75 protein-coding genes and 4 pseudogenes (2 of these 79 only partly in view) are annotated in these 115,343 nt (G+C 65.1%); 43 read left to right on the top strand and 36 right to left on the bottom strand.

All coding sequences use genetic code 11. The features are described from left to right. From IFT58_RS07130 to IFT58_RS07110, 5 genes are all read left to right on the top strand, one after another. A protein-coding gene (locus tag IFT58_RS07130; RefSeq protein WP_192094315.1) for a hypothetical protein crosses the window boundary here: on the top strand, nucleotides 1–406 show its end. 710 nt of this gene lie to the left of the window's left edge; only the last 406 of its 1,116 coding nucleotides appear in the window; the start codon falls outside the window, past its left edge; it ends in the stop codon at nucleotides 404–406. A 166-nt stretch (nucleotides 407–572) separates the two neighbouring features. Then, on the top strand, nucleotides 573–2,804 hold the full coding sequence (locus IFT58_RS07125) for an NADP-dependent isocitrate dehydrogenase (protein WP_192094314.1): 2,232 nt from the start codon (nucleotides 573–575) through the stop codon (nucleotides 2,802–2,804). 113 nt (nucleotides 2,805–2,917) lie between these two features. Then, nucleotides 2,918–4,648: a bifunctional isocitrate dehydrogenase kinase/phosphatase gene (gene aceK / locus IFT58_RS07120; protein WP_192094313.1), complete on the top strand. Its 1,731-nt coding sequence runs from the start codon at nucleotides 2,918–2,920 to the stop codon at nucleotides 4,646–4,648. Between the two features lie 86 nt (nucleotides 4,649–4,734). Beyond that, nucleotides 4,735–5,094, top strand: a complete 360-nt coding sequence (locus IFT58_RS07115; RefSeq protein WP_192082061.1) for a hypothetical protein — start codon at nucleotides 4,735–4,737, stop codon at nucleotides 5,092–5,094. A gap of 77 nt (nucleotides 5,095–5,171) precedes the next feature. Next, complete coding sequence (locus IFT58_RS07110) at nucleotides 5,172–6,041, top strand: energy transducer TonB (RefSeq protein WP_249405617.1); 870 nt, start codon at nucleotides 5,172–5,174, stop codon at nucleotides 6,039–6,041. A 68-nt stretch (nucleotides 6,042–6,109) separates the two neighbouring features. Here the strand turns inward: IFT58_RS07110 and IFT58_RS07105 are convergent, their stop codons facing one another. From IFT58_RS07105 to trxA, 6 genes are all read right to left on the bottom strand, one after another. Beyond that, the gene (locus IFT58_RS07105; protein WP_192082059.1) at nucleotides 6,110–7,678 is read right to left on the bottom strand and encodes a sensor domain-containing diguanylate cyclase; all 1,569 of its coding nucleotides are present in this window, start codon (nucleotides 7,676–7,678) and stop codon (nucleotides 6,110–6,112) included. A gap of 436 nt (nucleotides 7,679–8,114) precedes the next feature. Beyond that, entirely contained in the window at nucleotides 8,115–9,134 is a 1,020-nt protein-coding gene (locus IFT58_RS07100) for a cupin-like domain-containing protein (RefSeq protein WP_192094312.1), read from the bottom strand. 6 nt (nucleotides 9,135–9,140) lie between these two features. Then, nucleotides 9,141–12,152: a TonB-dependent receptor gene (locus tag IFT58_RS07095; RefSeq protein ID WP_192094311.1), complete on the bottom strand. Its 3,012-nt coding sequence runs from the start codon at nucleotides 12,150–12,152 to the stop codon at nucleotides 9,141–9,143. Nucleotides 12,153–13,162: 1,010 nt separating this feature from the next. Continuing rightward, on the bottom strand, nucleotides 13,163–14,179 hold the full coding sequence (locus IFT58_RS07090) for a LacI family DNA-binding transcriptional regulator (protein WP_192094310.1): 1,017 nt from the start codon (nucleotides 14,177–14,179) through the stop codon (nucleotides 13,163–13,165). Between the two features lie 283 nt (nucleotides 14,180–14,462). Further along, entirely contained in the window at nucleotides 14,463–16,235 is a 1,773-nt protein-coding gene (rho, locus tag IFT58_RS07085; protein WP_192082055.1) for a transcription termination factor Rho, read from the bottom strand. Nucleotides 16,236–16,460: 225 nt separating this feature from the next. Next, the gene (gene trxA / locus IFT58_RS07080; RefSeq protein ID WP_188325223.1) at nucleotides 16,461–16,790 is read right to left on the bottom strand and encodes a thioredoxin; all 330 of its coding nucleotides are present in this window, start codon (nucleotides 16,788–16,790) and stop codon (nucleotides 16,461–16,463) included. A 523-nt stretch (nucleotides 16,791–17,313) separates the two neighbouring features. Here trxA and rhlB point away from each other — a divergent pair. The 5 genes from rhlB (at nucleotide 17,314) to ung (ending at nucleotide 22,479) form a co-directional block, all read left to right on the top strand. Continuing rightward, the gene (rhlB, locus tag IFT58_RS07075; protein WP_192094309.1) at nucleotides 17,314–19,053 is read left to right on the top strand and encodes an ATP-dependent RNA helicase RhlB; all 1,740 of its coding nucleotides are present in this window, start codon (nucleotides 17,314–17,316) and stop codon (nucleotides 19,051–19,053) included. A 196-nt stretch (nucleotides 19,054–19,249) separates the two neighbouring features. Further along, complete coding sequence (gene ftsE / locus IFT58_RS07070) at nucleotides 19,250–19,936, top strand: cell division ATP-binding protein FtsE (RefSeq protein ID WP_188325221.1); 687 nt, start codon at nucleotides 19,250–19,252, stop codon at nucleotides 19,934–19,936. After that, entirely contained in the window at nucleotides 19,933–20,907 is a 975-nt protein-coding gene (gene ftsX / locus IFT58_RS07065; protein WP_188325220.1) for a permease-like cell division protein FtsX, read from the top strand. The genes ftsE and ftsX overlap by 4 nt, the downstream gene beginning before the upstream one ends. Nucleotides 20,908–20,914: 7 nt before the next feature. Continuing rightward, on the top strand, nucleotides 20,915–21,754 hold the full coding sequence (locus IFT58_RS07060) for a response regulator (protein ID WP_192082053.1): 840 nt from the start codon (nucleotides 20,915–20,917) through the stop codon (nucleotides 21,752–21,754). Beyond that, nucleotides 21,754–22,479, top strand: coding sequence for a uracil-DNA glycosylase (gene ung, locus IFT58_RS07055; RefSeq protein ID WP_192094308.1), 726 nt, complete (start codon nucleotides 21,754–21,756; stop codon nucleotides 22,477–22,479). Before IFT58_RS07060 ends, ung begins: the two co-directional genes overlap by 1 nt. Nucleotides 22,480–22,514: 35 nt before the next feature. Here the strand turns inward: ung and IFT58_RS07050 are convergent, their stop codons facing one another. Next, nucleotides 22,515–22,874, bottom strand: coding sequence for a helix-turn-helix transcriptional regulator (locus tag IFT58_RS07050; RefSeq protein ID WP_192082051.1), 360 nt, complete (start codon nucleotides 22,872–22,874; stop codon nucleotides 22,515–22,517). A 329-nt stretch (nucleotides 22,875–23,203) separates the two neighbouring features. Between IFT58_RS07050 and IFT58_RS19025 the strand changes: the two genes are divergently transcribed. From IFT58_RS19025 to rpoH, 4 genes are all read left to right on the top strand, one after another. Continuing rightward, the gene (locus IFT58_RS19025) at nucleotides 23,204–25,342 is read left to right on the top strand and encodes a DUF11 domain-containing protein (protein ID WP_192094307.1); all 2,139 of its coding nucleotides are present in this window, start codon (nucleotides 23,204–23,206) and stop codon (nucleotides 25,340–25,342) included. Between the two features lie 115 nt (nucleotides 25,343–25,457). After that, nucleotides 25,458–40,568 (top strand): Ig-like domain-containing protein, encoded by a 15,111-nt coding sequence (locus IFT58_RS07040; protein WP_192094306.1) that lies wholly within the window; start codon nucleotides 25,458–25,460, stop codon nucleotides 40,566–40,568. Between the two features lie 3 nt (nucleotides 40,569–40,571). Beyond that, nucleotides 40,572–44,210 (top strand): hypothetical protein, encoded by a 3,639-nt coding sequence (locus IFT58_RS07035; RefSeq protein ID WP_192094305.1) that lies wholly within the window; start codon nucleotides 40,572–40,574, stop codon nucleotides 44,208–44,210. A gap of 284 nt (nucleotides 44,211–44,494) precedes the next feature. Next, nucleotides 44,495–45,370, top strand: a complete 876-nt coding sequence (rpoH, locus tag IFT58_RS07030) for an RNA polymerase sigma factor RpoH (protein ID WP_188325213.1) — start codon at nucleotides 44,495–44,497, stop codon at nucleotides 45,368–45,370. 193 nt (nucleotides 45,371–45,563) lie between these two features. On the opposite strand, the gene purD is transcribed toward rpoH, so the two are convergent. From purD to prmA, 5 genes are all read right to left on the bottom strand, one after another. Beyond that, nucleotides 45,564–46,847 carry a phosphoribosylamine--glycine ligase gene (gene purD, locus IFT58_RS07025; RefSeq protein WP_192094304.1) on the bottom strand — a complete coding sequence of 428 codons (1,284 nt, stop codon included), beginning with the start codon at nucleotides 46,845–46,847 and terminating at the stop codon, nucleotides 45,564–45,566. Between the two features lie 64 nt (nucleotides 46,848–46,911). Then, on the bottom strand, nucleotides 46,912–48,495 hold the full coding sequence (gene purH, locus IFT58_RS07020; RefSeq protein ID WP_192094303.1) for a bifunctional phosphoribosylaminoimidazolecarboxamide formyltransferase/IMP cyclohydrolase: 1,584 nt from the start codon (nucleotides 48,493–48,495) through the stop codon (nucleotides 46,912–46,914). A gap of 107 nt (nucleotides 48,496–48,602) precedes the next feature. Beyond that, complete coding sequence (fis, locus tag IFT58_RS07015; RefSeq protein WP_188325209.1) at nucleotides 48,603–48,878, bottom strand: DNA-binding transcriptional regulator Fis; 276 nt, start codon at nucleotides 48,876–48,878, stop codon at nucleotides 48,603–48,605. A gap of 117 nt (nucleotides 48,879–48,995) precedes the next feature. Continuing rightward, nucleotides 48,996–49,760, bottom strand: a complete 765-nt coding sequence (locus IFT58_RS07010; protein ID WP_192094302.1) for a DUF3426 domain-containing protein — start codon at nucleotides 49,758–49,760, stop codon at nucleotides 48,996–48,998. 50 nt (nucleotides 49,761–49,810) lie between these two features. Beyond that, nucleotides 49,811–50,731, bottom strand: coding sequence for a 50S ribosomal protein L11 methyltransferase (prmA, locus tag IFT58_RS07005; RefSeq protein ID WP_192094301.1), 921 nt, complete (start codon nucleotides 50,729–50,731; stop codon nucleotides 49,811–49,813). 159 nt (nucleotides 50,732–50,890) lie between these two features. Between prmA and IFT58_RS07000 the strand changes: the two genes are divergently transcribed. Further along, entirely contained in the window at nucleotides 50,891–51,862 is a 972-nt protein-coding gene (locus IFT58_RS07000; RefSeq protein ID WP_192094300.1) for a hypothetical protein, read from the top strand. Further along, a complete protein-coding gene (locus IFT58_RS06995; protein WP_192094299.1) occupies nucleotides 51,859–52,227 on the top strand; it encodes a hypothetical protein in 369 nt (122 codons plus the stop codon). Before IFT58_RS07000 ends, IFT58_RS06995 begins: the two co-directional genes overlap by 4 nt. 50 nt (nucleotides 52,228–52,277) lie before the next feature. On the opposite strand, the gene accC is transcribed toward IFT58_RS06995, so the two are convergent. The 4 genes and pseudogenes from accC to IFT58_RS06975 form a co-directional block, all read right to left on the bottom strand. After that, nucleotides 52,278–53,645 carry an acetyl-CoA carboxylase biotin carboxylase subunit gene (accC, locus tag IFT58_RS06990; RefSeq protein ID WP_188325204.1) on the bottom strand — a complete coding sequence of 456 codons (1,368 nt, stop codon included), beginning with the start codon at nucleotides 53,643–53,645 and terminating at the stop codon, nucleotides 52,278–52,280. A 10-nt stretch (nucleotides 53,646–53,655) separates the two neighbouring features. Then, nucleotides 53,656–54,141, bottom strand: a complete 486-nt coding sequence (gene accB / locus IFT58_RS06985; RefSeq protein WP_188325203.1) for an acetyl-CoA carboxylase biotin carboxyl carrier protein — start codon at nucleotides 54,139–54,141, stop codon at nucleotides 53,656–53,658. Nucleotides 54,142–54,200: 59 nt separating this feature from the next. Beyond that, nucleotides 54,201–54,644, bottom strand: a complete 444-nt coding sequence (aroQ, locus tag IFT58_RS06980; RefSeq protein WP_188325202.1) for a type II 3-dehydroquinate dehydratase — start codon at nucleotides 54,642–54,644, stop codon at nucleotides 54,201–54,203. 262 nt (nucleotides 54,645–54,906) lie between these two features. Then, nucleotides 54,907–55,149 (bottom strand): annotated as a pseudogene (locus IFT58_RS06975) (SOS response-associated peptidase family protein); the annotation flags it as partial. Nucleotides 55,150–55,274: 125 nt separating this feature from the next. Between IFT58_RS06975 and IFT58_RS06970 the strand changes: the two are divergent. After that, nucleotides 55,275–55,736 (top strand): VOC family protein, encoded by a 462-nt coding sequence (locus IFT58_RS06970; RefSeq protein ID WP_192094298.1) that lies wholly within the window; start codon nucleotides 55,275–55,277, stop codon nucleotides 55,734–55,736. A gap of 381 nt (nucleotides 55,737–56,117) precedes the next feature. Then, nucleotides 56,118–57,029, top strand: coding sequence for a type II CAAX endopeptidase family protein (locus IFT58_RS06965; protein WP_192094297.1), 912 nt, complete (start codon nucleotides 56,118–56,120; stop codon nucleotides 57,027–57,029). Nucleotides 57,030–58,125: 1,096 nt separating this feature from the next. Here the strand turns inward: IFT58_RS06965 and IFT58_RS06960 are convergent. Beyond that, nucleotides 58,126–62,256, bottom strand: coding sequence for an ATP-binding protein (locus IFT58_RS06960; protein ID WP_197974566.1), 4,131 nt, complete (start codon nucleotides 62,254–62,256; stop codon nucleotides 58,126–58,128). Nucleotides 62,257–63,643: 1,387 nt separating this feature from the next. On the opposite strand from IFT58_RS06960, the pseudogene IFT58_RS06955 reads away from it, so the two are divergent. The 3 genes and pseudogenes from IFT58_RS06955 to IFT58_RS06945 all read left to right on the top strand — a co-directional run. Next, nucleotides 63,644–63,874: pseudogene (locus tag IFT58_RS06955) on the top strand (ATP-binding protein); the annotation flags it as partial. Between the two features lie 264 nt (nucleotides 63,875–64,138). After that, nucleotides 64,139–65,401, top strand: a complete 1,263-nt coding sequence (locus IFT58_RS06950) for a YiiX/YebB-like N1pC/P60 family cysteine hydrolase (protein WP_192094295.1) — start codon at nucleotides 64,139–64,141, stop codon at nucleotides 65,399–65,401. 53 nt (nucleotides 65,402–65,454) lie between these two features. Continuing rightward, nucleotides 65,455–66,470 (top strand): annotated as a pseudogene (locus tag IFT58_RS06945) (IS30 family transposase). Between the two features lie 65 nt (nucleotides 66,471–66,535). Here the strand turns inward: IFT58_RS06945 and IFT58_RS06940 are convergent. Next, nucleotides 66,536–67,330 (bottom strand): SIR2 family protein, encoded by a 795-nt coding sequence (locus tag IFT58_RS06940; protein WP_192094294.1) that lies wholly within the window; start codon nucleotides 67,328–67,330, stop codon nucleotides 66,536–66,538. Then, entirely contained in the window at nucleotides 67,327–67,887 is a 561-nt protein-coding gene (locus IFT58_RS06935; RefSeq protein WP_192094293.1) for a non-canonical purine NTP pyrophosphatase, read from the bottom strand. Before IFT58_RS06935 ends, IFT58_RS06940 begins: the two co-directional genes overlap by 4 nt. Before the next feature lie 193 nt (nucleotides 67,888–68,080). On the opposite strand from IFT58_RS06935, the pseudogene IFT58_RS06930 reads away from it, so the two are divergent. The 6 genes and pseudogenes from IFT58_RS06930 (at nucleotide 68,081) to IFT58_RS06905 (ending at nucleotide 72,811) form a co-directional block, all read left to right on the top strand. Beyond that, a pseudogene (locus IFT58_RS06930) lies at nucleotides 68,081–69,240 on the top strand (IS3 family transposase). Nucleotides 69,241–69,452: 212 nt separating this feature from the next. Beyond that, nucleotides 69,453–69,821 (top strand): hypothetical protein, encoded by a 369-nt coding sequence (locus IFT58_RS06925; RefSeq protein WP_192094292.1) that lies wholly within the window; start codon nucleotides 69,453–69,455, stop codon nucleotides 69,819–69,821. Nucleotides 69,822–70,023: 202 nt separating this feature from the next. After that, complete coding sequence (locus IFT58_RS06920; RefSeq protein WP_197974565.1) at nucleotides 70,024–70,965, top strand: LysR family transcriptional regulator; 942 nt, start codon at nucleotides 70,024–70,026, stop codon at nucleotides 70,963–70,965. A gap of 123 nt (nucleotides 70,966–71,088) precedes the next feature. After that, a complete protein-coding gene (locus IFT58_RS06915; RefSeq protein WP_192094291.1) occupies nucleotides 71,089–71,877 on the top strand; it encodes an SDR family oxidoreductase in 789 nt (262 codons plus the stop codon). A 37-nt stretch (nucleotides 71,878–71,914) separates the two neighbouring features. After that, the gene (locus IFT58_RS06910) at nucleotides 71,915–72,532 is read left to right on the top strand and encodes a nitroreductase family protein (RefSeq protein WP_192094290.1); all 618 of its coding nucleotides are present in this window, start codon (nucleotides 71,915–71,917) and stop codon (nucleotides 72,530–72,532) included. Nucleotides 72,533–72,547: 15 nt separating this feature from the next. Beyond that, nucleotides 72,548–72,811, top strand: coding sequence for a tautomerase family protein (locus tag IFT58_RS06905; RefSeq protein ID WP_192094289.1), 264 nt, complete (start codon nucleotides 72,548–72,550; stop codon nucleotides 72,809–72,811). Between the two features lie 79 nt (nucleotides 72,812–72,890). Here the strand turns inward: IFT58_RS06905 and IFT58_RS06900 are convergent, their stop codons facing one another. Further along, nucleotides 72,891–73,382, bottom strand: a complete 492-nt coding sequence (locus tag IFT58_RS06900) for a hypothetical protein (RefSeq protein ID WP_192094288.1) — start codon at nucleotides 73,380–73,382, stop codon at nucleotides 72,891–72,893. A gap of 145 nt (nucleotides 73,383–73,527) precedes the next feature. Then, entirely contained in the window at nucleotides 73,528–74,403 is an 876-nt protein-coding gene (locus IFT58_RS06895; RefSeq protein ID WP_192094287.1) for a LysR substrate-binding domain-containing protein, read from the bottom strand. Nucleotides 74,404–74,514: 111 nt separating this feature from the next. Here IFT58_RS06895 and IFT58_RS06890 point away from each other — a divergent pair, with 111 nt between their 5' ends. From IFT58_RS06890 to IFT58_RS06880, 3 genes are all read left to right on the top strand, one after another. Beyond that, nucleotides 74,515–75,384, top strand: coding sequence for an NmrA family NAD(P)-binding protein (locus IFT58_RS06890; protein WP_192094286.1), 870 nt, complete (start codon nucleotides 74,515–74,517; stop codon nucleotides 75,382–75,384). A gap of 184 nt (nucleotides 75,385–75,568) precedes the next feature. Next, the gene (locus tag IFT58_RS06885) at nucleotides 75,569–76,354 is read left to right on the top strand and encodes a DUF3011 domain-containing protein (RefSeq protein ID WP_192094285.1); all 786 of its coding nucleotides are present in this window, start codon (nucleotides 75,569–75,571) and stop codon (nucleotides 76,352–76,354) included. A 56-nt stretch (nucleotides 76,355–76,410) separates the two neighbouring features. Continuing rightward, nucleotides 76,411–77,082: a class I SAM-dependent methyltransferase gene (locus IFT58_RS06880; RefSeq protein ID WP_192094284.1), complete on the top strand. Its 672-nt coding sequence runs from the start codon at nucleotides 76,411–76,413 to the stop codon at nucleotides 77,080–77,082. Between the two features lie 119 nt (nucleotides 77,083–77,201). On the opposite strand, the gene IFT58_RS06875 is transcribed toward IFT58_RS06880, so the two are convergent. Continuing rightward, complete coding sequence (locus tag IFT58_RS06875; RefSeq protein ID WP_342029541.1) at nucleotides 77,202–77,627, bottom strand: H-NS family nucleoid-associated regulatory protein; 426 nt, start codon at nucleotides 77,625–77,627, stop codon at nucleotides 77,202–77,204. Between the two features lie 179 nt (nucleotides 77,628–77,806). Then, complete coding sequence (locus IFT58_RS06870) at nucleotides 77,807–78,229, bottom strand: BLUF domain-containing protein (RefSeq protein WP_188325177.1); 423 nt, start codon at nucleotides 78,227–78,229, stop codon at nucleotides 77,807–77,809. A gap of 91 nt (nucleotides 78,230–78,320) precedes the next feature. On the opposite strand from IFT58_RS06870, the gene IFT58_RS06865 reads away from it, so the two are divergent. Further along, nucleotides 78,321–78,653: a hypothetical protein gene (locus IFT58_RS06865; protein WP_192082024.1), complete on the top strand. Its 333-nt coding sequence runs from the start codon at nucleotides 78,321–78,323 to the stop codon at nucleotides 78,651–78,653. A 110-nt stretch (nucleotides 78,654–78,763) separates the two neighbouring features. Here IFT58_RS06865 and IFT58_RS06860 read toward each other — a convergent pair whose 3' ends face one another. The 3 genes from IFT58_RS06860 to IFT58_RS06850 form a co-directional block, all read right to left on the bottom strand. After that, on the bottom strand, nucleotides 78,764–79,060 hold the full coding sequence (locus IFT58_RS06860) for a hypothetical protein (protein WP_192094282.1): 297 nt from the start codon (nucleotides 79,058–79,060) through the stop codon (nucleotides 78,764–78,766). 469 nt (nucleotides 79,061–79,529) lie between these two features. After that, entirely contained in the window at nucleotides 79,530–82,067 is a 2,538-nt protein-coding gene (locus IFT58_RS06855; protein WP_342029540.1) for a TonB-dependent receptor, read from the bottom strand. 778 nt (nucleotides 82,068–82,845) lie between these two features. After that, nucleotides 82,846–84,156: an acetamidase/formamidase family protein gene (locus IFT58_RS06850; RefSeq protein ID WP_192094280.1), complete on the bottom strand. Its 1,311-nt coding sequence runs from the start codon at nucleotides 84,154–84,156 to the stop codon at nucleotides 82,846–82,848. A gap of 168 nt (nucleotides 84,157–84,324) precedes the next feature. Between IFT58_RS06850 and IFT58_RS06845 the strand changes: the two genes are divergently transcribed. Then, the gene (locus IFT58_RS06845) at nucleotides 84,325–89,118 is read left to right on the top strand and encodes an ATP-dependent helicase (RefSeq protein WP_192094279.1); all 4,794 of its coding nucleotides are present in this window, start codon (nucleotides 84,325–84,327) and stop codon (nucleotides 89,116–89,118) included. Nucleotides 89,119–89,321: 203 nt separating this feature from the next. Here the strand turns inward: IFT58_RS06845 and IFT58_RS06840 are convergent, their stop codons facing one another. Continuing rightward, nucleotides 89,322–89,939, bottom strand: a complete 618-nt coding sequence (locus IFT58_RS06840; RefSeq protein WP_192094278.1) for a DNA-3-methyladenine glycosylase — start codon at nucleotides 89,937–89,939, stop codon at nucleotides 89,322–89,324. Nucleotides 89,940–90,370: 431 nt separating this feature from the next. On the opposite strand from IFT58_RS06840, the gene IFT58_RS06835 reads away from it, so the two are divergent. From IFT58_RS06835 to IFT58_RS06825, 3 genes are read left to right on the top strand one after another with little or no spacing between them, the layout of a single operon-like run. Next, nucleotides 90,371–91,099: a DUF72 domain-containing protein gene (locus IFT58_RS06835; RefSeq protein ID WP_342029539.1), complete on the top strand. Its 729-nt coding sequence runs from the start codon at nucleotides 90,371–90,373 to the stop codon at nucleotides 91,097–91,099. After that, nucleotides 91,092–91,820, top strand: a complete 729-nt coding sequence (locus IFT58_RS06830) for a DNA-formamidopyrimidine glycosylase family protein (RefSeq protein ID WP_192094277.1) — start codon at nucleotides 91,092–91,094, stop codon at nucleotides 91,818–91,820. The genes IFT58_RS06835 and IFT58_RS06830 overlap by 8 nt, the downstream gene beginning before the upstream one ends. Next, complete coding sequence (locus IFT58_RS06825) at nucleotides 91,817–92,374, top strand: GIY-YIG nuclease family protein (protein ID WP_188325167.1); 558 nt, start codon at nucleotides 91,817–91,819, stop codon at nucleotides 92,372–92,374. Before IFT58_RS06830 ends, IFT58_RS06825 begins: the two co-directional genes overlap by 4 nt. A 31-nt stretch (nucleotides 92,375–92,405) precedes the next feature. Here IFT58_RS06825 and IFT58_RS06820 read toward each other — a convergent pair whose 3' ends face one another. Beyond that, nucleotides 92,406–93,554, bottom strand: a complete 1,149-nt coding sequence (locus IFT58_RS06820; RefSeq protein ID WP_192094276.1) for a GGDEF domain-containing protein — start codon at nucleotides 93,552–93,554, stop codon at nucleotides 92,406–92,408. A gap of 352 nt (nucleotides 93,555–93,906) precedes the next feature. On the opposite strand from IFT58_RS06820, the gene IFT58_RS06815 reads away from it, so the two are divergent. Continuing rightward, nucleotides 93,907–95,130: a carbohydrate porin gene (locus tag IFT58_RS06815; protein WP_192094275.1), complete on the top strand. Its 1,224-nt coding sequence runs from the start codon at nucleotides 93,907–93,909 to the stop codon at nucleotides 95,128–95,130. A gap of 176 nt (nucleotides 95,131–95,306) precedes the next feature. Beyond that, nucleotides 95,307–97,832, top strand: a complete 2,526-nt coding sequence (locus IFT58_RS06810; RefSeq protein ID WP_192094274.1) for a methyl-accepting chemotaxis protein — start codon at nucleotides 95,307–95,309, stop codon at nucleotides 97,830–97,832. Between the two features lie 183 nt (nucleotides 97,833–98,015). Here the strand turns inward: IFT58_RS06810 and IFT58_RS06805 are convergent, their stop codons facing one another. After that, a complete protein-coding gene (locus tag IFT58_RS06805) occupies nucleotides 98,016–98,777 on the bottom strand; it encodes an SDR family oxidoreductase (RefSeq protein WP_192094273.1) in 762 nt (253 codons plus the stop codon). Nucleotides 98,778–98,877: 100 nt separating this feature from the next. Between IFT58_RS06805 and IFT58_RS06800 the strand changes: the two genes are divergently transcribed. Next, nucleotides 98,878–99,795, top strand: coding sequence for a LysR family transcriptional regulator (locus IFT58_RS06800; protein ID WP_192094272.1), 918 nt, complete (start codon nucleotides 98,878–98,880; stop codon nucleotides 99,793–99,795). A gap of 245 nt (nucleotides 99,796–100,040) precedes the next feature. On the opposite strand, the gene IFT58_RS06795 is transcribed toward IFT58_RS06800, so the two are convergent. Next, on the bottom strand, nucleotides 100,041–102,560 hold the full coding sequence (locus IFT58_RS06795) for a PepSY domain-containing protein (RefSeq protein ID WP_192094271.1): 2,520 nt from the start codon (nucleotides 102,558–102,560) through the stop codon (nucleotides 100,041–100,043). A gap of 223 nt (nucleotides 102,561–102,783) precedes the next feature. Here IFT58_RS06795 and IFT58_RS06790 point away from each other — a divergent pair, with 223 nt between their 5' ends. Further along, nucleotides 102,784–104,076, top strand: coding sequence for an anti-phage deoxyguanosine triphosphatase (locus tag IFT58_RS06790; protein ID WP_197974564.1), 1,293 nt, complete (start codon nucleotides 102,784–102,786; stop codon nucleotides 104,074–104,076). Here IFT58_RS06790 and IFT58_RS06785 read toward each other — a convergent pair. From IFT58_RS06785 to IFT58_RS06770, 4 genes are all read right to left on the bottom strand, one after another. Continuing rightward, on the bottom strand, nucleotides 104,056–104,628 hold the full coding sequence (locus IFT58_RS06785) for a redoxin family protein (RefSeq protein WP_192094270.1): 573 nt from the start codon (nucleotides 104,626–104,628) through the stop codon (nucleotides 104,056–104,058). The two genes, IFT58_RS06790 and IFT58_RS06785, sit on opposite strands and share 21 nt — an antisense overlap. Continuing rightward, on the bottom strand, nucleotides 104,625–107,018 hold the full coding sequence (locus tag IFT58_RS06780; protein ID WP_192094418.1) for a protein-disulfide reductase DsbD: 2,394 nt from the start codon (nucleotides 107,016–107,018) through the stop codon (nucleotides 104,625–104,627). Before IFT58_RS06780 ends, IFT58_RS06785 begins: the two co-directional genes overlap by 4 nt. Nucleotides 107,019–107,032: 14 nt before the next feature. Further along, a complete protein-coding gene (gene cutA / locus IFT58_RS06775; RefSeq protein WP_192094269.1) occupies nucleotides 107,033–107,371 on the bottom strand; it encodes a divalent-cation tolerance protein CutA in 339 nt (112 codons plus the stop codon). Between the two features lie 68 nt (nucleotides 107,372–107,439). Beyond that, on the bottom strand, nucleotides 107,440–109,233 hold the full coding sequence (locus tag IFT58_RS06770; RefSeq protein WP_192094268.1) for an endonuclease: 1,794 nt from the start codon (nucleotides 109,231–109,233) through the stop codon (nucleotides 107,440–107,442). A gap of 270 nt (nucleotides 109,234–109,503) precedes the next feature. Between IFT58_RS06770 and IFT58_RS06765 the strand changes: the two genes are divergently transcribed. Continuing rightward, nucleotides 109,504–109,794, top strand: coding sequence for a co-chaperone GroES (locus IFT58_RS06765; RefSeq protein WP_188325157.1), 291 nt, complete (start codon nucleotides 109,504–109,506; stop codon nucleotides 109,792–109,794). A gap of 72 nt (nucleotides 109,795–109,866) precedes the next feature. Beyond that, entirely contained in the window at nucleotides 109,867–111,516 is a 1,650-nt protein-coding gene (gene groL, locus IFT58_RS06760) for a chaperonin GroEL (protein ID WP_188325156.1), read from the top strand. Nucleotides 111,517–111,704: 188 nt separating this feature from the next. On the opposite strand, the gene IFT58_RS06755 is transcribed toward groL, so the two are convergent. Beyond that, nucleotides 111,705–112,115 (bottom strand): HIT family protein, encoded by a 411-nt coding sequence (locus IFT58_RS06755; RefSeq protein ID WP_192094267.1) that lies wholly within the window; start codon nucleotides 112,113–112,115, stop codon nucleotides 111,705–111,707. Nucleotides 112,116–112,693: 578 nt separating this feature from the next. Here IFT58_RS06755 and IFT58_RS06750 point away from each other — a divergent pair. After that, nucleotides 112,694–112,972 carry a DUF1090 family protein gene (locus IFT58_RS06750; RefSeq protein ID WP_192094266.1) on the top strand — a complete coding sequence of 93 codons (279 nt, stop codon included), beginning with the start codon at nucleotides 112,694–112,696 and terminating at the stop codon, nucleotides 112,970–112,972. A 246-nt stretch (nucleotides 112,973–113,218) separates the two neighbouring features. Continuing rightward, nucleotides 113,219–114,313, top strand: coding sequence for a 3-deoxy-7-phosphoheptulonate synthase (locus IFT58_RS06745; RefSeq protein WP_192094265.1), 1,095 nt, complete (start codon nucleotides 113,219–113,221; stop codon nucleotides 114,311–114,313). A 522-nt stretch (nucleotides 114,314–114,835) separates the two neighbouring features. Here IFT58_RS06745 and IFT58_RS06740 read toward each other — a convergent pair. After that, a protein-coding gene (locus tag IFT58_RS06740; RefSeq protein ID WP_342029538.1) for an efflux RND transporter permease subunit crosses the window boundary here: on the bottom strand, nucleotides 114,836–115,343 show its 3' end. It continues 2,552 nt past the right edge of the window; only the last 508 of its 3,060 coding nucleotides appear in the window; its start codon lies off the right edge, out of view; its stop codon occupies nucleotides 114,836–114,838.

The raw sequence follows: 115,343 nt of genomic DNA, 5'->3' as shown, positions 1-115,343 counted from the left end.
TATCGTTGCAGTGACTGAAGGATTGGAGCGGGTAAAGCGTGGTGACGGATGCCGCAGCGTAATCAGCGCGTTGCGACTTCCCGGCGGCGCCGATGGGAAGCTCGAGCGTCTGGTAGTGGACACCCTGGCCATTCCCCGGTTGGCCGATGGAAAAGCGCTGGACGGTGTGATCGAAGCGCTTCAGCTCAGCCGTTGCGCCCAAGGTTTTCTAAGGCAACGCTGCCACGTGGCCCGGGTTGAAACATTGCTGGCCGACGGCATTACCCCCGCTGAGAAGGCCAACACGATGGCGGAAGATGACAGCGGCCTGCTGCGGCGCCAACTACTGAACAGCTTATGGTTGAGGCATTACGCGCCCCGATCCCGGGGGCAACGGCCTGTAGCGCGCGAGTCTGCTTTCAAGTAAACCTGCATACCTTTACGTATGGCGGAACTTTGCCCCGCACGCTGGAAATGGGGACAATGCAGGGGTTACCCCGCCAGGGCTCCGCGCCCTGTGCACGACACGGTTGCACGTGGTCCGGCGCTGGCGCCGGCCTTCCCCTGAGATCCGCAAAGAGTCCTGATCCCCCATGTCGAATACGCCCAAGATCCTCTATACGCTGACCGATGAAGCCCCGTTCCTGGCGACCCAGTCGCTGTTGCCGGTCGTCAGTGCATTCACCGCCACCGCCGGTATCGCGGTGGAAACGCGCGACATTTCGCTGTCCGGCCGCATCCTGTCGCTGTTCCCGGAGCGGCTGAAAGACGACCAGAAGGTCAACGACGACCTGGCCGAACTGGGCAAGCTGGCCACCACCCCGGAAGCGAACATCATCAAGCTGCCGAACATCTCCGCTTCGGTGCCCCAGCTGAAAGCGGCCATCACCGAACTACAGCAGCAGGGCTTCGCATTGCCGGATTACCCGGAAAGCCCCGCTGACGACGCGCAGCGCGAGATCAAGGCGCGCTACGACAAGGTCAAGGGCAGCGCGGTCAATCCGGTGCTGCGCGAAGGCAACTCGGACCGTCGCGCCCCGCTGTCGGTAAAGAACTATGCGCGCAAGCATCCGCACCGCATGGGCGCGTGGTCGAGCGAGTCCAAGTCGCACGTCGCGCACATGGAGTCGGGCGATTTCTACGGCAGCGAGCAGTCGGCCACCCTGGCTGACGCAGGCAGCCTGAAGATCACGCTGCATGCAGCCGATGGCAGCGAGACCGTGCTGAAGGAAAAGACGGCGGTGAAGGCCGGTGAGATCGTCGACGCTGCGGTGATGAGCCGCAAGGCGCTGGCCGCCTTCATCGGTGAGCAGATCGAAGACGCCAAGGCACAGGGCGTGCTGTTCTCGCTGCACCTCAAGGCGACCATGATGAAGGTCTCCGACCCGATCATGTTCGGCGTGGCAGTCAACGAGTTCTACAAGGACGTGCTGGCCAAGCATGGCGATGTGCTGAAGCAGGCGGGCTTCGATGCCAACAATGGCATTGGTGACCTGGCTGCACGTCTGCCGTCGCTGCCGGAAGCCACCCGCGCCGCCATCGAGGCCGATCTGAAAGCCGAGTACGCGCATCGCCCCGCCGTGGCCATGGTCAACTCGGACAAGGGCATCACCAACCTGCACGTGCCGAGCGATGTCATCGTCGATGCGTCTATGCCGGCGATGATCCGCGACTCCGGCAAGATGTGGAATGCCGAGGGCAAGCTGCAGGACACCAAGGCGGTCATTCCGGACCGCTGCTACGCGGGCGTCTACCAGGCGGTGATTGATGACTGCCGCACCCACGGTGCATTCGATCCGGCGAAGATGGGCTCGGTGCCGAACGTGGGCCTGATGGCACAGAAGGCCGAAGAGTACGGTTCGCATGACAAGACCTTCCAGATCGCCGCCGACGGCGTGGTCAAGGTCACCGACGAAACCGGCAAGGTGGTGTTCGAGCACCCTGTGCAGGCCGGTGACATCTGGCGCATGTGCCAGACCAAGGACGCGCCGATCCAGGATTGGGTGAAGCTGGCCGTGGAGCGCGCGCGCTTGAGCGGCACGCCCGCCGTGTTCTGGCTGGACGCGTCGCGCGCGCACGACGCCCAGGTCATCGCCAAGGTGGAGACGTACCTCAAGGACCACGACACCACGGGCCTGGACATCCGCATCCTGACGCCGGTGGAAGCGACGGCGTTCTCGCTGGACCGCATCCGCAAGGGCGAGGACACCATCTCGGTGACCGGCAACGTGCTGCGCGATTACCTCACCGATCTGTTCCCGATCATGGAGCTGGGCACCAGCGCGAAGATGCTGTCCATCGTCCCGCTGATGGCCGGCGGCGGCCTGTTCGAGACCGGTGCCGGTGGTTCGGCCCCCAAGCACGTGCAGCAGTTCGTCGAAGAGGATTACCTGCGCTGGGATTCGCTGGGTGAGTTCCTTGCGCTTGCCGCTTCGCTGGAACACCTCGGCAACCGCTACGACAACGCAGCGGCACGCGTGCTGGCCAAGGCGCTGGACGAAGCCAACGGCCAGTTCCTGGACAACGACAAGTCGCCGTCGCGCAAGCTGGGTGGCATCGACAACCGTGGCAGCCACTTCTACCTCACCCTGTACTGGGCGCAGGCACTGGCCGCGCAGGATGAAGATGCGTCGCTGAAAGCGAAGTTTGCTCCGCTGGCCAAGGCACTCACCGAAAACGAGGCGAAGATCGTCGAGGAGCTGGCCGCGGTGCAGGGCAAGGCCGTGGACATCGGCGGTTACTACCGCCCGGACCTGGCGAAGGTTGCCGCCGCCATGCGCCCCAGTGCCACGCTGAACACCGCGCTGGAACAGCTGCAGGGCTGATCGTCCACCGGTTGTAGCAAGGAAAGGCCCGCGCAGTGCGCGGGCCTTTCTGCATCCGGGCAACGGTAGCGGCGACCGGGTAAGGTGGGCACGTCTCCGGTACCGAGCCTGCCATGTCCCCGATCGACATCGACGCCGAGCTGGCCCAGCGCATGGCATCGGCCATCCGTGATGGCTTCGAGGACTACCACGCAGGCTTCGCTGCGATCACGGCGCGCGCGAAAGGACGTTTCGAACAGCGGCAGTGGGAAGCCGCGCAGCAGGACGCGGTCGAGCGCATCGGGCTGTATGACCGCTGCATTGCCTCATGCATGGGGACCCTGCGTCTGCTCGCAGGCGATGCCATCGCCGAGCGCGCGCTGTGGCTGCAGGTGCACGCGCGATACACGTCGTTGCTGAGCACCCTGATCGACGCCGAGCTGTATAAAACCTTCTACAACACCCTCGCACGCCGGCTGTTTGCAACACGCGGCGTGGATGGGCAGGTGGAGTTCCTCGCGCTCGACGTCGAACCTTCCGATGCGATCACCCATCCGGTCGCGCGGCACGTCTATGCCGTGTCGGCACATCGCCCGGCCGATGCCTTGATGCGCGTGCTGGGCGACTATCGTTTCGGTGTGCCGTATGTCCACCAGCTACGCTGCGCTGCTGCTGTATCGATACGGCTGCAGGACGACCTGGCGCATTGGGGCACGCATCCCGTGCGCGGGATCGAACTGCTGGATACCGTGTTCTACCGCGAACGACGTGCCTATCTGGTTGGCCGCGTCTTCGGCGAGCACCGTTTCTCCCCCTGCATCATCGCGCTGGTGAACGATGGCCAAGGCCTGCGCGCAGACGCCGTACTGACCCGGCGTGCCGACGTGGCCCATCTGTTCGGGGTGTCGCGCAGCTACTTCCACGCCAACCTCTCCACTGTGGGCGATGCAGTGGTGTTCCTTCGCAGCCTGCTGCCTGGCAAGCCCATCGATGAGATCTACACGGTGCTGGGACGCGCCAAGCAGGGCAAGACCGAGCGCTACCGCACCTTCTTCCGTCATTTCCAGGAGCAGGCCAACGAGCAGCTGGTACATGCCGAGGGCACGCCTGGCATGGTCATGGCCGTGTTCACCCTGCCCAGTTATCCGTTGGTGTTCAAACTGATCCGCGACCGGTTCGCCTGGCCGAAGGCCATGTCGCGGCAGCAGGTGGAAGACAAGTATGCACTCGTGTTCAACCTGGACCGGGTAGGCCGACTGCTGGACGCACAGCCGTATCGGCACCTGCGCTTTCCGACGAGGCGCTTCGCCCCGGCACTGCTGCAGGAGCTGCGCGAACAGTGCGCATTGAGCGTGCAGGTGGATGATGAAACGGTGGAGATCGCGCTGTGTTATGTGCAGCGGCGATTCCGTCCGCTGAACCTGTACCTGCGCGAACAGGGGCCGACCGGTGTCCGGGCAGCGGCGCTGGACTATGCCCAGGCGATCACCGACATGGCGCGCAACAATATCTTCCCCGGCGACATGCTGCCGAAGAACTTCGGCGTGTCACGGCACGGTCGTGCCGTGTTCTACGACTATGACGAACTGTGCTTGGTGAGCGACTGCGTTTTCCGCGACTGGCCGACGCCGCGCAACGATGAAGACGCGATGTCCGACGAGCCGTGGTTTCATGTGGGACCGCGGGATGTGTTTCCACAGCGTTTCGGGCCCTTCATGGGGCTGCCGGCCCTGGAGTTGACCGCGGTGCGCGAGCACTTCGGGCACCTGTTCGATCCGGCGTGGTGGCGTGACCTGCAGCAGCAGTTTGCTGACGGTGTGCTGCCCGACACGCCGCCCTATGGCAGCTCGCATCGTTTGGCCTGAGAGCACGATCAGACGACCGGAAGCTGCAAGCGTCGCGTGCTGGCGCAGGGCACGATACGAGCCTGTATCCAGAACCGGAGATCTGCGTGAACCTGTATCCCATTGCACAGAACATCCCACAGCGGGCTCCGGCGCCGATGAGCCGCGGCATCGCAGCCCAAATCCACAGCGTTGATTCGGGTGGACCGGTCTCCGCTTCCAACGCCGTGCTGCCACATCAGGTCAGCAATGGAGAGACCTCATTCTGCCAACTGCCTGATGGAAAGCCGTCTGACAAGATCAAACAGGCAGGAACCGCCGAGCGCGCAGCGCAGGCGAGGGATCCGATGCTGCGGCACTACGAGCAGGACCTCGAGATCGCGTCCAAGCAGGCGTATCGCGCCAAGCATTGCAGCCACCTCAAGGTCGACAGGCCCGTTGAGAATCACGTGGCAAAGCTCGCATAGAAGGGTGGAGGGTCGGGTCACTCGCTTGCCTGCACCACTTTGCTATCCTCTGCGCTCATCGACACGGAGCAGTCAGGATGCGTACGAATCTTTTGCTTGGCATGGCATTGGCCCTCGGCACCGGCGGCATGCTGGTACCCGACACGGCGCCGGCGCAGTCCGCCCGCGCGGCGCGCGCGCAGATCGAAGGCAGCATGATCCTCACTGGCACCGTCGGCATCGCGACCGACGGCTCGGTAGACGGCTTCACGCTGGACCATGAGGACAAGGTCGATGCGGACATAAGGGATCTGGTCAAACGCACGGTCGTTCAGTGGCGTTTCGAGCCGGTGCTGCGTGATGGCAAAGCGGTTCGCGCCAAGAGCCCGGTCAGCCTGCGCCTGGCGGCAGAGCGTGCCGACGAGCAGCGCATGAATGTGGTGCTGAAAAGCGCCAGCTTCGAAGAGTACGACCCGAAGGCGACTGACACGGTAACTTTTCTGCGCATGAACCCGCCGGCCTATCCGCAGGCACTTTTCAATGCGCGGGGTGCCGGCGTGGTGAATCTGCTGCTGCGTGTGGCACGCGATGGCACGGTGGCCGATGTGGTGGCGGAGCAGGTGAACATGCACGTGGTGGGATCGGAGCGGCAGTTGCAGAGCCTGCGCGCGCTGATGGAGCGTAACGCCCTGCTGGCGGCGCGCAAGTGGACGTTCCGCCCACCGACCACGGGTAGCGACGTACAGGAAGATTACTGGACCGTGCGCGTGCCAGTGCAGTACTCCATCGAGGGATCGTCCGCGCGTTACGGTCAGTGGCAGGCCTTCATACCGGGTCCGAAGTCGCGGGCGCCGTGGCTGTCCGCAGGCGAAGGCGAGACGGATGCGACCGATACGCTCGTCGCCGGTGGCGTGTACAAGGTGGGTGGGGAAGACAAAGGCCCCCGCTTGTTGACCCCGCTGGGCTGAGCCGCACGGTCCAGATGGCCTGGTGTCGGATCATGCAGCGGTGCGGAATCGATCCGCACCGCGCCCAGCTACCGGTACGGGTAGACCACGCTGCGGTTGCGACCCTGCTCCTTGGCCATGTACAGCGCCTTGTCGGCCATGCGCAGGGCCTGCTCGGCATCAGCGTCAAAGGTCGGGTAGTGCGCGACGCCGACCGACACGCTGACGTGGCCGACGGCTTCCACCGCCGTCGCGGCGATCTGCTGGCGCAGCCGCTCGGCGATCGCCAGGGCGTGCTCGGCGTCGGTGGTGGGCAGCAGCATCAGGAACTCTTCGCCGCCGTTGCGGCACAGCACGTCGCCATCGCGTGAGTAGCGTCGCATCTGTTCGGCGATGTGGCCGATGACCTGGTCGCCGACGGCATGCCCGTGCTTGTCGTTGATGGCCTTGAACCGATCGATGTCGAGGGCAAGGATCGCGAATGACTGCCCCTGCACCTTCCAGCTTTCCAGCGACTGCTGTAGTCCGCGACGGTTCAAGAGGCCCGTCAAGGGATCGGTCCGGCTTGCGCGGTTCAGCGTGCCGATGCGGTCCTGCAGCGTGTTGATGCTGTACAGCACGGCCTGCTTCAACTGAGCCACTTCGAAGTACCATGCGCGGATGCTGCCGACGTCACTGATTGCAAGGCGCGTATCGCCTTCCTGCACGTTGCGCGCCAATTGCCACAGGGGCAGCGAGATGCGCCGCGCGAACCACCAGGTGACCAGCAGCGACAGCACGCCCAGCGGGATGGCGCGCCAGATCACCGCCGACATCAGCTGTGACAGCGGCTGCAATGTCGCTGCCGTTGGACGCTGCGCGACCACGCCCCAGCCGGTGGCGGGTACCGGCGCATAGCCGGCCAGCATCGACACGCCCCGGCTGTTGCGGATCTGCGCCGAACCGCGTTGCCCGCGCGATACCGCCTCGATGACCGGATTACCGGGGGCGTAAGTGCCGACGCGTTCGGGGTCGATGTGATACAGCAGGCGGCCGGTACGGTCCACCACGTAAAGGTAGGAGCCGTCGCGGTAGTAATGGGTGCCCAGCAGGCTCTGCAGGATGCTGCGCTGGCGCAGGTAGATCGTGCCGCTGACGTAGCCCCGGTACGTGCCCTTCGCATCGAACACCGGATGCGACATGGCCACCAGCAGCTTGCCGGTGGTGGAGTCGTAAGGATCACTGACCATCGGCTGGCGCCGCTCCAGCGCTATCTGGTTGCCCACGCTGTGCAGGGTGTCGCCCTTCAGGTGCAGCGTCTGCGGTGAGGTTGCCAGCACCAGTCCGGTTTCGTTGACGATCAGTACCGAGTTGAAGCTGTTGGTCTGCAGTTGCAGGCGACTGGCCTCATCCTGTGCACGGTGGGCCTCCATGTCGGCCCGGCCGAGCAGCATGGCCGTATAGGCCAGCTGCTGCTGCGAGGAGAGGATGAAATTCTGCGTGGTCTCGGCCAGCTTGTTGGCGTATACCCGGTTGGCTTCCAGGGTATTGCTGATCAGCTGGTCACGCTGAACGCGGTAGCTGGCCATCAAGGTATTGGCCAGCGCGACCACTGCGCTGAGCAGGGCCAGGGCAAGAATGAGCGAGCCCAGGTTCAGGCGTTTTGAGATGATGCGCATGCGGGCAGATCGGGCCTGTCTGATGCTGGCCCAACCGAGGGGAACGGGTTGAGCGACAGCGCGGGACAACGCCCGCACGCATCAGGCTGCGCACGGTTCGATGGGGATGGCGGTGCCATTATCGCCGAAAGCGACAAGGCGATGGGGGTAGCGCCGAGCCATGCTCGGCGAGCGCGCAGCGCGGCCTGTGTCAGGCGTGGCGGTGCCGGACACACTCCGCCGAGCATGGCTCGGCGCTACGGCGAGCTGGGTGCGCGGCGCAGGTCAGGCGTGGCGGTGCCGGGCACACTCCGCCGAGCATGGCTCGGCGCTACGGCGAGCGAGGTGCGCGGCGCAGGTCAGGCGTGGCGGTGCCGGACACATTCCGCCGAGCATGGCTCGGCGCTACCGGTGGGCGCACTGCGGGCGGCGATGGTCCGCCGCACAGGGCGCAGCGTCAGCGGTCCAGCCGCTGCTGCAGGGTGGTGCGCAGGGTGGCGGCCGATGTTTCATCCAACGCCCCCAGCACCCCCCGTACGGGTGCCGGGATGTGGGCAGCAGTGTGGTCGCCGGCGTCGAACACGTAATGATCGAACATCGCCTTCCACGCTGCGCGCTGGGTTGCCGGCAGGTCGCGTATCGCCAGCAGGGACAGCATCATGGCGTTCATCGGCGAATCGGCCCATGCCGGCACCGGGCGCCACCAGTAGTTCACCAGCACGTTGAAGGGGGCCAGCCCTTCCATGTGGTGCCACCACAGCGAGGGAATGAACACCGCATCGCCAGGCTCCAGCTCAGCCACCTGCGCATGCGCCATCGCCTCGGCAAATCGCGGAAAACGCTGCAGGTCCGGTGCGGCGAAGTCGACCAGGCTGATCGCCTGACCGGCGGGGGTGAAGTCGAGCGGACCCACGTAGAGGTTACCTACCTGCTCCGGTGGGAACAGCATGACGCGTCGACGCCCGGCGGCCACGCAGGCCAGGTTGTCCGGCGCGTCGTAGTGCGCCGCGATCCGCGAGCGGTTGCCGATCCAGATGCTCGCCAATGCATCGGCCTGTCCCAGCGCCAGCGGATTCTCCTCCCGCAGTCCGGGCAGGTAAGTATCCAGCGTAGTGGATGCCACATAGATGGTCGGTGCGTCCGGATCGCTGCGGTACTTGAGCAGGGTGTCCAGCACCACGCGCAGCGGCACCTGTTCGCGGCGGAAATTGAAGCCACTCAGGTCTTCGTTGTAGAACACCCGGCCCTTCGCGCTGGGCGCCGCAGTGGTGGCGGTGACCGGCATGCCACCGTGGTCGAACCGCTTGAGGTAGTCCGCCGCCGCCGTGTCGGAGCGCTGCCCCGCTTGGACCAGCGGCCACGCGCCCGCAAGCCCCCGCACCACCTTCGGTGTGGTCCAGCTCAGTAGTGCGGCAGGCAGTGCCGCAGGATCCGCGAGCGGGACTTCTTCGATGGGGCGGGGCGGGGGCAGGCTCATGGCTGCTTAGAACTTGTAGCGCACGCCGAACATGTAGCGGGGGCCGGTCTGGGTGGCATAGCGCAGCATGTTGCTGTGGCGGGCATAGGTGCGCATCGTTTCGTCGGTCAGGTTGATCGCTTCCACGCTCAGCGTCAGCTGCTCGGTCACCGCGTAGCTGATGTTGAGATCGAGCTGGCCATAGGCTTCGGTGTAGTTCGGGTTCGGCCCTTGGCCACCGATGCCGTTGAGGAACTTGTCGCGCCAGTTGTAGGCCGCTCGGATCTGCCACGCGTGCTTGTCATAGAACAGTACCGCATTGGCCGAATCGCTCAGGCCGACCATCGGATACTGATCGCCCAGGCTCAGGTTGTCGAACGTCAGCCCGGATTTCACCTTGGTGTAGTTCGCCGCCACGCCGAAGCCGGACTCGCCGAACAGGTGCTGCACCGCCACCTCCCAGCCTTGCAGATGATCCGAACGCTGGTTGGCTGGCAGGGTGATGTCGAACCCTGCGATCGGGTCACCCGGCTGGCCGACGATGCTGCCGGTCTGCTGGCCGGCCGAGTTGACGCCGGTAGACACAACGCCCGGGTCACCGGCGTGGTTGGTGAAGATGTAATTACGGATGCACACCGTGTCGGTGGTGACGCAGCCCGACGCCAGCGCTTCGTTCCAGTACGCCCCGCCGACCGGCGTGTGCAGGCTGCCGGCATCTTCGCGGGCGATGGTATTGCTGATGAAGTTCTTGATGTTCTTGCGGAAGAACCCGACCGAGGCGTAGCTGGCGTCGCCGTAGTACCACTCCAGCGAAAGGTCGAAGTTGTCCGACAGCAGCGGCTCCAGCGCCGGGTTGCCGCGCGAACCGGTGCCCCCCTGCGTGCGCACGATGTTGTCCAGGCGCTGCCCGCTTTCGATCTGCGTCCAGCCCGGACGGCCCAGACTGCGGCTGTAGCTGCCGCGCAGCGCCAGCGACTCGTTGATGTCCAGCTTGAGGTCGACGTTGGGCAGTACGTAATCGTACTTGCCCTGGCCGCCGATGAACGCGCCGTCGTCGGCATAGGTGATGTTGAACTCGTTGAGTGAGTTCCAGCTGATCGAGGTGGGCACGCGGACCAGCGCCAACGATTCCACTTCGGTCTGTTCATAGCGCACGCCGGCTGCGATGTGCAGCGGCATGTTCCAGTCGAAAGTGGTGCGGTACTGCAGGTAGGCGCTCTTGGATTTTTCGCTGGTACGGATGTCTTCGGAGTACTCGGTCGGGGCGAGATAGCACGTCGGGCACGCGGGCTCGGCGCCGTTGGCCACCTGCGCCGCACGGTCACGCAGGCGATCAAAATCGAACACAAGGAACTGACCGGTCAGGCGCGGATCGTCATGGCCGGAGAACGCCTTGAAGTATTTCCCCATGTCATCGGCGTACCAGATGCTGTCATCGTAGTCGGCCGGCGTGCCGACGCCGCCCCAGCTGTCACGTTGCTGGATCGCAGCTGCCGAGCGGTTGTCCACCTGGGTGTGGCCCACGCCGAAATCGAGCGCCGAGTAGTCGGCGAAACGGAACACGCCCTTGGCCTGCAACTGCTCCACTTCGGACTTGTTGTAACTGTTCTGGAACACCGAACCGGTGACCAGCGCATCGGCGGCCTGCACGCCGCCCGGCGGCAGTGCGATGTTGATGATCGGCAGGTCGCCGCTGTAATCCACGGTGGTCGTGCCGCGCACATAGGCCGCCACGCCGAGCACGCCGGCCGATCCATAGGGGCCATCCGGCTGCGATTCGGCGCTGGCACGGTGGTAATCGAACGACATGTCGAGCGCGTCGTTGACTTCCCACTCGACGTTGAACCCCAGCGATTCCATGCTGTTCTTCGTGGCCAGCTTCATGCCGCCCATGGCCACGTCTCCGTTGACCACGTCCTCGCTGTACACGATGGGTGCGGCGATCGGACCATCGGTCCAGGTGCTGTCACCGGGGCCGTAGTTGAACCACACCGACAGTTCGCTGCGCTGCTGCTGCACCTTGTTCTCGACATAGGTGTAGTCCAGCGTGGTGGTGACGTTGTCCAGCGGCTTCCACTGCAGCGTGGCCTGGCCGTTGGTGCGCTGGCGCTGCACGGCGTTGACGTTGTACGCGGTGTTCTGCGGGCGGCCGTAGATGTCCTCCGCACCGGGACGGTTGGTGATGCGGTCCGAATAGCCGGTGCCCGGCTGCGGCAGTGCGCGCCAGTCGCTGGTATCGTCGCCGCGCAGTGTTGCCCAGCCTTCCGCCACGGTGGCCTGGTTGAAGCCCGAGTCACGTTCCTGGTGGCTGGCACTCAGCGCCACGCCGAAGCGTCCATCGGCGTAGACCTGGCTGAAGATGCCGGACAGTTCGCCGGTGACATTGGATCCCTGCAGCGTGCGCGGCACGTTGTCGTTGGAGGTGTCGTGCACCGCCTTCATGCCCAGGCTGACCACCGGTGCGGCTTCGAGCGGGCGCAGCGTCTTGATGTTGATCGTCGCACCGATGCCACCGGTCGGGTTGTCGGCGCGGGTGGTCTTGTAGACCTCCACTGCGGAGATCGACTCGGAGGCGATGTTGGCGAAATCGAACGAGCGCGAACCGGACAGTCCACCGCCGCCGTTGCCCAGGTTGGAGGCCGGCATCTGACGGCCGTTGAGCAGTACCAGGTTGTAGTCCGGGCCGATGCCGCGCACGGTGACCTTGGAGCCTTCGCCGCTGGAGGTGCGGTCGATCGAGACGCCGCTGATGCGCTGCAGTGACTCGGCGAGGTTGGTATCTGGGAACTTGCCGATGTCCTCGGCGACGATGCCATCCACCACGCCCTGACTGTCGCGCTTGAGGTTCATCGACGATGTCAGACTGCCGCGGATACCGGTGACCTGCACGGTGTCCAACGTGGAAGGATCCATATCCGGCGACGGCGTAGTGGCGGACGGGCGATCAACGGGTGCCTGTGCCCAGCCGGGCGCAGCCACGGCAAGCATCAGGGCGGAAGCGAGCATCGTCTTGCGGGGTACGGCCTTGTACATCCTCATTGCGATCCCTCCCCAGGGAGTGCGGAAACAGCGGGTTTAAGTTCGGCTGAAACGCGGCAACTGCTTGACGGGAGCGATTTGGGGTTGCGTTGACAGCGTTGTCAACAAACTGACATGGACCGCCCCCGCAGGCAGCGCGGCCTGCTGCCAGCTGAATGGCATGACGATGGGAGGCCACATACGGCAAAGTGTTGTCCTGCCTGTGTCCAAGCACGCAGGACGCATCGGTGGAAGCGCGCGTGCCCTGCTCAGCGGCGTGCTGCGTTGCGCAACAGTTCTGCGCAGATAAATCACCGCCGACTGACAGCGCTCGACAATTCGCACGCAAGCGCTTCACCTCCCGGCCCAGCAAGCCTGGCGCGCCGTGGAAGACGCAGGGTCGGTAGCGCCGACCCACGGTCGGCGAGCGCAGCGGGCCGTAGGCGGCAGGATTCCGCCGAGCGTGGCTCGGCGCTACCAGAGCGTGCGCAGCGGGCCGCGGGATGATTCCGTCCGAGATAGGTAGCGCCGACCCAGGGTCGGCGAGCGCAGCGGGCCGTGAGCGGCAGGATCCCGCCGAGCGTGGCTCGGCGCTACCAGGGCGTGCGCAGCTGGCCGCGGGATGATTCCGTCCGAGATAGGTAGCGCCGATCCATGGTCGGCGAGCGCAGCGGGCCGTGAGCGGCAGGATCCCGCCGAGCGTCGGACATCGGTAGCGCCGACCCATGGTCGGCGAGCGCAGCGGGCCGTGAGCGGCAGGATTCCGCCGAGCGTGGCTCGGCGCTACCAGAGCATGTGCAACGGGCCGCGGATGATTCCGTCCGAGATAGGTAGCGCCGACCCATGGTCGGCGAGCGCAGCGGGCCGTGGGCGGCAGGATCCCGCCGAGCGTGGCTCGGCGCTACCAGAGCGTGCGCAGCTGGCCGCGGGCGGCAGGATTCCGCCGAGCATCCAACATCGGTAGCGCCGACCCACGGTCGGCGAGCGCAGCGGGCCGTGGGCGGCAGGATCCCGCCGAGCGTGGCTCGGCGCTACGCGCCGGCGCGCCGCCCCGGTGCGGCGGTCGACTCGCGCACCAGCACGGTGTGCTCCAGGGTGATCATGGCGCCGGCGGCAGGGGCACGGATGCGGTCGATCAACTGTTGGCTGGCCAGCCGGCCCATGTCGGCGGTCGGCTGCCGCACGGTGGTCAGCGCCGGGAAGATGTGGCTGGCGAGCGGCGTGTCATCAAAGCCGCAGACGGACAGGTCGTGCGGTATGCGCAGGCCGCGGCCGCCGGCGACGCGGTACACCGCGGCCGCCATGTCATCGTTGGCCGCGAAGATGGCCGTGGGCGGGTCGGCGAGGTCCAGCAGCCGATGCGCGGCGGGGAGGCCGGACTCGAAAGAAAATTGCCCGCTCACCACCAGCGACGGGTCGTAGGCGATCCCCGCCTCGCGCAAGGCCGCGCGGTAGCCGGCATGGCGCCACTGGCAGGCACCGTGGGTGCGGGGTCCTTTGATATGCCCGATGCGCCGATGGCCAAGCGCAAGGAGGTGCCGCATCAGCTCGACCACCGCCGTGGTTTCATCCATGCGCACGCCGATACCCGTCGACGGATCGCGCGGGGCAATGCTGGCAAACGGAATGCCGTGCGTGCGGAGGTAAGCCAGCACCACCGGATCATCGGTGAGGGGCGGGATCAGCACCACGCCATCCGGCCGTGAGTTCTCAAACAGGGCACGCAGGTCAGGCAGCGCATGCTGCCCGATACCCACCGGACCCAGCAGCAGGTTGTAGTGGTTGCCGTGGCACGCATCGAGCATGCCGCTCTGTATTTCCATCAGGTAGTTGCGTGATGGATTGTTGTAGGCCAGTGCCAACGCATACGAACGCTGGCTGGCCAGGCTGCGCGCCGACGGGTTGGGCTTGTAACCGAGCCTCGCCACGGCATCACGCACGCGCTGCTGGGTCTGCTGGCGCACATTGGGCTCGTTGTTGAGCACCCGCGACACGGTCTTGATCGACACCCCGGCCGCCGCAGCGACATCCTCGATTCGTCCAGCCATGGTGCAGACCTTCCTCCGTGGGGCAGCGGCGCGCGAGGCGCGCCCGGCGATGGTGCTACGTCGGCCTGATATTGCCACGGTGCGGCGCAGCACGGACGGCCGGTGGATGCCTGTTGCCGGTGCCTGCGGATCCCGGCGCCGCTGGGCTCGCCGACCATGGGTCGGCGCTACCGATGACAGTGGCCCGTCTGGTGGAGGGAGCGCCTGGCGGATGTTCGCACCCCGTAAACGACAAAGGCCCCGCAGTGCGGGGCCTCGTCGTACTTCCATCAGCGCCGGAAAATCAGCGCTTCATGGATCCGAAGAACTCGTCGTTGGACTTGGTGTTCTTCATCTTGTCGAGCAGGAACTCCATCGCGGCCATTTCATCCATCGGATGCAGCAGCTTGCGCAGGATCCAGATCTTCTGCAGCAGTTCCGGCTCGATCAACAGGTCTTCGCGACGGGTGCCCGAGCGGTTGATGTCGATCGCCGGGAACACACGCTTTTCGGAGATACGGCGGCTCAGGTGCACTTCGCTGTTGCCGGTGCCCTTGAACTCTTCGTAGATCACCTCGTCCATCTTGCTGCCGGTGTCGACCAGCGCGGTGGCGATGATGGTCAGGCTGCCGCCTTCTTCCACGTTGCGGGCCGCACCGAAGAAGCGCTTCGGACGGTGCAGCGCGTTGGCATCCACACCACCGGTCAGCACCTTGCCCGAGCTCGGCACCACGTTGTTGTAGGCACGGGCCAGGCGGGTGATCGAGTCGAGCAGGATCACCACGTCCTTCTTGTGCTCGACCAGGCGCTTGGCCCGCTCGATCACCATTTCCGCAACCTGCACGTGGCGCGCGGCCGGCTCGTCGAACGTCGAGCTGATGACCTCGCCGCGCACGGTGCGCTGCATTTCGGTCACTTCTTCCGGACGCTCATCGATCAGCAGCACGATCAGGTGCACGTCAGGATGGTTGGTGGTGATGGCCGTGGCCACCTGCTGCATCATCATCGTCTTGCCGGCCTTGGGCTGGGACACGATCAGCGAACGCTGACCCTTGCCCTGCGGTGCCATCAGATCGAGGATGCGGCCGGTGATGTCTTCGGACGAGCCGTTGCCGCGTTCCAGGGTGAAGCGCTTGCGCGGGAACAGGGCGGTCAGGTTCTCGAACAGCACCTTGTTCTTGGACGCTTCCAGCGGCTCACCGTTGATGGTGTCCACGATGGACAGCGCGAAGTAGCGCTCGCCATCCTTCGGGAAGCGGATGCGACCGGACAGGTGGTCGCCGGTGCGCAGGTTGAAGCGGCGGATCTGGCTGGGCGAGATATACGTATCGTCCGGACCGGCCAGGTAGCTGGCTTCTGCAGCGCGCAGGAAGCCGAAGCCGTCCGGCAGGATTTCCAGCACGCCGTCAGCCGCGACGCCGTCGCCATGGCGGGTCAGCACCTTCAGCAGGGCGAAGATCACGTCCTGCTTGCGGGCACGGGCCACGCCTTCGGAAATCTGCAGCTGCTCGGCGATTTCCAGCAGCTTCTGCGCCGGCATGCGCTTGAGATCGCTCAGCGAATAGACCGGGAAACCCTCCGGCACGTTGGGCTGCTGGGTACGCACGAACGGCTGCTGCTGTTCGTTGTTGTCCTGCGGCAGGCCATCGTCGCGGCCACCACGGGCAGGACGGTCACGGCGATTGCGGAAGCGATCGCGGCGGTTGCCCTGGCCCTGCTGGTTGCCCTGCGCGTTGCCCTGCGCATTGTTGCCCTGGTATGGGCCTTGGTTCTGGCCACCGGCGTTGTTCTGCTGGCGCGGCTGGCCGGATTCGCGGCCTTCGCCACCGTCACCGCCGCTGGAAGCGGACGATTCGGAAGCCGGCGCGCTCGGCGCTGCAGGAGAAGAGGGAGGCGTAGCCGCGGCGGGTGCCGACGGCGGTTGCGGTGCCTGCGTCAACGGCAACGCCGGCTGATGAGCCGCCGGTGCGCTGGTCTCGGCACCGGACGGTGCGACGGCCTTGCTGACGCGGGGCTTGCGCACACGCTTTTCGGCGGGCGCATCAGCGCTGCCGGTTTCGGAAGTGGTATCGGACAAGAGCGTTATTCCTCGCTTGAAGGTGCGAGCGCCCGGCTGGGGCGGCGAACGAAGGGAAAGGGGTCTGGAGTGAACTGCGTCCAGAGGGTGCGGCACGCGAACGCGGGCCGGATGTGCCGACACTATCACCGGCGTGCAGCGGCTTGCAAGGGCCGCTTGTGGCAGACGTTCATGCAGAGCAGGCCCTGCGGCAGCCGGGGTCACCGGCTGCCAGTGCCTGCAGGGTCAGGCGAGCGCCTTGTCCAGCAAGCCGGCCAGCTGGGCCTTGCCCACCGCACCGATCTGCTCCGCTACCTTTTCGCCGTCCTTGAAGACGACCAGGTACGGAATCGAGCGCACGTGATACTTCACGGCCAGATCGCGTTCCTGGTCGACATTGACCTTGACGATCTTCGCGCGTCCCTGGAAGGCATCGGCCAGCTCATCGAGGGCGGGGGCGATCATCTTGCACGGGCCACACCATTCGGCCCAGAAATCGACCAGCACCGGTTCCTTGGAACCCAACACAGTGCTTTCGAAGTCAGCGGTGCTGACGTGTACAACCTTGTCGCTCATCTTGGTCTCTCGTCTGGTGATGCACCCGGCGGTGGCCGGAGGTGGGTGAACTGGGCCACGCCAGTGTGGCGCGAACCGTGTCGTTGCCTCGTGGAGCGTGCCCACGGTGCGTTGGGCGGATGCCTGGACGCTCACGGCCGGCAGTTTACGCCTATCCGCGCGAGGGGACAGAGGCCGGCTGGAACCCAGCGTATCGTGATCGAAGGCATCCGGGAAATGTGCCGGATTCCACTGTCACTACCTATCACCTAGGGGCTCGAGCCGATTGCCACAAGAGGCAGAAGGGGCTGGATTCAGGCCGTGGAGCGGCAGATGAAGACGGCGAAACGAGTCGTCTCTAATAGCTATGAGACGCTTGGGCCCGGTTTGGCGCCCCGAGTACGCTAAACTTCACCGTTGAGCGGCAAGGGACCCGACAGGTCCAGCGCCCGCCGACCCGCCGCAGGGGCCGCAGTTTGCGACGGAGCCCCCAGATGATGCCGAGCCGCCCGATTGCAGGTGGCGGCCAGACCAAGACGGACACATGAGCGACAAACCGCTGACCGATTTGACCTTTTCCTCCTTCGATCTGCATCCGGCGTTGCACGCCGGTCTTGAAGGAGCCGGATTCACCCGCTGCACCCCGATCCAGGCGCTGACGCTGCCGGTCGCACTCGCCGGTGGCGATGTCGCAGGCCAGGCACAGACCGGCACCGGCAAGACGCTGGCCTTCCTGGTGGCCGTGGTGAATCGCCTGCTTACCCGCCCGGCGTTGGCTGACCGCAAGCCGGAAGACCCGCGCGCGCTGATCCTCGCACCGACCCGCGAGCTTGCCATCCAGATCCACAAGGACGCGGTGAAGCTGGGTTCGGACCTGGGCCTGCGCTTCGCGCTGGTCTATGGCGGGGTGGACTACGACAAGCAGCGTGAACTGCTGCAGCAGGGCGTGGACGTGATCATCGCCACCCCGGGCCGCCTGATCGACTACGTCAAGCAGCACAAGGTGGTGTCGCTGCATGCCTGCGAGATCTGCGTGCTGGACGAAGCCGATCGCATGTTCGATCTCGGCTTCATCAAGGACATCCGCTTCCTGCTGCGCCGCATGCCCGAGCGCACCACGCGGCAGACCCTGCTGTTCAGCGCCACGCTCAGCCATCGCGTGCTGGAGCTGGCGTATGACCACATGAACGAGCCGCAGAAGATGGTGGTGGAGAGCGAATCCATCACCGCCGCACGCGTGCGCCAGCGCATGTACTTCCCCGCCGACGAAGAGAAGATCCCGCTGCTGCTGGGCCTGCTGTCACGCAGCGAAGGCGCGCGCACGATGGTGTTCGTCAACACCAAGGTGTTCGTCGAGCGCGTGGCGCGTTCGCTGGAACGTGCCGGCTACCGTGTCGGCGTGCTGTCCGGCGACGTGCCGCAGAAGAAGCGCGAGAGCCTGCTCAACCGCTTCCAGAAGGGCCAGCTGGAGATCCTGGTGGTCACCGACGTGGCTGCCCGTGGCCTGCATATCGACGGCATCAAGTACGTCTACAACTACGACCTGCCGTTCGACGCCGAAGATTACGTGCATCGTATCGGCCGCACCGCCCGCCTGGGCGAGGAAGGCGATGCGATCAGCTTCGCCTGCGAACGCTATGCGATGGGCCTGCCGGATATCGAGGCCTACATTGATCAGAAGATCCCGGTCGAAGCAGTGACCGCCGAGCTGCTGACCTCGTTGCCGCGTCCGGAACGCGCACCGGCTGCGCCGGGCGAAGAAGGCGACGAGAACGAGAGCGTCAGCCAGATCTTCCGTGAAGCACGCGAAGCACGCGCTGCCGAAGAGGAGCGTCGTGGTGGCGGCCGTGGCGGCAAGCCGTCGGCGGGTCGTGGCGAACGCACTGGCGAACGCAGCGGTGAACGCCGTCCGCGTCCGCCGCGCAAGCCGCGGGTGGAAGGCGAGGTCGTGGCCGGTGCAGAAACCGCCGTCGCCGCCAGTGCTGTGGAAGGCACCGTTGCGCCGGCTGCGCTGGACAGCGTGCAGGCACCGCGCCCGCCGCAGGCCGAAGATGCCGCGCAGGATCCTGCCCTGGCCGATGGCGAGCGCAAGCCGCGCAAGCGTCGTCGTCGTCGCAACGGCCGTCCGGTCGAAGGCGCCGAGGCCGGCACCGAGAGCGGTACGTCGACCACGCCGGTATCGCCGGTGCAGGTGATGGCCAAGCCGGTCCGTGGCGTCGATCCCAGCGACTCGTTCCTTACCCGCATCGGCCGCAAGATCCGCCGCATGCTGGCGGGCACCTAAGCGGCATCGCGTTCGCGCTGTCGCGCTCGCGGTCCGCTGGGCGGATCGCGGCCGTGCTTCAACAGCACCTACACCCCCGGGCCTGCGGCGCTGCCCCAGGCTCAGGGGGCGGCGGTCTCTCCGGTCTGCCCCGCCGCGGGCACAGGCCCTGACGCGATGTCTCCACGCCGTGGCGCCTGTCCTGCATAATCAGGGGATGAGCGTCCTGCGTTTTGACAATGTAAGCAAACAGTACGCCGGTGGGCACGAGGCGCTGACGGATGTCAGCTTCGACGTGGCGCCGGGCGAGATGGTGTTCGTCACCGGCCATTCCGGTGCCGGCAAGAGCACCCTGTTGAAGTTGATCCACCTGGACGAACGGCCCAGCCGTGGCGCGGTGGTGTTCAATGAGCGCAACCTGCTGAAGGTGCGCGGTGGCGACGTGCCCCGGCACCGTCGTGAGGTCGGCGCGGTCTACCAGGACCACCGGCTGCTGATGGACCGCAGCATTTCCGAGAATGTCGCCCTGCCGCTGATCCTGCGCGGCACGCGCCGTGCCGACATCGGCAAGCGCGTGCGCTCGGTGCTGGAGCGGATGGGCCTGGGCCATCGTGAAAAAGCCCTGCCGTCGCAGCTGTCGGCAGGCGAGCAGCAGCGCGTGGGCATCGCCCGTGCCATCGTCGGTGAGCCGCGCCTGTTGGTGGCCGACGAGCCCACCGGCAACCTGGACCCGACGCTGGCGGCAGAGATCATGGCGCTGTTCGCCGAGCTGCCCTCGCGGGGCACCAGTGTGCTGGTGGTCAGCCATGACCTGGCCCTGCTGCGGCGTATGCGCAAGCGTGTGCTGATCCTGGACCACGGCAGGCTGGTCGACGACATCTCGCCGCAGGACCTGGCCGAATGAGCACCGATACATCCCCCTCGACCGAGCGCAAGGCCAATGCGCCGGCGGCCGCTCCCTCGCGCGTCGGCATCTGGTGGCAGCACCACATGCACAGCATCGTCTTCAGCCTGGGCCGCGCCTTCCGCAAGCCGTGGTCGACGCTGCTCACCGTAATGGTGATGGCGCTGGCGCTGGCCCTGCCGCTCGGCCTGTCCATCGCCCTGGACAACCTCAAGCACTTCACCGGCAGCGTGCAGCAATCGCGCGACATCAATTTGTTCCTGAAAGCCGAGCTGGACGGTGCGACGGCCGAGGCGCTGGCCACGGAACTGCGTGCCCGCGATGACGTGCAGGCGGTGCAGTTGCGTACGCCGGACGAGGGGCTGGAAGAACTGCGCGAGAACGCGGGGCTCGGCGAAGCGATCGATGCGCTGCAGTCCAACCCCTTGCCCAGCCTGCTGGTGGTGACGCCGGCAGCGGCGACGGACGATGCCCGCCTTGCGCGTGCGTTGGGCACGCTGCCGCAGGCCGACCTGGTGCAGCATGACGCGCTCTGGCGCACGCGCCTGGACGCCTGGCTGGCCTTCGGCGCGCGGCTGGTGCAGGTGTTGTCGCTGGTGCTCGGACTTGGTGCGGTGCTGGTGGTCGGCAACACGGTGCGGTTGGACATCCAGGCGCGGCGCGAGGAAATCGGCGTGCTGCAACTGCTCGGCGCCAGTGATGGCTTCATCCGCCGCCCCTTCCTGTATCTGGGGGCCTGGTACGGGTTGGGGGCGGGTCTGGTCGCGCTGGGCCTGATCGCCGGTGCCGGCGCGGCACTGTCCGGCCCGCTGTCCCAGCTGTCGCAGAGTTATGCCAGTCCGTTCGCGCTGAAGGGGCTGGACCTGCTGCATTCCTCGGTGGTGCTGCTGGCCATCGTGCTGGTCGGCTGGCTGGGGGCATGGCTGGTCACCGGACATTTCCTGCGCCAGACGCGCCCCACTGAAACCTGAGACCGGCATGCTCAAGCACGCCCTCAAACACCTGCACGACGATGCCACCCGGGTCATGGTGGTCGACGGATCGCGGCTGGTCCGCAAGCTGATCGGTGACGTGCTGCAGCGCGACCTGCCCGGCGTGCAGGTGGTGGGCTGTGCCGGCATCGAAGACGCCCGCCGGGCCCTGCTGGAGGGACCAGTCAACCTGGTCACCACGTCCTTGTCGCTGCCCGATGGCGATGGCTTGGCGCTGGCGAAGATGGTGCGCGAATCCGCCGGCCAGGCGTACGTGCCGGTGATCGTGGTCTCCGGCGAAGCACAGGTACACCTGGAGCAGCGCCGTTTCACCGACTACATCACCGATTATTTCGACAAGTCGCTGGGCCACGAGGCGCTGGCCGCCTTCATCCGCGGCTATGTGCAACCGGCGATCATTCCCGGCGCCACGCTGTTGTACGTGGAAGACAGCCGGGTGGTGGCCGAGGCCACCAAGCGCATGCTGGAAAGGCAGCAGCTCAACGTGCTGCACGTGATGACCGCCGAAGAAGCGGTCACCCTGCTGACCGCCGAATCCCTCGGCCGCAACCAGCACCGGATCGATCTGGTGCTGACCGATGTCACCTTGAAGGGCGAGCTCAGTGGCCGCGACCTGGTGGAGCGCGTGCGCGTGGATTTCGGTTACAGCAAGCGCCGGCTGCCGGTGCTGGTGATGACCGGGGATGGCAATCCACTCAACCAGACCGTGCTGCTGCAGGCCGGTGCGAACGACCTGGTGCTCAAGCCCATCGAAGAACGCCTGCTGGTGACGAAGGTATTGTTCCAGTTGCGGCTGTCCCGACTGAACCCCCGATCGGTAATGTAATGAACGACGTCGTACTCCCCTCCATCCAGCTGGAAGCGAGCTGGAAAGCGCACGTGGGCGATTGGTTGCTGCAGCCGCAGATGCGCGAACTGTCCGCCTTCCTGCGCCAGCGCAAGGCGGCAGGCGCCGCGGTCTTTCCGCCGGGCCCGCAGATCTTTGCCGCCTTCGACGCCACGCCCTTCGATGCGACCAAGGTGGTGATCCTCGGCCAGGACCCGTACCACGGCCGTGGCCAGGCGCATGGCCTGAGCTTCTCGGTGCAGCCCGGCGTGCCGGTGCCGCCCTCGCTGCTCAACATCTACAAGGAGATCGAGCGTGACCTGGGACTGCCGCGGCCGGACCATGGCTGCCTGCTGCCGTGGGCCCGCCAGGGCGTGCTGCTGCTCAATGCGGTGTTGACGGTGGAAGAGGGCAGTGCCGGTGCGCATCAGAAGCGTGGCTGGGAAGGTTTTACCGACCATGTGGTGGAGACCTTGAACCGGGAGCGCGACGGTCTGGTGTTCATGCTCTGGGGCAGCTATGCGCAGCAGAAGGGCAAGGTAATCGACACGGCCCGTCACCGCGTCCTGAAAGCGCCGCATCCCTCGCCGCTGTCGGCGCACCGCGGCTTCATCGGCTGCGGGCATTTTTCCGCTGCCAACGACTATCTGCAGCGCCGGGGACAGGCGCCGATCGACTGGTCGCTACCATCGGCCAGCACGATGAGCGCAGCGGTTGGGGAATGAAGGTGAGTGACGACCGTGAGTCGTCACGCGGACGATCAGTCCTCCAGCATTTCGATTATCGCGCGTGCCACTTTACGTTTCCGCGGCGTCATTTTCCGTAACAGGCAGAGAATCTCGGCCTCGTGCGGATTGCGCTCGGCGGGTGTTATCTCCGGAATGGGCAAATCGTTTCCATCCTGTGGTCTACCCGGTCCGCGCCCCGTTGCCAACCATTCAAAATAGACCTGCGTCACAATTGCAATTTGTGCCAAATGGGTCACACTTGGGCAGGTTCCGCCCTCACGTTCCCACTGCGCGACGGCGCTCCGGCGGACGCCGGTTTCCTGCGCCAACTGTGATTGGGATAGCCCGGCAGTAAGTCGTGAGCGCCGGATCCTGTCGCACATATCCTTCATTTCCCACCCCTCTCCATGTCGTGGTAAGCACAGCTTACCGGGAAGTGATTCTTTTTTCGGCTGTACAGAAACGCTGTCGGGCGTTTATGTAGCAACCGTGCCGACCTTCCCTTGGACTGCAGGTCAGCGTTACTGCCCTCTACTTTCACATCCTCCCGTTTGACGGTTTCGCCGCGCCCCGCATTAATCACTCCGAACCGGGCCTAAACGTAATCCCGGGGAAAACCGGACAGCAGTGAATCAGTTCAGGTGACGGAGTAATTCCGCCGCCGCGATCAGGTACTGCCTGAAGCAATGCGGGGGGCAAGGGAATGGTTAATGTGAAGGCCGTGAAACCACCGTCATTACGCTGGCACGCGCTGGTGTTGCTGACGGTGTTGATGGTGCTGGGTTGCCTGGGCCGCGCCCATGCCCAAGCGACCACGGCCTGTACCGCCGGTGCCTGCGTCAGCGCCGGCCCGCGGTTGGCATCGGTGGATTCCACCCAGAGCCCGATCCTCAACCTGCTGTTCGGCGCGCTGCTGCCGGGCACCACCCTCAACCTGACCGCCGCCGACTGGAACAGCCTGGCCGGTGCCAACATCAACCTCAATGCGCTGATCACCCAGCTCAACGGCGGCGTGGTCGTCAGCGACCCCAGCCAGGTGCTGAACACTGCGATCAGCCTCGGTACGTTGCGCGCCGCGATGGTGGCCGTGCTGCAGGCCGACAACCAGGCGCTGGCCGCCAATATCCTCAACGCGTTGCCACTCGGCGTAGCCGGTGCCACCGGCACGATCCGGCTGGGGGATCTGCTGGAGATCGCACTCCCCACCGGTTCGCTGACCACGGTCAGGCTCAACGTGCTCGACCTGCTGACCGGCAGCGTGCAGCTGTACAACTTCAGCAACGTGTTGACCACGCCGACGCCGATCACGGTGAACACCGCGGCGCTGGGGCTCACCGGCCTGGCCAACGTACGCCTGTGGCTGCAGGTGGTGGAGCGCCCGGTCTATACCTGCGGCCCACTGGGCAGCGCGTTCCACAGTGCGGCGATCCGGGTGAAGCTGGACCTCGACCTGGCGCAGGGTCTGAACACGGCGGCGCTGTCGGGGCTGCTCAACAACCTCAACGTGCTGGGCCTGGTCAAAGTATCCAACGCCAACATCAGTGCCAGCGTGCTGCACCTGCAGGTATACGCCGACATCGCCCGCGCCGAGGGCAGCATCTCAGCGGTCAACCTGGTGGCCAATGCGGTGACGCTGCAGGCGCGCCCGGGACTGGTGAACCTGTACGTGGGGCAGATCAGCGATGCCACGTTCTTCAACCGATCGACCGTGCTGACCGAAAGCGCCCTGACGCCAGCGACGCTTACCTCGCTCAATGTCACGGTGCGCATCACCACGCTGCTCAACATTCCCGTCGCCGACGTATCGGTGCCGCTGGCCGTCAGCATCCGCGGCTTCGCCACGGCCACGCCCGGCCTGCAGGCGGCAAGTTTCACCGGCCCGTACCCACAGACGCGCACGCTCGCAGCCGGTACCGTCAGCGCGGCAACGATGGTGTCCACCCTGGTCAACTCGCTCAACATCCAGGTCACCAGCGGCACCCCGGTGGTGACATTACTGGGTGCGCTGCCGTTGCCGTTGCCGATCAACGATCTGGTCAACACGCTGGTCAGCACCCTGCTGCAGCCGATCCGTACGGCGGTGAACACGCTGGTGACGCCGGTGTTGACGACCCTGCTGGGTGGACTGGTCGACAACCTGCTGGGCCTGCTCGGTATCCGCATCGGCCAGGCCGTGTTCACCGTGGAAGGGGTGACGCAGGCTTGCGCGGCCACGCTGCAGCTGGTGAAGGAACTGCAGCCCACCAATGACACCGGCCGCTTCAACCTGGCCATCACCTACAACGGCGGCACGGTGGGCGCGGCGAACAACGTTGGCAACAACGGGGCCACCGCTGCGGTGGTGACCGTGCCGGGCGGCACCTACGCAATGGCGGAAACCGCAGCGGCGGGCACCACCCTGGAGCGCTATGCCAGCACGTGGCAGTGCGCCAACCAGGACGGCACGGTCGTCAGCTCGGGCACCGGCAACAGCTTCAACCTGCAGGCGCCGGCCGTGAGCGCCGTGCCCGTCGCGCTGGTATGCCGCATCGTCAACCGCACGCGCCGAGCGGATCTATCGATCACCAAGACCGACGGCAGTGGCACGTACACGCCTGGTGGCACCGCGACGTACACCCTGGTGGTGACCAACGGCGGCCCCGATGCAGTGACCGCTGCGGTGGTCAACGACACCCTGCCCAACGGAGCGACCTTGAGCGCCGCCTGGACCTGCAGCGCCAGTGCGGGCAGCGCCTGCGCCGTGGCCAGTGGCGGGGCAGTGGGCGGCAACAGCATCAGCGTCGGTGTCGATCTGATCGATGGCGGGCAGGCCACGATCAACGTCCCGGTGATCTTCAGCAGCAACCCCGCCGCGTACTGACGCGCGGGTGCCTTACCCCGACCGGCGCGCAGCCCATCGCGTGCTGCCGGCACTGACGACGGAACGACGGGAACGCATCGCCGTGATGCAACCCGCAGCAGGCGAGGAACAGGGCATGTCCAAGGCAGTCGAGCACCGCATGCAACGCGCCGTATCGCTTGCCCGTAAAGGGTGGGGTGCGTGCCTGCTCGCCATGCTGCTGCCGGCCACCTTGTTCGCCCAGTCCTACCCGAGCCCGCTCAGCAACACCGCCAACGTCGCGCCGCCCGCCGACATCGGCGATCTGGTGCCGGGCAACAACAGCGCCACCGACAGCAACGTGCTTGCCTTGCAGGCGCAGTTGAGCCTGTCGAAGAGCATCCTCGGCCCGACCAGCGTGACCGCGGGCGCGCCCGTGCAGTACCAGATCCAGGTCAACAACCAGGGCCCGTCCAGCGCGCTCGGCGTAACCGTGGTCGATGCGGTGCCGGTCCTGCTGACCAACGTCAGCTGGACCTGCACGGCGGCCTCACCGGCCTCGTCATGCGCGCTCGCCAGCGGCACCGGCAACAGCATCAGCGTGCAGGTGAACATCGGCGTCGGCGACGCGGTGACGCTGGTGGTCAGTGGCACGGCGCCCTCTGCCACCCCGGCAACCGTGCCGGCGAACACCGCCTCGCTGATCCTGCCGCCGGGCACCACCGATCCAACGCCGGGTGACAACAGCGCCACCACGCCGGCGATCAGTGTGCAGCCGGCCGCGATCGTGGCCGTGGCCGACGTATTTCCCGGCGTGATCGCCAGCACCGGCGGCACCACCTCCAGCGTGCTGGTCAACGACACCCTGGGAGGGGCGACGGTCGTGGCAGCGGACCTGATCGTCACGCTGCCGGCGGCGCCGACAGGATTCAGCATCGACAGCGACGGGCGGATCACCGTGCCCGGTGGCGCGCCTGCCGGCCGCACGTCGCTGGATTACCAGATCTGCGAACGGGTATCGCCGAGCAACTGCGCCACCGCCAGCGCCACCTTCGTGGTCGCCCCGTCGACGCTGTCCGACAGCTACAACGTGGCATCCGGCACGCCGTCGTTCAGCGGTACCGTGGCCACCAATGACAATGCCCCGCCGAATGCGCTGTATACCGCCACGAGCGCACTGCCGGCGGGTCTGGTGTTCAACGCGGATGGCAGCTTCACCCTGGCCCCGACGGGCGGAATCCTGTCGCCCGTGTCCTTCGAGTACCGCGTGTGCCTGCCTGCGCCCGATGCGGCGGTCTGCGCTTTCGCCAGCGCCGGCGTGCTGGTGGATGCCAACCAGCTGCTCGCCGTCGACGATGCGTTCCCCGCGCCGTTCGCTGCCGGTGCGGGAGGCACCACGCCGTCTGTACTGGGCAACGACACGCTCAACGGGGCCCCCTTTGCACCGGCGCTGGTCGTACTGACGCTGGCCACGCCGCCGGCGGGCTTCAGCATCGCGCCGACCGGCGAAATCACCGTGCCGGCCACGGCAGCTGCGGGCGTCACCACGCTGACGTATCGCCTGTGCGAAGCCGCCGTACCGAACAACTGCGATACCGCCGACGTCTCCCTGATCATCAGTCCGGATGCAGTGGATGACAGCGTGGCCACGCCGGGCGCCGGCCTGCCGGTGAGCGGCAACGTCGCGGACAACGACAACGTCGCGGCCGGTTCTGCGTTTACGGTGACCACGCTGCCGACGCGCGGCACGGTGGTGATGGATGCCTTCGGTGTATTCACCTACACCCCCGGCAATGGCAACACCGGTCCCGACCAATTCGTTTACCAGATCTGCCTGCCCGCACCGAACGCGTTGGTGTGCGATACCGCCACGGTCAACGTGCAGGTCGCGGCGAATGCCATCGATGCGGTGGACGACGTGATCACTATTCTGGTAGCTGCCAGCGGTGGCACGACGACCAGCGTGCTGGCCAACGATCTGCTGAACGGTGTGGGGGTCGCGCCGGCACAGGTCACGGTGGCCCTGCAGGGCGCGGCAGCAGACTACAGCGTGAACGCAGCCGGCCAGATCGTCGTCGCCGCAGGCGCACCGGCCGGCGCACAGACGCTCACCTACCGACTGTGCGAAGTGGCCACGCCGAGCAATTGCGATACGGCCACCGTGCAGCTGGTGGTGGCGCCGTCGGCCGCGGGCGAGAGCTTCAGCGCCACCGCCGGCGTTGCATTCCCCGGTGTGCTGAGCGGCAACGACAACCCCGCAACCGACGCGGTATACAACCTGCTGTCCGGGCCGACGGACGGCACCGCGACAGTGGCCCCCGATGGCAGCTTCAGTTACACCGCGTTGCCGGCCTACAGCGGTACGGACAGCTTCCAGTACCAGGTCTGCCTGCCCGCGCCCAACAGCGCGATATGTGCCACTGCCACGGCAAGCTTCGTCGTGACGGCTGCCGCCATCGCCGCCAACGATGACGACTTCTCAAGCACGCCGCTGACGGCGGCAGGCGGACTGACTGCCAGCGTCCTGACCAACGACACCATCAACGCCGCGCCGGTTGTCCCCGCACAGGCGGCGTTCGCGCTGACCGGTGCTGCACCGGTGGGGTTCACCCTGCAGCCTACCGGCGAGCTGAGCGTGCCGGCGGGCGCCCAAGCGGGCATCGTCAACCTCACCTACCAGCTGTGCGAGCCCGGCACTACCAACTGCGATACCGCCACCATCACGGTGCTCATTACGCCCGATGCGGTGGACGACGTGCTGTCGACCAATGCAGGTCGTCCCGTCAGCGGCAACGTCGCGATCAACGACAATGCACCGGCCGGCTCGCAGTTCACCGTGGTCGCCCCTGCGCCTGCAGGCCTGGTGTTCGCGGCCGATGGCAGCTTCACGTACACACCGCCGACGCTGTTCACCGGCCCGACCACGTTCGATTACCAGGTCTGCCTGCCGGCACCGCAGGCCACGGTCTGCGCGACGGCAACGGTGACCGTCAACGTCAATGCCGGCACGCTGCAGGCCAACGACGATGATTTCCGCTCGTTGATCCTGGATGCCAACACCGGCGGTACAACCAACAGCCTGCTGGCCAATGACACCCACAACGGCGCGATTCCGCCGGATCCGTCGGAAGTGCAGCTGACCCTGGTGGGCGAGCCGGCCGGATACGTGGTGAACAGCAACGGCACCGTCACCGTGCCCGGGGGCGCTGCGGCAGGCCAGGTCACCTTCGGGTACCAGGTGTGCGAAGTCGCGCTGCCGTCCAACTGCAGCTCGGCCAACGTGCTGCTGCTGTTGAGCCCGGTTGCGAACAACGACAACTTCAGCACCCAGGCGGGGATAGCGCTGAACAACAGTGTTGCCGCCAACGACAACGTTCCCGCCGGCAGTGCCTACGAAGTCAGCGGCACCGCACCGGCAGGCCTGGTGTTCAATGCCGATGGCAGCTTCATCTACACACCACCGCCGGGCACGCAGGGGGCCGTGACATTCGCCTACCAGGTCTGCCTGCCTGCTCCCAACACCACCGTCTGCACCACCGCGACGGTCACCCTGAACGTCAACGCGGGCACGCTGGTCGCCAACGACGATGACTTCCGCGCGACACCGGTGGATCCTGCGCTGGGCGGCAGCACCGCCAGCGTGCTGGTCAACGACAGCCTGGACACTGCAACGCCGCCAGCGTCCAGCGCCGTGCAGCTTGCGCTGCTCAATGCGCCGGCCGGTTACACGCTGGCCGCCGATGGCACCGTCAACGTCGCCGCCGGTGTGGTGGCCGGTGCCGTGACGCTCACCTACCAGCTGTGCGAAGCCGCATTGCCCAGCAACTGCGATACCGCCCAGATCTCGCTGGTGGTGTCACCACAGGCGCTGGCCGATGCGTTCTCCACTCCGGTCGGGCAGCTGCTCGCCGGCACGGTCGGCAGCAATGACAACGCACCGGTCGGCTCGGTCTACAGCGTCACCGGCATCGAACCCACCGGCCTGTCGTTCAGCCCGGATGGCAGCTTCCTGTTCAATCCACCGGTCAACTTCACCGGGGCGGTGAACTTCGATTACCAGGTCTGCCTGCCTGCGCCGGACAGCACCCGATGCAGCACGGCATCGGCCACGATCAGCGTCAATGCCGGCAACCTGGCTGCGCTGGGCGATGACTTCACTGCCACGCCGTTGCCGCCCGGTGGCAACACCGCGCAGAGCGTGCTCGCCAATGACAGCTTGAACGGCGTATTGCCGCCGGCGTCCGCTTCGGTGACGCTGCAACTGGTCGGCGCGCCTGCCGGCTACGCGCTCACCACCGACGGTCTGCTGCAGGTGCCGGCAGCGGCCACCGCCGGCGTCAACGTTCTCACCTACCAACTGTGCGAAGTGGCTGCGCCGGCCAACTGCGCCAGTGCACAGATCACCGTGGTCGTGACGCCGCAAGCCAGCGACGATGCGCTGTCCACGCAGGCCGGCCGATTGCTCAATGGAAGCGTGGGTGACAATGACAACGCGCCGGCGGGTTCGCAGTTCCGCGTGACCGGCGTAGCGCCGGACGGGCTGTTGTTCAACGGCAATGGCACCTTCACCTATGCCCCGCCGGTGGGCGTGGCCAGCCCGGTGTCCTTCAGTTACGACGTGTGCCTGCCGGCGCCGTACGCCACGCTGTGTTCCAGCGCCAACGTCAGCATCAACATCAACGCCGGCACGCTGGTGGCGGCGGATGACGACTTCAGCGCCACGCCGATCAATCCCACCCTGGGTGGCAACACCGCCTCGGTGCTGGTCAACGACAGCCTGGATGGTGTGAGCCCACCGGACCCCGCCAGCGTGGTGGTGACGCTGCCTGCCGCCCCGGCCGGTGTCAGTATCGGTAATGACGGCGTGCTGACCGTGGCGGCCGGCACGCCGGCCGGCGCGCTCACCGTTACCTACCAGCTGTGCGAAGCTGCGTTGCCGTCCAACTGCGATACCGCCAGCATCCGCTTGGTCGTGTCGCCGCAGGCGGTGGCCGACGCGGTATCGACCCAGGTCGGACAGGCGGTCAGCGGCAACGTGGGCGCCAACGACAACAGTCCAGCAAACGCGCAGTTCGTGCTGACCACGGCCAGTCCGGCTGGCCTGGTGTTCAATGCGGATGGCAGCTTCGTGTTCACCCCGCCGACCGGCGTGGTCAGCCCGGTCACGTTCGGCTATCAGGTCTGCCTGCCGGCACCGGATGCCGCACTGTGCTCCGGCGCCACGGTCACCCTCAACGTCAACAACGGTGCGCTGTCCGCAGCGGACGACGACTTCAGTGGCAGCGCGCTGCTGCCGGGCAGCAGTACCGGCAGCGTGCTGGCCAATGACACGCTCAACGCGGTGACCCCGCCCGCATCGGCTGACGTGCTGCTGTCCCTGGTCGGCGCGCCGGCCGGCTATGTGATCAATGCCGACGGCACGATCGGGATTCCCGCCGGTACGGCCAGCGGCCGCGTGCTGTTGACGTACCAGGTGTGCGAAGCCGCCGCGCCCACCAACTGCGATACCGCCCAGGTATCACTGCTGCTGACCCCGCAGCCGTTGGATGACGTGGTGTCCACGCCAGTGGGCCAGGCCGTCAGCGGCACCGTTGGCAGCAACGACAACGTGCCCGCTGGCGCGGCGTACGCCGTCGTCGGCGCCGCCCCGGCCGGGCTGGTGTTCAATGCCGATGGCAGCTTCACTTTCACCCCGCCGGTCGGCGTGGTGAGCCCGGTCACCTTCGACTACCAGGTGTGCCTGGCCGCGCCGGATGCAACGGTGTGCGGCACGGCCACGGTGACGATCAACGTCAACAACGGCGCGCTGTCGGCGGTGGCAGACGACTTCCGTGGCACCCCGCTGCTGCCAGGTGACAGCACCGCCACCAGCGTGCTGGCCAACGACACCTTGAACGGTGCCACGCCGCCTGCGGCGGCCGCTGTGGTGCTGAGCCTGGTCGGTGCACCGGCGGGTTACGCGATCAACGCCAACGGCACGATCAGCACGCCGACCGGCGCGGTATCCGGTGTGGTGAACCTGACGTACCAGGTGTGCGAGGCCGCCGCGCCGACCAACTGTGACACCGCACAGGTCGGCCTGCTGCTGACCCCGGTACCCACGCCCGACGCCCTGACCGTGCTGGCCGGGCAGACCGTGCTGGGCAACGCGGGCAGCAATGACAACGTGCCGCCCGGCGCGGTCTTCAGCGTCGTCGGCACCGCCCCGGCCGGCCTGCTGTTCAACGCCGATGGCAGCTTCAGCTACGCACCGCCGATCGGCACGACGGGCGCAGTGAGCTTCGATTACCGCGTGTGCCTGCCGGCACCGGATTCCGCTGTATGCGGCACGTCCACGGTGACCCTGACGATCAACAGCGGTGCACTGCTGGCCGCCAACGATGACTTCAGTGCCGCCCCGTTGCTGCCGGGCGCTACCAGCGCCGCCAGCGTGCTGGCCAACGATGCCTTGAACGGCGTCAGCCCCGCGCCGGCCAACGAGGTCACCCTGCGCCTGATCGGTGCGCCGGCGGGCTTCGCCATCAACGCCGACGGCACGATAGCGATCACGCTGGCCGCGCCGTCCGGTGCCGTCAGCCTGGACTACGAGCTGTGCGAAGCCGCCGCGCCGAGCAATTGCCAGACCGCCAGCGTCGCAGTGGTGGTGGTGCCGGCCCCGGTGGCCGATGTGGTGTCCACGCTGGCCGGGCAGGCGGTGACCGGCAACGTCGGCGGCAACGACACCGTTCCGGCCGATGCCGTGTTCACCGTGCCGGGCACGGCGCCGGACGGCCTGCTGTTCAACGCCGATGGCAGCTTCACCTATACCCCACCCCTCGGCGTTGCCAGCCCGGTGAGCTTCACGTACCAGGTCTGCTTGCCTGCGCCGAACGGCACCGTGTGCGGCACCGCGTCGGTCACGATCAATGTCAACAACGGCGCGCTGGATGCAGTGGCGGACGACTTCAGCGGCACAGCGATCCTGCCCGGTGGCAGCACGCCGAGCGTGCTGGCCAATGACACGCTCAACGGGGTCACGCCACCGGCGGCCGCATCGGTCGTGCTGAGCCTGGTCGGCGCACCGGCGGGCTATGCCATCAACGCCGATGGCACTCTCAGCGTGCCCAGCGGCGCGCTGTCCGGGCCGGTGGCTTTGACCTACCAGGTGTGCGAAGCCGCGGCGCCGACCAACTGCGACAGCGCCGATGCCAGCCTGCTGCTGACCCCGGTGCCGTCCAACGATGTGGTGTCGACGTCGGCAGGGCAGGCCGTGGCCGGCAGTGTCGGCAGCAACGACAACGTGCCCGCCGACTCGGTATTCAGCATGGTAGGCGCCACCCCGGCCGGACTGGTGTTCAACGCTGATGGCAGCTTCCTCTTCAATCCGCCGACCGGCGTGGCCAGTCCGGTCACGTTCGATTACCGGGTGTGCCTGCCTGCGCCGAACGGTGCGGTGTGTGGCACTGCGTCGGTCAGCATCAACGTCAACAACGGGGCCCTGGACGCCGCCGTCGACGACTTCACCGCCACTGCATTGCTGCCCGGTGCCAGCACCTCCACCAGCGTGCTGGTCAATGACACCTTGAACGGGGTGAGTCCGCCTGCGGCCGGTACGGTGATCCTGAGCCTGGTGGGTGCGCCGGCCGGCTATGCGATCAATGCGGCCGGCTTCATCAGCACACCGGTTGGCGCGACATCCGGTGCGGTCAACCTGACCTACCAGCTGTGCGAATCCGCCGCGCCGGCCAACTGCGACACCGCCCTGGTCACGCTGGTGCTCGCGCCTGCGCCTGCCGCCGATACGGTATCGGTGGCTGCGGGTCAGTCCACCAGCGGCAATGTCGGCAGCAATGACAACGTGCCGGCGGGCGCCCAGTTCAGCGTCACCGGCATCACGCCGGCTGGGCTGGTGTTCAACGCCGATGGCAGCTACACCTACACCCCGCCGGTGGGCGTGGTCAGTCCGGTCGGCTTCACCTATCAGGTCTGCCTGCCCGCGCCGTATGCCGCGGTGTGCGGCACTGCATCGGTGACCATCAACGTCAATACAGGCACGCTGGCGGCGGCGAACGATGACTTCAGCGGCACGCCGCTGGTGCCGGGCGGCAGCACGGCCAGCGTGCTGGCCAACGACGCGTTGAACGGTGTCAGTCCGCCGCTGGCCAGTGATGTCGTGCTGAGCCTGGTCGGTGCACCGGCCGGTTACGCGATCAATGCGGATGGCACGATCGCCACCCAGGGCGGTACGCCGGCCGGCGCCGTTACCCTGACTTATCAGATCTGCGAAGCCGCCGCGCCGGCCAACTGCGATACGGCCACCGCGTCGCTGCTGCTGACGCCGGTGCCGGTGGCCGACGTCGTCTCCACGTTGGCTGGCCAGGCCGTGAGCGGCAGCGTTGGCGACAACGACAACGTGCCCGCTGGCGCGTTGTTCAGCGTGGTCGGCACGCCGCCTACGGGGTTGCTGTTCAACGCCGATGGCAGCTTCACTTACACCCCGCCTGCAGGGATCACCGGCCCGGTCAGCTTCAGCTACCAGGTGTGCCTGCCCGCACCGAACGCAACCACCTGCGGTATCGCGTCGGTCACCATCAATGTCAACAACGGCGCGTTGGATGCGCTCGCCGATGACTTCAGTGCCGTGGCCGTGCTGCCGGGTGGGAGTACACCCAGCGTGCTCGCCAACGACACGCTCAACGGGGTCACGCCGCCTGCGGCCGCCTCGGTGCTGCTGAGTCTGGTCGGCGCACCGGCCGGCTATGTCATCAACCCGGATGGCACCGTCGGCGTGCCCGCAGGCACGTTGTCCGGGCCGGTCACCTTGATTTATCAGCTGTGCGAAGCAGCAGCGCCTGGCAACTGTGACAGTGCGCAGATCAGCCTGCTGGTCACGCCGGATCCGGCCAATGATGTCGTATCCACGCCGGCCGGCCAGCAGGTGGTGGGCAATGTCGGCAGCAACGACAACGTGCCGGTGGGTGCGGTGTTCTCGGTCACCGGCAGTGTGCCTGCGGGGCTGGTGTTCAACCCCGACGGCAGCTTCAGCTACAGTCCGCCGGCCGGCACCACCGGACCGGTCAGCATCAGTTACCAGGCGTGCCTGCCGGCACCCAACGGGGCCGTCTGCGGCAACGCGATCCTGGTGATCAACGTCAACAACGGCGCCTTGTCGGCCGTTGCCGATGATTTCAGCGGCACCCCGTTGCTGCCCGGTGCGACCACCACGGCCAGCGTGCTGGCCAACGACAGCTTGAACGGTGCAACGCCGCCTGCCCCCGGCACGGTGACGTTGTCGCTGCTCGGTGCGCCTGCCGGATACGCGATCAACGCCGACGGCACGCTCGTCACCGGCACCGCGTCCGGTGCAGTCACCTTGACGTACCAGCTGTGCGAAGTCGCCGCACCCGGCAACTGCGACACGGCGACGGTGTCGCTGGTGCTGATACCTGCTCCGGTGGGCGATACCCTGTCGGTTGCCGCAGGCCAGACCGCCACCGGCACTGTCGGCAGCAACGACAACGTGCCGGTCGGCGCCTCCTTCAGCGTGCAGGGCACCGCGCCCGCTGGCCTGTCCTTCAACGCGGACGGCAGCTTCAGCTACACGCCACCGGTGGGCACCATCGGGCCGGTCAGCTTCAGCTACCAGGTGTGCCTGCCCGCACCGAACGCCACGGTGTGTGGCACCGCGGGCGTAACCATCACCCTGGGCACGGGCTCGCTGCAGGCGGGCGACGATGACTTCAGCGGTGCGCCGCTGCTGCCGGGTGCCACGACGCCCAGCGTGCTGGCCAACGATGCATTGAACGGCGCCACGCCGCCGTCTGCGGCGAGCGTCGTGCTGTCCCTGGTCGGTGCGCCAGCCGGCTATGTGATCAACCCGGACGGAACGATCTCCACTCCGGCTACCACGCCTTCGGGCCCGGTCGCGCTGACGTACCGGATCTGCGAGTCCGCTGCGCCGACCAACTGCGTCACCGCGGCGGTGTCGCTGCTGCTGACGCCGGTGCCGGCCGCCGATGTGGTCTCCACGCTGGCCGGGCAGGCAACCACCGGTACTGTCGGCAGCAATGACAATGTGCCCGCCGGCTCGTTGTTCAGTGTCGTGGGTACGGCGCCTGCCGGCCTGCTGTTCAACGCCGATGGCAGCTTCACCTATACACCGCCTGCCGGTGTCGTCAGTCCGGTCACCTTTGACTACCAGGTGTGCCTGGCGGCGCCGAACGCCACGGTATGCGGCACGGCGTCGGTGGTGATCAACGTCAACAACGGTGCACTGGATGCGCTGGCGGATGATTTCAGCGCCACCCCGGTCACGCCCGGTGCAAGCACCCCCAGCGTGCTCGCCAACGACACGCTCAACGGCACCACCCCGCCGGCGGCAAGTGCCGTGTTGCTGAGCCTGGTCGGCGCGCCGGCCGGCTATGCGATCAACGCCGATGGCACCATCAACGTACCCGGTGGCACGCTGTCCGGCCCGGTCACGCTGACGTACCAGCTGTGCGAAGCGGCTGCGCCCGGTAACTGCGACAGTGCCCTGGTGACGCTGCTGGTGCGTCCGGCGCCGGTCGATGACGTGCTGTCCACGCCGGCGGGCCAGCCGGTGGCGGGCAACGTCGGCACCAATGACAACGTGCCGGTCGGCGCGCAGTTCACGGTGATCGGTGGCACGCCGCCCGGTCTGCAGTTCAACGTCGATGGCAGCTTCACATTCACGCCGCCCGCAGGCACCACCGGTCCGGTGAGCTTCACCTACCAGGTCTGCCTGCCGGCACCGAACGCAAGCATCTGCGGCACCGCCTCGGTGACCCTCAACGTCAACAACGGCGCGCTGGCGGCACAGGCGGATGACTTCAGCGGTACGCCGCTGCTGCCCGGCGCGACCACCGCCGCCAGTGTGCTGGCCAACGACACCTTGAACGGCGTCTCGCCGCCTGCGGCCGCTACGGTCACGCTGTCGCTGGTCGGCGCGCCGGCCGGTTATGCGATCAATCCGGACGGCACCCTGGTCACGCCGAGCGGCACGGTGTCCGGGCTGGTGACCCTGACCTACCAGGTCTGCGAGGTGGCTGCGCCGAGCAACTGTGATACCGCGACGGTGTCGCTGCTGCTCACCCCGGCACCCGCAGCGGACAGCGTCTCGGTGGCCGCAGGCCAGACCACCAGCGGCAACGTCGGCAGCAACGACAACGTGCCGGCTGGATCGCTGTTCAGCGTGGTCGGCACGCCGCCGGCCGGCCTGGCACTCAACGCCGACGGCAGTTACAGCTACACGCCGCCAGCCAGCACCACGGGCCCGGTCGGCTTCACGTATCAGGTCTGTCTGCCCGCGCCGAACGGGAGTGTCTGCGGCACGGCGACGGTGACCATCACGGTCGGCGTCGGCACCGTGGTTGCCGGTAACGACGACTTCAGCAGCGCGTCTCTCGTGCCTGGCGGCAGCACGCCCAGCGTGCTGCTCAACGATGCACTGAACGGTGTCACCCCGCCGCCCGCCAGCAGCGTGGTGCTGAGCCTGGTCGGCGCGCCGGCCGGCTACGTGATCAGTGCGGACGGCACGATCGGCACGCCGCTCGCCGCGCCGTCCGGCGCGGTGTCGCTGACCTATCGGGTATGCGAAGCCGCCGCACCGGCAAACTGCGCGACCGCCAACGTCGTGCTGGTGCTCACCCCGGTTCCGGTGGCCGACGTGGTATCCACGCTGGTCGGCCAGCCGGTGACCGGCAACGTCGGCAGCAATGACAACGTGCCGCCGGGTTCCAGCTTCAGCATCGTGGGTGCCACGCCGCCGGGGCTGGTGCTGGATGGCGATGGCAGCTTCAGCTACACCCCGCCCGCTGGCAGCAGTGGCCCGCTCGGCTTCAGTTACCAGGTCTGCCTGCCCGCACCGTACGCGGCCACCTGCGGCATCGCCTCGGTAACGATCAACGTCAACACCGGCACCCTGCTGGCCGCGGACGATGACTTCAGTGCCAGCCCACTGCTGCCGGGCGCTGTCACCGCCAGCGTGCTGGCCAACGACGCGTTGAACGGGGTGACGCCGCCGGCTCCGGCCAGCGTGCAGCTGAGCCTGGTGGGTGCGCCTGCGGGCTTCGTGATCAACCCCGATGGCACCGTGACCGTGCCAGTGGGCGCGCTCGCCGGTGCCACCACGCTGAGCTATCAGGTCTGTGAGGCGGCTGCGTCCGGCAACTGTGCCAGCGCGATCATCCGCCTGGTGGTGACGCCGGTGCCGCTGCCCGACGTGGTATCGACCCCGGCCGGCCAGCCGGTCAGTGGCAACGTCGGCAGCAACGACAGCATGCCTCCGGGCGCCACGTATTCGATTCCCGGCGCCACGCCGCCGGGCCTGGTGTTCAACGCCGACGGCAGCTTCACCTATACACCGCCGGCAGGTACCACCGGCCAGATCGGCTTCACCTACCAGGTGTGCCTGCCCGCACCGAATGCCGCCGTATGCGGTACCGCGGCGGTGACGTTGAACATCAATACCGGCACGCTGTCCGCACAGGCTGATGATTTCACTGGCGCCCCGCTGACGCCGGGCAGCAGCACCCCCAGCGTACTGGGCAACGACACCCTCAACGGGACCACCCCGCCGGCATCCGCTGCGGTGGTGCTGAGCCTGGTGGGCGCACCGGCGGGCTATGTGATCGCGGCGGACGGCACGATCACCATCCCGACCGGTACCTTGTCCGGGCCGGTCGCGTTGACCTATCAGGTGTGCGAAGCCGCGGCACCGGGCAACTGTGATTCGGCCACGGTGTCGCTGCTGCTGGTTCCCGCACCGGCGGCCGACAGCGTGTCTGCCTCCGCAGGGCAGACCGCCAGCGGCAATGTTGGCAACAACGACAATGTGCCGCCGGGCTCCAGCTTCAGCCTCGTCGGTGCCGCACCGCCCGGTCTGTTGTTCAACGCCGATGGCAGCTTCAGCTACACCCCGCCGCCGGGCACCTCCGGCACGGTTGGCTTCACCTACCAGGTCTGCCTGCCTGCACCCCACAGCGCGGTCTGCGGGACGGCGACGGTCAGCATGACGGTGGCCAGCAATGTGGTGCTGGCGGTCAACGATGACTTCAGCAGCACCCCGGTGGATCCGTCGGTGGGTGGCACCATCGCCCGCTCGGTCCTGGAGAACGACACCTGGAACGGCGCAGCGCCGCCGCCGGTGGGCAGTGTCACCGCCACCCTGGTCGGCGCCACACCGGGCTATACGATGAACAACCAGGGCCAGCTGATGGTGGCACCGGGCGTGCAGCCGGGCCAGGTGCAGCTGAGTTACCAGTTGTGCGAAAACGGTGTGCCGGGCAACTGCTCGACGGCGATCATCACCGTACTGGTGCAGGGACCGGTGGGTGCGCTGCTGGCGGTGGACGACACGGCGGGTCCGCTGCCGGCGGGGCAGGGGGCGACCAACCTGGTGAACGTACTTGCCAATGACACGTTCAACAGCGCGGTTCTGGATCCCGCACAGGTCACGTTCGCACCGGTTGCCACGGCGGCGCTGAGCTTCACCGCGGACGGCGGCCTGAACGTGGCGGCGGGGCTGTCGCCCGGCAGCTACAGCACCACCTACACGATCTGCCTGATCAACCAGCCCACGGTCTGCGACACCGGCACGGTCAGTGTCACCGTGGTTGCCAGCAGCGACCGCGTGGTGGCACAGGATGATCTGATCGAGATGCCACAGAACGGTGTGGTGGAGATCGACGTGCTGGGCAACGATCGCATGGACGGCACGCCGATCGACCCCGACGCGGTGGTGCTGAGCATCACCTCACCGCCGCCGTACGGCACCGCCGAGGTGATGGCGCGGGCCCGCATCCGCTTCGCGGTGCTGGCCAACTTCGCCGGCCAGCAGAGCTTCGATTACCGCGTCTGCGAAGCGACGGATGCGAGCCAGTGTGCGGATGCCACGGTGAACGTCATGGTCGATCAGAACGTGCTGGCGCTGGCTGACGACGTGGTCACCACTGAAACCAGCGATCCGATGGCGATCGATGTCATGGCCAATGACAGCGCACGCATGGCCGTGCTGGACCCGGCGTCGCTGCAGATGGTGGTCGCGCCGAGCGCAGGGACGGCGTGGTGCGGCAATGGCAACTGCACGTATACGCCAACGGCCGGTTTCTTCGGCACCGACAGCTTCCGCTATCGCCTGTGTGATGTGTCCATCCCCACGCCGATGTGTGCCGAGGCCAACGTGGCGGTTACCGTCGCCGGCCAACAGGCCACCCTGCGGCTGACCAAGACGGCGGCCAAGCGCAGTGCGCAGATCGGCGACCTGGTGCGCTACACGGTCACCATCGACAACGTGGGTGACGTGGATGCCAACGGCGCAACGCTGCTGGATACGCTGCCACCGGGCTTCAGCTTCGTCAGTGGCGGCTTCTCGGTGCGTGATGCGGACAATGCCGCGCGCACCAGTGGCGTGCAGCCGCTGCGCATCGAAGGCATCGATATCGCGGTCGGCGAGAGTGCCACGGTGGTGTATTACCTGCGCGTGGGTGCAGGCACCGGCACCGGGCTGCACACCAACCGCATCACCGCGATCGACGGGCAGAACCGCAGCATCGGCAACATCGCATCGGCGGACGTGGACATCACGGCGGATCCATTGCTGGATGAAAGCCTGATCGTCGGCACTGTGTTCGATGACCGCAATGGCAACGGCATCCAGGAGCCTGGCGAGCGCGGCATCCCCGGCGTGCGTGTCGCGGCGGTGGAAGGCCTGCTGATGGAGACCGATGCGTTCGGCCGCTATCACCTCGTCGGCATCCAGGGCGGCGGCGCACGCGGTCGCAACTTCATCCTGAAGGTGGACCCGTCCACAGTGCCGGCCGGTGCACGCTTCACCTCGCCCAATCCGCTGGTTCGCCGTATCACGCCCGGGGTACCGGTGCGCTTCGACTTCGGTGTGGTGATGCCTGCCGGTGAGATCGCGGTGCAACCGGCGCACGCCAGCGGTGCGGTGATTGAACTGGGTGACGGGCTGTTCGAACGCGGCACGGCCCGCCTTGCTGCGGGCACCGCCACCGTGCTGGACAAAGCCGCGCAGGCGCTCACGGCACGCGGCGGTGGCCGCCTGCTGATCGTGGCTGCGCCGGACCAGCAGGCACTGGCACGGCAACGTGCCCAGATACTGGGCGCTGCGATCAGCGGTCGCCTGGCGACCGACGTGGCCGCCGCCGCACGCATCGACGTGGTGAGCCCTGGTGACGAGAGGGTGCTGCACAGCCTGCGCCTGGATGACCCGCCTGCCGCTGCAGGCACCCGCGGGGAGGGGCGCTGACCCATGGAGAAGACCCTGAAAGCCGAACGCCGCATGACCTCGTTGCTGCTGCTGGCGACGCTGCTCTCCACTGCGCCGGTGCTCGCGCAGCAGGTACTGCCTGCGGTTGATCCGCCGGCCATCCGCTGTGACGCCGACAACTGCCGCAACGACGAAGGGCTGTTGCTGCGGATCCGCGGCGACGCGCCATCACCGCCAGCAGCCGATAGCGTGCCGCTGGCACCCTCACCGGTGGCTGCACGGGATGGCAACTTCATGTCCGAGCTGCCCAACGGGGGCGTGGTATGGGCCACGGAAGACCCCAGCATGGTGCCGCCCAGCCTGAGCGTGCAGTCAGCGGCGACGGTGCCGTTCGAGAACGGACGCCTGGTGCGCCCGCTGCGCTTCCACAGCTACAACAACTACGCCTCATTCATCGAAAGGCTGGAGGTCACGCTGTACCGCGGCACCGACACCGATCTGGTCACCCCGCTTGCGCGCATCGACCTGCCGGCGGGCTACGTGTCCGAAGCCGAGTGGGACGCGCAACTGCCCGAGCAGATCACGCTGCGCACCGGCGACGACCTGATCTACGTGGCGCGTGCCTACGGTGCCGGCGATGCGTTCGATGAAACGCAGATCCAGCGCATCCAACTGGTCACCCCGGCCGACTTTGATCGGGGACTGCAGGTCACCCGGGACAACGTGCAGAAGACACTCGGCCAGGCACTGGACGGTGAGAACGCGCAGGCGCTGCAGGTGAGCAACAGCATCTACGGACAAAGCCAGCTGCGCCTGCAGAACATCCCCATCCACGGATCGCGCGTACGGGTGTACGGGCGTGGACTGGAGCCGAACAGCCGGGTGACCATCAACGGGCAGAGCTTCCCGGTGGACCTGGAGCAGAAGTTCGCGGCGGAGTTCCTCGAACCGGTGGGCGCCCACCGCTACGACGTGCAGGTGGAGGCCAAGGACATGCCCAGTGCCGAGCGGCAGCTGGACGTGGAGGTGACCGGCCGTTATCTGTTCGCGGTCGCCATCGCCGATGTCACCGTGTCGAAGAACAGCGCCAGCGGCAACCTGCAGCCACTCGCCGCCGATGACCGCGATGACGACAGTTTCCTCAGCGAAGGGCGCTTGGCGTTCTACCTGAAGGGGAAGATGCGCGGCAAGTATCTACTGACGGCGCAGGCCGACACCCAGGACCGCGAACTGAAACACCTGTTCCGGGATTTCTGGGACGCAGATCCGAGCGACGTGTTCCGCCGCCTGGATCCGGATCTGTACTACCCGGTGTATGGCGATGATTCCACCACCTGGCGCGATGTCGACACGCAGGGGCGGCTGTACCTGCGCCTGGACTGGGACCAGAGCCAGGCGATCTGGGGCAACTACGCAACCGGGATCACCGGCACCGAATACGGGCAGTATGTGCGTTCGTTGTACGGCGGTGCCTTGAACTGGCGGTCGCTGGAAGCAACCCCGCTGGGCGAGGCGCGCTCGCAGTTGAAGGTGTTCGGCTCTGAAGCGCAGTCCGCGCCCGGCCACAGCGAATTCCTCGGCACCGGCGGCAGCCTGTACTACCTGCGCCACACCGATGTGCTGCCGGGATCGGAACAGGTGGTGCTGGAAGTGCGTGACCGCACCACCGGCCGCACTGAAACCCGCGCCACTCTGCAGGAAGGCGTGGATTATGAAATAGACGACCTGCAGGGGCGATTGATCCTGACCCGGCCGCTGGCGATGTTGACCCGCGAGAACGTTCGCAGCATCACCCGCGACATGCCGCTGGATGGCTACGACCAGCTGCTGCTGGTGGACTACGAATACGTGCCGCTGGGGTTCAGCAGCGATGACGTGACCATGGGCGCGCGCGGACGGCAATGGATCGGCGACCACGTGGCAGTGGGTGGCACCTGGGTGGAGGAAAACCGCAGCGGTGAGAACTACACCTTGAAAGGGGCGGATCTCACCTTGCAGGCGGGTCGTGGCACCTATGTAAAGGTGGAGCACACCGAGACCGATGCCACGGCGGCACCGGTGTTCTACTCGGACAACGGCGGCCTCAGTTTCGTACGCCGCAATCCTTACGAAGTGCAGCGATCCGGCAGCGCCACGGCGGTAGAGGCGCGCGCCAACCTGCGCGAGCTGGGCTGGACCACGCAGGATTGGAGCATGGGCGCCTGGTGGCGCGACGTGGACGCGGGCTTCTCTGTCGCTCGCCAGGACACCGGGTTGGCGGTGCAGGAATACGGTGCCGAATTCCTCGGCTACCTCACCGACGACTTCAGCCTGTACGGCCGCCACACGCGCACGGAGCAGGGCGAGCTGGCGCTTGAACAGAGCCAGCTGACTGCCGAATGGCGGCTGGGCAACGACGGCCAGCTGACCGGCGAACTGCGTCGCGTACGCGAAGAGCAGAGCCTGCAGACCGTGGATGCACTGCTGGCGGCCATCGGCTATCGGCAGCGGTTCGGTGCATCGTGGGAGCTGTACGGCACCGGCCAGGCCACGGTGGACGATGACGGCGGCGCCTACGAGAAGAACGACCTGCTGACGTTGGGGGCGCGGTATCTGTTTGGCGACCGCAGCAGCGTGGGGGCCGAAGTCAGCGGCGGCAGCCGCGGCCACGGTGCGAAAGTGGATGCCGAGTACCGCATGGCGCCGGACCACAGCCTGTATGGCAGCTACAGCTACAGCAGCGACCGTACCGGCACTGATCCGCTGTTCGATACCGGTCTGCAGTCGGGCTGGACCCTGGGCCAGCGCTGGCGGCTGAGCAATCAGGTCAATGTGTACAACGAAAGCCAGTACCTCAAGGACCGTCGCCAGGACAACGCCGGCCTGGTCCACACCTTCGGCATGGACTTCTATCCGGCACAGGGCTGGAACCTGGGCTTCACCCTGATGGACGGCGAACTGGAATCCACCCTCGGGCGGATCGACCGCCGCGCCTACAGTGTCAGTGGCGGCCGCACCGACGCGGTGGCGCAGTGGAACAGCAAGCTGGAATACCGGCATGACTCCGGTGCCGAGCAGCGCGAGCAATGGGTCACGACCAACCGCCTGTTGTACAAGCTCAACGAAGACTGGCGGCTGGCGCTGCGCGCCAACTATGCCGACACCCAGGATCGTATCAATCCGGTAGCGGACGCCAAGCTGGTGGAAACCAACATGGGCTTTGCCTGGCGGCCGCACGACGACACCCGCTGGGCTGCTTTTGGCAAGTTCACCTATCTCTATGACGTGGCGTCGCTGGGGCAGGAAGGCGGCAACCTCTACGACCAGCGCTCGCAGATCGTTTCCCTGGAGGGCATCCGCCAGTTGGGCGCGCGCTGGGAAGTCGCCGGCAAGCTGGCGTCGCGCTGGGGCGACTACCGCACGGGTCGCGGCGAAGGATCCTGGCTGGACAGCCGCGCCGACTTCGCGGCCCTGCAGCTGCGCTATCGCCTGTTCGAGAAGTGGGAGGGGCTGGCCGAGCATCGCTGGCTGAAAGTGCGCGACGGCGGCGTCCGCAAGGGCTGGCTGCTGGGCGTGGACCGCCGCGTGGGCGAGAACTTCAAGATCGGCGGCGGCTACAACTTCACCGAGTTCAGTGACGACATGACCGAGCTGCGCTACGACCAGAAAGGATTTTTCCTGAATCTGGCCGGGTATTACTGAGGCATCCAGCGCAGCCGACGGTCGGCGTCTGAATGCCCGACAACCCTTTGTGGCTGAATGGGGCGCTAAAGCGGCTCGTTCAGCCAGTTTGCACGTCTTTTCGCCCGTATTCTTCCGTCAAACCGCTGATTTGAAAGGTGTTTGTCGTGATCGATAGGGCTATCGCCACTGTCACCAAATCGCGGTAGGGTAGACAGGTAGTCAACGCCATTGTTCTGCCAACGGAACACTGGAACTTTTTCAACCTTTAGCAGTCGAAGTATCGGACTGCTAAGATGGAACCCATGAGCCAGAACACCTCTACTGCCCTTGTGGCAAATAATCTCCCGATTCCCAGTGCGCTCGGTTCGCTGGACGCCTACATCGGTGCCGTGCACCAGATCCCGGTGCTGTCGGTCGATGATGAGCAGGACCTGGCGCGTCGTTTCCGTGATCAGACCGATCTGGACGCGGCCCGCGAGCTGGTGCATTCGCACCTGCGCTTCGTGGTGCACGTGGCCCGCGGTTACAACGGCTACGGCCTCGCATTGGGCGACCTCATCCAGGAAGGCAACATCGGCCTGATGAAGGCCGTCAAGCGCTTCGACCCGGACATGGGCGTGCGCCTGGTGTCCTTCGCCGTGCATTGGATCCGTGCCGAAATGCACGAGTTCATCCTGAAGAACTGGCGCATCGTAAAGGTCGCCACGACCAAGGCGCAGCGCAAGCTGTTCTTCAACCTGCGCAAGTCGAAGAAGCGCCTGGGCTGGATGAACGCAGCCGAGGTCACGGCGGTCGCCAAGGACCTCAACGTGTCCGAGCGCGAAGTGCTGGAGATGGAGTCCCGTCTGTCCGGGCGCGATATCGGTTTCGATGCGCCCAGCGATGAGGACGACGACCACGCACCGCCGTCGCCGGCCGCGTACCTGCGTGCCAACGAAGAAGATCCTTCGATGGCCTACGAGCGTGCGGACAGCGAAGACAACCAGCTGCAGCTGCTGCGCGAAGGCATGGCCGAACTGGATGCCCGCTCACGCGACATCATCGCCCGCCGCTGGCTGGATGCCGACAGCAAGGTCACGCTGCAGGAACTGGCCGACGAGTACGGCGTGTCCGCAGAGCGGATCCGCCAGGTCGAAGCGAACGCGCTGAAGAAGATGAAGGCGCTGTTCACCGCGTAAGCGGAGACAGTCGCTGCATACAGAAACGCCGGGCACTGCCCGGCGTTTTCCTTTGCAACGCGCCCACCGTGCGACATGTCTACCGCACGATGACGCGTTTACCGGTAGCGCCGAGCCATGCTCGGCGAGCGCAGCGGCAGATCAGCGCCGCACCCGGTCCCCACACGTCGTGCAGGCCCACCCTGCACCCGCCTCAGCTCTCGCGGGCAATCGCGCGCCAGCCGATGTCATTGCGGTGGAACTCGTTCGCCCACGTCACCTTGGCCACGCCCGCATAGGCATTGGCCTGCGCGTCGCGCACGCTGTCGCCCAATGCAGCCACGCACAGCACGCGGCCACCGGCGCTGACGACGTTGCCCTGCGCATCCAGTGCGGTGCCTGCATGGAACACCTTGGCGGTGTCCGGCACAGCATCCAGACCCGAGATCACATCGCCGGTGATGGGGGCTTCCGGGTACGGCGCAGCAGCCAGCACCACGCCCAGCGACGGACGCGGATCCCACTGCGCCTGCACCTGGTCCAGCGTGCCGTCGATGGCTGCCTGCACCAGGTCCAGCAGGTCCGACTGCAGGCGCAGCATGACCGGCTGGGTTTCGGGATCGCCGAACCGCACGTTGAACTCGATCACCTTCGGCGCGCCCTCCGCGTCGATCATCAGCCCTGCGTAGAGGAAGCCGGTGAACGGAATGCCATCGGCGATCATGCCCTGCACGGTCGGATTGACCACCTCGCGCATCACCCGGGCATGCACCTCATCGGTCACCACCGGGGCGGGCGAGTAGGCGCCCATGCCACCGGTATTCGGACCAGTATCCCCGTCACCCACCCGCTTGTGATCCTGCGAGGTCGCCATCGGCAGCGCCGTTACGCCGTCGACCATGGAAATGAAGCTGGCCTCTTCGCCGTCCAGGAACTCTTCAATCACCACCCGCGCGCCCGCATCACCGAACGCATTGCCGGACAGCATGTCGCGCACGGCGGATTCGGCTTCGTCCAGCGTCATCGCCACGATCACGCCCTTGCCGGCTGCCAGGCCGTCGGCCTTGACCACGATCGGTGCACCCTTTTCGCGTAGGTACGCCAGCGCCGCGTCCACGTCGGTGTGCACCGCGTAGAACGCGGTCGGGATGTTGTGGCGGGCGAGGAAATCCTTCGCGTAGGCCTTGCTGCCTTCCAGCTGGGCGGCGGCGGCGGTGGGCCCGAAGATACGCAGCCCGGCATCGCGGAAGCGATCCACCACGCCGGCCACCAACGGTACTTCCGGGCCAACGACGGTGACCGCCACGCTCTCTGACTGCGCCAGCGCCAACAGGCCATCCAGGTCGGTGACCTTGATGTCCACGTTGCGGCACTTCGCCTCGGTGGCGGTGCCGGCGTTACCGGGGGCAACCAGCACTTCGGTGACCTGCGCGGAATGAGCGAGCTTCCAGGCCAGGGCGTGTTCGCGGCCGCCGGAGCCGATGACAAGAATCTTCATGCTGATGGATTTCCGATACGGGTGGGGGGGGCCGCCGAGCATGGCTCGGCGCTACCGGTCAGCGTCAGTGACGGAAGTGCCGCACGCCGGTGAACACCATCGCCAGGCCGGCCTCGTCGGCCGCGGCAATGACTTCGCTGTCGCGCATCGAGCCACCCGGCTGGATCACCGCCTTGATCCCTGCCGCCGCGGCGGCATCGATGCCGTCGCGGAACGGGAAAAACGCATCGGACGCCATCACCGATCCTTCCACCACCAGGTTCGCATCAGCGGCCTTGATGCCGGCGATGCGCGCCGAATACACGCGGCTCATCTGCCCGGCACCGACGCCGATGGTGCGGTTGTCCTTGGCATACACGATGGCGTTGGACTTCACGAACTTGGCCACCTTCCACGCGAACAGCAGGTCGGCGAACTGTGCCTCGGTCGGGGCCACCTTGCTCACCACTTTCAGCTCGTCGCGCGTCATGCCGCGGTTGTCCGACGACTGCAGCAGCAGACCCGATCCCACGCGCTTGCTGTCGAAATTGTTGATGCCATCGCCATGCGGAATACGCAGCACGCGCACGTTGGCCTTCTTCGTCGCGTACTCCAGTGCAGCCGGTTCGTAATCCGGGGCGATCAGCACCTCGACGAACTGGCGGTCCAGGATCACCTGCGCGGTGGCCAGGTCCAGCGGCTTGTTGAAGGCGATGATGCCGCCGAAGGCACTGGTCGGATCGGTCGCGTACGCAAGTTCATAGGCATCGCCGTTGCCGGCGCCTACGGCCACGCCGCAGGGGTTGGCATGCTTGACGATCACGCAGGCCGGCGCGTCGAACTGGCGCACGCATTCCCACGCCGCATCGGCATCGGCGAGGTTGTTGAAGCTCAGTTCCTTGCCCTGCAGCTGCTGGAACGTGGCCAGCGTGCCCGGCACCGGGTACAGGTCGCGGTAGAACGCGCCGCTCTGGTGCGGGTTCTCGCCGTAACGCAGATCCATCACCTTCACGAAGGAGGAGTTCATCTGCGCCGGGTATTCACTGCGCACCGGCACAGCCGAATCGCGCGAGGCCACCGCGGACAGGTAGTTGCTGATGGCGGCGTCGTACTGCGCGACGCGGTTGAAGGCCGCGACCGAGAAAGCAAAACGCTTGGCTGCCGACAGCTGACCATCCTGCGCCGCCAGTTCGGCCAGCAGCTCGTCGTACTGCGACGGGTCCGTTGCCACGGCAACGCGGGCGAAGTTCTTCGCTGCCGAGCGCAGCATCGCCGGGCCGCCGATGTCGATGTTCTCAACGGCATCGTCCAAGGCGCAGTCGGCCTTGGCGGTGACCGATTCGAACGGGTAGAGGTTCAGCACCAGCAGGTCGATCGCTCCGATGCCATGCTCGGCCATCACTGCATCGTCGATACCCGCACGGCCCAGCAGGCCACCGTGCACTGTCGGATGCAGGGTCTTGACCCGGCCGTCCATCATCTCCGGGAAGCCGGTGACATCGGCGACGTCCTTCACCGGCAGGCCCGCATCGCGGATCGCCTTGGCGGTACCGCCGGTGGACAGCAGTTCCACGCCGCGCGCGGCCAGGGCAGTCGCCAGTTCGATCAAACCGGTCTTGTCGGAAACGGAAAGCAGGGCCCGACGGACGGGCAGCAGGTCAGCACTCATGGGGACAGGGCAACGGCAGCAGGCGGGGCCGATATTGTAGGCCGTGTGCACCCCAGGGTGGGGTCAGGCGCCTGTTCCTGCGGAAAAACACGCGATCACGGCCGGCCTCAGGCCGAGATGCCGTATTCCTTCAGCTTCTTGCGCAGGGTGGCGCGGTGGATGCCCAGCATCGACGCCGCACGGCTCTGGTTGCCTTCGCAATGGTTCAGTACTTCCACGAACAGCGGTATTTCCATCTCACGCAGCACGATCTCGTACACATCGTCGGCATCGCAGCCATCCAGGTCGCGCAGGTAGCGGCGCACGGACTGGGCGACGTGTTCGCGGAGCGGAGGACGCGCAGCGCCACGACTAGTGTCAGGACGAGAGAGTACAGCGTTCAATGGGAATCCCGATCTGGAGGCCGCGCCGGAGCGGATGCTGGCGCTGGCGAAGAAGGTGGTGGCGACCAGTCTAGCGCGAGCAGCAGCCCCCTGCACGGGTGGAAGGTGGCACGACCCTCACAGGAAGTCGAAGTTGAATGCGACCGTGGACGCCGCAGGCTCCCTGACCCTGAAGCTGATCTGCGTGCTTTGTCCGGGCTCCAGCGGGGGCGCGGCCGCGCCGTCGGCGGCCAGGTAATCGGCCGGCGTGAACACGCCGGTGCCGATCACGCGTCCATCCGCATCGGACAGGGACAGACGCAGCGACGGCCAATCCTGTGCCCAGCGTGCGTCGTTGCGGACGCTGGCCTGTACCTGCAGCGCACCGGCCTGACCGGGCACCGGACGCACGTCGCGGCTCAGCATGGTGAACGCCGTCGGCTCGCGCCAGGTCGGCAGGCTGCAGCGCAGCACGCTGCACACCAGGCTGATCATCGGGCGGGTGCTGGCATCGCTGGCAAGCCGGCCCCGGTCCGCCACGGCCACCTGCAACAGCAGCACCACGGTCAGTGCGGCCACGATCAGCCACTGCCATCGGGGCGTGTGCAACGCTGAAGTGCCGCGCAGGAAAACTGGTTCGACGGGCGACGCCGCCGCTGCCACCGTGTCAGTTGCGTCAGCGTGCATCGCGATGCTGTCGCCTGCGTCGTCCGCGGACGTCGCAACGACCGCCTCGACCGCTTCCACCGAAGCGTCCGTCACCGGCACGCTGTCCGCCGATTCATCGGTCGCGTGGCGTGCAGCCGGGTCAGCATCGGTCACCGGCGGTCCCTCCTGCTGCGGCTCAGCGGCAGGACGCAGGAAAGTGGCCAACGGGCGGCGGGGCAGGGGCGGTTCGGGCATGCGAGGTGCCGGCTCGGATCGAAGGGCTATTCAATCACGTCCAGACGCGCTCAGGCGCGCCGTACGCCGGTGATGCGCATCCAATCGCCGTCCTGGGTCGCCTGCAGGTCATCGAACCACGTGGCGTACCGCTTCAGCAGATCATCCTCCTGGCCATGCAGGATGCCCGACAGGGCGATGCGACCGCCGCTGGCAACACGCGCCGCCAGCAGGTCGGCCAGCGCATCCAGGGCAGAGGCCAGGATGTTGGCGACCACGACGGGATAGGTGGCCACCGGTTCGTCCTGCGGCAGGTACACATGCATGCGCGGCAGCTCGCCATTGCGTTCGGCGTTGTCCGCCGTGGCGATCAGCGCCTGCGGGTCGTTGTCCACGCCGATCGCTTCGGCCGCGCCCAGCTTCAGCGCAGCCAGCGCCAGAATGCCCGAGCCGCAACCGAAGTCGAGCACCCGCTGGCCCTGCAGCAGTCCTTCGCCCGCCAGGCCATCCAGCCAACGCAGGCACAGCGCGGTGGTGGGGTGGGTACCGGAGCCGAAGGCCAGGCCCGGATCCAGCCGCACCACGGCTGCATCGGCGGCCTGCGCTGCCTCGGGCAGTTCGTGGTTCCACGGCACGATCCAGGCGCGCTGGCCGAACGGCATCGGCGCGAACTGGTCCAGCCAGACGCGTTCCCAGTCCTGGTCTTCCACCGCTGCGAAGCTGACGGTCGACCAGTCCAGGCCATCATCGAAGGCTTCCAGTGCAGCCAGCAGCAGCAGGCCGTCGGCGTCGTGCGGGAACAGCGCGCTGAGCACCAGCGCGTCCCACATCGGGGTCTCGCCGACGCCCGGTTCCAGGATGGCCCGCTCGTTGCTGGTGTCGGCCTGCGCATCGAGCAGGGTCACCGCCAGCGCGCCGACATCCTCCAGCGCGTTCTCGTAGCGGGGCTGGGTGGCTTCGGTGCAGCGCAGGGTCAGTTCCAGGAACGGCATGGTGGCAGGCGTAGTCCGGCAAAGAAGGGAATGCTAGTCGATCCGGCCCGCGCACCGAAATCTCCTGCGATCCTGAGACTGAATCGCGGTGCCCGGACAAGCACGCATCCCCTTGCTAGACTCGCGACCTTGCCTTGCGAGTCAATGGCTTGTAACCCGATGGCGTCCGTGCCTGCCCTGAAAACCTGGTTGTTCGTTCTGCCTGCCGTGGTATTGCTCGGTGCGGCAGGCGTGCGCATGGGCGATCGCCTGAAGCAGGCTGACGGATCGGCGGCCATGGCGATGGAACAGAGCACGGCACCGCAGCAGGACACCGCACAGGCGACGCCGTCGCTGCCCGCCGCATTGGCGCGCCGCCTCGCCAGCGAATCCACGGTCAACAGCGTGCCGTCGGGGCTGCCGCTGGACATCCGCGCGGACATCGAAGGCGATACGGATCTGTTTGCGTATGCGCAGCGGCTGCGCTGGCAGGCCGACAGTGGCAACGTCGAAGCGCGCTGGATGCTCAGCCGCGTGTACGACTACTGCAGCCAGTACGCCAATGATCCGGGCGGCTACCAGTTGGACAACACGGTGCTGAACGGCATGGGCGAGCGCGCGTCGACGGCCATGGCATCGGCCCGCCAGCGGGTGGCCGCGCGGTGTGGTGGTTTCGTGGCCAGTGATGGCCTGGGCTACCCGTTGGTGTTCGCACAGCGCCGTCAGGCGGCCCAGGCCGGCAACCTTGCCGCCGAGGCATCGCTGCTGGCTGACGGGCAACCGCTGCAGACCGATGAAGACTATCGCCGCGGGCTGGTGCAGCGCGTGCGCGACTCACACGATCCAGAGGCCTACATGGCGCTGGCGCCGGCGATGGGCATCCGCGCATCGGGCGACCGCGCGATGACCGGGCTGGTGGCAGGCGAGGCGTTGAGCGAACTGGCGTGGCGCGTTGCCGCCTGCGAACTGGGCATGGCCTGCGGCAGCGACAGCGTGCTGATGAACAGCTTCTGCGCCAACGGCGGCATCTGCAGCCAGCAGACCGACCAGGATTTCACTGATTTTGTTTATGACGCTGCGGTATCGCGGCAGGGTGCCGAGAAAATGACCGAATGGGTCGAAGAACTGATTGGAAAGAGGAAAGGGCGATGAACTACCGTCGAGTCCTGCACGGTGCGAAGTTCTGGTTCTGGGTGGCGTTGTTCGTGGCCTACTCCGCCGGTGCGGTGGGGCTGCTGATGATCGATACCCAGGAAGACCGTTATCGACGATTGTCTTCGGTGGAACTGACCAAGGTGCAGTCCACGCCGGATGCGCGCCGCAGCGGTGCCAGCCAGGTGGCCGCCGTGTACCGCGCGCAGAGTGGCATGCCGTTCAATTCGTTGCCGGCCGGCAGCACCTTCCAGGTGGTCTGGCCCGATGGCTCGACCGAGACGATGATGATCGTCGACCCGACCTCGCCCAACGGCGTGCGTCCGGTACCGGGCAGCCAGATCGCCGCAGACCCCAGTCCGTAAGACGGGGGCGTGATACGCAGCGCCGAGCCCCGCTCGGCGCTGCCATCGGCTTACGTCAGCGCAATCGACTTCGTCTTGCGCTCGTTCAACCGCTTTTCCAGGTAATGGATGTTCTGCCCACCGGCCTGGAAGCCCTTGTCGCGCATGATGCGCTGCTGCAGGGCCACGTTGGTCTTGATGCCATCCACCACCATCTCGCTCAGCGCCACCCGCATGCGGGCAATGGCGGTTTCGCGGTCCGGTCCGTGCACGATCAGCTTGCCGATCATCGAATCATAGTTCGACGGCACGCGATACCCCGCATAGATGTGGGTGTCCACGCGCACGCCCGGGCCACCCGGTGCATGGAAGGCGGTGATCTGGCCCGGACTCGGTACGAACGTTTCCGAATCTTCCGCGTTGATGCGGCATTCGATGGCATGGCCGGTCAGCACGATGTCGCTCTGCTTGATCGACAGCTTCTGGCCCGCGGCGATCTTCAGCTGCTCCACCACCAGGTCGATACCGGTGACCATCTCGGTGACCGGATGCTCCACCTGGATACGGGTGTTCATTTCGATGAAGTAGAAGTTGCCGTCTTCGTACAGGAACTCGAAGGTGCCGGCGCCGCGGTAGCCGATGCGTACGCAGGCTTCCACGCAGACCTTGCCGATCTGCTCGCGGGCTTCGGCACTGATGCCCGGTGCCGGCGCTTCTTCCACCACCTTCTGGTGGCGACGCTGCATCGAGCAGTCGCGCTCACCCAGGTGGATGGCGTTGCCCTGGCCGTCGGCGAGCACCTGGATTTCCACGTGACGCGGATTCTCCAGGTACTTCTCCATGTAGACCTCACCGTTGCCGAACGCGGCCTTGGCTTCGCTCTTGGTGGTTTCGATGGAGGTCTTCAACGATGCTTCGGCATGCACCACGCGCATGCCGCGACCGCCGCCACCGCCGGACGCCTTGATGATGACCGGGTAACCGATCTCGCGGGCGATCTTGGTGTTGGCGACGATGTCATCGCCCAGCGGACCACCCGAGCCCGGCACGCACGGCACGCCGGCAGCCTTCATGGCACGGATCGCTTCCACCTTGTCGCCCATCAGGCGGATGGTGTCTGCTTTGGGGCCGATGAAGATGAAACCGGATTCTTCGACACGTTCGGCGAAGTTCGCGTTCTCCGACAGGAAGCCGTAGCCCGGATGGATGGCCTGCGCGTCGGTGACTTCCGCCGCGGCGATCAGCGCCGGGATGTTGAGGTAGCTGTCCGTCGATGCAGCGGGACCGATGCAGACCGACTCATCGGCCATGGCCACGTGCTTGAGGTTGCGGTCGACCGTGGAGTGCACGGCCACGGTGCGGATGCCGAGGGTATGGCACGCGCGCAGGATGCGCAGCGCGATTTCCCCTCGGTTGGCAATGACGATTTTATCGAGCATGGTCTGCCCCTCAGCCGATCACGAACAGGGGCTGGTCGAATTCCACCGGCTGGCCGTTCTCGCCGAGGATGGCGACGATCGTGCCCGATGCATCGGCTTCGATCGGGTTGAACATCTTCATCGCTTCGATGATCGCCAGGGTCTCGCCTGCCTTGACCTGCTGGCCGATGCTGACGAAGGCCGGCTTTTCCGGCGACGACGACGTATAGAACGTGCCGACCATCGGCGAGCGCAGCACGTGGCCTTCCGGCAGTGCGTTGCCCGGCTTGGCGGTGCCGCCGGTGGAGGCTTCGGTCGGGGACTGCATCGGCATCGCCGGGGCAGCGGCCGCTGCCGGGGCCATCATCATCTGCGGCGGCGTGGCCGCCATCTGCGCGAAGGTGCCGACCGGTGCGCGCGACAGGCGCACGGATTCTTCGCCTTCCTTGATCTCGATCTCGGCGAGGTTGGACTCTTCCAGCAGGTCGATCAGTTTCTTGATTTTGCGCAGATCCATGGGGGCCTCTTTGTTTTTGATTATCTGGGGTGGGAAGGGCGCAGGCGCCCGTTCGGATTTCAGACGCTGGACAGCCGCTGTACGGCGGCATCCATCGCGTAACGGTAGCTGTCGGCACCGAAACCGCAGATGACGCCGATCGCCTTGTCACTGAAATAGCTGTGCTGGCGGAAGGGCTCACGCGAATGCGGATTGGACAGGTGGATTTCGATGAACGGCACGTCCACGGCTGCCAGCGCATCGCGAAGGGCGACGGAGGTGTGGGTGAAGGCGGCCGGGTTGATCAGGATGAAGGCGGTGCCATCGGCACGCGCGGCCTGTATGCGGTCCACCAGCACGTGCTCGGCGTTGGACTGCAGGCTTTCTACTGTGTGGCCTGCCGCCGCGCCCTGCGCATGCAGCGCCTGGTCGATCTGGGGCAGGGTGGTGTGGCCATAGACCCCCGGCTCGCGCGTACCGAGCAGGTTGAGGTTGGGGCCGTGCAGGACCAGCAGTTTCGCCATGGGAGCCGAACAACAGGAAAGGGCGGCAGTCTGGCGGAAGCTGGAGTTGATGTCCAGTTCGGCGAAGTTATGAGCGTTTCAAGCAATTGTTTGAATGCGGGCGTGCTTGTGTGGGGTGCGGCGTGCCGCTCCTGATGTGCGGCTCAGCATAGCTGGTGCTTATAGGGGCGCTGGTGGCCGCTCCCTCCGCGTTGCCAGGTTGAGGAGTCAGCCCTCTGAGCTTGGATATCCGTCTGCTCGGCGATCTCCAAGGAAGATCTGATCAACTGAGAAACTGCGAAGGCTGCTCGTCGTTGTTGTGAGGGCTGTTCACCGCCCGGCTGACTCGGCATGCCTCGATAGAAGTGAGGGGAGGCTCGCTGGGCAGCAGCATCGCCATGGCGTCGTCGGGCTCGGCGGCCATCCAGTCGTCGACCTGGCCAGGCTGCAGCCACACCGGCATCCGGTCGTGGATATCGGCTGACACGCCGCTGCTGTCGCCGGTGATGATGGTGAAGGTGCCGAGGCGCGCCATTGCGCATTCACTTGACCGAACAATCCGCGCCACCTAGATTTCCTGATGAAACCCACTATCACGCGTAACCCCAGAGACGGCCTACATGCCGAGTCGGTCCCTATGATCATGCAGCCATGACTAAGGCGACGCACCGCGTTGGCGTTGATCATGCTGGCTTTACGGTTTCCTCCTTGGACGAATCCATCCACTTTTGGACCCAGGCGCTGGGTTTCGAGCTGCAACGCCAATCGGAGATGGGAGGCGATTTCCTGTATCAGGTTACAGGCGTTGATGATCCGAACGTGCGCACGGCAATCGTCTTGGCGCCGAATGGGTTCATGGTTGAGCTGCTGCAGTACTCTGGAGGTGGCCAGCACGGAGCCGCGCCGGAGAGTGCCGGTGCGATCGGAGCTGCACACCTGGCTTTGACCGTGGAGGATATTCACTCCGCCATCGCCCGTGTAGAGGCTGCGGGATGGAAGGCGAAGGGCAGTCCACAACCCATTCCAGGCGGTCCACGCAAGGGGACACTAGCGGCCTACGTCTCCGGCCCCGATCACATCACAATCGAGTTCATGCAGCCGCCAAGCAGGTGATGGGCGGGCCAGCGCAAGAAGCCGCGAAAGGCCTAGCGACCAGCTGGCAAGAGTTTTCGGACGCCTTTACACGCGAGGCGACGCCTGAACCAGCGACGTCTAGTGGCCGTCTTCTTCCGGCCTTTGTCACCGAACCCAAGTAGCTCAGCGAGGCGCCGGTCGGCATCAAGGTCGGGCATGACTAGCCGCGCAGGCGGTACAGCGATTGTTGCCGCAGGAAACCGCCACCCAAAGCGGGCATCACGGGCGACGACTCAGCGCCATTTCGTCGGCGATCCGAGTGATTCATCGGCGGCTTCTGTGGCTTGGTCGCAAACGGGTTGCTACGCCCCCGCGCGGATGGAAACTTGCAGCGGCGATCACGTCGACATGGAGCCCCGCATGACCCCCGTTGCCCTGTATTCGCCCGATCCGGCGCGCGGCTGGCTGCCCTGGGCCTGGCTGACGCCGATCCTGATGATCCTGTTCAACGCGGTACCGGTGATCGCGCTGGACGGGTGGATGCAGTCGCAGCATTGGTCGACGCCGCGCGGCGATCCGATCGGCCCCGCTGGCGTGTATGCGCTGCTGTGGATCGGCTTCGCGCCGACGCTGGCGGCCGTGCTCGCCTGGGTACGCTTCGTCGAACGGCGCTCGCTGGCGAGTATCGGGCTGACCGGTCCGGCGCCGCTGAAAACGTTCCTGCGCGGACTGGCCTTTGGAATCGGCACGATCGCGCTGGTCGTAGTCGCGATCTGGATGGCTGGCGGCATGCAGGCGGCGGGCTTGGGGCAGGCCTGGCGGTCGCCCGTCAGTCTGCTGCACATCGGTCTGCTCCTATTGAGTTTCATGTTCCAGGCGAGCGTGGAGGAAGTCATCTTCCGCGGCTGGATGCTGTCGGTGGTGGCGCGCAAGACCAATGTCGCGGTGGCAGTGCTGCTGGTGTCGCTCGTTTTCTGCTTCCTGCATTTCAGTCCGCACCAGCCGCCCCGGGTCATGCTCGGCACGTTCCTGCTCTCGCTGTTCGCCTGCGCCTGGGCGCTGCGGACCGGCAATATCTGGGGCGTGATGGGCTGGCACGCGGGGTGGAACTGGTTGCTCGCGACCGGCTTCGAACTGCCCGTCACCGGCATCGATGCGCACTTGCCGGCGCTGCTGGTGGCGCTGCGCCCCCAAGGCCTCGACACCCTGACCGGTGGCGCGCAAGGGCCGGAAGGCAGTTACCTGTGCAGCGTCTTCTTCATCGCCGCGATCGCGTGGATCCAGTGGCTAAAGACGCGCGGAGCTCAGACCTTCTCGCCGACCAGCAGGTAACGCCACTGCCCGGGCGGCATCGCTCCGTCCGGGCCCTTGCCGATCGGATGCTGGTTCGCGCCGTACCGGCGACGACCAAGCAATGGAGCGTCTGCTCGCGCTCGGTGGGCCGATCAACGCTCCGCTATGGGGTTTCTCGGTATCGACCGACCCGCGGCCGGGCCCTCGCTGATCGAGAAGGCCTTGCGTCTGCGGCGGACGCGCCAGATCGCTCCACTCATCGCGCGCGGCGCCTTCGAGTTTTCGACGGCGCGCAGGGCGTACGTGCAAGCTCATCCGGAAGCAGCGGGTGCTCGCTTTGCAATTTGCTACCGGTGCGGGTTCCGCTCCAGATACTCAGCGAACTAGAGGCAGCTTAGTTTCGGGATGCGAGTGCCACCACCGGCTGGAACCGAGACTTTCTTTACTGAAGTGTCAACAAAGGGTGATCTGGCTTCCTCGATAAAGCTCGACTAGGCCCACCTTCGGCTTACGTTTCGCGACGACTGCTCCTGGCCGAAAGCCGACATGCTTCTTGACGCGCCTCCGGTGAGCACCGCTTATCACCCAATCTCACAGTAGAGGTTCCGCCTCAAGGCCAAAGATCAGCCGGACGCAGTCCACAAAAATGGCTCGCCTTGGTCAGTCGCTCGTCGACTGACGTCTACAGATCAGCGTTCCTCACCGATATCCACAGAGGTGTACCCAAGGCATTGGAGATTGAGACCAGGGTGTAAAGCTGGAGGTCCTGTCTCCGCTGCTCAACGTGGCCTGACTGCGTCCGATACATGTCCAACTGGCGAATCAGCCCCTATCTTCGGGACACCACTTCTTCTGCACGCACGCTAGATCGGGCGAATCGACTCAATGAATGGAATGCACGCAGGCCCGCTACTGGCGGCCGGCGGCCTGGAGCAACACCACTGCCCCATAGAAGACGGAGGCGTCGATATCCGATCCGTTCCCGGACCACTCTGCCAAGAATCAAAGGAGCAAGGTACTGCCAACGCGCGCGAAAGTAGAGCGACTCCGTGCTCGGCCGAGATACCCTGCGCCGCCCCTACGACGAACTCACTAGTCATGAAAAGGCGCCCAGAACTGGCGAGCTCGCCCAATGCTACACTCTGTAGTTTGGACCTTCAGACCCTGGAGGCATGAGCGGCGACGATGTCGCAAGATAGTCCCTCAACTGGAAGGCCAAGGACGATCCCGAGTCTATGAGCATGTCCAAAACATCCAGAGTAGCCCTCCTGAGATTCACGTCACGGAGGAGAACTTGCCGATGATCGTGGATCGCTACCTGACAGATGGTTTCAGCGTCCCAAATGACGTTCCCGTCGTTAAGAAAATCAGCCGGCATCTTGGCTATCGCATCTCTCAGTGGCACTAATGCGGAGGGAACCGACGATGCCCTTCCCACACCAGCCATCAGTGCAATCAGATGTTTGAGAACATGCCAAGCGTCACCTGCCACCTCAAGGCAGTCGGCCACGAATCTGGGCCGGTCCCGAAGCAAGGTGAGGTCATGATAGGTTTTGAGCCAGGGCCTGGTCTGAAAGAGCAGCACAGCTATCGGCTTCTCGTTCTTGCTGTAGGCATGCCGCGAACTGTTACGCAGCGTGTCATCGGCAAGGACCACCGAAGTGACTCTATCCCAGATTCTCCAAAACGCATCTGCGCTAGCGCACTCCTCCTTCATACTCGCGGATAGCGTTGACTCCAGCAGTCTCTCAGTGAGTTCCGGTCCGCGCTCGATGCAGTAGTCAAGCACCGCGAAGATCGGGACGCTACTTGTGGGCTGAGCTAACAGCTCCGCGCTCAGAAGGTCTCCCATTTCCTTCCGCGCCTCGAAATCGACATAGCCGGGGTCGTACCGATCAACCCGCAGTTTGCCTTCCTGCTGGACCATGCGCCGCGTGAGTGCCGTAAGTGCTTGGATTCTCCATGTGTCTGGCACTTCGCTGCGCGCGGCATCGAGCGCGATTGTCCACTCTTTAACCGCGGCGAGACTTTTTGGGGTTGGCCTGGCTGCCAACACTCCGCCTCTCAGAGCGGCTACCAACCGCTTGCTAGTTGCATCCCTAGCTGCATCAACGAAGTCGGGCCTGCGCTTTCGAGCGGCTCCGACTGTGATGTCGAGCTCCTCAGCGTAATGTGCCAATGCCGTCGTCAGCATATCGGCGAGCAGAGGTTGCTTGGGACGCAGAACCTCTGAAATGCTAATGGCCGCGGCTCTTCGAACAGTCCAGACGGGCTCCGTAATAACGTTTGCGAGGCACTGAGGCAGCTTCGGATGGCTCGGATCAAAGCTTGCTAGCAAGATCAGTGTCGTGGCCCTCAACTCGCCAGTTGCGGGCGCGCTTCGGATCCAGCCGTCGCTGTCTAGCCGCACTTCAGCAACTGTGAGGACGTAGTCCCGGGCCCACTGGAGCGCCTCAGACTCATCTGTTGGCCAGCGGCGAATCAGCGCGCACGCCAAGTCGTGCTCGATCCTTAGCAGGAACGACATTTCCTGCTCCCCAACCTCGCGACAGAGGTTTCGGTACTCGTCGTCCACATCAGATGCAGAGCGGAAACGGTCAACGGCGCTTGGGGACGAAGAGTAAAGTGGCTGATTCACTGCACCTACCCATAGTCGAATGGCAGCGGATCTATTCAAGAGTTGACCTCTTAACTGCGCATCGTCGCTTACTCGCTTCAAGTCAGGTTCGAGATTCACTATCTCCAGCGGAACGTACTTTCCATCTCCAACTGGCTCCCCGAACCTCATTCCCCTTGCGTCCATGCGCTTGAGGCTCATCCGCCATCCGTCAGGAATGTCCTGGGAAAGTTCGAGTTCCTCTATGTGCTCATCGAGCATCGCATGAATGCCCTCTCGGAGATCCGGGCGAAATATCTGCAGTTGGAGGACGAGCATCTCCAGGTGCTGCTTTCTGTGTGGGAGCCGATTGCTAGCAATGCGCTCCTTCTGCCTTTCCTCGTCTAACCCGTCGTGCCCGCCGTGAATCGCTAAGGTAGAGTCCTCTCCGGCGAATCGTGCCATGTCATCCATAAAGAATTCTGGGCATTTGAAGAGCGACAGCATCTTCTCAGTGACCAACTCAGGATGCGCAACTAGAACGCCAGCCGCTAGGCCAGTAGTGAAGCTTGACTCGCCATGTTCCAAGATGAACTCAATGGCCTCCGATACGATATCTGGTTGCGCTTTCGCCTCAATCAGCAGCCTTTGCTCCAGCGCCATGAGCGCGCAGTTCAGGACATAGCTGGAGACGGAGTGGCCCCGATAAGCTCCCCAAAGTCGCGAAGCATGGACATGGTCGCGTTCATTGGGGCTATACCTTTTCGGAAGAACGATGACCTCCTCCGGATGTGACCTGGAGAACGACACAGCTGCGTGATTGCAGAGATCGACGACGAAGCGAACGCTTTTAGCAAATGAGTAAAGCAAGAGCCACTTGAAGGGCCCCTGCAATACGGATGGCGGGAAAAACAAATGGGATGCTCTCTCACTGAGGCCCATTGAGGTCTCCCAGCCAAGCATTCCGAATTCACGTTCCTTGCTAGGAACAGGCTCAATATAGAGCGCCCAGAACGCAGTGCGCACCAAGTCTGGGCTGAAGTAGGCGGACTCCCTGCAGTGCTTGATGTTGGTGAGGAACTGCAGGCGCTCTTCGGCGTAGAAGTTCCGCCCATCTTGATCTTTAGAGGCCCGCTCCAGTAGGTGATCGATGAAAGCCTTGAACCTGACTGGATCAGCTCCAGAGCAACGGCACAGAAGCTCATAGAATCGCTTCCCCACGGACTTCTCTCTATGCCATTGATCACTGTCTCGCCAGCAATAGTGCTCAGCCATGCTGAAAACATCGATCACTCGCTGACTGGGCCGGTGCCAAGAGTCATCATGCGCAACCGCATCCTCTGCAAGCTGGACAACCCAAGAGTGAGACTGCGGTGGCATCGAAGGAAAGGCCTTTGCGACAAGGTCAATCACTACGTCCCAGGCCTTTCCTACTGGTGCAGCCATCCCGATCCGGGCAAGAATCTCCCTGTTCGAGGGATCAACTGCCAAGTGAGAGTAGTCGACGGATGTCGGTCCCTTGCAGGCAACCCTTAGCAAGTGACTCAAACGCTGAAGGAGAGGCGTACCAGCAAATGCGCCGCCGTCTCCCAGCCCTGAAATCAGTTTATCTACTCGCTCCGACCGCAGAAGCCCGATAGCGATTTCATCGCGCCATAGCTGCGACATGCGGGGCACCGGTTGAAACGCAGCTTCCAACAGCGCGAAGGCATCATCATCACCCTCAGCCGATCGCTGTGCCGTCCACGAGCGTAGAGCCCTCCGCATACCAGCGTGTGATCCGAGCTTCTCAAAGAGACTTGACCAGTTCCGCTCGGCAGATCGCACCTCACGCTCCACTCGGAAGAATAGCGACCAATCCTCCAGAACGTCGTGCGCCGGAGCCACCCGATCTACCTCGTCGACTACAAGTACGGAGTCCTGAAGGAGCGATGCGATAGCCTCAGCGTCCCGCGGAGGGTCGACAAACTGCGCGAAGCGCTCGGTGCGTAGGTAGCAGACTTCATCGAAGGCTGCTTGGCGCCGTGTCCGCATGGCGGTCGAAAGACCTCGACTTGGCGCAATCCTCTCCGTCCAAAGCGACCGCCTGAGACTGTTGCCTGCAGCAGTTGGCAGCGTCATCCCTGCCGCGGCGTACTTGAACGCAAGCTGCAGATAGTAGGGCGTACGCAGAACCTCTTTCACCTCCGGGTCTATGGATGTAATCTCTTCGAGCGCGCTTGAGGCCACTGCAGCCTCAATCTCCGTGTTAGTTAGCAGAGGGACGTCTACGACTTGACTGGAAAGACTGCAGAGAAAGTTTGTGTATAGACCGTTGAGAGCATAGGAGCGCGTCGTGATACAAAGCCTAGAAGACTTGTTCTTGCGGACAAGTGCGATCAATTCCTCGAGTGCACCTGGATTCTGCGCCTCAAGAGCCTTCTCCAGCGAGTCGATGATCACAGTAGCTGCGCCGGTGCGCAGAAGCATGTCGATCCCTACCAAAGGATCTGAGATTCCGCTCAGTGACTGGACTGATGCCAAGCTTGGAACGTCAAGCTCGTCGGCCCTGAAGAAGAACAAGGGGCCTGATTCACGCAAAAGAGATGCAGTTTCTGCAACGACGGCCGACTTTCCGACGCCCGGCCCGCCGGTGACAATAACGAGCTGACGGTTGTCAAGGACTGACAAGATTTGCGCCAGGCACCCGCTCCGCGGTATGTGGGAACCATTGTGCAGGCGTGTGGAGAAGAGTGAGAGCTGAAGTAGGGCACGCTCAGTTAGCCGCTCTGCTACACCGCCCAGTCCAGCCCGGGCACTCAAACGGCTCACTGCCGCTCGCAGTCCTTCCTTTGCTGTCTGAGACCAGGTAGTGAGGGTAACCGTCCCTACTGTGACCCCTTGCTCCTGCACATAGGACACAAGTCCGTCCCATATCTGCTCTCCCGAGTCGTCTGAACCGGCCTTAGTGAGGAGTGCTTGGACGAGGCTCAATTCCTGTGTGGACTCAGCTGCCAAATCATGAACGTCAACACGAAGACGCTGGAGCAGTTGAAAGACCAGATCCTCAGTATACTTTTCGCACAGCGTATCTTGTGAGATCACCTTGAACGCATCCCAGGTTCTCTTGTGCTGTTTGTTCAGTAACTTTGAATTCACCTTCTGCAGAAAGTCGGAAAGGCCTACTGAGGCACGCGCGAGCTCGCACAGGCGCTTAGCCGCCTGATTAGCAGGAGTCGCTGGCGCGATGGTCGCGATAACCAAGACGTCACAGGCGCGGTCAAAAGGGCTCTCATCGACACCGAGGAAGTCACGCCAAGCGCCGCGCAGTGCGTCAATGAAGTCCTTGTCTCCAGCTGTAGCGTTTAGGCCTCGCTTGCATTGAACTAGCTGTAGCCAACTTTCAGAGGACTTACGTAGCCGACAGTAGATGTCGTCGGTGTGAGCGCCGGTATAGCGAGCTTCAGAACGAATCTCTTCAACACGGACGCCATGCAAGCTGAAGGCTGTAGGCAGCCCCGTAAGCATATTGGCCAGATACAAAGCGCTGACACGAGCCTGAAAGAGTCCGCCACCTCCGCCGGTAGCGATAGTGCTCATGACTTGCGTGCCCTGAAGCGGACTGCGCTGGGTGTCTTCCTTCTCGCTCATCAGCTAAAGCCTTCGCCGCTGCGCGGCGCCTCCTGTAGGCTATCAAATAGAACTGGGGAATGCGCAGTCGAGAGATAAAGCCGACCTGTGTAACCTTGAAACAAGGAGCAGTTCATCCTCAGCTTCGTCCAGTTGAAGCTCAGGCGCAGAGCCGTGAAGGGTAGGACTGACCTCACCTTCAAGCGCATCTTAGGGTGCTTCAGGGCGGACAATCGGACCTCGTACCTCTTTCGACCATAGAGCCTGAACTTGCTAAGCATCCAAGCATGATCCTTGACGCCACTCTAGCTTTGGAATGCGGTGGGAGGGTAGCCATTTCACGCTTGGCAGCCCAGTCCAGCCCTGGCCAAATGTGACCGAGAATCTTGATGTTTGACAGAATCCCGTTGACAAGCGCTAAATTCCGGAGAGGAACCGCGGCGCATCGGAGAGGCTGCGTGAGCCGTTGGAAGCCGGGTATATCCGCATCGCGCGGGCGGCCCGCTGCGTGCAGTATTTGGCGTGTTTCCAGTCGGTGGCAGCGATGAATTCCTGCCCCTGCGGATGGGCAGGTGATCGCAGCAATCGTTGCCTGCGTACCGATGAGCGCGTTAACCGCCGCGCGCGGGTGTCAGGCCCGCTGCTGGACCCCATCGACCTGCATATCAGTGTGGCCCGGGACGGATGCGGTGGAGCTGCGGGAACGCACGCCGCTGGGCGAGCCGAGTGCTGACCGCCTCTGGCCGGGAGCCGACATTGAACTGGACGGATGAGTCGCGTTCGCTGTCGATGGCAGAGTCCGGGTGACGGGTTAGACTGGGCACCGCCCGCAGGGAATCTCCCGCCGCGAGAAGCCATGCAAGAATTGTGACCGTTAGCTAACTTTCTAGGAGGCCCCGTTGTTCTGGGCCAGCGTTGAATCGACTTCTGACAGAGGTGTGAAGTGAATGACTTGCAGCTACGGCCCACGGTATTCATTGCTGACCGCGTCCAGCCCGGGGATATTGTTCTCACAACTACGCCTGAATTGATTAGCAAAACGATTCAGCGTGTCACGGGCTCGGATATATCCCATGCCATGATCTGCGTTGGTAAGTCCAGTGTTATCGACTCTACGGGCGACGGAGTTCATGCGCGCAACCTAGAAAGGATCATTCTCGAGCCCGGTTGCTCCGGCCATGTGCTTCGCCCGTTGAAGCAGCTTACGACCGAACAAGTGCACTCCATTACCGCTTTCGCAAGGGCTGCAGTTGGAACACGATATACGATGAGCGGGGCTGCAAAGAGCGTAATGGCCGGCCTTGTCGCCGGGCGACGTCAGTTTTGCTCTCGTCTAGTTGCGCAAGCCTATCGCGACGCTGGCTTAGATCTAGTCATGGATGCTGACTTTTGCCACCCCGGGGAGCTACTCAAGAGCTCGGCGCTTGTCGAGGTGGCCGCTCCTCTTAGGTTTTTGAGCGCTGACGAAGAGGCTGGCTGGCGCGAAAGCATGGACCACGTCCAAGCGATGCGCAACTCGACCAATCTACTCCTTCAGGAGGCTCGGAAGCTTTCCGCTTCCATAGAATCTCTCAACGACATCGATATCTACTTGGTTGAGAATGCTGAGGCAGATGCTTTTCTCGTGCACGCCCTGCAGGCTTCAAGGTACTTAGAGCTATGGCGGGATGAGCTTGAAAGGAACTCTTGGCAGTACCACGTTGCCCTCATGGAAGGGCATAGCGGCTCAGATGCTCGGAAGCGGAAATATTGCTACGCCGTTATTGAGGACGAGAAAGTGGGCCAAAACCGTTTTATCATGAATCATGCAGGTTATGTGGCGCTTAACGCCATGCACTCGCGTAGATATTTCTCGCTAATGGTGGATCTCTATAACATTCTTACGGATCTTAACGATAGACGTGTAAAGGCGGCAACGTCTTGGCTTTCGCGCCGCGGATTACTTGAGGTCGCAGCGCGCACGCTACTTCGCCCGCACACGCCAGAGTGGTTCGCTTCTCTACGCGAATGGAATCCTAAGCAGGCCGCGATGACGCAGGCAGCCATTCAGGCTGCGGCGACATCGGACGCGTGCAGCATATGTGCGGATGAGCCAGCCAATGACTACGCTTTGCTGCACACGCCCGCCGCGGGGCCAGGTACACTGCGACTCTGTGATGATTGCTTACGCATTCGTTGCACCGAAGAGCCAATGACGCCGTTCTAGCCCCTTAGACTCAATTTCCAAGTGCAACACCCACTAACCAGTAGGGTGTCAGCATGTCCAAGCATTACTACCATTTGAGCGCGGAAGAGCGCGCCGTCGTCCAGATCGAGATCCAGGATGGCAGGAGCATGCGATCTATCGCCAAACGTTTGGGCCGCATTCCCTCGACCCTCAGCCGCGAGATAGCCCGGCAAGGTGCGGCGGCGTACAGCGCCGCCGAGGCCGGTAAAACCTATCGCACGCGCCGACTACGCTCTGTCAGGAGTCGCAGGCTTATCGAGGGTAGCGAGCTGTCTCAGTTCGTTCGTGATCACTTGGTGCTGTATCGCTGGTCGCCCCAGCAGATTGCTGCCAAGCTTCGCCACATGCATCCGGACGACTCCAGCCAGCGCATCAGCCACGAGACTATTTACGCCAGCATCTATGCCCACCCGCGCGGAGGGCTGAAGAAGGAGCTGGTGGAAGCACTTCGGCAGAGCAAGCCGACGCGGGGTCTGCGCCGTACGACGGCCGCCAAGCGGACGTGGGTTCCTGAGCCGCTGCGTATCGTGCATCGCCCGGAGGAAGTGCAGCAACGATTGGTTCCTGGCCACTGGGAAGGCGACTTGATCAAGGGGCTTTAAATCGCTCCTGCGTAGGGACACTGGTCGAACGAAAGACGCGTTTTGTGATCCTCTGCAAGATGGACGGATGCACAGCTGAAGCGGCACTGGAGGGCTTCAGTCGCCAAATGAAGAAGCTGCCTAAATCCATGCGTACCAGTTTGACCTACGACCGAGGCACGGAGCTGACGTGCTACCCAGAGCTGATGGACCGCCTGGATATCGACGTATGGTTTGCTGATCCACACGCGCCCTGGCAGCGCCGCAGCAACGAGAACACCAACGGGTTGCTTCGGCAGTCCCTGCCCAAAGGCATCGATCTGTCGAGCGCGAGCCAGGAATATCTCAACCACGTTGCGATGCTCATGAACACACGGCCACGTCAGACGCTGGGCTGGAAGACACCCGCCGAAGTGATGGACAAAGAGATCGTTGAATTCAGATCACGTGTTGCGCTTGCTTCTTGAGACCGCCCACATTGAACAACAGGGCGCCAATGCTGCTGTAGCCAAGTGATGTCATGCTCGCTCAGTCAGGTCACCAGTTGTCGGAGAAATTCCGCAAGGGCTTTTCCTGGGTCGCCTTCATCGGAGACGATCATCTCGATGCCCCAATGACCCAACACTTCTTCGGCCACCGGGTTGGGGCGATTCGTAAAGATGTAAGACCTGGGCCTTGCAGTGGCCAAGCTGGAGCCGCCCCACATCTCGGTGAGCCGATAGAACAGGAGCCGAATATTGATATCGTTTAAGCTGTAGCCAATGAAAAGCACCGAGCTGCCGAGCACGTCGGCACGGAGCTTGATGTCCAGCGGCGTGTCGAAATCCAAGCGTTTGAAATAGCTAGTCTCGTCAAGAACGATGGAGTCTTCCAAGTCGAAGTCGCCATGCAGTTTGACAATCTGGCGGCGTCCCTCGGTGAGTCTCACGAGGTCGGCAACGCTCTTGATCTTGTCGTACTCAACTTCGAGAGCATCGTGTGCGTTTTCCAGCCAGCGGTCGTAGTTAGTCGTGTAGATCTTGGGGAACTTACCCAGGGTGATTAGCCGGTGGATTTCGGACTTGGTGATGTCCGTACTCGGTGGGTGCCAAGCACGGTCCATCCAGCTGCGCAACGCTCCAAGACCACCCATCCTCTTTCTATAGAACTCGGCTAGCGCTAGGGGCGTTCCATAGGTGGCGAAGATTTTTGGATCGTACTCCAGCTCTTCAGCAATGCGTCCAATTAACGCGTTCCAGTCCGGCAAGCCAAGATTAGCCGACACCCCAGCCCCCACGAATAGCATCAGCTTGCCGCTACGGTGCGCCTCGATTAGCTCGTGTTTCATTTCATGCCCATCGCTATCGTTAGGTGATCAGCAAACTTGTCCAGCGCAATTCGGCGCATGGAGATGCCGTCTTTCGCCGAGCCCATCTCAGCGAAAGTTTTAGTGGAGCCGTTGGGAATGAAGACACAGTCCCACTGGAAATCAGGGGAGCCAACGGGAATTGTCGGGACCGTTCCTTCGATAGCACCTTCGAACAGGTGCATCTTGTGCCCGTCGCAATAGCCGATCACGGTTTTGGCGGTCACCTTGTCGTCGCCCAGGCCTGCCACGAGCCTAGCGAAGCGGTCAGCTTTCAACCGGTCCCAGAAGATCTGCGTCAAGCCAGCAGGCAATCCATTGAGCCCGCTCAGGTAGAGGCCTGTGTGCTCGACGAACAGAGGACGGCCGATGGCCCCAAAGGCTTTGACTAACTTGTCCTCTACCAAAGCATAGACATCTTCGGTCTGCAACTCTTGGATCTTCTGGGCTACCGCAATGATGTCGACGCCCGCTGGAGCAAGAATGCGCTGGACTTCATCGATCTTGTGCGGATTGCTAGACATGAACCGGATTTTCAAACAAGCCCCTCCGTGAATAAATGATCTTTTGCAATATCGAATTACTGCGGCACGTACAAATCGACAGATCTTCTGCCATCGCCGAGGCGTGGTCACCGACCAAACCGTGCTGGTGGACCGCATGATATTCTGGACCGGTCAGGCTTTCGTAGACATCTCAGAGCCATAATCAATGGAAACGAGAGAGGTGTCTATGGCAAGCAAGCAGTACACGGATGAGTTCAAGGCCGAGGCGGTTAAGCAGGTTACCGAAAGGGGCTTTGCTGCAGCCGAGGTTGTTAGGCGGCTGGGGTCTCGTCCCACAGCCCTCACCAAGGGCTACGCAAGGCCAAGAGCGAGGTCTTGGCGAGCACGCCAGAGGGGTCGATGTTCTCGACGCCCAAGGACTCAGCCGAGGTGCGTCGGTTGAAGGCCGAGGTGAAGCGACTGACTGAAGAGCGCAACATCTTGAAAAAAGCCGCGGCGTACTTCGCGAAGGGGTGATGGCGAAGTACGCTTTCATGCGTGAGCATTTGGGCGAGTTCAGGCTGACGGCCATGTGTCGAGTGCTTGGCGTTAACCGCAGTGGCTACTATGCATGGGCGGGCAACTCAAGCAGGCCCCGTCGTCGTGAGGATGATCGTCTGCGCGGCCTTATCGAGCACGCCTAGCTGGCAAGCGGAACGGTGTACGGCTACCGCAAGATCACCCAGGAACTTCGTGAGGCCGGTGAACGTTGCAGCCGGCATCGTGTTCGACGTCTGATGAAGGCAGAGGGCATAAGGGCAGAAATTTGCCACGGCACCAAGCCTCGCCATCGAGGCGGTCCGCCTGGGGTGGTTGAAAACGTGGTCAATCGCGACTTTTCGTCCGCTGCACTAAACAAGGTATGGGTCACCGACGTCACCTACATCCGCACCTACGACGGCTGGATTTTTCTGGCAGTGATCGTCGACCTTTACTCACGGGAAGTGGTTGGCTGGGCGATGCACTACCAGATGACCACCGACCTTGTGCCCCAGGCACTGGTATCGGCGGTATGGAAGCGAAAGCCTGCTGCGGGCCTGATCATCCTCTTCGACCAGGGCAGCCAGTTCACGGGCAGCGACTGGCTCTCGTTGCTGAAGCAGCATGGCATGGTGCCAAGCATGAGTCGCCGTGGAAACTGCCATGACAACGCGGTGGCTGAGAGCTTTTTTCAGTGCACTGAAAAAAGAGCGGATCAAGCGACGGATCTACCCGACCCGGGACGAGGCGCGCTCGGACCTATTCAATTGCATCCAGATGTTTTACGACCCAATCCGAAGCCACGGTTCCTCTGGCAACCTGGCCCCTGTAGAGTTTGAACGGCGTTACGCGCAAAGCGGCTCATGAATGTCTACGGAAGTCTGGCCGGTACAGTCCGCTACTTGCAGCTTCGGATGAAAGTGCATACATACCCACGGGGAACTATTTTTTCGAGGTGCAAGGATGAATGCTCATTTGGGTGCAATTATGGTGGTGCTGGCGTTGGCCCTATCGGTGCTTTCCGGCTGTGAGCGCCCTCGGAAACTCAGGCGCAGGGTCGGGTGCCTGGAGCCTGCAAGATGCGCGGCAACGGCGATGCGCCTCCAACCTGCATGACTTCACTTTCAAGCGTTCTTGCGGCGCCAGAGCGATTTGAAGGGATGAAGATATCGTTTGGAGCGTGGGTGGACCAGGTAAGCGATGTTGTACTTGTCTTCCCGTCGGAGGATGCGATGGGTTTGAGGGACACGGCAAGCTCGATGGTCATCTATCCGGAGAAGCATGTGCGGTCTGAGGATCGTTTGCTCCCGGGTTTGTCTGGGAGTGCTGAATTTGTTCGGGTCACCGGCTTCTTTTATCGAATAGAGGACGGGGTTCGAAACTCCCGCGTGGATCCTGTTGATTCGGGTAGATTCGGTGTGTTGGAAGGCGTAACTATTGAGGACTGAAGTGGGCGCCAACTTTCCTGCAGACGTCATTCGCGCCAGTGACTCATGCCACGTGAGTTTGTACATGCAGGGCGATGCGCTCGATCCTCATGCTGAGCCGCACACTTGTCGTGTTGTGCGTCTACTGCGCCCGGCGGCAGAGCAGGGCCCGCAGTAACGGGGGATCAGCGGTGATACGCTGCGCGCAGCCGCCCACCTGGGCGTGGCGGGCCATGGTGGCCTTGAGAGGACGGACCTGGACAGGATCGACGCGCTGCGCCTGCTGCTGGATGTTGCTGATGCCGGCAGCTTCTCCGCTGTCGCGCGTCAGCGCTCCATCGCGACGTCCACGGTGGCGCTCGCCGTCAGCCAGTTGGAACAGGAGTTCGGACGGCAGGTCGTCATCCGCTCGACGCGCAGACTGGTTTTTACGCATGAGGGTGAAATCCTTCTCGCCGATGCGCGCCGCATCGTCTCGGCGTGGGACGCGGCAGCGGATGCGCTGCGAGAAGATGACCACCTGACCGGACCGCTGCGGGTCACCGCGACGAACGATTTCGGACGGAGTCGCCTTCGTCCACTGCTGGATGCCTTCCAGAGACTGCATCCCGGCCTGCATGTGACCCTCGTTCTCAGCGACAGCACGCTGGACCTGATCGATCACCACATCGACCTGGCGGTGCGTAGCGGGCCACTGCCCGACTCGGCCCTGCGCGCACGCCTGCTCGTTCGCGGCCGCCGCTTGGTCTGCGCGGCACCTGCGTACTGGAATCGTACCGGTAGACCCGGGCATCCGAACGACCTGCAGGCGCACAACTGCATCATCCTCGCGCGACCCGACGCGCCACTCTCGCCGTGGCCGTTCATACAGGCCGGCGTGCCGTTCAACGTCAAGGTCAGCGGCGACCGCCAGGTTTCGGACGGTGACGTCGTGCGGCGCTGGGCGATCGACGGGTACGGCGTCGTTCTCAAGAATGAGTGGGACATCCATGACGACCTGGTGGCGGGCAGGCTCGAGACGGTACTCGACGACTACGCAATCCCCCCGCTCGATCTGTATGCGCTCTATCCGAGTGGCGCCACGAGCCGACGCCTGTCAGCCTTGATCGATTTTCTCGCCGACGCCCTGCAGACCTTGCCGCCTGACGGATCAATCACCGGGTAACGTGACGTCGGACTGATACGGGTCGGGTGGTTTCGAGATTCTCGCAAAGTCATTTCGACACCCGCTGGATTCTCTTTGCGTCGGGCCAGGACCATCCTGTGTTTCCCACAGCGAGGTGTTCCCATGCAACTTGATTTCAGCAACCGTCGCGTCCTGGTGACCGCGTCCACCGGCGGCATCGGTTTTGCTGCCGCGCGCGGCTTCCTGGCGGCTGGTGCACAGGTGGTCATCAATGGACGTCACGCCTCTGGCGTCGACCGGGCCATCGAGCAGCTGCGTCCGGTGGGCACGGACATCAGCGGTTTCGCCGGCGACCTGGGCACGGCCGCTGGCTGCGCAGGGCTCGTTGAGGTGTATCCGGCCTTCGACATCGTCATCAATAATCTGGGCGTCTATGGTCCGCAGGATTTCTTTGATACGCCGGACGACGAGTGGGAGCGGTTCTTCCAGACCAATGTCATGTCCGGTGTGCGGCTGTCGCGGGCCTATGCGCAAGGCATGGCCGCACGTGGCTGGGGCAGGGTGGTGTTCGTGTCCTCGGAATCGGCGATCAACATTCCCGCCGACATGATCCACTACGGCTTCACCAAAACCGCGCAACTGGCGATTTCCCGTGGTCTGGCCAAGCGCCTTGCAGGGACTGGCGTGACCGTGAATGCCGTGGTGCCTGGACCCACGCTTTCCGACGGCGTCGCCCGCATGCTGCAGCCCGAAGGCACGAGCGACAAAGAAGGTGTCGAACGTCTGGCTGCGGATTTCGTGGCGACACATCACAGCTCGTCGATCATCCAACGGGTGGCCACGGTTGAAAAGGTCGCCAACATGATCCTGTACGTCAGCTCCGCGCAGGCGTCCGCCACTACGGGCGCGGCACTGCGCGTCGATGGGGGCGTCGTCGAGAGCATCTTCTGATTCCTGCAGTCCCTTCATTCTCTTTCGAGGCAGCACAATGACTCATCCCATCATCACCGCCATAGAAGAACGTCGCACCACGGTGTTGTTCGATACAACCCGTGTGCTCAGTGATGCGCAGATCCAGGAGCTGGTGCGCCTGGCGACACGTGCGCCTACCTCATTCAACCTGCAGAACTGGCGCTTCATCGCCGTCCGCACGCAGGACGCAAAGGCGCGCCTGCGTGCGATCGCGTGGGACCAGGTGAAGATCACGGACGCTGCAGTCACCTTCATCATCTGTGGGCAACTGGCAGACGAAAAGACATTGCCCGACCGTCTGGCCCCGGTGGTCGAGGCCGGCATCATGCCGGAGCCCATGGTGGCGGGCTGGGTGGACGCCGCCGCTGGCCTGTACGCAGGCCAACCGTGGCGTCAGCGCGACGAGGCCGTGCGCACGGCCACCTTCGGTGCGGCCACGCTGATTTTTGCCGCCCACGCGATGGGGCTCGGTGCCGGACCGATGATTGGATTCGACCAGGATGCAGTGGCGCGTGACTTCGATCTGGCAGCGAACGAGATTCCGGTGATGCTGCTGTCGGTCGGCTTCCCCATCGCTGGGAACTGGCCGCAGAAGCCTCGTCGGCCGATGGACGACGTGCTGACGCTGGTCTGAGAGGAGTAGATATCGATGCCCCACGTCACAGTGAAGTTGTACCCCGGCCGCGATCCGGCGGAAAAGCGCGCAATGGCAGATGCCATCGCGTCGGCACTGCATGACAGTGCCGGATATGCACTGAAGAACGTTTCCGTTGCGATGGAAGAGGTGGAGCCCGCACGCTGGATGCAGGATGTCTATGCGCCAGGGATCCAGGGGCGTGCCGATCAGCTTGTGCGGCGCCCCGGCTACGGCCCGTCGGGTGATGGCGATAAAGCAGGTTCACTCGAATCATGAGCGCGCCGTTGGTCAGCCAAGGCTGTGGAAGACAGCCTTGGCTCCATGGGTCCGATACCCTACACCAGCAAGAATAAAATCAGTTTTCCTGATAATCGCTTTCGTCGTACGCGCCCGCCACCGTGCACGTCAGCTTCGGCGAGGTGTCTCCGCCCAGCGTCAGCTCGCCCGCCGGGGTGGTGCGCCCGTCCTCGGCGTTGAGTTTCGCCGCCTTGCGCACAGCGGCCAAGCTCGCATCCAGGTCGGCGGTGTAGCTTTCGCCCAGTTCGCCACTGGCGTCGATGAAGATAGCCACCTCGCGTACCGGCAGGCCGAACACCAGGAACGGCACCGGCGGCTTGATGGCGGCGATTCCGCCCTCCGCATCGCGGGGCAGCGACGTCCACGCGGCACCGGCGGTGTCAGGTTTCGTGCGGCATTCCAGCGCCGCTTGAAGCGTCGGCGCGACGGCCTGCCACTGCGCGGCGTCGAGCGCATGCGCTGCCGGGGCCGCCAGTACGCCAACAAGCAGGGGTGCCAGGCTTTTCATGGGAACGCCACGCACACACGCCATCCATTGCGTCAGGGTCATCACAGGTCACTCCGGGTTGCATTGCAGTGTCTCGAATGGCGCCGGCCCGAATGGCCGTGACACGGACGCGCCAAGTCTACGATGCGGCAGGGTGATCGCTTGGTTGTGCAGTGCGTTGGACATCAGCGCTACCGTCGACCATTCCCTACCCCTGCAATGTCAGGGCCATATCCGGGTAGCGCGCACAGATGAAGTCCACGAAGGCGCGCACCTTCGGCGTGGCCAACCGGCGCGAGGTGTGCAATACCCATAGCGCGGGCTCGGCACCGGTGATCACGCCCCACTGGATGAGCGCGCCACTGGCGATGTGCTGCTGCGCGATGGACGCGGGAATCAGCGCGGCGCCGCCACCGGCCAGCGCGGCATCGCGGATCATCAGGAACGAGGAGAATCGCAGCCGCGGAATGGGCTCCAGAATCAGGCGTCCGTCGTCGAGATTCCACTGTCCAGGCTGGAAGGTCGCGGCGACAATCGCAGGCACCGCGCGGACGGTGCCGCGCTCTGGCATCGCCACGCCGGGCGCGGCAACCACCACCAGCCGGTCCTTGGCGAAACAGCGGCCGACCAGAGCGCTGTCTGGCCGCGGATTGGTCCGGATCACCACATCGAAGTGTTCTTCAATGAGGTCGACCATGCGGTCCTCGGCCACGACCTCGACGGTTACCTCAGGATAGGCGGCGCAGAAGTCTGCACCGATGCGCCCCATGGCCAGCTGCGAAAACAGTACGGGGGCGGCGATGCGCAGCACGCCGCGTGGAGAGGAAACGCCATCCCGCGCGGCGGCCATGGCCTCGGCCACCTCACCCAGTGGGGATTCGATGCGGTTGACCAGCATCTGACCAGCCTCGGTCAGGATCAGGCCGCGCGCGCTGCGCTCCACCAGCCGCACGCCCAACTGGTCCTCCAGATCCGAGATCCGGCGGGACAGTGTCGCCTTGGATCTGCCGCTGGCCCGACTGGCCTTGCCCAATCCGCCGCTGGCCGCGACCAGCAGGAAGTCGCCCAGATCATTGAGGTCCATGTTGTTTCATATATGAGACGGCGGGTCTACATAATGTGGTCTGCGTTTTGATAGTGCAACGGACTATCGTTTGCTCGTCCGATCCCCATCCATCCGTTGAAGGAGTTTCACATGAGCATTCTCGTTACTGGTGCCACGGGCACTGTCGGTGCACTGGTTGTCGAGGGCCTGGCCGGTGCCGGTGCCGACGTCAAGGCGCTGGTCCGCACACGCGGCAAGCGCGCCTTTCCTGCCGGCGTCACCGAAGTGGTGGGCGACCTGACCGACGTCCCGTCGATCCGCGCCGCGCTGTCTTCGGTGCGCACCTTGTTCCTGTTGAACGCGGTCACGCCCGACGAGGTAACGCAGGCGCTGATCACGTTGAACCTTGCGCAGGAAGCGGGCGTCGAACGCATCGTTTATCTGTCCGTGATCCATGCGGACACCTTCACCAACGTGCCGCACTTCACCGGCAAGCACACGGTCGAGCGCATGATCGAGAGCCTCGGCATTGCGGCCACCGTGCTGCGTCCGGCGTACTTCATGCAGAACGAGCTGATGGTCCAGCAGACCATCCAGGACCATGGCGTATACCCGATGCCGATCGGCTCGGCCGGCGTGTGCATGATCGATGCGCGCGACATCGCAGAGATCGCTGTGGCGGAGCTGCTGCGACGTGACCGTGCACCGGCGGCGCTGGAGGCGCTGACCCTGGAACTGGTGGGCCCGCAGGCCATGACGGGCGCATCGGTGGCGGCCGCGTGGAGCACCGCACTGGGCCGTGAGGTGGCTTACGCCGGTGATGACGTGGCGGCGTTTGAAGCGCAGATGGCCTCCTATGCACCGTCCTGGCTGGCCTATGACATGCGCCTGATGTTGGCGGGCATCCAGCTGCACGGAATGCGCGCCGCCGAGGGATCTGTCGAACGGCTGCAGGCGATCCTGGGGCACCCGCTGCGCACCTATGAAGCGTTCGTCCGCGAGGCAGCGTCGAAGGCGTGAGCAGATGCTCCAGTGATGCAGGGCCTGCCAGCCGGAGGCAAATGGAAACGGCCCCCGTCACTGAGTAGTTGACGGCCATGATCGGGGAGGGGACGCAGCAGTGTCCGCAGCATGGCGTAGACACTTGGCCCATGACGTGACTGCTATCGTCCGCTTTCCTCGACAGGTCTCACGGATGCTCACCATGTTCAGGTTCTCGCACCTTGCCGCAGTCGTTCTGCTGACCCCGTTGGCGGGCGTTTCTCCCGCAGCCAATGCGGCCATCCCTCTCTTCAACGGCACCTGCCCGGGCGCCATCGAGGTGCACGCCGATGAGGGCGGCCCGGTCTACATCAACGGCCGCCAGACGCAGTTGAAACGCTTCAACGACAATTACTATGAGGCGCGTGACGCGAGCAGTGGCGTCACCTTGTCCATCAACCGTTCGCCCGATGGCGGCGTGCAGATGAGCTATACCGGCAAGGGCGGCGCCAACGGGGTCTGCCAGGTGGGCAGCGCGGGTCAGTCGGATGACGGCGAACGGCACCGTCATGATCGTCCTGCCACCGACCGTGGCGAGGGGGCGCTGCCGGCCGAGGTGACCTGCGAATCGCGTGACCGCAAGCAGACCGAGTGCGACATGGACACCCGCGGCGATGTGCGGGTCGTTCGTCAGCTGAGCAGCACGCGCTGCGTAAAGGGTGAGAACTGGGACCTCAACCGCCACTCGATCTGGGTCAAGGACGGGTGCCGTGCGGTGTTCCGCAATACGTCCTCGCGGGGGCGACCCACCGAATCGCGGGCTGATGGGCGAGGGGCGTCCGCCGCCTGCGACGACCGGGCCGATGCGGAGGGCCGCGTGGTCACCCGCGTGCCGGTTAATGAACAAGTGGCCGAGCTGATCATCGATTATCCGGACGGACGTTACCTCTGCATGGCCAACGACGACGGCACCGTGCAGTCGCTGACGCGCATGCGCAGGCAGCCCTGACGCTTAATGTAATAGTAAGTGTTACATTTGCGGTCAACCTCCAAGAGATGGCCGCCATGTCGTTTTCTGATCCCGCTGCGGTATCGCAGTACATCGATAACCTGGTGCGCAACGTGCCGGGTGTGCATGCCCTGCATCAGATGGCGCAGGTGCTGCTGGCCGAGCGGGTGCCTGCACACGGGCGGGTGCTCGTGCTCGGTGCCGGGGGTGGGGTCGAAATGCGTGCATTTGCCGAGGCGAGCCCGACGTGGCGCTTGGTTGGCGTTGACCCGTCGGCCGAAATGCTGGCGCTTGCGCGCCACACGCTTGGCGACCTGTCGCTGCACGGCGAGTTGATCCAGGGCTATATCGACGATGCACCTGACGTGCTGTTCGATGGCGCGACGTGCCTGCTGACGCTGCACTTTCTGTCGCCGGACGAGCGGTTGCATACGCTTCGCGAGCTGAAACGTCGGCTCAAACCGGGTGCTCCCTTGGTCATTGCCCATCACAGCGTGCCTGACGAAGCCACCGAAAAAAGGGTATGGCTGCAGCGCTGGGCCGCATTCGCCATCGCGCGCGGAGGTGCCGACGACGACCTCGCCGCCCGCGCCGAGGCGCTGGCGAGCAGGTTGCCCACGCTGTCACCCGAGCGCGAAGTGGCGCTGCTGGAAGAGGCCGGGTTCATTGAACCCCGCCTGTTCTACGCGGCGCTTTCCTTCCGCGGCTGGGTCGCCTACGCCGGGTAGAGCCGACTTCAGTCGGCTGCCGTTCCTCGGGTGATTCGCTCACGCGGGGTAGAGCCGACTTCAGTCGGCTGCCGTCGATCGGCAGCCCTCAGTCGCCTGCTCTTGATAATCTCCCCGCATCAACCCGGATAAAGCGGAAACCGCTCATCAGGATGGCGCTTCTTCCACTCGGTGTGCGCCACGGTGCCTTCCCAGGCAAGGAATGCGTTGGGCGGGCGGCCACGGCCTGACCACGTCTCGCCACTGAACGGCAGCCAGAAACGCGGCGGAAGCTCCTCTCCCGGCCGCTTGGTCGGGCGCGCTGCCTTGGCAGGCTTCTCGCGGGACGCCACGCTCGATGTCGCCTTCGCACCGACGGTCGCCAGGATCAGCGCCTGTTGCTTCGGGCTGAAATCGGCGTAGTACGCCTTGAGCAGCAGGTTCACCCGCTCGAAGGCTTCCTTGGTGGCGGCACGCAGCAGCGCCTGGTCGTTCAGGCCTGAGCGTGCGATTTCCTGTTCAAGTGCGGCTTTTGCAGTGGTGGCGGATCGAACGCCTGGGGACACGCGCGGCATGGGATTCCGGTGAGGCAGTGGAAGGGCCGGGGCAAGATAGCAAATGCGGGCATGCGGCTGCGATCAACGTAGCGCAGAGCCGAGCCTGGGTGCGGCGAGCGCAGCGGCATGAGGGCATCAGTCGCTGACAGATTCCGCCGAGCGTGGCTCGGCGCAACCGATGTGGCGGGTCAATCGCGGACTGGATGTACGCCCACGACGTCGATCAGGCGGCCCACTGCGGTGGCGCTACCTTCCGCCGCGCTGGGGGCGAAACCTGCCCAGCTGGCCTGCGCGACCGCATCGAACGTCTCCGGGTCCACGTCGAACTTCTTCATGGGCCAATACGGGAAATAGCGCGATCCGGCATGCCCCTGGGCAATGACCTCGATCTGCGTGTGCCGCGTCGCCTGATGGATCCGACCATAGACGGCAGTTACGCCATCCTCTGGCCCCTCCAGGTACTGCAGATAGCGCGCACCGTCGAACAGCAGGACACCGCTAACTCCCGCCGTGCGGTTGAACGTCTGTGCATTGTTTACAAGCACTTCCAGCTCAGGAGGGCTGATCTTTGGAGAAACCTTACTTACGTACACCAACGCCCTTACAGGCATTCCCGGCACCTCATGACGCAACACACTCTGGACTGAGAACGCTAACACTTAACGCGTTCATCACAGAGGAGGAAAACCTGAACGATTTATCTTGACCCGTTCTCACGCCATGGCGCGTCTTGATGCCGGGATCACGCTGGCATGGAACTCCCCTTACGCGCGGTTGGCTACGTTGGCGGTCAGATCATTCGAGACTGACCTGATGATTGACACCGGCGTATTCCGAATCAGAGATTTCCAAGCGGCAAAGGGACCCGATGGCGCCATTGCGTTTGTGCAGACCATCCATGCCGAATGCAAGCGCTGTGGCCATATCACGTGCATCGAGGAACGGGACATCCAACAGCTGTTTGGTGGGCTGGTCGTCAAATGCGAGAACTGCGCGACGGTACAGACGTTGAGCAATGCGGCACTCGGCAGGTAGGCTGAGAGGAAGAACCATCAGGTTGCAGATGCTGGATGCCGCCAGACTGCCCGCGCGCAGGGTACAGAGCGCCCGCCTTATGGCCTCAAGTGCAGGCAGGTCGAAAGGCGTTACGGCCGATCCAGATGCGGACTCGCCGACGCCCTGACCAGCTCGCGGGCGGCCACCAGCAAGCCATCGGTCAGATGCTCACCCAACAGCGAGGCGGTATCGCCATCGCATCGGGCGATGTGCTCGGCCTGCAGGATTTCCAGGGTCGCATCCAAGGCGCGCAGCACGCGAACGGACACAACGACGCGCCCGGTCCGCTGCAGGTCTGAGCTGATGCCGTCTGCAGAACGATCGGCATTTTCCGCGGACGCGATCAGGCGCAGCGGCGGGGTAGGGGGAAGATCGGAAGAGCTCATGCAAGCGACCTCACAGTGCGTTGAAGCCACCCGCGCGGAAGCACTGGGTGGCGGACGATGCGGGTTGGCATACCGGTGTACAACGCAAAAGGGCCGGCGGATCAGGGATCCCCACGCATCGCCCGCCGTATGACCGGAAGACGATGCAGTGCATTCTCCGCCGTGCCCCGAGGGCAGAACAGAGCCGAAATTGCGATGTACAAACAGGATGCCAATCCCGGCCGACGTCGTGATGGCGCCGGCGTCATCATCGTGCGTAAGTCCACACTCTCGCGTCCATGAGGAAATCTGTGAAAGACAGTGGCGGGATGCAATACGCGACACCCAGTTCGCTCGGGATCACGCTTGGTGGACGCAGAAGGCATGCACGGCCTTTTTGCCTGTCAGGTTCTATGCGGATGAGCGGCGTGCGGATAAGACAGGCGGCAGGCACTTCCCTGGCCCGCCGCCTGCCTCCCGGAAGAACAGCCTAGAACTTCCACCCCACCCGCGCGTAATAGAACCCGCCGTTGAAGCCATACGGCGAATGCACCGGATACTCGGCGCCTGCAACGCCCGCCCAAGGATTCTTTGAGGGCACGCGGTCGAACAGGTTCTGCGCGCCGACGCTGAAGTAAAGTCCAGAGTCGAAGTTCCAGCCGACGTCTGCATCCACCAGCAGCGCGCTGCCGGCATGGATGGGCAGGCCGCCGTCCGCTGCGGAGATCACGCCACTGTCCAGATGGTCTTCGTACCACGACCCGTAATAGTTCAAGCGCAGGTTGGCATGGAAGATCTGCCGCTGGTGGTTGATGCTGAAGTAGCCCTTTGTCTTCGGCAGGGATTCCTCCAGCTTGTAGACGCGCGCCGCGTCGATGAAGTCAGTGTCGTAGCGGTCGACCTCGGTGCGGTTCCAGTTGGCGGCGAGCGAGTACGTGGTGGTGCCACCGAAATGGTCGCTGCGATAACTGGTGACCAGATCCACGCCGGTGGTGGTGGTGTCGAACGCGTTGCCGAAGTAGGTCACCTGCGAGATCGACGCGGCTTCCGGGTTGCCGCCCGCTACCAGCGCCGCGCGTTCTTCCGGCGTTACCGCGAAGCTGGTGCTCAGCGCGATGCGGTCTTCCACCTTGATCTGGTAACCATCCACGGTGACCAGCCAGTCGCCCTCGGTCCACACCGCGCCCAGCGAGATGTTCGTTGACTCCTCCGGCGTGAGCGGTCGTGCGCCTTTGAGCTGCGCGATCGGATCGGTCGGCGGCAGCGTGGCGATGTCTTCCAGGGCCGTCCCCCCGAACACCGTGCTGATCTGGCTGATGTTGGCCTGGCCTGGCGTCGGTGCACGGAAGCCGGTGTTGACTGCACCACGCAGGGCAAAGGTCGGGGTGAAGTCGAAGCGCGCGGTGAGCTTGCCGATGGTGGTACTGCCGAAGGAATCGTAGTCCTCGTAACGCAGCGCGCCGGCCAGCAGGAAGCGTTCGGTGAGCTGCGCTTCCAGATCGGCGTAGGCCGCCCAGTTGCGTCGGTCGAAGGTGCCGGCCGTTCGCGCACTGAACCCGTTGAAGCCGTTGGAACCCAAGGCGAAGCCTTGGTCGGTCAGTGGACCGATGGCCGTCGACGGTCCGTCGCCCGGGCTGATCGTGAAGCTTTCTTCGCGCCATTCCGCGCCCATGGCCAACCGCAGCGGTTGGCTGCTGAAGGTCGTGGTGATATCGCGGCTGACATCGACGTTGAGGTTCTTTTCTGTCTGGGTATTGCCGCCGGGGCGGAAAGAGAGACCGGCCGGTTGGTTCGGGCCCAGCGATGCATTGGCCGTGTTGTAGATGACGAAGTCGATGTCGTTGCGGCCCCACGACCCGCTGACGTCCCAGTACCACTCGTCCCAAGTGCCCTTTGCCCCGGCAACCACCGAGGTATCTTCCAGCGAGCCGCCGAAGCGCGGCGTAAAGCCACCAGGCAGGCTGGACAGGAAGGTGTAGCAGTTGGCGGGCAAGGCGGCGACCGCGCCGCTGACCCCGCTGTACGGCAGCAGGTTGCCGGCGCCGTCGCGCAGTGCAATAGTCGGGCAAGCGCCTGCACCGGTCAGGTTGCCGACCAGCAGGGTATCGCCGCCGTCGTTGGAGTACACCCCCGAGCGCGCCGTCGGATCACGGTAGTAGAACCCGCCGTCGACATCGCGCTTGGCGTAGTTGCCGAACAGGTAGAAATCCACGGTGTCGGTGGACAGGCCGAGGTTGTAGACCAGCTTCAGGTCATCGTCGACCTTCGGTGAACCCCACACCTGCGCGGGATCGCCTACGCCCGGGTATCCGGCCGCCGCCGCGGCGCCGGCATCGTCCCGCTGCACACTGCGCGAGGTGTCGTCCGCCTTGCGCCACTCAGCGGTCAGCGTGGCAAAGCCGCGCTCGGTCAGTGGCAGTCCGATCTGCGCCGAATACTGCGTGGTCAGGCCATCGCCCTCGTAGTACTTGCCGGTGAACACCTCGGCGCTGCCGCCTTCGCGCAGTTTCTTCAGGCCGAAGTTGATCACCCCCGCGATCGCATCCGACCCATACTGGGCCGCTGCACCATCGCGCAGCACCTCCACCTGCTCCAGCGCCAGCGACGGGAACGCCGACAGGTCCGGACCCTGTGCACCGTCGGACAGGCCATGCCCCAGGAACGTGATCACCGCAGCGCGGTGGAAGCGTTTGCCGTTGATCAGCAGCAGCGTGTTGTCCGGCGGCAGGCCGCGCAGGTTGGCCGGGCGCACCAGGCTGGCGGCGTCGTCGATAGGGATCGTGCTGACGTTGAAGGACGGCACCAGCACCTTGAGCTGGTCCAGTGCGTCGGTGGCACCCTGGTTGCGGAACTCGTCACTGCTGATGATGTCGATCGGCACGGCAGACGATGAGACGGTGCGCGGTTTGGTGCGGCTGCCCAGCACGGACACGGTGTCCAGGGTGGCGGCTTCGGCGGTGGGTGAGGTGTTTCGGTCCTGTGCCACCGCGATGGAGCTGGTGGTCAACAGGGCGGTGGCCAGTGCCACGTGTACTGCAGATGCCAATGGCGAAAAGGCTTTCGGAGCGTGAACACACTTGCCAATGCGGTAGTTCATGCATGCACCTTGCAGTCGGATTGTGGGATTTCGGGTCAGGTCAGGTCTTCATTCCTTGGTTCTCCTTGCGTGCCAGAGGTTCTGGTGCGCTGCAGCAATAGTTAACAGAACTTAAACCGTACTGCAACGAATGTGTGCTGAGTCTGGCGGTTGGAGGGTGTGGGGGTGGTAGCGCCGAGCCACGCTCGGCGAGCGCAGCGGCCTGCGTCAGGCGTGCGTGCACCGGACCGGCAATCCGCCGAGCACGGCTCGGCGCTACCAAGTGGTGGCGGAGCGGGGTGGTAACGCCGAGCCACGCTCGGCGAGCGCAGCGGCCTGCATCAGGAGCCCATGCACCGGACCGGCAAGCCGCCGAGCACGGCTCGGCGCTACCAGGTGGCGGCGGAGCGGGGTGGTAGCGCCGAGCCACGCTCGGCGAGCGCAGCGGCCTGCATCAGGCGCCCGCGCACCGGACCGGCAATCCGCCGAGCACGGCTCGGCGCTACCAGGTGGCGGAGCTTTGCGCTGTGGTAGCGCCGAGCCACGCTCGGCGAGCGCAGCGGCCTGCATCAGGCGTGCGTGCACCGGACCGACAAGCCGCCGAGCACGGCTCGGCGCTACCGAGTGGCGGCGGAGCGGGGTGGTAGCGCCGAGCCACGCTCGGCGAGCGCAGCGGCCTGCATCAGGCGTCCGTGCACCGGACCGGCAAGCCGCCGAGCACGACCAGGCGTTACTTCGCCGGGGCAGCCACGGGTGTCAGTGTCCGCAGCACTGTCTTGTCGATCTTCGCGGCCACGCCCACGCTCCGTCCGGCCAGGTTAACCACGTTGTACTGCACGGCCACGCCAAGCACCTGCGTCGCCTCGGATAGCGTCAATCCATAGGACTGTCGGAGCCATTGCAGCATGCCGGCCGTAGCAAGACGCAAGGCGTCGTCGCTGGAGCCGCCCTGCCCCAGCGCCATCAGCTGGGTCGGGGATTCAACGCGCGGGGTCGCGATGGACTGTCGCTTCACCAGGTCCACCTTCACGATGACATCCAGCGACGTCTCCAGCGCCCACTGCGTGGTCTCCCCATCACCCTGCAACGCATGCCCATCGCCCAGGTACAACAAGGCGCCGGGCTGCTGCACGGGCAAGAACACCGTGTTGCCTTCGACAACCGCATTGAAGTCCATGTTGCCGCCGAACACATGGGTGTCGCCCGTGGAGATCGGGGGATAGCCGAACCCCGGGGCCAGTGCCAGCCCACCCAGCATCGGCTTCACCGGCACCTCGAAATCCTTGAGTGCGCCGGACGCCCCCTGTGGACGGGCCATGCCCCGCGCTCGGTCCAACTGCCAGCGTACCGGCTTGCCCAGCGCAGAAGCTTCACCGGCTACGCGAGCAGTCTTCAGACGGTCGACGAGGCCATCCAGGCTGTCGGCGTAATCGCGGTTGAGCTTCAACGACACCAAGGTGATGGCCAAGGTGTCGCCGGCTTCTGCGCCGACAACGAAAAACGGACCGACCTGGGGATTGCCGTACAGCGCCCGGGTGATGCCCCGCTCGTCTACGCCACCCGAATCCAGCGTGCGGGTCTGCACGGAATCGCCGGGATGGATGACCAGTACCGGCGGACGATCCGCACTGAAGGTGTTGGAATAATCCGTTGGCGTGAACCGATGCACCTGCGGCGCGGACTGCTTGCGATCCGGGACACGCCAACCGGTGAACGCGTGGGCGGCGCGAGCTGCGCGATCATTGGTGTCCGGTTGATCGCTCTCCCCACGCATCCGCGCGTCGTCGATGCGACCGCGGTAGTGGCTGACCTGACCCTCCTTGTCCGTGACAGTGAAGGAAAAGCCGCCGTCTGTGCGCGACCCTGCCACCGCGTCACCATCCAGCGTGCCCTGCAGGCGTTCCCCGTGGGTGTCCAACTGCAGTGTCTGGTAGCTCGTGTTGCCCCAGAGGTCGGTGCCGATGATCCATTGCTCGGCGGCGAATGCATCAAGCGGTGCGGCTGCCAGCAGCAGCGAAGTCAGTTTCCAGGCAATCGTCATGGCAGGGCGCTTCCGCAAGGCACCGGGCGGTGCATGCAGCGCAGCCTAGTAGCTATATAACCGCCGCCCCAGTGTCCAAGGTAACGCGAGCAGCGGTCGGGTCCACCGGCACCCGCCGCAGCGGCCCCGTCATGCCGGCCTGCACGCGGCCGCTCGCATAATGGAGACATGTCCAGCCCCCTCGACGCACTTCCTGAAGTCTTTGGTCCCGCCACGCGCGCGTGGTTTGCTCACGCCTTTCCGGCCGCCACCCCCGCACAGGTACAGGCGTGGCAAGCCATCAGCGAGGGCCAGCACACGTTGGTGATCGCGCCGACGGGATCGGGCAAGACACTGGCCGCCTTCCTGCACGCCATCGACCAGCTGTTCAGCGAACGCGACCAGCAGGCACGTTCGGCCGAAAGCGTGCCCGGCCCTGACCGCGCCGCTACCCGCGTGCTGTACATCTCGCCGATCAAGGCATTGGGCTCGGACGTGCAGCGGAACCTGCAGATCCCGCTGCAGGGCGTGCGTACCGAGCGTGCACGCCGTGGTGATCCGGAGGTGGACCTCAGCGTCGCGATCCGAAGTGGCGACACCACCCCGGCCGAGCGCGCCCGCCTGCTGCGCCGCCCCCCGGACATCCTGATCACCACACCCGAATCGCTGTTCCTGATGCTCACCTCCAAGGCGCGGGACACCTTGCGCAATGTGCATACGGTGATCATCGACGAGATCCATGCGGTCGCCGGCACCAAGCGCGGTACCCATCTCGCGCTGAGCCTGGAGCGGTTGGAGGCGCTGTTGCCGGCACCTGCGCAGCGTATCGGCCTGTCGGCGACGGTTCGCCCTGTCGACGAAGTCGCGCGCTTCCTCGGCGGCGACCGGCCGGTACGCGTCGTGCAGCCACCGTCTCCGCGGCATCTGGCGATGCGCATCGTGGTGCCGGTGGACGACATGGCCGACCTGCCCACACACGGGCCCGCGGCGGGTGGCCGCGAGCAGTCGTCACGGGTGGGCTCGATCTGGCCGCACGTGGAGGCCAGCATCCTGGATGAGGTACTGCGCTGGCGCTCGACGATCGTCTTCGCCAACTCGCGCGGTGTGGCGGAAAAGCTCACGGCGCGCCTCAACGCCCTGTACGCGGAGCGCCTTGCGCAGGCCGCAGGTGAACAACCGGCACGCGGCCTGCAGGCTACAGCCTACGGTTCCTTCAATGGCGGCACATCCGGGCGTTCGGAGGGTGCAGAGCCGTTGATCGCGCGTTCCCACCATGGGTCGGTGAGCAAAGAACAGCGTCGTGAGATCGAGGTCGCGCTCAAGTCCGGTGAACTGCGCTGCGTGGTGGCGACGTCCAGTCTGGAATTGGGTATCGACATGGGGCTGGTGGACCTGGTGATTCAGGTGGCCGCGCCGCCGTCGGTGGCCAGCGCCTTGCAGCGGGTGGGCCGTGCCGGCCATCAGGTCGGGGGGGTGTCCACCGGCTTCGTCTACCCACGCACACGTCGCGATCTGATCGATGCGGCGGTGATCGTGGACAGCATGCTGGCCGGTCGCATCGAGGCAGTGGATTCGCCGCGCAATCCGTTGGATGTGCTGGCCCAGCAGACGGTGGCCGCAGTCGCGATGGATCCGCTCGACGTGGATGCGTGGTATGCCTGCGTGCGTCGCGCAGCGCCGTATCGCGAACTGCCACGCAGTGCCTTTGATGCGGTGCTGGACATGCTGGCAGGCCGCTATCCTTCGGACGACTTTGCCGGGTTTCGTCCGAAGGTGGTGTGGAACCGGGACAGTGGCCAGCTGACCGCGCGGCCCGGTGCTAAGCAACTGGCAATCACCAGCGGCGGCACCATTCCGGATCGCGGCATGTTCAGCGTGGTGCTCCCGGAAGGCGAGGAGCGCGCGGGCTCGCGCCGTGTGGGTGAGCTTGATGAGGAAATGGTGCATGAGTCGCGGGTCAACGATGTGATCACGCTCGGCGCCACCTCGTGGCGGGTGGAGCAGATCACCCACGACCAGGTGATCGTGACCCCGGCGCCAGGCCGCTCTGCACGCCTGCCTTTCTGGCGCGGCGAAAATGCGGGACGGCCGGCCGAGCTCGGCCTGGCCATCGGTGCCTTTTTCGCAGCGCTCGAACCGGCTGCACGTGCCGACGGCGCGTTGCCGGAAGCGCTCGCCTCGCGGCTGCAGGCATGCGGTCTGGATGCGCGTGCGATCAAGAACATGCTCAGCCTGCTGAAAGAACAGCGCGAGGCGACCGGCGTGCTGCCAACCGACCGGCAGCTGGTGGTGGAGCGCTGCCGCGATGAGCTGGGCGATTGGCGGGTGATGCTGCACTCGCCCTATGGACGCCGCGTGCACGATCCGTGGGCATTGGCCATTGCCGAACGTATCCGTGAGCGCTGGCACGTGGATCCGTCGGTGGTGGCGAGCGAAGACGGCATCATGGCGCGTATCCCGGACAGTACGGGGCGTGTGCCGGGGGCGGAGCTGTTCCTGTTCGATCCCGATGCCCTGCAGCGCAGCGTCACGGCGGCAGTGGGTGGCTCGGCCCTCTTTGCCGCGCGGTTCCGCGAGTGTGCATCGCGTGCCTTGCTGCTCCCGCGGCGGACCCCCGGTCGGCGTTCACCCCTGTGGCAGCAACGCCTCCGTGCGGGGCAGCTCCTGGACGTGGCGCGTGCCTATCCGGATTTCCCGATACTGATTGAAACCGCCCGCGAGTGTCTGCAGGATGTCTATGATCTGCAGGCGCTTGGTGCACTCATGCAGCGCCTGGTGGACGGCGCAGTACAGATCGCCGAGGTCACCACCGAGGTGCCGTCGCCGTTCGCGGCCAACCTGTTGTTCGGCTACGTTGCCGAGTTCATGTACGGCACCGATGTGCCACTTGCGGAGCGCCGCGCGTCCATCCTGTCGCTGGACAGCGGGCTGCTGGGCGACCTGCTGGGCCAGGTGGATGTCGGCGAACTGCTGGACGCCGCCGTCGTGCAGCGCGTCGGCGATGAACTGCAACGGCTCGCTACCGATCGCCTGGCCAAGGGCAAGGAGGGCGTCGCCGATCTGCTGCGCGAGCTGGGTCCGCTGACCACGGAAGAGATCGGTGCGCGCCTGCAGGATGGCCATGGCAGCGCCGAAGCCTTCATACAACTGCTGCATGACGAGCGCCGCGCGCTGCCGGTAAGCATCGCGGGCACGGCGTACTGGGCCGCAGTGGAAGATGCAGGGAAGCTGCGCGATGCGTTGGGCACTGTCTTGCCCGCCGCTGTGCCGGAGGCCTTCCGCACGCCCAGCGCTGATCCGCTGGGGGAACTGGTTGCACGCTACGCGCGTACGCGCGCCCCGTTTTTCACTGCGGACGTGGCCGAGCGATTCGGCCTGGGCGTTGTAGTAGCCGATGCGGCATTGTCTCGTCTCGGCGAGCAGGGCAAGGTGTTGAGCGGCACGTTCGGCACGGTGAATGTCGCAGCGGGTGCTGCTGCCCACCCGGACATCAGTCCGTTGGCGTATCACGAGTGGGTGAGCGAAGACGTCTTCCGTCGGCTGCGCGTGCGCTCGCTGCAGGCAGCGCGTGAGGCCACCCGCCCCGTGCCCGGGGACGCGTACGCGCGGTTGCTGCTCGAACGGCACGGCGTGATGAGCGGCGCGGTGGGACATGCCGCCCTGCCCGACGTCCACGCCAGTGAAGGGACAATGGAGGGCGTGGACGGGGTAGTGCGGGTGGTCGAGCAGTTGGCCGGCGTGCCGTTGCCGATATCCATCTGGGAAAACCAGATCCTGCCTGCCCGTGTTCGGGACTATGTGCCGGCGTTGCTGGATGAGTTGCTGGCCACGGGCGCGGTGCTGTGGTGTGGGCACGGCAGGCTCGGTGACGACGACGGGCTGGTCTCGCTCCACCTGCAGGATGTGGCCGCTGAGACGCTGCCTGCAGCACCTGGCGGCGCGGAAGCAGATACGGCATCGCCCCTGCAGCCGTTGATCCTGTCCGTGCTGGAGGGGGGCGGTGCGTTCTTCGCGCGGCAGCTTGCGGCGGGCGTGCATGCGCGCATGCAGGCCGACCCCGACGGTTCGCCAGGCGTGGAGCTGTCGCCTGAAAACCTGCATGCCGCGCTGTGGGATCTGGTCTGGACAGGACAACTGACGACGGACATCTGGGCGCCACTGCGCGCGCTGTCCGGGGCGCGTGTGCAATCGCGCATCCGTGCCGCCAGTGTGTCGCGTCGACGCCGTGGCTTTGCCGGATTTCAGATGGCAGACAGCGCGCCGGCTGCATCCGTTGGGGCGCAGGGGCCGGCTACCTACGATGCCCCGTCGTTGGCGGGTCGCTGGTCGTTGCTGCAGCGAGGCTCCGCCAGCGATACCGTGCGTGCAGTATCACTGGCTGATGCGCTGCTGGATCGCCACGGGGTGGTCACCCGGGGCGCCGCAGTAGCCGAAGGCATCGCAGGGGGGTTCCCCGCCTTGCAACAGGTCTATCGGGGGATGGAGGATGCGGGGCGCGTGCTGCGCGGACGCTTCGTGCACGGCTTGGGCGGCGCGCAGTTCGCGGAGCGCGGCAGCGTGGACCGGCTCCGCGAGTTCGCCGAAGACAGCGTATCCACGGGAAGGGACGTTGCTATTGGACTTTCGGTACTCGACCCTGCCAATCCTTATGGGACGGTGCTGCCTTGGCCGTCGCACCCGGCACGGCAACGGCCCGTGCGCCGCGCCGGTGCGCTGGTGGTGATCGGCGCAGGGCAGCTGCGCATGTACCTGGCACAGGGCGGACGCAATCTGCTGACGTTCTTCGAGGGCGATGACCCTGCGCACGCAGCGATGGTGATCAGTGCGGCACAGGCGCTGGCAATCGCACTACGGCGGGGCAAGCGGTTGTCGTTCACCCTGGACCTCATCAACGATGAGGTGATCGGTCGCGGGCCGATCACCGACGCCCTGCGCGCAGCAGGTTTCCGTAATGCACCGCGCGGCTTGTCATGGGAGGGATGAGCGAGCGTCCCGGGTACCGGTAGCGCCGAGCCGTGCTCGGCGAGCGCAGCGGTCCGTCAGCGGGAACACTCCGCCGAGCGTGGCTCGGCGCTACGGACAATCGCGGGCATCGGTAGCGCCGACCCATGGTCGGCGAGCGCAGCGGGCCGTTGGCGGGAACACTCCGCCGAGCGTGGCTCGGCGCTACCGGGCATTGCGACCCATCAGGCCTTTCGCGGTGGACGCACCGAGACGTGCGGGTTGTCCCGTACGTGCCAGCGCCACGGCAACTCGACCGCGCGGCTGATGCCGATGCGCGGTCCGACGACCGGGTGCGACGGCGGCGGCGTGCCATCGTCCACGATCGTGATGCCTCTGTCGGCCGTAACCAGGTCGGCACCGTCCAGCGCGCGCGTGATCGCGAATGCCTGCGACAGTTTGCCGGGCCCACTGGCCAGATCGCGCTCGCGTTTCGCCTTGGGGCGTGACAGCTGCATCGTCTCGATGCCCTGCAAGGGCTCAGCCGCACGCAGCAGTACGCCCACACCTTCCCCCACTTCGCCACACACCGCGTTGCTGCCCCAGTGCATGCCGTAGGTGAAGTACACATACAGGTGCCCGGGTGCGCCGAACATGGTGGCGTTTCGTGCGGTCATGCCGCGGAATGAGTGTGCCGCGGGATCTTCGCTGCCGGCGTAGGCCTCCACTTCGACGATCCGTGCCGCGCGTCCGTCCGCGCTGACCAGGATCTTGTTCAGCAGTTCCGGGGCCACCGCCGCCGGATGGCGCCTGTAGAAGTCGCGCGGCAGGACGGACCAGGATTCGTCAATGAATTCCAACATGACCGCAGCATGCACCGGACGGCGTAGCGGGCCGGTCAACAGGGAGCGTTTGGCCCCCGCCATCGGTAGCGCCGACCCATGGTCGGCGAGCGCAGCGGGCCGTCGGCGCAACCATTCCGCCGAGCACGGCTCGGCGCTACCACAGCGCCGCTATCGGTATCGCCGACCCATGGCCGGCGGGCGCAGCGGTCCGTTGGCGGGCCCATTCCGCCGAGCACGGCTCGGCCCTACCACAGCCGCCATCGGTAGCGCCGACCCATGGTCGGCGAGCGCAGCGGTCCGTTGGCGAGCCCATTCCGCGGAGCACCGCTGGATAACCAGGCCCCGCATCAGCTGCGGCTTCACACGGCTTCGCCGTTCCGTAACGCGCGGCGGCGGACGCTTGACCCTGGTCAATCACGAGCAGGGGGGAGCGGACGGTGGCATCGGCAGTGCGGATAGGTTGCGCCGGTTGGTCGATTCCCAGCCGCTACGCAGATCGCTTCGGCGAAGGCGCCAGCGCGTTGCAGCGCTACGCTACACGCCTGACCGTCGCGGAGATCAACTCCTCGTTCTATCGCCCCCATCAGCCGGCGACCTATGCGCGCTGGGCGGCGGCCGTACCGCCGGACTTCCGTTTCTCGGTCAAAGTCCCCAAGCTCATTTCGCACGAGCTGGCGCTGCGCGGGGTGGGTGCGCCGCTGGACCGTTTTCTGGGCGAAGCCCTCCATCTGGGCGACCACCTGGGCGGTCTGCTGCTGCAGCTACCGCCGGCGCTGTCCTTCGATGCACGCGTGGCGTCGACGTTCTTTGCGATGCTGCGCCGGCGTACAGCGCTGCCGGTAGCCTGCGAGCCGCGCCACCCCAGCTGGTACCTGCCTGAAGCCGATGCCTTGCTGCAACGCCATGACATCAGCCGCGTCGGCGTGGATCCACCGCGCGTTCCGGCCGGCGCGGTTCCCGCCGCCAGTCCGGCGTGGGCTTACTGGCGCTGGCACGGCAGCCCGCGCATCTATTACAGCGCGTACAGCGACGAGGCGCTGCAGCAGCTGGCCGGCCAGCTTCGCGCAAGCACTACCCCGGGTACGCCGTGCTGGGTGATCTTCGACAACACCGCACACGGCTTTGCAATCGACAACGCCCTGCGGCTGCAGGCCTTGCTGGAGCAGGAAGATGCCTGAAGGTCCCTCCATCGTCATCCTGCGCGATGCCGCAGCGCATTTCCGCAACAAGACCGTGCGCCATGCCAGCGGCAACAGCAGCCTGGACCTGTCGCCCATGGAGGGCCGCCGGATCGTGTCCGTGCGCAGTTGGGGCAAGCACTTCCTGCTTGAGTTTCGTGGCTTCAGCCTGCGCGCGCACCTGCTGATGTTCGGTACCTGGCGGATCGATGAGCGCAAGCCGAACCCGGCGCGTGCGTCGCTTGTGTTCGACAACGGCGAGCTGAATCTCTACACGTGTTCGTTGAAGTACATCGAAGGCGACCTGGACGATGCCTACGACTGGCGGACCGATGTGATGAGCCCGCAGTGGGATCCCCGGCTTGCGCGCCGCCGCTTGAAGGCCCAGCCGGACACGTTGATCTGCGATGCGTTGCTGGACCAGTCGATCTTTGCCGGCGTGGGCAACATCATCAAGAACGAGGTGCTGTTCCGTACGCGCGTGCATCCCGCCACACCGATCCATGCGATCGCGCCACGCAGGCTGGGCCAGGTGATTGCGCAGGCCCGCGACTACAGCTTTGATTTCCTGGCATGGAAGAAGACATTCGAGCTCAAAAAGCACTGGCAGGTGCATACCCGGCGCATCTGTCCGCAGTGCGGCGGACCCATCAGCAAGCAGTATCTTGGAACCACGCAGCGCCGCGCGTTCTTCTGCCCCGTCTGCCAGCCCGCGCCATGAACCTGCGAACGGATGGACACTGGTTCGCCTATGTATTCCCGTGCGCATGGGAGGACTTCTGCAAGATCGGCTTCTCGCGCGATCCGCTGGGCCGCATCAGTGCGCTGCACCGGCGCTGGTTCGAGTTCTTCGATCTGGAAGCGGGATGGTTGGTGGAGGCGGAGACGCAGCGCGATGCGCGCGATCTGGAGTTGCAGCTGCGGCGTCCCTTGGCCCTGCACAAAGCGCCGTCACCACTCACCGTGCAGGAAAAGGCCGGTGGCAAGACCGAGTGGGTGCGGGGGGCGAACGCGCTGCTGGCCGATGCCGTGGCGGGACTGGCCGATCATGGTCACCACGTGTACGCCCTGCGTCCGTGGCTGCATCAGGTGATGCTGCAACGGGTGGACCGGTTGCATGACTGGGCCGCCGCGCAACTACCGGAAGAAGAAAGCCTGCGCTACCGCACTCCTTCCGTGGAAAACGCGTTGCGTGACCAGCTCGACGCGTACGCGGCGCTCGACATCGATCCGCGACCGTGGCTCCCTGCGCATGTGGTGCGCTGGTACGGGTGACGCCCATCCGGCGCGAATCAACACACACAGATCAGTCGCCGTCGCTACCCATCACCCGGTTGCGGCCTGCCTGCTTGGCGCGGTACATCTGCCGATCCGCTGCGGCCACCAAGGCACCCGCGTTCGAACGGCGGCCTTGGCTGATGGCCACGCCTACGCTGAGCGTCGCATCGATGCGGTGCCCGGCTACCTCCTGGGCGCAGCGCTCGAAGGTGGAGCGAAGGCGCTCCGCCGCGGCCAGCCCGGCTTTCAGGCTCGAGTCGGGCAGGATGCACAGGAACTCTTCGCCGCCATAACGAAAGATCAGGTCGTCGCGGCGCACCGCCTGCTCCGCCGCCCTCGCGGCCTGGCAGATCACCTTGTCACCCATGTCGTGGCCGAAGCGGTCGTTGATGCTCTTGAACTCATCGATATCAAAGAACAACGCCGCGCGCACGGTCCCGCTGACACGGTCCTCCTGATCCCAGATGCCCAGCTTTTCATCGAGCAAACGTCGGTTGTACAACCCGGTCAACGGGTCACGCGTGGCCTCGTCGTAGAGGCGGCTGGCCGCCTGTTCCTTCAGCACCGCAACCATCAGTCCGCAGACCAGCAGCACATCGATCAGCACGATGCCGCTGAATACCGCCACGGCCCACGTGCGCGGCGCGCCGGCACCCAGTGGCTCCGGCAGCCAGGGCGACAGGGTCATGGCGACGGCGGCGAGGGCGGCCGACACCATGAGGATGCGCGCCAGCAGCCGCGCCGACGGCAGTGCGGGGTCGCGGCGCTGGACCAGCGTGACCGCCGACAGACCACAGTAAAGCGCCGCAAGCGCGGCGCGCCCCGCCGCGTTCAACGACGACATCTCGCCGGGACCGAACACTGCCGCTACCAAGGCCAGCCAGCACAGCGGCGGCGCGAGCAGCAGGCCCCAGCGTGGCGGCAGGTGGAAGATGGATCGGATGCCCTGCCAGCCCGCTGCGAACGCCAGCAACGCGAAGAAGGTGCCGATGTAGCCGGCCGCCGGCGCCTGCTTGAGTGCGGGCCACAACAGCAGGGCACAGCAGCACGCGCCGGCCAGGAATGGCATGGCAAGCCACAGGCGCGCGCCACCCCGGGGCCGGGTCAGCAGCAACAGGATCGCAATGGAAACCAGGACTGCGGCGCTGAAGCCGAGCAGGGTGGGGATATCGATCATCACCCGCGAGGCTAGAGCGCGCTTTGCGAGTCTGCCGTCAACGGCGCCCTCACCACAGAGTGTGCGGTTCATCACAGGTTGCCGGCGGTTCCCGATCCGTTAATCAAGCACTGCCATCACACCGCCGACTGCGCGGGCATGTCGTGGTTGGCGAGGTGCGCACTGCGGAAAGCGACAGCGGACTTTGCGTGCTCGCGCCTTTCGCGGCAAGGGCTGTGACCTGCTTCGCAGTCCGCGCTTTTGCTCGCCGCGAGGGCGCGCGCGGGCATGCCACGTTGAGGCTCCTCGCAGCAAGGAAATCTCAATGAAGAAGCCTCTGATCCCTCACGGCGCCCTGAGGTGCCTCATTCTGATGTCCGCCACCGGAAGCTGTGGGGTAGCCGTGGCGGCACAGGGCATCACGGGGGATTGGAACGGGGCACGCGAGCGGCTCGCCAGCGACGGGATCGAGCTGGACATGGGCTATACCGTCGAAGCCGCACGCAACCTGTCTGGCGGTCTACGCCACACCTCGGCGCACGCCGGCCAGTTATCGGCCAGCGGACAGTTCGACCTGCAGCGTCTGTGGGGCTGGGAGGGCACGCGCGCTGCTGCATCGCTATCGCTGCGCGACGGACACAACCTGACAGAACGGGCGGGGCTGGGCAGCCTGCTGCAGAACCAGGAAGTCAATGGGCGCGGCAACATCGCACGGCTGGGCAGCCTGTGGCTGGCGAAGCAGTCTGCCGACGGCCAGTTCGATCTGAAGCTCGGCCGGGTATCGGTCGGTGATGACTTCAACGCGCTGGACTGCATCGCGATGAATCTCGCGCTCTGCGGCAGTCAGCCAGCCGTGTTCGGCGGCGACTACTGGTTCAACTCACCTCTCAGTCAATGGGGCGGCGTGTTCACCTGGCGGCCCGTGCAGGAGGTGTACGTGCGTGCAGGGGCGTATCAGGTCAATCCGCGTTACGCCGACACCCACGGCGGCGGACTGCGGTTCGCACCGTCCGGAACCGTGGACACGCTGACGCCGCTGGAGCTGGGCTGGGAGCCCACCTTCGACGGGCGTAGTGGGCATTACGCAGTGGGCGGCTGGTACAGCAGTGCCCGGCGCGCCGATGCAGTGCAGCGGTTTCCTGTCGAGGGGATGTCGCAGCAGCAGGAACTGCGCACGGGGGCCTACGGCGGCTGGGCCAGCGCGCAGCAGCAGTTGACGCGCGGCAGTGGCGCCAACGAACGGTCCGGGCTGCGTGGCCAGGTGGCGTTCGCACAGGGCGACCGGCGTACCGGCGATATCGATCAGATGTTCAACGTGCAGTTGATCCAGACCGGGCTGATGCACACGCGGCCTGACGATCGGATCGGCATCGGCCTGGCGACCACCCGGGTCAATCCACGTGCTGCGCGTTCTGGCCAGCAAGGTGTTGGCACGGCGTTCGCGCGTCGCGAGCACATGGCCGAAGTGTTCTACGGCTGGAAGCCGCTGGTCGGCGTGGATGTGCAGCCCGGTATCCAGTTTGTCCGCCACCCCGGTGGATTCACCGCGCGCAAGGATGCGGTGGTGGTTGGCATGAAGGCGGACGTGCGCTTCTGATGTTCCCGCGCGCTGTCATCGGCGCGTCTTGCGCCGTTGCTACAACGTCCCCCGGTACCGCTGCGGCATGCGTGGCGGTTCCCTCTATGCCCACGGGGCAGGGTTAGGCGCTACCGGGGCTAAAGTACGCAAGCTGCCGGCCGATACCGATGCGTCATTCTGCCTCGGAGTCTGTCATGTCGGCTGTACCGCATTTCCTGCGAACATTGGGCGCCCGCGTGCGCGGCACCGCTGCGGCTGCCAGCGGACATATCCACCGCCTGGGCCGCCTGAGTGTAGCTGCCAAGATCAAAGGCAGCCTGCTGGTCTGCGGCATCGGCCTGGTCACCGTTGCCGCGATGTATGCGTGGACGACTCATGTGAGTGATCGGGCCGCGCGCACGTTCGCTGTTCATCAGCAGGGCACCGGTCTTGCCTCCACGCTGGCGGCGGAGGTCGCCGAAGCCCGCAGGCTGCAGACGCAGTATGCCCTGACGTTCGATGCGGCTGATCGCACCTCGCTGCAGCAGGCCCAGCAGCGCCTGCAGGCCACGCTGGAGCAGTTACGCGCGCTGCCGATGGACGGTGCACGGAAGAAGGCGCTCGACGAGGTGGCCAGCCATGCCGCCGCATTTTCCGAAGGGATTGCCGGTTTGAACGCCCGCGTGGATGAGATGGGACGCGGTGATGAGGCGCTGGCGGTGCAGCTTGATACCGCGGCCGACGCCTTGCAGTCTGCCGTGGATGCAACCGATCGCCCCTTACTGGCGATGCACGTGCAGAAGATGCGCCGGCAGGAGAGTCTGTTGCTGTTGAACGGTGACTCCAGCCATGCCGACAAGGCCAGCGAAGAAAAGCTGCCGTTCGATCTCGCGCTGGCGGGCCTGTCTGCCGATACGCAACAGCAGCTTCGCGAGCTGATGGATGCGTATCAGGGCGCTTTGCTGTCCTATACCGCGGCGCGTGTCGGACTGGATGTGGAGGCACAGCTGCTGGTAGACACCGCGTCAAGCATCGCGCCGGCATTGCAGGCATTCCAGACGGTGCAGGCCAGAAACCTGGAGCAGGCGCGCGAACGACAGCAGGCGCAGGCGTCCCGCCTGGGTGTGATGTTCGCCGCGAGCCTGTTGACGGTTGCGCTGGTATTGATCGGCACACTCGTGATGGTGCTGCGCGCGGTGCGTCGACCGATCCAGGACACACTGCGATTTGCGCAGGACATTGCCGAAGACCGGCTGGATACCGAGCTGCGTGTGCACAATCCACACGATGAGATCGGGCAGCTTGCCCAGCGACTTGGTCATATGCAGCAGCAACTGCGCGCGCGCATCGAGCGGGACCGCGCCGTCGCCCAGGAGAACGCACGCGCACGCCAAGCGCTGGACAGCGCGTCCACGGGATTGATGGTGATCGACCCACAGGGCATCGTGACGCATGCCAACCCGGCGCTGCTGCTGACCTTGTCACGTGCCGCCGATGAGGTGATCGGCGCGTCGGCCCGCGACGTGCACACCGCATTGTCCAGCGCGGGTGGGAATAGAAGGCGGGACTTTGATATCCAGCACGCCGGCACGACCTGGCACGTGGTGACGACACCCATCTTCGACGATGGACACGCGCTGGGCGAGGTGGTGGAGTGGCGCAGTCGCGCGCTGGAGGTGCTGCTGGAGACCGAGGTGGCGGCGTTGGTCGACGCGGCGGCGCTCGGTGAACTGGCCGGGCGGATTCCGCTGGAGGGCAAGGAGGGCTTCGTACACCGTCTGTCCGCCAGCATCAACCATCTGCTGGCAACCTTCGAACACAACCTGGGCGACCTGCAGACGCTGCTGGCGGCGCTGGCCCGCGGTGACCTGCGCGCGCGCATGGACGGTGAGGTCGAAGGGGTGTTTGCCCGCATGCGCGACGATGCCAATGCGACGGTGCAGCAACTTGCAGGGATCGTGGCGCGCATCCAGCAGGCCGCGGGTTCCATCGGCGAGGCGGCCGGTGAGATAAGCGCAGGCAATGCCGACCTGTCGACCCGGACGGAGTTGCAGGCTGCCAATCTGGAAGAGACCGCTGCATCGATGCACGAGCTGACCGATACCGTATCGCGCAATGCCGATGCGGCCAGCCAGGCCAGTGTACTGGTGCAGGCCAGTGCGGAGGTCGCTGCACGCGGAGGCGACGCGGTGGGGCGCGTGCAGCGTTCGATGAGTGATATTTCGGCGGCGTCGCGTCGCATCGGCGAGATCACTTCGCTGATCGATGGCATCGCGTTCCAGACCAATATCCTGGCCTTGAACGCAGCCGTGGAAGCGGCGCGCGCGGGGGAGCAGGGGCGCAGCTTCGCGGTGGTTGCCAGCGAAGTACGCAGCCTGGCCCAACGGAGCGCGGATGCGGCGAAGCAGATCAAGGGGTTGATCGAAGATTCGGTGGCGCAGGTCGGGCAGGGTACGCAGGCGGTCGGCCAAGCGGGCGCGACGATGACCGAGCTGCAGGCCAGCGTGCAGCAGGTGGCGGCGATCATGCTGCAGATTCGCGATGCGTCGCTGGAACAACGCAATGGCATCAGCCAGGTCAACCAGACCATCGTGCAGATGGACGCCAGCACGCAGCAGAACGCGGCGATGGTGGAAGAAGCCACGGCCTCGGCCCGTGCTTTGGAAGACCAGGCGGATCTGTTGGCCGAAGCGGTGGCCGTGTTCCAGCTGCGCGCCGCGCCACGCGCCGTGGCCGCGTGACCTGGGCCGCTGCGCTCGGTAGTGACGGCCGCTGGCCGTCAGGTTCTTCCCGCTGCGCTCGCCGAGCGTGGCTCGGCGCTACCGAAGTGCTGCGATTCGCCGTGGCCGCGTGATCTGGGCTGCTGCGCTCGCCGAGCGTGGCTCGGCGCTACCGGGATGCCGCGATAACGTCGTGTCGATGCGTCAGATGAACATGCCGCCCGACGCTTCCACGCGCTGGGCGTTGATCCAGTGCGTGCCCGGTGACATCAGGGCAACCACGGCCGGGCCGATGTCGTCCGGTTTGCCTGCGCGGCCCAGCGCGGTGGACGAGGCCACCATCGCGTTGGTGCCGGCATCGTCGCGCACCCGGCCGCCACCGAAGTCGGTCTCGATCGCGCCCGGCGCAAGGGTGTTCGCACTGATCCCGCGTGCGCCCAGCTCTTTGGCCAGGTAGCGGGTGAACACTTCGATGCCGCCCTTCATCATCGCGTAGGCGGAGCTGCCCGGCAGCGAGAAGCGGGCCAGTCCGCTGGACACGTTGAGGATGCGGCTGCCATCGGCCAGCAGCGGCAACAGCGTCTGGGTCAGGAAGTAGGGCCCTTTCAAGTGCACGTTGACCAGATGATCGAACGACGCTGGGGTGGTATCGGCGATCAGCGCGTAGTGGCCTTCGCCGGCGTTGTTGATCAGGCCGTCAAGGCGCTCCACGCCCCAGGCTTGCAACTGCAGCTGCAGGCGTTCGCTGAATGCCGCGAACGCGCTGCTGTCGGCCACGTCCAGCGCCAGCGCGGCAGCGCGACGGCCCAGCGCCTCAATCTGTGCCACCACGTCATCGGCCGCAGCGGACTGGCTGCGGTAGGTCAGCACGATGTCGGCCCCGTCGGCGGCCAGGGCGAGTGCGGCATTGCGACCCAGGCCACGGCTGCCGCCGGTGATCAATACGGTACGGATAGCGGTAGTCATAGCGAACTCCATCAGCGGGTAGGGGTCCAGCGTATTGGGCTTGCAGGCGCGAATAAATCGCGTGATGCTGATATGACTGTTCAATCTGGAACAACAATCAATGGACAGCCTGGCGCAGCTTCGCGCGTTTCTGCATGTGGCCGAGCGCGGGTCGTTCACCCGAGCGGCTGAGGGACTGGGCCTGCCCAAGGCCAGCGTATCGGTCGCCGTGCAGCAGCTGGAAACCGCGATGGGCACGCAGTTGCTGCATCGGACCACCCGCCGCGTGCAGTTGACCGCCGATGGCGAGCAGCTGTTCCAGCGCGCACGCGATCTGCTGGACGATGTGGAGGACCTGCAGGGGATGTTCCGCCGCGACACCGCCACCCTGCGTGGGCGCCTGCGGGTGGACATGTCCAGCGGGATTGCGCGGCACCTCGTCGTGCCGACGTTGCCGGATTTCCTGCAGCACCATCCTGGGCTGGAAATCGAGCTCAGTGGCACCGATCGCCGCGTCGACCTGGTGCGGGAGGGATTCGACTGCGTGCTTCGGGTCGGCCCCCTCGATGACAACACGCTGGTGGCGCGGACGCTGGGTTGCATGGAGGTGGTGAACTGCGCCAGCCCGAGTTATCTGGTCCGCTACGGCACGCCGCATACGCTGGAAGCGCTGCAGGATCATCGACTGGTGCACTACGTGAGCACGCTGGGCCAGCGTCCGTCCGGCTTTGAATACTTCGATGGCCAGCAGTACCGCACCCTGCCGATGGCTGGCGCGGTGACGGTGAACAGCGGCGATGGATACAGCGCAGCGGCAGCGGCGGGGCTGGGCATCATCCAGGTACCGCGCCTGGGCGTGCGGCAGGCGCTGCATGACGGGGTGCTGGTGGAGATCCTGCCGCAGTTTCCGGCCGAGCCGATGCCGGTCACGTTGCTGTATGCACAGCGCAGGCACCTGCCCGCGCGCGTGAGGGTATTCATGGACTGGGTAGCGGCGCTGCTGCAGCCGCATCTGCAGCCGGTCAGCGGGGAACGGTAGAGCCGACTGGTAGAGCCGGCCGGTAGAGCCGACTTCAGTCGGCTGGCTCTTGCCTCCCGGTAGAGCCGACTTCAGTCGGCTGACGTGGTGCGCGAAATGCCAGCCGACTGAAGTCGGCTCTACCCGGTCGGTTCTGCCGGATGCGTGAGGCCAGCCGACTGAAGTCGGCTCTACCGGGTAGACGCCACCGGGTAGGCGTCACCGGGTAGGCGCCACCGGGTCGGTGCCAGCGCGCCAGCCGTCGCTCAGTACACGTCGCGGCGGTAGCGGCCTTCTGCCAGCAGGGCGTCCAGGGCGTCTTCGCCCAGTGTCTCGCGCAGTACGTCATCCACGCCTTGCGCCATGCCCTGCAGCGAGCCGCAGACATACAGGCATGCGCCATCGGCGATCCAGTGGCGAAGCTCTGCGCTGGCCGCGCGCAGCAGGTCCTGCACATATAGGCGCGTTTCGCCGTCGCGCGACCACGCAAGATCCACGCGCACCAAGTGCCGCTGTGCTTGCCAATCCCGCAGCTCATCGGCATACAACGCATCGCAGGCCTGCTGGCGTTCACCGAACAGCAGCCAGTGCCCGTGGTGCCCCGCTGCATGGGCTTCGCGCAACAGGCTGCGCAGCCCTGCGATACCGGTGCCGTTGCCGATCAGGATCATCGGCGGCGCATCGGCATGCCGATGGAAACCGGCATTGCGGCGAACACGCGCATGCACGGATCCCGCCACCGGCGCGTGGTGTGCCAGCCAGCCCGACCCCAGCCCCTCGCGACCAGCGGCGTCGTACACCAGGCGGACCACCAGCTGCACCGTGCCATCGGCCGCGCAGGAGGCGATCGAGTACTCGCGTGGCGGCAGCCGCGGCAGCTCATCCAGCCAGTGCACCGCGTCGTGCACGGCCTGTACCTGGGTGGCATCGGGCAACACGCGCACTGCGGCTGCATCGCCGACGCGTACCGTTGCGCCATCCACGTGCACCCACGCATCCGCATCCACGCCGGCGGCGTGCAGGACGGCCTGTACGTGCGCATCGCCCTGCCGGGGAGCTACCTGCAGGATGTCCCCGGCCTGCCAGCCGGTGCCGGGCGGTGGCTGAAGGGTGATCTGCCAGATCGCACCGCCCTGGCTGCCCGGATTGAGCAGCACGCGCTCCACCAGTGACCATTCCTGCAGGGCGCTCGGGCTTGTATCCGCCTCGAGTGCCTCGATGCCGGTCAACGCCACCAGGTGCTGCTGCCAGCGCTGCAGCGCGCGTGCATCATCGCCATCCACTTCGACGCAGGGGAACAGCGCCGCCGCCCCTTGTTCACCCAGCCAGGTCTCCACCCGGCGCGCGAATCCACAGAAGCGCGCGTACTGACGATCACCCAGTGCGAGCATCGCGTAGCCCAACCCGGGCAACGCCTGCGCCTGCGCCAGTACGTTGCGTTCGAACACCCGCGCGCTGTCCGGTGCTTCGCCGTCGCCGAACGTGCTGACCACGAACAGGGCGCGTTCGGTCTGCTGCAGGGTGGCCACATCCAATCGGGCCAACGGCTGCACCTGCACGCGCATGCCGGCCGCCTGCAACTGGCCGGCCGCGCGCCAGGCCAGCTGCTCGGCCTGGCCGCTCTGGCTGGCAAAGGACACCAGCCACGCCGGCCCGCTGGCGTCGCCGGTGACATCAAGCGCAGGAAGGTCGACACGTGAGGCGCGTACCGCGCGTTTCTTCGCCCGACGATCCAGGTACAGCATCCAGCCGGTGACGAAGAACAGCACCATCATCAGGCTGGACAGCATCACGATGAGGCGGCCGGGCAGGCCGAAGAAGCTGCCCGAATGCAGTGCGAACATGCTGGTCAACACTTTGCCGCCTGCATCCAGGCTGCCGTAGGCGCGCTGTTCGAGGAGCGCACCGCTGGAGGGATCAAGCTGCAGTACGTCGTGGGCGCGGTCGTGGTGCGTGCTGCTGGCCGACATCACGCGCACGGTCAGCGGCCGGTCGCCACGGGCCGGCAAGCGCAGGTCGATATAGCCCTCGCGTACGCCGGGCAGGGCGTACAACGTGGCCTGCACGCGCTGCAGGTTCAACGTGCCCTCGCCCTGCAGCACGGCCGGTGTTTCCCTTTCGCCGCCCAGCACGCGGGTCAGGCCATCGCGGTACCAGTCGAACGACCACCACAACCCGGTGAGCACGATCAGCAGATAGACCGGCAGCACCCACGTGCCGATCACCGAATGCAGGCTCCACAGGAAGCTGCGGCCACGGTGCTTCCACTCCACGGCGAACCAGCTGCGCCAGTTCCACCACTGCCGCGGCCAGCGCAGGTAGATGCCCGACAGCACGAACACCAGCAGGAAGATCGTGCAGATACCGGTGACCAGCTGCCCTCGCTCGCCGGCCACCAGGCGACGGTGCAGGTCTTCCATGAAATCGAAGAACGCCTGTCCCCGCAGCGCACTGAACGACTCGCCGGTGTAGGGATCGAAATAGACCCAGTTATCGCGTCCGCCGTCGAAGCGGGCCACTGAGGGGCGCTGGCCTGTCGCGTCCACGCGCAGCCGCTGCAACGGGGTGTCACTCGAAGCGGCAAGGGTGTCCACCAGGGTATCCAATGGCAATGCCTGTTGCCCGTCCGCATGCTGGGTCGCCACGGCGGCGAAGCCGGGATTCAGCGCGCGCAGCAGCTCGTCCTCGAACGACAGCGTGGCGCCGGTGAGGCCCATCAGGGCGAGCACGGTGCCGGCAGTGATGCCGAGGAACCAGTGCACCTGGAAAAGAACGTTCTTGAACATCGGGGGAGGGGGAACCGGTACCGCCAGTGGGGGCTGGCTGCTGCGCAGGAAGTGGCGATGCGGATGGCATTCATGCCATTAGCAAATGAGAATCACTCGCACAGTGTTCCGGTCCAAGGCTTCCGGGTCAAGCTTTGATCGAATAGTGTCAGTGCAGAGCTGCTCAAGCTGGAATCATTTGGAGCCGATAAGGCTTATTAATCGATCATGCAAGGAGGCGATCATGGATATTTGGGCTGAGCGGCAGGGTGAGAGTGGGCGGGTGGATTCGTGGCGCGACCCATATGGCAGGGACAGAGCGCGAGTGATTCATTCGGGTTACTTCCGAAGGCTTCAGGGGAAAACTCAGGTTCTGGGGTTGGGTGAAAGTGACTTCTATCGAACGCGACTTACTCACTCCATCGAAGTTGCACAGATCGCGAGTGGCATAGTTGAAGCGCTGAGGGCCATCAAGGATGACCCTTCTTGCGAGTTCTTGCCGTCGCCTCAGCTTATCGAGGCGATCGCGTTGGCTCATGACATCGGTCATCCGCCCTTTGGCCATGGCGGTGAGGTTGCACTCAACTACTGTATGCGCGATCACGATGGTTTTGAGGGAAATGCGCAGACTTTACGAATCGCAACGCGTTTAGGCGAGTACAGTGAAGAATGTGGTTTGAACTTGACCCGTAGAACATTGCTTGGCTTGATCAAGTACCCAGTGCTTCACTCTCGAGTTGTTAATAAAATTCAATATGGCGACCTCAATAGCTCGCTCAATCTTGATAATTTTAAGCCGCCAAAATGTATCTACGATTCCGACGCGCATGCACTTGATTTCGTTTTGAGTCCGCTCCCCGGTGCGGAGAAAAGTAAATTCTGTCAGGCTGATGGTTCGCCAAAAAAGCACGCCAAATCCTGCTTCAAAAGCCTCGACACATCTATCATGGAGCTGGCCGACGATATAGCGTACGGGGTTCACGATCTCGAAGACGCAATAGCGCTTCGTTTTGTAAATGAAAAGCAGTGGAGGCTTGAAGTTTACGGTCCGATTAAGGATGTGGCGGCCTCTCTTCCGCTTTCGGCTGAAATCGATTGGATAACTGATGAGCTCTTCAGTGGATCAAGTTTAAAGAGAAAGCATGCTGTCAGCTACTTGGTCGGATGGTTCATCAGAAAATGTGGCCTAGCGCCGCGCAATGTTTTCAGCGACCAAATATTCGATCTCACCGCGGAGATGAATCCGCAGGCCAAAAGCGAGCTGGAGCTTCTCAAGAGCTTTGTGGTTAAAAACGTAATCAAGTCTGCGGAAGTCCAGTCTTTGGAATATAAGGGACAGCAGATGGTGATCCGGCTATTTGAAGCGCTTGATGCAAATCCAATGCGACTGCTCCCCGATAAACAGAGAATCGACTTCGAAATCTCTGGGCAGCGAGCTATTTGTGACTATTTGGCTGGGATGACAGACGATTACGCGACAAGGCTTTACCATAAGATATTCACCCCATCATCGGGCTCAGTTTTCGACAAGCTTTGACTTTCCAGAGGAGGAGGTTGCCCACGCGGCAATCTCCCTCGGGGCAAAAGGCCCGAGCTTGCGGCGCACGATGCGGCCCTGCGCATCCACCAGCACGCTGTAGGGCAGCAGGCCCTGCGTATTGCCCAGGCGCACGCTGGCGTCGTCGCGGCCCGGCGTGTCCAGCACGATGGGATAGCCCACTGGCACCCGCTGCAGGAAGTCCTGCACGCCTTCCCTGGTGTCCAGTGCCAGGCCCAGCACCTGCACGCCCTGGTCGCCCTGCGCGTCGGCAAAGCGAGCCAACTCGGGCATTTCCTCAACGCAGGGGCCGCACCAGCTGGCCCAGACGTTGACCAGCAGCGGCCGTCCACGGAACGCGGCAAGGTCCACCGGGGTCCCGGACAGGTCCGGCAGCACGATGGCGGGCAGCGGCGATCCGATGGGATCTGCAGCCTTCGCCTGCCGGGAAACGGGGGCCGCCCCACGCTCTTCCATCACGTGCCCGGCCCACAGGCCCAGGCCACCGGCCAGCACCGCCGTCCACAGCAGTGCGGGCCGCAGGCGCGTCACCGCGCAGTACGCAGCAAGGCCTCTTCGGCCAGCGCCTGGGTCAGCACCGAAGGCAGCACGATCGGCGGTGCGCCGGGGCCATACACCACGTACAGCGGCACGCCCACGGCTTTGTGCTCATCGAGGAACGCGGTGATTTGCGGATCCACGTTGGTGTAGTCGCCGCGCATGTACACCGCATTGGTCCTGCGCAGCAGGTCCTGGAACGCGGGGCGCGACAGTACGGCGCGTTCGTTGGCCTTGCAGGTGACGCACCAGTCGGCGGTCATGTTGACGAACACCACGCGGTTGTCGCCGCGCAGCCGGTCCAGCATCTCCGGCGAATAGGCCACCGCGTTCTCGCCGGCGGCCTGTGCACCGGCAACCGGCGCCGCCAGTCGGCTCACGCCCCACACCGGTACCAGCGCCGCCAGGATCACCACGCCGGCCAGCACCGCACCGATGCGCTGGCTGCGCCAGCGGCTGCGCTCGAACCACCACAGGCCCAGCGCCAGCAGAACCAGCCCGGCCAGTACGAAGGCCATCGCGTCCACGCCGCGCTGCTTGCCCAGCACCCACAACAGCCACAGGGCGGTGGCATACATCGGGAACGCCAGGACGTGCTTGAGGGTCTCCATCCAGGCTCCCGGACGCGGCAGGCGGCGGGCCAGCGAGGGCACGAAGCCGACCAGCAGGAACGGCAGCGCCAGGCCCAGGCCCAATGCCAGGAACACCAGCATCGACTGCACCGCCGGTGCGGCGAAGGCATAGGCCAGTGCCGGGCCCATGAACGGCGCAACGCACGGGCTGGCGACCACGCACGCCAGCACGCCGGTGAAGAAGTCGCCCATCGGGCCACTACGCGAGGCCAGCGACTGGCCGATGCCGCCGACACTGCCGCCCAGCGTGAAAACGCCGGACAGGCTCAGGCCGACGGCGAACATCAGGTACACCAGGGTGGCGATGAACCACGGATGCTGCAGCTGGAACCCCCAGCCGGCCGCCTGGCCCGCGGCGCGCAATGCCAGCACCAACGCGCCGATCACCGCAAAGGCCACCAGGACGCCGGCGGTGTACCACAGGGCATGCGCCCGCGCGCGCTGGCGGCTTTCACCGCTCTGCGCCAAGCCCAGCACTTTCAGGGAAAGGATCGGCAGTACGCAGGGCATCAGGTTCAGTACCAGTCCACCGGCGAGCGCCAGCAGCAGCACCATCAGCAGACCCTTGAAGGTGGTCGTCGGCGCCGACGTAGGCGGCGGCGTGCGCTGCGCATTGCCTGCGCTGGCGTCGGGGCTGGGGGCTGCGGCATCGGCGGTCCGGGCCACGGTGTTGTCATCGGGCAGCGGGTCCGGCGTTATCGCAACCAGGCGCCGCCCATCGGTGGATCCACCACTGCCGCCGCCGTCGGTGCGCTGTGCTTCGCGCGGTAGCGCGGCCGGCAGCTCGGTCGCCGCTGTGGTGCCGGCAACGCCGTTGTCGACGGTGCCGGCGGGGATAGCAAGCTTCACCCGGCGGGTCATTGGCGGATAGCAGATGCCGTCGGTCTGGCAGCCTTGGAAGGTGACGACCAAGGTGGCATCGACCGGACCCGGACGGGTGCGCTGCAACGGCAGGGCCACATCGGTCTGATCGAAATACACCGCGACATCACCGAAGTGCTCGTCGCGGTGCGAGCGCGCCGCCGGCCAACGCAGCGGCTGCAGGCGCACGCCGTTGGCGCCTTCCAGCTTCAGCGAGGTGCGGCCGCGATACAGGTAATACCCGTTGGCCGGGGTGAAGCGCAGCAGCAGCGCATTCCCGTCGTCGACGATGGCGTCGAAGCCGAAGGCTTTCTCCGCCGGCAGCGGCAACGACTGCGTCGCGCTGGCCGTCCCGGGCAGCCGCAGGCCGCCACCGGCGCTGCCCAGCGGGCTGCCGAGCAGGGCCGCCGCGCCGCCGCTACGGACCGCTGAACCCGCTGTTTCCGTGTCAGCGCCACCGCCGGGCAGGGCGACCTGGATCACCCGCTTCTGCGGCGGGTAGCACACGCCCGCATCGGCGCAGCCCTGGTAGCGGACTTCCACGCTGACCGTGCCGGCGTCGGCTGTCGGCTGGCCGGGCAGGGTCGCCACCAGCTGCTGCCGGTAGGTTTCCACTTCGCCGAAGAAATCATCGTGGTGGCGATCACCGGCCGGCATCTTCAGGGTGCCTGCATTGAATGCGGGATCGGCCTTGACGCTGGTGCGATGGCGGTACAGGTAATAGCCCGGTGCGATCTTCCACTGCAGCTCGATCTGGCCGCGCTGCGGAGCCGTGGCGCTGAGCGCGAACGCTTCATCCACCGGCAGCAGGTCTTTCTCGCTCAGGGCCCACGCGGGCAGGGCCAGGGCCAGCAGCGCACACAGGGCAGCGCCGCGACGGGCAAGCGTCATCAATCCAAAGGTGTTCAAGCGTGTTCCTCCCGGGTCTGCGCCCGGATCCAATCCAGATAGGCCGGCAAGCCGGCGCGTGCTTCGACCGCGATGCACTCGGGGAGTTCATACGGATGCAGTTCGACCAGCCGCGCCATGGTGGCATCGAGTCGGCTGGCCGTGGTCTTCACCAGCAGCTGCAGCTCGGTGTCCGTGGTCACTTCGCCCTGCCAGCGGTACGTGGACCGCGCGCCCTCCTGGCGGGTAACGCACGCCGCCAACCGCTCACCTACCAATGCGTGCGCGATGCGCTCGGCAGTGGCCAGGTCAGGGCAGGTGGTGAACAACAGCAGCACGGGATCGGCGGTCGACATCGCCGCCGAGTATAGGGCCCCGGTCCGCGCAGGAGGCCGGACCGGGGCTCAGGCAGATCAGCAGCGCATCAGTTGGCCAGCTGGCAGCTGGCCGGCTTCGCTGAGGTGAACAGGGCCGGGGTGGCCCACTCGGGGTGGTCGATGAAGGGGTTGCGGTTGCCCTGGAAGCTGTAGATCACCTCGTTGCGGGCCCGCTCGGCATCGGTCGGTGGGTCGGCCAGATGCCAGTCGATCAGGGTGGACAGCAGGCCCATGTAAGCCGGCGAGCTGCTGGTCTTGACGATTTTGCTGCGGTCGTCGGTCAGCTCCAGGTCCGGTTCGGACTGGCCAGTTGCGGCATCTTTGCCCCCCTCATAGCGGATGGCCATGTACATCACCGCGCGGGCCATGTCGCCCTTGCGCTTGCCCCACACCTCGAACGTGCCCTGGTTGCCATCCGGCGTGCGCACCCAGTTCGAATTGCCGGGATAGGCGCCGCTGCCGCCGCCCTGGCCGTTGTTCGACTCGGTGGCGCGCTCGCCGCAGTTGCTGTCGCACTTGGCGAACGGCTTGTTGCCCCGGTCGGCATTCCACTGCGCATCGGTCAGGTACAGCATGTGGGTATCGGTATACGGCGCGTACGGCAGGCCTTTGTCGCCGGAGGTGCTGGCAAAACCCAGCGAGTTCGGCCAGGTGTGCTCGCGGTTGTAGGTCAGGCCGCTGCCGGTGCCCGCGCGCGCGCTGCCCTTGACGTAGCTGCGGTTGCGGTAGGCATCCAGCACGTTGCCGGCGTTGTTGGGATCTTCGTCGGCAATTTCCAGGATGGTCCAGGTACTGGTGCCGGACCCGCTGTACGGATACGCGGTGTGGCCCTTGATGGTGGCGTGCAACGAGCAGCGCAGCTGGCTGGGGCTGGAGGTGTTGACCTTGGAGTAGTACGCACCGGGGTTGCCCGGATTGCCCGGATCGGGGGTGCCGGTACTGCTGGCCACGGTGAAGGCGATGCGTGAATCCGCCGCCGGTCGCGCGCCCTGGCTGTCGCTGATGCGGCTGGCCCGGATGTCGAAGCGGCACGCTTCACCGGCCACCAGGGCGGTGTTGGTGGAAATTTTCAGGGTGCGGCCACTGGACGGATGGTTCAGCGGCACGCTGCCGGACTGGCCACAGCTCAGCGCGAACGCGCCGCTGGCCAGGGTCACGTTCTCGCTGAACACCACTTCCAGATCGCCGGCGGCGGGGAAGGTGCTGCTGCCCTGAGCGGGCAGGGTCGTGGACACCGACGGCGGCGTGTTCGGGCCCGGGGTGCCGGGGCTGCCGCTGAAGGTCTGGCTGGTGTTGCAGGCGCCGAACGTCTGCGCGGCCGATTCGGCCCAGGTGAAATGCGTGTACTGGCTGCCGCTGCCGGTCAGCTGCAGCGAGGTCCCCGGCGCGGTGCTGTTGCTTTCGGCAACCGGGATGTTCTGGCTGGTCATGCCGGCGGCCGGGCCGCTGCCGGCGGTGATGGTGCCCTCGTAACTGAGGAACTGCACCACCTTGCCACTGGCGTCGACCAGCGCGATGCCGTCGTTGGCCCCGTTCTGGATGCCGTTGGTCGGGTAGGTCACCACCGCGATGCGGGCGCTGCCGCAGGCCGCCGCCGTGCCCGCCGGAACCGCAGTGTTGGCGTACACGCTGGCTGCCGACGGCGTGCTGCCGTTGTACAGGTACAGGCGGTACCCGGACAGGTCCTCGCCGGCCGTGGCAACGACCTCGATCGCCTCGCCGACGTCCCCGGCCGGGGTGCTGTCGTCGTAGTGCAGTTCGTTGATGAAGACCTCGGCCCGGACGGGCGAGGTGGCCAGTGCCAGCAGGCAGGCAGCGGCTAGTGGTGACAGCAATCGCATCGACTACTCCTTGTGAGCGGATCCCCTGACGGCAATCTAAGCCGATTCCATGACATTTCTGTCGTATTCGGCACGCTTCTTATGGGGGGCGTGATCGGCATCACCAAAAAAGAAATTGAAGGAGCCCCTTGAAAGGGCAAGGCCGGGCTCCATCTCTGCTGTGTCCCGATCAGTTCGGGCTTTTTTCACGAGCGGTTCTGGCAGTCACCTCGGGTGAGTGCTAAAATCGCCGGACTTTTTCAGCACAATCAATAACTTGAGAGGTCTCACATGAGCAACTTGAAGCCGCTTCACGACCGCGTTGTAGTCAAGCCGATCGAAGCCGAGGAAGTGTCCGCCGGCGGCATCCTGATCCCGGATTCGGCCAAGGAAAAGTCGACCAAGGGTGAAGTCGTTGCCGTGGGTCCGGGCAAGGCACTGGACAACGGCAGCGTGCGCGCGCCGTCGCTGAAGGTTGGCGACAAGGTGATCTACGGCCAGTACGCCGGTAGCAGCTACAAGGAAGCTGGCGTGGAGTACAAGGTCCTGCGCGAAGACGACGTGCTCGCCGTCATCGGCTGAGCTGCATCCGCGCATCAAGCCGCCGGGCGTCGCCCGGCGCTACAACCGCATTTCAATTAAAAGGTAATCGCAATGGCTGCCAAAGATATTCGTTTCGGTGAAGACGCCCGCGCCCGCATGGTCCGCGGCGTCAACGTGCTCGCCAATGCCGTGAAGGCAACCCTGGGTCCGAAGGGCCGCAACGTCGTGCTCGAAAAGAGCTTCGGCGCGCCGACCATCACCAAGGACGGCGTCTCCGTCGCCAAGGAAATCGAACTGGCTGACAAGTTCGAGAACATGGGCGCGCAGATGGTGAAGGAAGTTGCTTCGCGCACCAATGACGACGCCGGCGACGGCACCACCACCGCGACCGTGCTGGCGCAGGCCCTGATCCGCGAAGGCGCCAAGGCCGTCGCGGCCGGCATGAACCCGATGGACCTCAAGCGCGGCATCGACAAGGCGGTCATCGCCGCAGTTGCCGAGCTGAAGAAGATCTCCCAGCCGACCGCTGACGACAAGGCGATTGCCCAGGTCGGTACGATCTCGGCCAACTCGGACGAGTCGATCGGCAACATCATCGCCGAAGCGATGAAGAAGGTTGGCAAGGAAGGCGTCATCACCGTTGAAGAAGGCTCGGGCCTGGACAACGAGCTGGACGTCGTCGAAGGCATGCAGTTCGACCGCGGCTACCTGTCCCCGTACTTCGTCAACAACCAGCAGGGCCAGACGGCCGACCTGGATGACCCGTACATCCTGCTGCACGACAAGAAGATCTCCAACGTACGTGACCTGCTGCCGGTGCTGGAAGGCGTCGCCAAGTCGGGCAAGCCGCTGCTGATCGTCGCTGAAGAAGTCGAAGGCGAAGCGCTGGCGACCCTGGTGGTCAACACCATCCGTGGCATCGTCAAGGTCGTGGCCGTCAAGGCACCGGGCTTCGGCGACCGTCGCAAGGCGATGCTGGAAGACATGGCCGTGCTGACCGGCGGTACCGTGATCTCCGAGGAAGTGGGCCTGTCGCTGGAGAAGGCCACCATCACCGATCTTGGCCGTGCCAAGAAGGTGCAGGTTTCCAAGGAAAACACCATCATCATCGACGGTGCCGGCGACGGTGCAGCGATCCAGTCGCGCGTCACCCAGATCAAGACGCAGATCGAAGACACCTCGTCCGATTACGACCGTGAGAAGCTGCAGGAGCGCGTGGCCAAGCTGGCCGGTGGCGTTGCAGTGATCAAGGTCGGCGCATCGACCGAAATCGAAATGAAGGAAAAGAAGGCCCGCGTTGAAGACGCCCTGCACGCTACCCGCGCAGCCGTCGAAGAAGGCGTGGTCCCGGGCGGCGGTGTGGCCCTGGTGCGTGCCCTGGTGGCCGTTGGCGACCTGAAGGGTGCCAATGAAGACCAGACCCACGGCATCCAGATCGCCCTGCGCGCCATGGAAGCCCCGCTGCGCGAGATCGTGGCCAACGCCGGTGAAGAGCCGTCGGTCATCCTGAACAAGGTGAAGGAAGGGACCGGCAACTACGGCTACAACGCCGGCAATGGCGAGTTCGGCGACATGGTCGAATTCGGCATCCTGGACCCGACCAAGGTGACCCGTTCTGCCCTGCAGAACGCCGCTTCGATCGCTGGCCTGATGATCACCACCGAAGCAATGGTGGCTGAAGCCCCGCGCAAGGAAGAGTCTGCTGGCGGCGGCGCTGGTGGCATGGGCGGTATGGGTGGCATGGGCGGTATGGACTTCTAAGTCCAACGCGTCCCGTAGCACCTGCATCATCAAAAACCCCGCCGGAAACGGCGGGGTTTTTTGTTGTAGTCACCGACCCCGGATCCGGTAGCGCCGAGCCATGCTCGGCGGCTCTCCGTTCCGGCAACGCGATACCTGACGCAGGCGGCGCTCCGCGCTCGCCGAGCGTGGCTCGGCGCTACCGGTCTTCAGCCGACTGCACTTCGTAATACGTCTCGTACACGCGCAAGAGCATCGGGGTTCGCCACGCGGTTGTTGCCGCCCACCCACGCAAATCCATCTCGCCGGACCCGCGGGAAGAGGTGGAGGTGGAAATGACCGAGGTCGTTGAATGCCCCATTGTTCTGCAGCAACGACACGCCATCGCACTGCAGCGTGCGCTCCAGCGTGGATGCAAGGCGCTTGGCGACCAGGAATAGTTCGGTTAGCAGATCGTCAGGCAGATCGGTGATGTCGGCATGGTGTTGTCGCGGACACAGGAGAATGTGCCCAGCGTTGATCGGCATGTGATCCAGGAAGCAGATGATGTGCTCGTTCTGCAAAATGACGTTTGCCTCCAGAGAGCCTGAAGTGATGGCGAACACAACGCAGGCTGGCATCGCGTCACTCCATGAAAACGCAACATACGGGCGATCTGCACCATGTGGGCTGCCCTACGAATACGGGCCCTGCGGTGGCATCTCAGTCGTGCACGTCGAGGAGCCACCTGTGCCGAAGCGCAAGGTGGCGGACGGTGCGGGTTGGCATACCGGCTGAGTGCCCCCCCAATGGACCGGCGGATCAAAGATCCCCGCGCACCGTCCACCATGAAGCGGGTGGTACGGTGCATTCTCTGTCCTGACTCCAAGCATGGGCAGAGTGCGGGGGGGATTACTCAAATCGGGATGCCAATCCCGGCGGGCCTTGTCGGTCCGCAGGCACATGATGCGCATTCCCTATGAGCGGAGCTATCAGGAAAGCTGCAGAACCGTCGCCGCGTGGATATCCGTTCCGGCACTTCGATGCCTGACGCAGTCCGCGCTGCGCGCTCGCCGAGCGCGGCTCGGCGCTACCGGGTTGCACTGCCGTGGTAGCGCCGAGCCATGCTCGGCGGCTTTCCGTTCCGGCAACGCGATACCGGGCTGCAGTGATGCGTGCCTCTGTCTCGCTGCGTTCTTACAGCCACGTCCGATGGCCGATGCGCGCTGTCTCGTTTTCACTGGGTGCCAGGGTGTACGCCTGTGCGGGGCAGGCGGATCGTGCTGAGCGCAAGGTGCGCAGTGCGCAGGAAGATGTCCGCAGATCGCAGGAGGATGTGCGCCGTGCGGAGCAGAACCTGCGCGACGCACGGGCACGGAACGATGAGGGAAAGATCAGCAAGCATCAGGAAAAGCTCAGCGAAAAGCAGCGTCGGCTGCGCGAGAAGCAGGATGACCTGCGTCGCACCCGCTCCGACCGAACGGCGCTGAACCACTGATTCACGTCGGGTCGATGTTGCGATTGAAACTGTTGCACTGGCGCATTTCTGTGCTAACAATACTGACCATGCACGCAGCCCACGCCAACTTTTATTGGTATTACTTTCCGAAGCCCCAGGCGGAGGAAGGACTGCGTTCACCCTGAAGAAACCTTCAGACGCATTCCCGAAAGCCGCCAGCGAACCTGGCGGCTTTTTTGTTGTCGCCGCGCTGGGGAACCCCACCCGCTTACCGAGATCCCCGCCATGCCCCCCCATACCGACGACCTCCGCATCCGCAAGATCGAACCGCTGGCCTCACCGGCAGAACTGCTGGCCCTGCTGCCCTGCGACGATGAAGCATCCGACACCGTCAGTGCCTCGCGCAGCGCGCTGCATGCCATCCTGCACGGGGCGGACGACCGTCTTGCCGTCGTAGTGGGGCCCTGTTCGATCCACGATCCCGCCGCCGCGATCGAATACGCGCAGAAGCTCAAGCCGTTGCGCGATGCGCTGGCGGGCGAACTGGAAATCGTCATGCGTGTGTACTTCGAAAAGCCGCGCACCACGGTGGGCTGGAAGGGGCTGATCAACGATCCGGACCTCGACGGCAGTTTCAACATCAACAAAGGCCTGCGTATTGCCCGTGGCCTGCTGCGCGACATCAACAAGCTGGGGCTGCCGGCCGGCGTGGAGTTCCTTGATGTGATCTCGCCGCAGTACATCGCCGACCTGGTGGCGTGGGGTGCGATCGGCGCACGTACCACCGAAAGCCAGGTGCATCGTGAGCTGGCGTCCGGCCTATCGTGCCCGGTTGGCTTCAAGAACGGGACCGACGGCAACATCAAGATCGCCGCCGATGCCGTTGGCGCGGCGATGAACCCCCATCATTTCCTGTCGGTGACCAAGCAGGGCGATACCGCGATCGTCGCCACGGCGGGCAATCCGGATTGCCACGTGATCCTGCGCGGCGGCAAGCAGCCCAACTACGATGCGGCCAGCATCGCCGATGCCTGCCAGGTGCTGACCAAGGCGCAGTTGTCCACGCGCCTGATGGTCGATGCCAGCCACGCCAACAGCCTGAAGAATCCGGACAACCAGCCCAAGGTGGTCGATGACATCGCCGCGCAGATGGCCGGCGGTGAGCAGCGTATCGTCGGGGTGATGATCGAGAGCAACCTGGTCGGCGGTCGGCAGGAGTTGGTGGAAGGCCAGCCGCTGGTGCACGGCCAGAGCATCACGGATGGCTGCATCGACTGGGCGACCACCGAAGTGGTGCTGGAGCGGTTGGCCGCTGCCGTGCGTGCGCGCCGCGAGGCCGTGGCGGCGCGGGAAGCAGAAGTGGAAGCGCAAGCCGCCTGAGCGGTGCAACGTGTGTGGAAGACGGTTGCTGCCTGCGGGGGCGCGCCGTCTTCAGCGGTGGCTGGCGGAGTTGGCAGCCATCGCGGCCGCATCGGCGATGCGCCTGGGACGGGATGCATTGAACCCGTTCCAGGTTCATCGCCGGGGTGGTGGACGAGGTAATGATCGCGATCTGGCGGGTGGGGTGAAGCCGCCTTGGTTGGGCCTCGCTGGTAGAGCCTCGCTGGTAGAGCCGACTTCAGTCGGCTGCGTGCCGGTCCGCGAGCGCGGGAGCAGCCGACTGAAGTCGGCTCTACCGAGGAGGCTGCGTGCCGGTCCGCGAGCGCGCGAGCAGCCGACTGAAGTCGGCTCTACCGGTCAGGCTGCGTGCCGGTCCGCGAGTGCGGGAGCAGCCGACTGAAGTCGGCTCTACCGGGTCGGCTGGGTGCCGGTCGCGAGTGTGGGAGCAGCCGACTGAAGTCGGCTCTACCGGGTTGGCTGGGTGCTGATCGCGAGCGCGGGAGCAGCCGACTGAAGTCGGCTCTACCGAGGACGCTGCAGTTTCGCCAGCGCCAGATACATTGCCGGGGTGGTGTACAGGGTCAGCAGCTGGCTGACCAGCAGCCCGCCGACGATGGCGATGCCCAGCGGGCGGCGCAGCTCCCAGCCTTCGCCGCCGCCGAGCATCAGCGGCAGGGTGCCCAGCAGCGCGGCGATGGAGGTCATCAGGATCGGTCGCAGACGCAGCCGTGCCGCCTCCATCACCGCATCGTGCGCACTGAGACCGCGCCGCTCGGCGGCCAGGGCGAAGTCGACCAGCAGGATGGTGTTCTTCATCACCACGCCGACCAGCAGGAACAGCCCCAACAGCGAGATCAGGTTGAGCTCGTTGTCGAACAGCAGCAGGGCGAGCAGGGCGCCGACGCCGGCCGACGGCAGCGTGGACAGGATCACCAGCGGCTGCAGGAAACTTTCATACAACACGCCCAGCACCAGGTACACCGCCAATGTGGCGCCCAGCAGCAGCCACAGCTGCCGTTGCCGCATCTGC

This window comes from Stenotrophomonas sp. CFBP 13718, assembly GCF_014842145.1.
Taxonomy (GTDB): domain Bacteria; phylum Pseudomonadota; class Gammaproteobacteria; order Xanthomonadales; family Xanthomonadaceae; genus Stenotrophomonas.
The sequence above is the reverse complement of the archived record's forward strand: the minus strand, read 5'-3'. Positions and strand labels throughout refer to the sequence as shown.

Coding starts and splice junctions, on each gene's coding strand:
- cutA (WP_192094269.1), bottom strand. CDS start 107,371: ATGTCGACCGCCGATCCCGTGCTGCTGTTGTTCACCACCTGCCCTGAC.
- IFT58_RS06850 (WP_192094280.1), bottom strand. CDS start 84,156: ATGACGATTGCCTGGAAACTGACTTCGCTGCTGCTGGCAGCCGCACCG.
- ung (WP_192094308.1), top strand. CDS start 21,754: ATGAACGACGTCGTACTCCCCTCCATCCAGCTGGAAGCGAGCTGGAAA.
- IFT58_RS06940 (WP_192094294.1), bottom strand. CDS start 67,330: ATGAAACACGAGCTAATCGAGGCGCACCGTAGCGGCAAGCTGATGCTA.
- IFT58_RS07125 (WP_192094314.1), top strand. CDS start 573: ATGTCGAATACGCCCAAGATCCTCTATACGCTGACCGATGAAGCCCCG.
- purH (WP_192094303.1), bottom strand. CDS start 48,495: ATGAGTGCTGACCTGCTGCCCGTCCGTCGGGCCCTGCTTTCCGTTTCC.
- IFT58_RS07050 (WP_192082051.1), bottom strand. CDS start 22,874: ATGAAGGATATGTGCGACAGGATCCGGCGCTCACGACTTACTGCCGGG.
- IFT58_RS06905 (WP_192094289.1), top strand. CDS start 72,548: ATGCCCCACGTCACAGTGAAGTTGTACCCCGGCCGCGATCCGGCGGAA.
- IFT58_RS07035 (WP_192094305.1), top strand. CDS start 40,572: ATGGAGAAGACCCTGAAAGCCGAACGCCGCATGACCTCGTTGCTGCTG.
- IFT58_RS06815 (WP_192094275.1), top strand. CDS start 93,907: ATGTCCGCCACCGGAAGCTGTGGGGTAGCCGTGGCGGCACAGGGCATC.
- IFT58_RS06860 (WP_192094282.1), bottom strand. CDS start 79,060: ATGAGCTCTTCCGATCTTCCCCCTACCCCGCCGCTGCGCCTGATCGCG.
- accC (WP_188325204.1), bottom strand. CDS start 53,645: ATGCTCGATAAAATCGTCATTGCCAACCGAGGGGAAATCGCGCTGCGC.
- IFT58_RS06765 (WP_188325157.1), top strand. CDS start 109,504: ATGAGCAACTTGAAGCCGCTTCACGACCGCGTTGTAGTCAAGCCGATC.
- purD (WP_192094304.1), bottom strand. CDS start 46,847: ATGAAGATTCTTGTCATCGGCTCCGGCGGCCGCGAACACGCCCTGGCC.
- IFT58_RS06800 (WP_192094272.1), top strand. CDS start 98,878: ATGGACAGCCTGGCGCAGCTTCGCGCGTTTCTGCATGTGGCCGAGCGC.
- IFT58_RS06825 (WP_188325167.1), top strand. CDS start 91,817: ATGAACCTGCGAACGGATGGACACTGGTTCGCCTATGTATTCCCGTGC.
- IFT58_RS06995 (WP_192094299.1), top strand. CDS start 51,859: ATGAACTACCGTCGAGTCCTGCACGGTGCGAAGTTCTGGTTCTGGGTG.
- IFT58_RS06755 (WP_192094267.1), bottom strand. CDS start 112,115: ATGCCAGCCTGCGTTGTGTTCGCCATCACTTCAGGCTCTCTGGAGGCA.
- IFT58_RS06795 (WP_192094271.1), bottom strand. CDS start 102,560: ATGTTCAAGAACGTTCTTTTCCAGGTGCACTGGTTCCTCGGCATCACT.
- ftsE (WP_188325221.1), top strand. CDS start 19,250: ATGAGCGTCCTGCGTTTTGACAATGTAAGCAAACAGTACGCCGGTGGG.
- IFT58_RS06895 (WP_192094287.1), bottom strand. CDS start 74,403: ATGGACCTCAATGATCTGGGCGACTTCCTGCTGGTCGCGGCCAGCGGC.
- IFT58_RS06810 (WP_192094274.1), top strand. CDS start 95,307: ATGTCGGCTGTACCGCATTTCCTGCGAACATTGGGCGCCCGCGTGCGC.
- IFT58_RS07040 (WP_192094306.1), top strand. CDS start 25,458: ATGTCCAAGGCAGTCGAGCACCGCATGCAACGCGCCGTATCGCTTGCC.
- IFT58_RS07105 (WP_192082059.1), bottom strand. CDS start 7,678: ATGCGCATCATCTCAAAACGCCTGAACCTGGGCTCGCTCATTCTTGCC.
- IFT58_RS06750 (WP_192094266.1), top strand. CDS start 112,694: ATGCGCGCTGTCTCGTTTTCACTGGGTGCCAGGGTGTACGCCTGTGCG.
- IFT58_RS06870 (WP_188325177.1), bottom strand. CDS start 78,229: ATGCCTGTAAGGGCGTTGGTGTACGTAAGTAAGGTTTCTCCAAAGATC.
- IFT58_RS06925 (WP_192094292.1), top strand. CDS start 69,453: ATGCGCGGCAACGGCGATGCGCCTCCAACCTGCATGACTTCACTTTCA.
- groL (WP_188325156.1), top strand. CDS start 109,867: ATGGCTGCCAAAGATATTCGTTTCGGTGAAGACGCCCGCGCCCGCATG.
- IFT58_RS06970 (WP_192094298.1), top strand. CDS start 55,275: ATGACTAAGGCGACGCACCGCGTTGGCGTTGATCATGCTGGCTTTACG.
- ftsX (WP_188325220.1), top strand. CDS start 19,933: ATGAGCACCGATACATCCCCCTCGACCGAGCGCAAGGCCAATGCGCCG.
- rhlB (WP_192094309.1), top strand. CDS start 17,314: ATGAGCGACAAACCGCTGACCGATTTGACCTTTTCCTCCTTCGATCTG.
- aceK (WP_192094313.1), top strand. CDS start 2,918: ATGTCCCCGATCGACATCGACGCCGAGCTGGCCCAGCGCATGGCATCG.
- IFT58_RS06885 (WP_192094285.1), top strand. CDS start 75,569: ATGTTCAGGTTCTCGCACCTTGCCGCAGTCGTTCTGCTGACCCCGTTG.
- IFT58_RS07010 (WP_192094302.1), bottom strand. CDS start 49,760: ATGCCCGAACCGCCCCTGCCCCGCCGCCCGTTGGCCACTTTCCTGCGT.
- accB (WP_188325203.1), bottom strand. CDS start 54,141: ATGGATCTGCGCAAAATCAAGAAACTGATCGACCTGCTGGAAGAGTCC.
- IFT58_RS06890 (WP_192094286.1), top strand. CDS start 74,515: ATGAGCATTCTCGTTACTGGTGCCACGGGCACTGTCGGTGCACTGGTT.
- IFT58_RS06880 (WP_192094284.1), top strand. CDS start 76,411: ATGTCGTTTTCTGATCCCGCTGCGGTATCGCAGTACATCGATAACCTG.
- prmA (WP_192094301.1), bottom strand. CDS start 50,731: ATGCCGTTCCTGGAACTGACCCTGCGCTGCACCGAAGCCACCCAGCCC.
- IFT58_RS06965 (WP_192094297.1), top strand. CDS start 56,118: ATGACCCCCGTTGCCCTGTATTCGCCCGATCCGGCGCGCGGCTGGCTG.
- rpoH (WP_188325213.1), top strand. CDS start 44,495: ATGAGCCAGAACACCTCTACTGCCCTTGTGGCAAATAATCTCCCGATT.
- IFT58_RS07060 (WP_192082053.1), top strand. CDS start 20,915: ATGCTCAAGCACGCCCTCAAACACCTGCACGACGATGCCACCCGGGTC.
- IFT58_RS06805 (WP_192094273.1), bottom strand. CDS start 98,777: ATGACTACCGCTATCCGTACCGTATTGATCACCGGCGGCAGCCGTGGC.
- IFT58_RS07110 (WP_249405617.1), top strand. CDS start 5,172: ATGCGTACGAATCTTTTGCTTGGCATGGCATTGGCCCTCGGCACCGGC.
- trxA (WP_188325223.1), bottom strand. CDS start 16,790: ATGAGCGACAAGGTTGTACACGTCAGCACCGCTGACTTCGAAAGCACT.
- aroQ (WP_188325202.1), bottom strand. CDS start 54,644: ATGGCGAAACTGCTGGTCCTGCACGGCCCCAACCTCAACCTGCTCGGT.
- IFT58_RS06845 (WP_192094279.1), top strand. CDS start 84,325: ATGTCCAGCCCCCTCGACGCACTTCCTGAAGTCTTTGGTCCCGCCACG.
- IFT58_RS06820 (WP_192094276.1), bottom strand. CDS start 93,554: ATGATCGATATCCCCACCCTGCTCGGCTTCAGCGCCGCAGTCCTGGTT.
- IFT58_RS07090 (WP_192094310.1), bottom strand. CDS start 14,179: ATGGCTGGACGAATCGAGGATGTCGCTGCGGCGGCCGGGGTGTCGATC.
- IFT58_RS06780 (WP_192094418.1), bottom strand. CDS start 107,018: ATGACGCTTGCCCGTCGCGGCGCTGCCCTGTGTGCGCTGCTGGCCCTG.
- IFT58_RS07095 (WP_192094311.1), bottom strand. CDS start 12,152: ATGAGGATGTACAAGGCCGTACCCCGCAAGACGATGCTCGCTTCCGCC.
- IFT58_RS06910 (WP_192094290.1), top strand. CDS start 71,915: ATGACTCATCCCATCATCACCGCCATAGAAGAACGTCGCACCACGGTG.
- IFT58_RS06840 (WP_192094278.1), bottom strand. CDS start 89,939: ATGTTGGAATTCATTGACGAATCCTGGTCCGTCCTGCCGCGCGACTTC.
- IFT58_RS06830 (WP_192094277.1), top strand. CDS start 91,092: ATGCCTGAAGGTCCCTCCATCGTCATCCTGCGCGATGCCGCAGCGCAT.
- IFT58_RS06900 (WP_192094288.1), bottom strand. CDS start 73,382: ATGACCCTGACGCAATGGATGGCGTGTGTGCGTGGCGTTCCCATGAAA.
- IFT58_RS06790 (WP_197974564.1), top strand. CDS start 102,784: ATGGATATTTGGGCTGAGCGGCAGGGTGAGAGTGGGCGGGTGGATTCG.
- IFT58_RS06915 (WP_192094291.1), top strand. CDS start 71,089: ATGCAACTTGATTTCAGCAACCGTCGCGTCCTGGTGACCGCGTCCACC.
- IFT58_RS06770 (WP_192094268.1), bottom strand. CDS start 109,233: ATGCGATTGCTGTCACCACTAGCCGCTGCCTGCCTGCTGGCACTGGCC.
- IFT58_RS06745 (WP_192094265.1), top strand. CDS start 113,219: ATGCCCCCCCATACCGACGACCTCCGCATCCGCAAGATCGAACCGCTG.
- IFT58_RS07000 (WP_192094300.1), top strand. CDS start 50,891: ATGGCGTCCGTGCCTGCCCTGAAAACCTGGTTGTTCGTTCTGCCTGCC.
- IFT58_RS07100 (WP_192094312.1), bottom strand. CDS start 9,134: ATGAGCCTGCCCCCGCCCCGCCCCATCGAAGAAGTCCCGCTCGCGGAT.